This window comes from Micromonospora sp. WMMA1949 (genome assembly GCF_027460145.1).
Classification (GTDB): domain Bacteria; phylum Actinomycetota; class Actinomycetes; order Mycobacteriales; family Micromonosporaceae; genus Micromonospora.
The window spans coordinates 4,450,517-4,564,780 of sequence record NZ_JAPZBG010000001.1; the positions used below are offsets into that span (position 1 = coordinate 4,450,517).

At 73.8% G+C, this 114,264-nt stretch carries 110 protein-coding genes, 1 tRNA gene and 2 pseudogenes (2 of these 113 only partly in view); 81 read left to right on the top strand and 32 right to left on the bottom strand.

What is annotated here, in order from left to right; all coding sequences use genetic code 11:
- Positions 1-5, top strand: partial view of a leucine--tRNA ligase gene (gene leuS / locus O7607_RS21085; protein ID WP_269704889.1) — the 3' end only. Its footprint begins 2,836 nt before the window's first position; only the last 5 of its 2,841 coding nucleotides appear in the window; its start codon lies off the left edge, out of view; it ends in the stop codon at positions 3-5.
- Between the two features lie 88 nt (positions 6-93).
- Here the strand turns inward: leuS and O7607_RS21090 are convergent, their stop codons facing one another.
- Genes O7607_RS21090 through O7607_RS21100 form a run of 3 tightly spaced genes read right to left on the bottom strand, consistent with a single transcriptional unit; the run spans position 94 to position 2,769 of the window.
- Complete coding sequence (locus O7607_RS21090) at positions 94-813, bottom strand: TVP38/TMEM64 family protein (protein WP_269704890.1); 720 nt, start codon at positions 811-813, stop codon at positions 94-96.
- Positions 810-1,532: a type 1 glutamine amidotransferase gene (locus O7607_RS21095; protein WP_013287612.1), complete on the bottom strand. Its 723-nt coding sequence runs from the start codon at positions 1,530-1,532 to the stop codon at positions 810-812. The genes O7607_RS21090 and O7607_RS21095 overlap by 4 nt, the downstream gene beginning before the upstream one ends.
- Entirely contained in the window at positions 1,522-2,769 is a 1,248-nt protein-coding gene (locus O7607_RS21100; protein ID WP_128138608.1) for a MurT ligase domain-containing protein, read from the bottom strand. Before O7607_RS21100 ends, O7607_RS21095 begins: the two co-directional genes overlap by 11 nt.
- A gap of 355 nt (positions 2,770-3,124) precedes the next feature.
- Between O7607_RS21100 and mraZ the strand changes: the two genes are divergently transcribed.
- From mraZ to O7607_RS21225, 25 genes are all read left to right on the top strand, one after another.
- Positions 3,125-3,556 carry a division/cell wall cluster transcriptional repressor MraZ gene (mraZ, locus tag O7607_RS21105; protein ID WP_013287610.1) on the top strand — a complete coding sequence of 144 codons (432 nt, stop codon included), beginning with the start codon at positions 3,125-3,127 and terminating at the stop codon, positions 3,554-3,556.
- A gap of 204 nt (positions 3,557-3,760) precedes the next feature.
- Entirely contained in the window at positions 3,761-4,870 is a 1,110-nt protein-coding gene (gene rsmH, locus O7607_RS21110) for a 16S rRNA (cytosine(1402)-N(4))-methyltransferase RsmH (protein WP_269707050.1), read from the top strand.
- Positions 4,867-5,448 (top strand): hypothetical protein, encoded by a 582-nt coding sequence (locus O7607_RS21115; RefSeq protein WP_269704891.1) that lies wholly within the window; start codon positions 4,867-4,869, stop codon positions 5,446-5,448. The genes rsmH and O7607_RS21115 overlap by 4 nt, the downstream gene beginning before the upstream one ends.
- Positions 5,449-5,451: 3 nt before the next feature.
- On the top strand, positions 5,452-7,665 hold the full coding sequence (locus O7607_RS21120; RefSeq protein ID WP_269704892.1) for a peptidoglycan D,D-transpeptidase FtsI family protein: 2,214 nt from the start codon (positions 5,452-5,454) through the stop codon (positions 7,663-7,665).
- A gap of 52 nt (positions 7,666-7,717) precedes the next feature.
- Positions 7,718-9,280, top strand: coding sequence for a UDP-N-acetylmuramoyl-L-alanyl-D-glutamate--2,6-diaminopimelate ligase (locus tag O7607_RS21125; RefSeq protein WP_269704893.1), 1,563 nt, complete (start codon positions 7,718-7,720; stop codon positions 9,278-9,280).
- Entirely contained in the window at positions 9,277-10,686 is a 1,410-nt protein-coding gene (locus O7607_RS21130; protein WP_269704894.1) for a UDP-N-acetylmuramoyl-tripeptide--D-alanyl-D-alanine ligase, read from the top strand. Before O7607_RS21125 ends, O7607_RS21130 begins: the two co-directional genes overlap by 4 nt.
- Complete coding sequence (gene mraY, locus O7607_RS21135; RefSeq protein ID WP_047893347.1) at positions 10,683-11,810, top strand: phospho-N-acetylmuramoyl-pentapeptide-transferase; 1,128 nt, start codon at positions 10,683-10,685, stop codon at positions 11,808-11,810. Before O7607_RS21130 ends, mraY begins: the two co-directional genes overlap by 4 nt.
- 231 nt (positions 11,811-12,041) lie before the next feature.
- Positions 12,042-13,457, top strand: a complete 1,416-nt coding sequence (locus O7607_RS21140) for an FtsW/RodA/SpoVE family cell cycle protein (RefSeq protein WP_269707051.1) — start codon at positions 12,042-12,044, stop codon at positions 13,455-13,457.
- Positions 13,457-14,563, top strand: coding sequence for an undecaprenyldiphospho-muramoylpentapeptide beta-N-acetylglucosaminyltransferase (gene murG, locus O7607_RS21145; protein ID WP_269704895.1), 1,107 nt, complete (start codon positions 13,457-13,459; stop codon positions 14,561-14,563). The genes O7607_RS21140 and murG overlap by 1 nt, the downstream gene beginning before the upstream one ends.
- A 31-nt stretch (positions 14,564-14,594) precedes the next feature.
- Entirely contained in the window at positions 14,595-16,076 is a 1,482-nt protein-coding gene (gene murC, locus O7607_RS21150) for a UDP-N-acetylmuramate--L-alanine ligase (RefSeq protein ID WP_269704896.1), read from the top strand.
- Positions 16,073-16,891: a cell division protein FtsQ/DivIB gene (locus tag O7607_RS21155; protein ID WP_269704897.1), complete on the top strand. Its 819-nt coding sequence runs from the start codon at positions 16,073-16,075 to the stop codon at positions 16,889-16,891. The genes murC and O7607_RS21155 overlap by 4 nt, the downstream gene beginning before the upstream one ends.
- Positions 16,892-17,137: 246 nt before the next feature.
- A complete protein-coding gene (gene ftsZ / locus O7607_RS21160) occupies positions 17,138-18,253 on the top strand; it encodes a cell division protein FtsZ (protein WP_135241281.1) in 1,116 nt (371 codons plus the stop codon).
- Positions 18,254-18,262: 9 nt separating this feature from the next.
- Positions 18,263-19,009 (top strand): YggS family pyridoxal phosphate-dependent enzyme, encoded by a 747-nt coding sequence (locus tag O7607_RS21165; protein WP_269704898.1) that lies wholly within the window; start codon positions 18,263-18,265, stop codon positions 19,007-19,009.
- A gap of 193 nt (positions 19,010-19,202) precedes the next feature.
- Positions 19,203-19,904 (top strand): cell division protein SepF, encoded by a 702-nt coding sequence (locus tag O7607_RS21170; RefSeq protein WP_269704899.1) that lies wholly within the window; start codon positions 19,203-19,205, stop codon positions 19,902-19,904.
- 28 nt (positions 19,905-19,932) lie between these two features.
- A complete protein-coding gene (locus O7607_RS21175; RefSeq protein ID WP_013287596.1) occupies positions 19,933-20,238 on the top strand; it encodes a YggT family protein in 306 nt (101 codons plus the stop codon).
- Between the two features lie 41 nt (positions 20,239-20,279).
- Positions 20,280-21,083 (top strand): DivIVA domain-containing protein, encoded by an 804-nt coding sequence (locus O7607_RS21180; protein WP_269704900.1) that lies wholly within the window; start codon positions 20,280-20,282, stop codon positions 21,081-21,083.
- 72 nt (positions 21,084-21,155) lie between these two features.
- Positions 21,156-21,959, top strand: coding sequence for a hypothetical protein (locus O7607_RS21185; protein ID WP_269704901.1), 804 nt, complete (start codon positions 21,156-21,158; stop codon positions 21,957-21,959).
- A 2-nt stretch (positions 21,960-21,961) separates the two neighbouring features.
- Positions 21,962-22,270 carry a DUF167 domain-containing protein gene (locus O7607_RS21190; RefSeq protein WP_091420767.1) on the top strand — a complete coding sequence of 103 codons (309 nt, stop codon included), beginning with the start codon at positions 21,962-21,964 and terminating at the stop codon, positions 22,268-22,270.
- Positions 22,271-22,292: 22 nt separating this feature from the next.
- On the top strand, positions 22,293-23,798 hold the full coding sequence (locus tag O7607_RS21195) for a potassium/proton antiporter (protein WP_269704902.1): 1,506 nt from the start codon (positions 22,293-22,295) through the stop codon (positions 23,796-23,798).
- Positions 23,799-24,022: 224 nt separating this feature from the next.
- The gene (locus tag O7607_RS21200) at positions 24,023-24,442 is read left to right on the top strand and encodes a TraR/DksA family transcriptional regulator (protein WP_269704903.1); all 420 of its coding nucleotides are present in this window, start codon (positions 24,023-24,025) and stop codon (positions 24,440-24,442) included.
- 66 nt (positions 24,443-24,508) lie between these two features.
- Positions 24,509-25,111 (top strand): signal peptidase II, encoded by a 603-nt coding sequence (gene lspA / locus O7607_RS21205; RefSeq protein ID WP_269704904.1) that lies wholly within the window; start codon positions 24,509-24,511, stop codon positions 25,109-25,111.
- Positions 25,108-26,052, top strand: a complete 945-nt coding sequence (locus O7607_RS21210) for an RluA family pseudouridine synthase (protein WP_269704905.1) — start codon at positions 25,108-25,110, stop codon at positions 26,050-26,052. The genes lspA and O7607_RS21210 overlap by 4 nt, the downstream gene beginning before the upstream one ends.
- Position 26,053: 1 nt before the next feature.
- Complete coding sequence (locus tag O7607_RS21215) at positions 26,054-26,902, top strand: hypothetical protein (RefSeq protein WP_269704906.1); 849 nt, start codon at positions 26,054-26,056, stop codon at positions 26,900-26,902.
- 140 nt (positions 26,903-27,042) lie between these two features.
- Complete coding sequence (locus tag O7607_RS21220; RefSeq protein ID WP_269704907.1) at positions 27,043-28,581, top strand: ATPase; 1,539 nt, start codon at positions 27,043-27,045, stop codon at positions 28,579-28,581.
- 48 nt (positions 28,582-28,629) lie between these two features.
- Entirely contained in the window at positions 28,630-29,490 is an 861-nt protein-coding gene (locus tag O7607_RS21225; protein WP_269704908.1) for a DUF2567 domain-containing protein, read from the top strand.
- Here the strand turns inward: O7607_RS21225 and O7607_RS21230 are convergent.
- Positions 29,456-30,160, bottom strand: coding sequence for an LON peptidase substrate-binding domain-containing protein (locus O7607_RS21230; RefSeq protein WP_269704909.1), 705 nt, complete (start codon positions 30,158-30,160; stop codon positions 29,456-29,458). The genes O7607_RS21225 and O7607_RS21230 overlap by 35 nt on opposite strands.
- 108 nt (positions 30,161-30,268) lie before the next feature.
- Here O7607_RS21230 and hisD point away from each other — a divergent pair, with 108 nt between their 5' ends.
- From hisD to hisF, 12 genes are all read left to right on the top strand, one after another.
- A complete protein-coding gene (gene hisD, locus O7607_RS21235; RefSeq protein ID WP_269704910.1) occupies positions 30,269-31,594 on the top strand; it encodes a histidinol dehydrogenase in 1,326 nt (441 codons plus the stop codon).
- The gene (locus O7607_RS21240; protein WP_269704911.1) at positions 31,591-32,664 is read left to right on the top strand and encodes a histidinol-phosphate transaminase; all 1,074 of its coding nucleotides are present in this window, start codon (positions 31,591-31,593) and stop codon (positions 32,662-32,664) included. Before hisD ends, O7607_RS21240 begins: the two co-directional genes overlap by 4 nt.
- Complete coding sequence (hisB, locus tag O7607_RS21245; RefSeq protein WP_030500263.1) at positions 32,661-33,272, top strand: imidazoleglycerol-phosphate dehydratase HisB; 612 nt, start codon at positions 32,661-32,663, stop codon at positions 33,270-33,272. The genes O7607_RS21240 and hisB overlap by 4 nt, the downstream gene beginning before the upstream one ends.
- On the top strand, positions 33,272-33,439 hold the full coding sequence (locus tag O7607_RS21250; protein WP_013287581.1) for a hypothetical protein: 168 nt from the start codon (positions 33,272-33,274) through the stop codon (positions 33,437-33,439). Before hisB ends, O7607_RS21250 begins: the two co-directional genes overlap by 1 nt.
- Positions 33,439-34,059 carry an imidazole glycerol phosphate synthase subunit HisH gene (gene hisH / locus O7607_RS21255; RefSeq protein ID WP_269704912.1) on the top strand — a complete coding sequence of 207 codons (621 nt, stop codon included), beginning with the start codon at positions 33,439-33,441 and terminating at the stop codon, positions 34,057-34,059. Before O7607_RS21250 ends, hisH begins: the two co-directional genes overlap by 1 nt.
- 19 nt (positions 34,060-34,078) lie before the next feature.
- Positions 34,079-34,399 carry a hypothetical protein gene (locus O7607_RS21260; RefSeq protein WP_269704913.1) on the top strand — a complete coding sequence of 107 codons (321 nt, stop codon included), beginning with the start codon at positions 34,079-34,081 and terminating at the stop codon, positions 34,397-34,399.
- Between the two features lie 19 nt (positions 34,400-34,418).
- Entirely contained in the window at positions 34,419-35,147 is a 729-nt protein-coding gene (priA, locus tag O7607_RS21265) for a bifunctional 1-(5-phosphoribosyl)-5-((5-phosphoribosylamino)methylideneamino)imidazole-4-carboxamide isomerase/phosphoribosylanthranilate isomerase PriA (protein ID WP_269704914.1), read from the top strand.
- Positions 35,144-35,560 (top strand): RidA family protein, encoded by a 417-nt coding sequence (locus O7607_RS21270; protein ID WP_269704915.1) that lies wholly within the window; start codon positions 35,144-35,146, stop codon positions 35,558-35,560. Before priA ends, O7607_RS21270 begins: the two co-directional genes overlap by 4 nt.
- 82 nt (positions 35,561-35,642) lie before the next feature.
- The gene (locus tag O7607_RS21275) at positions 35,643-36,089 is read left to right on the top strand and encodes a MarR family winged helix-turn-helix transcriptional regulator (protein WP_269704916.1); all 447 of its coding nucleotides are present in this window, start codon (positions 35,643-35,645) and stop codon (positions 36,087-36,089) included.
- Between the two features lies 1 nt (position 36,090).
- A complete protein-coding gene (locus tag O7607_RS21280; RefSeq protein WP_269704917.1) occupies positions 36,091-36,516 on the top strand; it encodes an organic hydroperoxide resistance protein in 426 nt (141 codons plus the stop codon).
- Positions 36,513-37,505 carry an NADP-dependent oxidoreductase gene (locus tag O7607_RS21285; protein ID WP_269704918.1) on the top strand — a complete coding sequence of 331 codons (993 nt, stop codon included), beginning with the start codon at positions 36,513-36,515 and terminating at the stop codon, positions 37,503-37,505. Before O7607_RS21280 ends, O7607_RS21285 begins: the two co-directional genes overlap by 4 nt.
- Before the next feature lie 85 nt (positions 37,506-37,590).
- The gene (gene hisF / locus O7607_RS21290; RefSeq protein WP_194801238.1) at positions 37,591-38,358 is read left to right on the top strand and encodes an imidazole glycerol phosphate synthase subunit HisF; all 768 of its coding nucleotides are present in this window, start codon (positions 37,591-37,593) and stop codon (positions 38,356-38,358) included.
- A gap of 16 nt (positions 38,359-38,374) precedes the next feature.
- Here hisF and O7607_RS21295 read toward each other — a convergent pair whose 3' ends face one another.
- Both O7607_RS21295 and yczE read right to left on the bottom strand, forming a co-directional pair.
- Positions 38,375-38,836 carry a hypothetical protein gene (locus tag O7607_RS21295; protein WP_269704919.1) on the bottom strand — a complete coding sequence of 154 codons (462 nt, stop codon included), beginning with the start codon at positions 38,834-38,836 and terminating at the stop codon, positions 38,375-38,377.
- A gap of 116 nt (positions 38,837-38,952) precedes the next feature.
- Positions 38,953-39,588, bottom strand: coding sequence for a membrane protein YczE (yczE, locus tag O7607_RS21300; protein WP_269704920.1), 636 nt, complete (start codon positions 39,586-39,588; stop codon positions 38,953-38,955).
- Between the two features lie 59 nt (positions 39,589-39,647).
- Between yczE and yczR the strand changes: the two genes are divergently transcribed.
- Both yczR and O7607_RS21310 read left to right on the top strand, forming a co-directional pair.
- Entirely contained in the window at positions 39,648-41,099 is a 1,452-nt protein-coding gene (gene yczR / locus O7607_RS21305) for a MocR-like transcription factor YczR (RefSeq protein WP_269704921.1), read from the top strand.
- A 108-nt stretch (positions 41,100-41,207) separates the two neighbouring features.
- Positions 41,208-42,479 carry a low temperature requirement protein A gene (locus O7607_RS21310; RefSeq protein WP_442929535.1) on the top strand — a complete coding sequence of 424 codons (1,272 nt, stop codon included), beginning with the start codon at positions 41,208-41,210 and terminating at the stop codon, positions 42,477-42,479.
- Positions 42,480-42,542: 63 nt separating this feature from the next.
- Here the strand turns inward: O7607_RS21310 and O7607_RS21315 are convergent, their stop codons facing one another.
- From O7607_RS21315 to O7607_RS21325, 3 genes are all read right to left on the bottom strand, one after another.
- Positions 42,543-44,369, bottom strand: a complete 1,827-nt coding sequence (locus tag O7607_RS21315) for an AMP-dependent synthetase/ligase (RefSeq protein WP_269704923.1) — start codon at positions 44,367-44,369, stop codon at positions 42,543-42,545.
- Between the two features lie 138 nt (positions 44,370-44,507).
- Positions 44,508-45,458 (bottom strand): terpene synthase family protein, encoded by a 951-nt coding sequence (locus O7607_RS21320; RefSeq protein WP_269704924.1) that lies wholly within the window; start codon positions 45,456-45,458, stop codon positions 44,508-44,510.
- A 128-nt stretch (positions 45,459-45,586) separates the two neighbouring features.
- On the bottom strand, positions 45,587-46,216 hold the full coding sequence (locus O7607_RS21325) for a TIGR03085 family metal-binding protein (protein ID WP_269704925.1): 630 nt from the start codon (positions 46,214-46,216) through the stop codon (positions 45,587-45,589).
- A 217-nt stretch (positions 46,217-46,433) separates the two neighbouring features.
- On the opposite strand from O7607_RS21325, the gene O7607_RS21330 reads away from it, so the two are divergent.
- Both O7607_RS21330 and O7607_RS21335 read left to right on the top strand, forming a co-directional pair.
- Positions 46,434-48,284 carry an ABC transporter ATP-binding protein gene (locus O7607_RS21330; protein WP_269704926.1) on the top strand — a complete coding sequence of 617 codons (1,851 nt, stop codon included), beginning with the start codon at positions 46,434-46,436 and terminating at the stop codon, positions 48,282-48,284.
- The gene (locus O7607_RS21335) at positions 48,281-50,056 is read left to right on the top strand and encodes an ABC transporter ATP-binding protein (RefSeq protein ID WP_269704927.1); all 1,776 of its coding nucleotides are present in this window, start codon (positions 48,281-48,283) and stop codon (positions 50,054-50,056) included. The genes O7607_RS21330 and O7607_RS21335 overlap by 4 nt, the downstream gene beginning before the upstream one ends.
- 41 nt (positions 50,057-50,097) lie before the next feature.
- Here O7607_RS21335 and rpsD read toward each other — a convergent pair whose 3' ends face one another.
- Positions 50,098-50,706, bottom strand: a complete 609-nt coding sequence (rpsD, locus tag O7607_RS21340; RefSeq protein ID WP_269704928.1) for a 30S ribosomal protein S4 — start codon at positions 50,704-50,706, stop codon at positions 50,098-50,100.
- Positions 50,707-50,773: 67 nt separating this feature from the next.
- Here rpsD and O7607_RS21345 point away from each other — a divergent pair, with 67 nt between their 5' ends.
- Complete coding sequence (locus O7607_RS21345) at positions 50,774-51,505, top strand: DUF2470 domain-containing protein (RefSeq protein ID WP_269704929.1); 732 nt, start codon at positions 50,774-50,776, stop codon at positions 51,503-51,505.
- 16 nt (positions 51,506-51,521) lie between these two features.
- On the opposite strand, the gene O7607_RS21350 is transcribed toward O7607_RS21345, so the two are convergent.
- From O7607_RS21350 to O7607_RS21360, 3 genes are read right to left on the bottom strand one after another with little or no spacing between them, the layout of a single operon-like run.
- Positions 51,522-52,118, bottom strand: a complete 597-nt coding sequence (locus tag O7607_RS21350) for a TetR/AcrR family transcriptional regulator (RefSeq protein ID WP_269704930.1) — start codon at positions 52,116-52,118, stop codon at positions 51,522-51,524.
- Positions 52,115-52,870, bottom strand: a complete 756-nt coding sequence (locus O7607_RS21355) for an ABC transporter permease (RefSeq protein ID WP_269704931.1) — start codon at positions 52,868-52,870, stop codon at positions 52,115-52,117. The genes O7607_RS21350 and O7607_RS21355 overlap by 4 nt, the downstream gene beginning before the upstream one ends.
- Positions 52,867-53,589, bottom strand: a complete 723-nt coding sequence (locus O7607_RS21360) for an ABC transporter ATP-binding protein (protein ID WP_269704932.1) — start codon at positions 53,587-53,589, stop codon at positions 52,867-52,869. Before O7607_RS21360 ends, O7607_RS21355 begins: the two co-directional genes overlap by 4 nt.
- 110 nt (positions 53,590-53,699) lie before the next feature.
- Between O7607_RS21360 and O7607_RS21365 the strand changes: the two genes are divergently transcribed.
- The 5 genes and pseudogenes from O7607_RS21365 (at position 53,700) to O7607_RS21385 (ending at position 57,586) form a co-directional block, all read left to right on the top strand.
- Positions 53,700-54,089, top strand: a complete 390-nt coding sequence (locus tag O7607_RS21365) for a MerR family transcriptional regulator (RefSeq protein WP_051611426.1) — start codon at positions 53,700-53,702, stop codon at positions 54,087-54,089.
- A 151-nt stretch (positions 54,090-54,240) separates the two neighbouring features.
- Positions 54,241-54,888, top strand: a pseudogene (locus O7607_RS21370) (phosphoribosyl-AMP cyclohydrolase); the annotation flags it as partial.
- Positions 54,889-55,068: 180 nt separating this feature from the next.
- On the top strand, positions 55,069-55,482 hold the full coding sequence (gene hisI, locus O7607_RS21375; protein WP_269707052.1) for a phosphoribosyl-AMP cyclohydrolase: 414 nt from the start codon (positions 55,069-55,071) through the stop codon (positions 55,480-55,482).
- Complete coding sequence (locus O7607_RS21380; RefSeq protein ID WP_269704933.1) at positions 55,479-57,032, top strand: anthranilate synthase component I; 1,554 nt, start codon at positions 55,479-55,481, stop codon at positions 57,030-57,032. Before hisI ends, O7607_RS21380 begins: the two co-directional genes overlap by 4 nt.
- The gene (locus O7607_RS21385; protein ID WP_269704934.1) at positions 57,029-57,586 is read left to right on the top strand and encodes a Trp biosynthesis-associated membrane protein; all 558 of its coding nucleotides are present in this window, start codon (positions 57,029-57,031) and stop codon (positions 57,584-57,586) included. Before O7607_RS21380 ends, O7607_RS21385 begins: the two co-directional genes overlap by 4 nt.
- Here the strand turns inward: O7607_RS21385 and O7607_RS21390 are convergent.
- Positions 57,579-57,854 (bottom strand): hypothetical protein, encoded by a 276-nt coding sequence (locus tag O7607_RS21390; RefSeq protein ID WP_269704935.1) that lies wholly within the window; start codon positions 57,852-57,854, stop codon positions 57,579-57,581. The genes O7607_RS21385 and O7607_RS21390 overlap by 8 nt on opposite strands.
- 445 nt (positions 57,855-58,299) lie before the next feature.
- Here O7607_RS21390 and trpC point away from each other — a divergent pair, with 445 nt between their 5' ends.
- Genes trpC through trpA form a run of 3 tightly spaced genes read left to right on the top strand, consistent with a single transcriptional unit; the run spans position 58,300 to position 61,172 of the window.
- Positions 58,300-59,103, top strand: coding sequence for an indole-3-glycerol phosphate synthase TrpC (gene trpC / locus O7607_RS21395; protein WP_269707053.1), 804 nt, complete (start codon positions 58,300-58,302; stop codon positions 59,101-59,103).
- Between the two features lie 34 nt (positions 59,104-59,137).
- Entirely contained in the window at positions 59,138-60,364 is a 1,227-nt protein-coding gene (trpB, locus tag O7607_RS21400) for a tryptophan synthase subunit beta (RefSeq protein WP_269704936.1), read from the top strand.
- 4 nt (positions 60,365-60,368) lie between these two features.
- On the top strand, positions 60,369-61,172 hold the full coding sequence (gene trpA, locus O7607_RS21405; RefSeq protein ID WP_269704937.1) for a tryptophan synthase subunit alpha: 804 nt from the start codon (positions 60,369-60,371) through the stop codon (positions 61,170-61,172).
- Positions 61,173-61,384: 212 nt separating this feature from the next.
- Here the strand turns inward: trpA and O7607_RS21410 are convergent, their stop codons facing one another.
- Positions 61,385-61,921: an NUDIX hydrolase gene (locus tag O7607_RS21410; protein ID WP_269704938.1), complete on the bottom strand. Its 537-nt coding sequence runs from the start codon at positions 61,919-61,921 to the stop codon at positions 61,385-61,387.
- A 102-nt stretch (positions 61,922-62,023) separates the two neighbouring features.
- On the opposite strand from O7607_RS21410, the gene lgt reads away from it, so the two are divergent.
- A complete protein-coding gene (lgt, locus tag O7607_RS21415) occupies positions 62,024-63,229 on the top strand; it encodes a prolipoprotein diacylglyceryl transferase (protein WP_269704939.1) in 1,206 nt (401 codons plus the stop codon).
- 11 nt (positions 63,230-63,240) lie between these two features.
- Positions 63,241-64,428 carry an FAD-dependent oxidoreductase gene (locus tag O7607_RS21420; protein WP_269704940.1) on the top strand — a complete coding sequence of 396 codons (1,188 nt, stop codon included), beginning with the start codon at positions 63,241-63,243 and terminating at the stop codon, positions 64,426-64,428.
- Positions 64,429-64,491: 63 nt separating this feature from the next.
- Here the strand turns inward: O7607_RS21420 and O7607_RS21425 are convergent, their stop codons facing one another.
- On the bottom strand, positions 64,492-65,334 hold the full coding sequence (locus tag O7607_RS21425) for a GNAT family N-acetyltransferase (protein WP_269704941.1): 843 nt from the start codon (positions 65,332-65,334) through the stop codon (positions 64,492-64,494).
- Between the two features lie 146 nt (positions 65,335-65,480).
- Here O7607_RS21425 and gltB point away from each other — a divergent pair, with 146 nt between their 5' ends.
- Together gltB and O7607_RS21435 are read left to right on the top strand one after the other, a co-directional pair.
- Positions 65,481-70,136 carry a glutamate synthase large subunit gene (gene gltB / locus O7607_RS21430; protein ID WP_269704942.1) on the top strand — a complete coding sequence of 1,552 codons (4,656 nt, stop codon included), beginning with the start codon at positions 65,481-65,483 and terminating at the stop codon, positions 70,134-70,136.
- On the top strand, positions 70,129-71,634 hold the full coding sequence (locus tag O7607_RS21435) for a glutamate synthase subunit beta (RefSeq protein WP_269704943.1): 1,506 nt from the start codon (positions 70,129-70,131) through the stop codon (positions 71,632-71,634). The genes gltB and O7607_RS21435 overlap by 8 nt, the downstream gene beginning before the upstream one ends.
- A gap of 55 nt (positions 71,635-71,689) precedes the next feature.
- Here the strand turns inward: O7607_RS21435 and O7607_RS21440 are convergent, their stop codons facing one another.
- Positions 71,690-72,199, bottom strand: coding sequence for a hypothetical protein (locus O7607_RS21440; RefSeq protein WP_269704944.1), 510 nt, complete (start codon positions 72,197-72,199; stop codon positions 71,690-71,692).
- A 59-nt stretch (positions 72,200-72,258) separates the two neighbouring features.
- Positions 72,259-73,794 carry a M1 family metallopeptidase gene (locus O7607_RS21445; protein WP_269704945.1) on the bottom strand — a complete coding sequence of 512 codons (1,536 nt, stop codon included), beginning with the start codon at positions 73,792-73,794 and terminating at the stop codon, positions 72,259-72,261.
- Positions 73,795-73,989: 195 nt separating this feature from the next.
- Between O7607_RS21445 and O7607_RS21450 the strand changes: the two genes are divergently transcribed.
- On the top strand, positions 73,990-74,775 hold the full coding sequence (locus tag O7607_RS21450) for an SGNH/GDSL hydrolase family protein (RefSeq protein ID WP_269704946.1): 786 nt from the start codon (positions 73,990-73,992) through the stop codon (positions 74,773-74,775).
- A gap of 66 nt (positions 74,776-74,841) precedes the next feature.
- Here the strand turns inward: O7607_RS21450 and O7607_RS21455 are convergent, their stop codons facing one another.
- Positions 74,842-76,296 carry an MFS transporter gene (locus tag O7607_RS21455; protein WP_269704947.1) on the bottom strand — a complete coding sequence of 485 codons (1,455 nt, stop codon included), beginning with the start codon at positions 76,294-76,296 and terminating at the stop codon, positions 74,842-74,844.
- A 262-nt stretch (positions 76,297-76,558) separates the two neighbouring features.
- On the opposite strand from O7607_RS21455, the gene O7607_RS21460 reads away from it, so the two are divergent.
- From O7607_RS21460 to O7607_RS21470, 3 genes are all read left to right on the top strand, one after another.
- Positions 76,559-77,164: a TetR/AcrR family transcriptional regulator gene (locus tag O7607_RS21460; protein ID WP_269704948.1), complete on the top strand. Its 606-nt coding sequence runs from the start codon at positions 76,559-76,561 to the stop codon at positions 77,162-77,164.
- A gap of 91 nt (positions 77,165-77,255) precedes the next feature.
- Positions 77,256-77,567, top strand: coding sequence for a hypothetical protein (locus O7607_RS21465; RefSeq protein WP_269704949.1), 312 nt, complete (start codon positions 77,256-77,258; stop codon positions 77,565-77,567).
- Positions 77,564-77,965, top strand: coding sequence for a hypothetical protein (locus O7607_RS21470; RefSeq protein WP_269704950.1), 402 nt, complete (start codon positions 77,564-77,566; stop codon positions 77,963-77,965). The genes O7607_RS21465 and O7607_RS21470 overlap by 4 nt, the downstream gene beginning before the upstream one ends.
- 56 nt (positions 77,966-78,021) lie before the next feature.
- Here the strand turns inward: O7607_RS21470 and O7607_RS21475 are convergent, their stop codons facing one another.
- Positions 78,022-79,434 carry an alkaline phosphatase PhoX gene (locus tag O7607_RS21475; RefSeq protein WP_269704951.1) on the bottom strand — a complete coding sequence of 471 codons (1,413 nt, stop codon included), beginning with the start codon at positions 79,432-79,434 and terminating at the stop codon, positions 78,022-78,024.
- A gap of 184 nt (positions 79,435-79,618) precedes the next feature.
- Between O7607_RS21475 and O7607_RS21480 the strand changes: the two genes are divergently transcribed.
- The 4 genes from O7607_RS21480 to O7607_RS21495 all read left to right on the top strand — a co-directional run bounded on the left by O7607_RS21480 (position 79,619) and on the right by O7607_RS21495 (position 84,392).
- A complete protein-coding gene (locus O7607_RS21480; protein ID WP_269704952.1) occupies positions 79,619-82,147 on the top strand; it encodes an FtsK/SpoIIIE domain-containing protein in 2,529 nt (842 codons plus the stop codon).
- Positions 82,148-82,205: 58 nt separating this feature from the next.
- Entirely contained in the window at positions 82,206-82,985 is a 780-nt protein-coding gene (locus O7607_RS21485; protein ID WP_269704953.1) for a hypothetical protein, read from the top strand.
- Positions 82,986-83,157: 172 nt separating this feature from the next.
- The gene (locus tag O7607_RS21490; protein ID WP_269704954.1) at positions 83,158-83,421 is read left to right on the top strand and encodes a DUF6244 family protein; all 264 of its coding nucleotides are present in this window, start codon (positions 83,158-83,160) and stop codon (positions 83,419-83,421) included.
- Positions 83,422-83,588: 167 nt separating this feature from the next.
- Positions 83,589-84,392 (top strand): lipase family alpha/beta hydrolase, encoded by an 804-nt coding sequence (locus O7607_RS21495; RefSeq protein ID WP_269704955.1) that lies wholly within the window; start codon positions 83,589-83,591, stop codon positions 84,390-84,392.
- 68 nt (positions 84,393-84,460) lie between these two features.
- On the opposite strand, the gene O7607_RS21500 is transcribed toward O7607_RS21495, so the two are convergent.
- Together O7607_RS21500 and O7607_RS21505 are read right to left on the bottom strand one after the other, a co-directional pair.
- Positions 84,461-86,053, bottom strand: a complete 1,593-nt coding sequence (locus tag O7607_RS21500; protein WP_269704956.1) for a GMC family oxidoreductase — start codon at positions 86,051-86,053, stop codon at positions 84,461-84,463.
- A gap of 91 nt (positions 86,054-86,144) precedes the next feature.
- Complete coding sequence (locus O7607_RS21505; protein WP_269704957.1) at positions 86,145-87,011, bottom strand: aldo/keto reductase; 867 nt, start codon at positions 87,009-87,011, stop codon at positions 86,145-86,147.
- A 176-nt stretch (positions 87,012-87,187) separates the two neighbouring features.
- On the opposite strand from O7607_RS21505, the gene O7607_RS21510 reads away from it, so the two are divergent.
- The 6 genes from O7607_RS21510 (at position 87,188) to O7607_RS21535 (ending at position 94,523) form a co-directional block, all read left to right on the top strand.
- A complete protein-coding gene (locus O7607_RS21510) occupies positions 87,188-87,553 on the top strand; it encodes a YciI family protein (RefSeq protein WP_269704958.1) in 366 nt (121 codons plus the stop codon).
- Between the two features lie 279 nt (positions 87,554-87,832).
- Complete coding sequence (gene pyk, locus O7607_RS21515; protein WP_269704959.1) at positions 87,833-89,281, top strand: pyruvate kinase; 1,449 nt, start codon at positions 87,833-87,835, stop codon at positions 89,279-89,281.
- Positions 89,278-90,153 (top strand): acyl-CoA thioesterase, encoded by an 876-nt coding sequence (locus O7607_RS21520; RefSeq protein ID WP_269704960.1) that lies wholly within the window; start codon positions 89,278-89,280, stop codon positions 90,151-90,153. The genes pyk and O7607_RS21520 overlap by 4 nt, the downstream gene beginning before the upstream one ends.
- A 71-nt stretch (positions 90,154-90,224) precedes the next feature.
- A complete protein-coding gene (locus O7607_RS21525; protein WP_269704961.1) occupies positions 90,225-90,692 on the top strand; it encodes an RrF2 family transcriptional regulator in 468 nt (155 codons plus the stop codon).
- Between the two features lie 132 nt (positions 90,693-90,824).
- Positions 90,825-91,889, top strand: a complete 1,065-nt coding sequence (locus tag O7607_RS21530; RefSeq protein ID WP_269704962.1) for a sulfite exporter TauE/SafE family protein — start codon at positions 90,825-90,827, stop codon at positions 91,887-91,889.
- Between the two features lie 363 nt (positions 91,890-92,252).
- The gene (locus O7607_RS21535; protein WP_269704963.1) at positions 92,253-94,523 is read left to right on the top strand and encodes a rhamnogalacturonan lyase family protein; all 2,271 of its coding nucleotides are present in this window, start codon (positions 92,253-92,255) and stop codon (positions 94,521-94,523) included.
- A gap of 167 nt (positions 94,524-94,690) precedes the next feature.
- Here O7607_RS21535 and O7607_RS21540 read toward each other — a convergent pair whose 3' ends face one another.
- Together O7607_RS21540 and O7607_RS21545 are read right to left on the bottom strand one after the other, a co-directional pair.
- Positions 94,691-95,686, bottom strand: a complete 996-nt coding sequence (locus tag O7607_RS21540) for an LLM class flavin-dependent oxidoreductase (RefSeq protein WP_269704964.1) — start codon at positions 95,684-95,686, stop codon at positions 94,691-94,693.
- A 61-nt stretch (positions 95,687-95,747) separates the two neighbouring features.
- Positions 95,748-96,227 (bottom strand): Lrp/AsnC family transcriptional regulator, encoded by a 480-nt coding sequence (locus O7607_RS21545; protein ID WP_047894721.1) that lies wholly within the window; start codon positions 96,225-96,227, stop codon positions 95,748-95,750.
- Positions 96,228-96,310: 83 nt separating this feature from the next.
- On the opposite strand from O7607_RS21545, the gene O7607_RS21550 reads away from it, so the two are divergent.
- Positions 96,311-97,486, top strand: a complete 1,176-nt coding sequence (locus O7607_RS21550; protein WP_269704965.1) for a trans-sulfuration enzyme family protein — start codon at positions 96,311-96,313, stop codon at positions 97,484-97,486.
- A gap of 6 nt (positions 97,487-97,492) precedes the next feature.
- On the opposite strand, the gene O7607_RS21555 is transcribed toward O7607_RS21550, so the two are convergent.
- Complete coding sequence (locus O7607_RS21555; protein ID WP_269704966.1) at positions 97,493-98,227, bottom strand: transcriptional regulator; 735 nt, start codon at positions 98,225-98,227, stop codon at positions 97,493-97,495.
- Between the two features lie 47 nt (positions 98,228-98,274).
- A tRNA-Leu gene (locus O7607_RS21560) sits at positions 98,275-98,357 on the bottom strand.
- Between the two features lie 81 nt (positions 98,358-98,438).
- Between O7607_RS21560 and O7607_RS21565 the strand changes: the two genes are divergently transcribed.
- The 11 genes from O7607_RS21565 (at position 98,439) to polA (ending at position 110,946) form a co-directional block, all read left to right on the top strand.
- On the top strand, positions 98,439-99,059 hold the full coding sequence (locus O7607_RS21565) for an ANTAR domain-containing response regulator (protein ID WP_194801284.1): 621 nt from the start codon (positions 98,439-98,441) through the stop codon (positions 99,057-99,059).
- Positions 99,060-99,096: 37 nt separating this feature from the next.
- Positions 99,097-100,305: a hypothetical protein gene (locus O7607_RS21570; RefSeq protein WP_269704967.1), complete on the top strand. Its 1,209-nt coding sequence runs from the start codon at positions 99,097-99,099 to the stop codon at positions 100,303-100,305.
- A gap of 257 nt (positions 100,306-100,562) precedes the next feature.
- Positions 100,563-101,723 (top strand): branched-chain amino acid ABC transporter substrate-binding protein, encoded by a 1,161-nt coding sequence (locus O7607_RS21575; protein WP_269704968.1) that lies wholly within the window; start codon positions 100,563-100,565, stop codon positions 101,721-101,723.
- Positions 101,724-101,828: 105 nt separating this feature from the next.
- Complete coding sequence (locus tag O7607_RS21580) at positions 101,829-102,779, top strand: branched-chain amino acid ABC transporter permease (RefSeq protein ID WP_091420555.1); 951 nt, start codon at positions 101,829-101,831, stop codon at positions 102,777-102,779.
- Positions 102,776-103,915 carry a branched-chain amino acid ABC transporter permease gene (locus tag O7607_RS21585; protein WP_269704969.1) on the top strand — a complete coding sequence of 380 codons (1,140 nt, stop codon included), beginning with the start codon at positions 102,776-102,778 and terminating at the stop codon, positions 103,913-103,915. The genes O7607_RS21580 and O7607_RS21585 overlap by 4 nt, the downstream gene beginning before the upstream one ends.
- Positions 103,908-104,753 (top strand): ABC transporter ATP-binding protein, encoded by an 846-nt coding sequence (locus O7607_RS21590; protein ID WP_047893879.1) that lies wholly within the window; start codon positions 103,908-103,910, stop codon positions 104,751-104,753. The genes O7607_RS21585 and O7607_RS21590 overlap by 8 nt, the downstream gene beginning before the upstream one ends.
- Entirely contained in the window at positions 104,743-105,453 is a 711-nt protein-coding gene (locus O7607_RS21595) for an ABC transporter ATP-binding protein (protein ID WP_043329572.1), read from the top strand. Before O7607_RS21590 ends, O7607_RS21595 begins: the two co-directional genes overlap by 11 nt.
- A 32-nt stretch (positions 105,454-105,485) precedes the next feature.
- Positions 105,486-106,397, top strand: a complete 912-nt coding sequence (locus tag O7607_RS21600) for an ABC transporter substrate-binding protein (protein WP_104114974.1) — start codon at positions 105,486-105,488, stop codon at positions 106,395-106,397.
- Positions 106,398-106,399: 2 nt separating this feature from the next.
- Positions 106,400-107,374 carry an amino acid ABC transporter permease gene (locus tag O7607_RS21605; protein WP_269704970.1) on the top strand — a complete coding sequence of 325 codons (975 nt, stop codon included), beginning with the start codon at positions 106,400-106,402 and terminating at the stop codon, positions 107,372-107,374.
- On the top strand, positions 107,371-108,174 hold the full coding sequence (locus O7607_RS21610; protein WP_269704971.1) for an amino acid ABC transporter ATP-binding protein: 804 nt from the start codon (positions 107,371-107,373) through the stop codon (positions 108,172-108,174). Before O7607_RS21605 ends, O7607_RS21610 begins: the two co-directional genes overlap by 4 nt.
- 72 nt (positions 108,175-108,246) lie before the next feature.
- Positions 108,247-110,946, top strand: a complete 2,700-nt coding sequence (polA, locus tag O7607_RS21615; RefSeq protein ID WP_269704973.1) for a DNA polymerase I — start codon at positions 108,247-108,249, stop codon at positions 110,944-110,946.
- Between the two features lie 101 nt (positions 110,947-111,047).
- On the opposite strand, the gene O7607_RS21620 is transcribed toward polA, so the two are convergent.
- The 6 genes and pseudogenes from O7607_RS21620 to O7607_RS21645 form a co-directional block, all read right to left on the bottom strand.
- A complete protein-coding gene (locus O7607_RS21620; RefSeq protein WP_269704974.1) occupies positions 111,048-111,284 on the bottom strand; it encodes a MerR family transcriptional regulator in 237 nt (78 codons plus the stop codon).
- Positions 111,285-111,315: 31 nt separating this feature from the next.
- Complete coding sequence (locus tag O7607_RS21625) at positions 111,316-112,065, bottom strand: SDR family NAD(P)-dependent oxidoreductase (protein WP_269704976.1); 750 nt, start codon at positions 112,063-112,065, stop codon at positions 111,316-111,318.
- Between the two features lie 40 nt (positions 112,066-112,105).
- Complete coding sequence (locus O7607_RS21630) at positions 112,106-112,972, bottom strand: CPBP family intramembrane glutamic endopeptidase (protein WP_269704977.1); 867 nt, start codon at positions 112,970-112,972, stop codon at positions 112,106-112,108.
- A 44-nt stretch (positions 112,973-113,016) separates the two neighbouring features.
- A pseudogene (locus O7607_RS21635) lies at positions 113,017-113,361 on the bottom strand (DUF3140 domain-containing protein); the annotation flags it as partial.
- Positions 113,348-113,566 carry a DUF2945 domain-containing protein gene (locus tag O7607_RS21640; protein ID WP_030503817.1) on the bottom strand — a complete coding sequence of 73 codons (219 nt, stop codon included), beginning with the start codon at positions 113,564-113,566 and terminating at the stop codon, positions 113,348-113,350. The pseudogene O7607_RS21635 and the gene O7607_RS21640, both read right to left, overlap by 14 nt.
- 125 nt (positions 113,567-113,691) lie before the next feature.
- Positions 113,692-114,264 carry the 3' portion of a class I SAM-dependent methyltransferase gene (locus tag O7607_RS21645; RefSeq protein ID WP_269704978.1) on the bottom strand. It continues 231 nt past the right edge of the window, so only the last 573 of its 804 coding nucleotides appear in the window; the start codon falls outside the window, past its right edge; the stop codon is at positions 113,692-113,694.

The window sequence follows — 114,264 nt, forward strand, 5'->3', positions numbered from 1 at the left end:
CCTGACCGGCGGCCGTGTGCCGGAGGCGCGTCCCGTACGCGGGGCGCGCCTCAACCCGCCGGCCGGACCGTGTCGGCCGCCTTCGCCGCCGGGTCAGCCGGCCGGTCCGGCAGACCGGCGCCGTTCGGCCCGCCACCAGCGGTGGATGATCAGCACGCTGGCGATCAGGCCGAGGCTGGCCGGCGCGGCCGCGTACCAGTTGATCGAACCGGGCGTGGTCACCGCCGCGCCGATCGCCGCGTAGCCGATCGCGGTGGGGGCGGAGGCGATCACGCTGCCGGCCAGGAACGGCGCCACCCGGGCGGCGGTGGTGCCGTAGCCGTAGCTGACCAGCCCGAACCCGGCGATCGGCAGCAGCCGTACGGTGATCACGCCGAAGACGCTCTGCCGGGCGAACCAGCCGTCGAGGCGGGCCAGCCGGCCCCGTACCCGCTCGGCGACGAAGTCGCGGCCGAGCACCCGGCCCACAGTGAATCCGATGGCCGCCGCCAGCAACGCCGCGCCGAGCGCGTACGCGGCGCCCTGCACCGGGCCGAAGATCGCGCCCGCGGCCAGCGTGACGAACGTCCGCGGCACCAGCGCCACCAGCAGCAGCGCGCCGCCGACCACGGCGGCGGGCGGGCCGTAGCCGCCGAGCGAGTCGGCGAGCCGGGGCAGGTCGGCCGGGTCCGGCCGGGGCACCAGCAGCAGCGTCACGCCGAACCCGGCGAGCAGCAGGAGAAGCAGCCCGAACCGGCGCGCCGAGGGCTGCCGCAGCAACCCGGCGAGCCGGCGGGCCACCGGTCGCCGCCCCGGCCGGGCGGCGTCGGTCACGGCCTCGGTGCGGCGGCCACCGCGGTGCGGCGCTCGGAGCGGAGGCGGTCGGCCCAGGTGTCGTCGAGCGGCGGGAGCTGATGGATGCCGGTCGCCCAGCGCAGCAGCAGGTCCGCCAGGTCGGGGTTGCGCGCCAGCGCCGGCCCGTGCGAGTAGGTGCCGAGCAGCTTGCCCCGCCACGCGCCCTCGGTGGCGCCGTCGTTGCCGACGCCGGTGGTGACGCGGGCCAGCGGGGACACGCCCGGGCCGAGGTGGGTACGGCCGCCGTGGTTCTCGAACCCGGACAGGTGCGGGATGCCCAGCCGCGGGTCGACCTCGCCGGCCAGCTCGCCGACGGCCCGGGTGGGGCCGCGGTCGGAGGAGAGGTCGAGCAGCTCCAGGCCGGCGCACCGGGTGCCCTTGGCGAAGAAGGAGGTGCCGAGCAGCTGGTAGCCGGCGCAGACGCCGAACACCACCGAACCCTGGGCCACCGCCCGGTGCAGGCCGCCGTCGGCGATCAGGCGCTGGGCGCCGAGCGCCTGCGGGCCGTCCTCGCCGCCGCCGAGCAGGTAGATGTCGGCGGTGGCGGGCAGCCGCTGGTCGGAGCGGACCTCCAGCACCTCGACCGGCATGCCGCGCAGCTGGGCCCGGCGGGCCAGGATCAGCGCGTTGCCCCGGTCGCCGTAGGTGGACAGCAGGTCGGGATAGATCCAGACGATGCGCAGGCTCTCAGTTGACACGGTCCAGCTCCGCTCGGATGTCCTGGAAGGCGGTGTAGTTGGCGATGACCTCCAGCCGGCCCGGCGGGACCGCGCGGACGGCCTCGTCGAAGCTGCGGACGTGCTGGAACGGCACGCCGTTGACCTCCAGCCGCACCGCCAGGTCGTACGCCCGGTCGCCGGTGATCAGCACCTGCCGGCCGGTCAGCGGGGAGAAGTCCACGTCGAACAGCCAGGAGGTGTCCAGCCCGTCGGGGTCGCGGGCGTTGATGGACAGCAGTGTCGGCGCGACGTCGGCCATGTCGAACGCCTCCAGCCAGCTCGCCGGGTTCTTCGCCAGCAGCAGCCGGATGTTGCGCCCGTCGCGGTCCACCTGGGCGTAGCGGCCGGCCACCGAGGTGACGGTGCCGAGCCGGGACACCGCGTCCACCGGGCGTACGCCGAACTCGGCGGCGACGGCCAGGGCGGTGGCCGCGTTGCCGAGGTTGACCTTGCCGGGGAGCTGCAGCTGGATCTTGTGCCAGGCGCCGGTGGGGTCGAGCACACCGTCGTCCTCGACGGTCCAGTTCGGCTCGGGGCGGCGCAGCGGGCAGCCGGTGCACCACCACTGCTCGCCGGAGCGCTGGATGGTGGAGCCGCACTCGGGGCAGACCCAGGAGTCGTCGTGCCAGCGCTGCCCGGCGCTGAACCAGGTGACGTGCGGCGGCACATGGCCCTGGGCCGGGTCGGCCGGCGGGCACGCGGCCCACACCACCATCGGGTCGTCGGCGTTGGCGACCACCCGTACCCGCGGGTGCCGGACCAGGGCGGCGCGCCAGAGCTGCGCCATCATGGCGACCTCCTTGGCGCGGTCGAGCTGGTCGCGGGAGAGGTTGAGCAGCGCCACCACGTGCGGCTCGGTCGCCTCCAGCACCTGGGCGAGGTAGTGCTCGTCCACCTCCAGCACCGCGTACGGGGTGCTGCCGGCCTTTGCGAGCGCCGAGGTGTGGCCGGTGGGCATGTTCGCGCCGAAGGAGTTGGTGGCGACCCGGCCGAGCACGCCGACCGCGGCGGTGGTGAGCCGGGTGGTGGTGGTCTTGCCGTTGGTGCCGGACACCAGGGCGATGGCGCGCCCGGCCGAAAGGTGGGCGAGCAGGTCCGGGTCGATCTTGAGGCCGATCCAGCCGCCGATCACCGAGCCGTCGCCACGGCCCGCAGCCCGCGACAGCGCCGCGGCGGTGCGCGACACGGAGCTGGCCACCTTTGCCCGCAAGGGCATCTTCGCGTCCGTCACGCGAGCGAGGTTACCGGACCACCACCTCCGCCAGATCGCGGCCGAGGGCGAACCGTTCGGCCGGGGAGGGCCCGGCGGACGGCCGGAGCGCGCGGGGCCGGACGGTGGCGGTCGATGTCGGGTAGCGGACGCTGCGCGGCCCTCCCCACCCCCTCCACTCCGCCCCACCCGCGTTGACGTGCGGTTTTGCGCGCGGAAACGCCACGCCACGCGGGCGAATCTGGTTGCAGGTGGAGGGAAGTGGAGTAGAGTGGGGCGCGATGGTGAGGCCGGGAGGGCCACACCGGCCCGGGGGGTCAGCGGCGCCGCGAACGCCGCTCAGGGCGAGGGGGTTGGGCCGATGTTCCTCGGCACCCACACTCCGCGCCTGGACGACAAAGGCCGGTTGATCCTTCCGGCGAAGTTCCGGGACGAACTGGCGGGGGGTGTCGTGATCACCAAAGGGCAGGAGCGCTGCCTCTACGTCTTCCCGATGCCCGAGTTCCAGCGGATCGCCGACCAGTTGCGCGCGCAGCCGATGACGAGCAAGGCGGCCCGGGCCTACAGCCGGGTCTTCTTCGCCAGCGCGCACGACGAGGTGCCGGACAAGCAGGGCCGGGTCACCATTCCCGGCCACCTGCGGTCGTACGCGGCACTGGACCGGGATCTGGTCGTGATCGGAGCGAGCACCCGGGTGGAGATCTGGGACAAGGCGGCCTGGGAGGCCTACCTCGCGGAGAGCGAAGACGACTTCGCCGACATCGAGGAGGGGGTGCTGCCCGGCGGTCTGTAGGGCGTGACGGCGCCCGACGTACTGCGAGATCTCCAGCCGCTTTCGAGTTCCTGGCACCCCTTCCCCGGTGCCAGGCGCACGATCCGACACGGAGGGCCGCGGCCTCCGGCGGGCGGGAGCGGATGGGGATCTGGCGGTATGGCGAGGCGTCGTGGCGACGACAGACACGTGACGGAACGGTTGGCGAACGGGGTGGGGGTCGAGATGGGGGAGCTACGCGGCACGCACGTGCCGGTGCTGCTCGAGCGGTGTCTCGAGCTGCTGGCCCCCGCACTGGGCCGGCCCGGTCGCACCGTCCACGTCGACGCCACGCTCGGCCTGGCCGGGCACGCCGAGGCGGTGCTCACGGCGCATCCGGACACGGTGCTGATCGGCCTGGACCGGGACACCGAGGCGCTCGCCCACGCGCGGGTCCGCCTGGCCCGGTTCGCCGACCGGATCCACCTGGAGCACGCCGTCTACGACGAGCTGCCCGAGGTGCTCGACCGGCTCGGTTACCCGGCGATCGACGGGGTGCTGTTCGACCTCGGCGTCTCGTCCCTGCAACTGGACGCGCCCGACCGCGGGTTCGCCTACGCGCAGGACGCGCCGCTGGACATGCGGATGGACCAGACCCGGGGGGTGACCGCCGAGGAGGTGGTCAACACCTACTCCCACCCGGACCTGGCCCGCCTGCTGCGGGTGTACGGCGAGGAGAAGTTCGCCGGGAAGATCGCCTCGGCGATCATCCGGGAACGGGAGCGCACCCGGATCACCTCCTCGGCCCGGCTGGCCGAGCTGGTGCGGGACGCCATTCCCGCACCCGCCCGACGAACCGGTGGACACCCGGCAAAGAGAACGTTTCAGGCTTTACGGATCGAGGTAAACAGAGAACTGGCAGCGCTGGAGACGGCGCTGCCGGCTGCTCTGGACAAGCTCACAGTGGGCGGCCGCATGGTGGTCCTGTCCTACCACTCGCTGGAGGACCGGCTCACCAAGCAGGCGCTCGCCGACCGGGTCCGCAGTAAGGGCCCGATCGACCTCCCGGTCGAACTGCCCGGGTCGGGCCCGACGTTCCGGCTGTTGAGCCGGGGCGCCGAGCTGCCCGGGGAGGCGGAGGTGGCCGCGAACCCGCGTGCCGCCTCGGTGCGGCTGCGTGCCGCCGAACGCCTCGACCCGGAGGCGACCCGGCAGGGGCGTACCGACCGCGAACGGTACCGCCGCCGGGTGAAGGCGATGCACCAACCGGGGACGGGGTCACCGGGGTCCGGCGAGGACCCGCGGTCGGCCCCGGGGGACGCGAACGGGACGGACGAGGAGGGGGAGGGGACATGAACGTCGAGAAGCGCGACGGCCGGGGAGCCGTCGGGCAGCGCGCACCGCGGTCGGGGGGCCGGACCGCGGCGCAGCGCACCACGCGGGACACGACGGCGGCCGACCGCCGGGAGACCACTCGTGCCCGGGGGGCGCGCGAGTTCCCGACGCAGGGCAGCGCCGCCCTGCGGCCGGCCGAGCGCACCCGGGTCACCGGTGCGCCCACGCCGCGCCTGCGGGTCGCCCCGCCGGCGCCGATCCGAGTGCCCCGCGCCCCGTTCGTCGCGCTGATCCTGGTGCTGGTGGTCGGTGGGGTGCTGGGCATCCTGGCGGTCAACACGAAGATCAACGAGAACGCGTTCAAGCTGGAGAAGCTCCAGCAGCAGCAGGCCAAGCTGGACGTGGACGAGCAGGAGCTGAAGAAGGAGATCGCCAAGCAGGAGGCGCCCGGCAACCTGACCGCCAACGCCCGGCGGCTCGGCCTGGTCGAGTCCGAGGACCCGGCGTACATCCGGCTGCCGGACGGGCAGACCATCGGGGTGCCGCACCCCGCGCAGGGCGCTCCGTCGGTCACCAGCCAGCAGGGCAACGGAGGCTGAGTCGTGCCGCCGAGATCGGATGATCCGCGCCGGGACGCCACGGGCTCCCGGCGCGGCTCGTCGCGGGGGTCGGAGCCGCGCGAGCCGGGCCTCGGGGGGATCTCCGACGCCCGGGCGTACACCCCGCGCGGCCGGACCGTGCGCGAGGGCGGCGGCGCCGAGCAACGGCGTACCCCCCGCAGCAACCGGTCCGGCGACCCGTTCCGGCCCGCGTTGCAGGTGCTCGACGGTGGCCGGGCCGGGCGTGCCGGCACGCGGGAGCCCGCGACCGACGGCGCCCGGGCCGGCCGCCGGTCCACCGCCGCGGGCGGCCGGGCCGGCGTGGTGCGGACCGTCTCGTCCCGGCCGGTGCGGGAGCCGTTCGACGACGAGGAGGACGCGCCGCCGCCACGCCGCCGGTCCCAGCCGCGCCGCCCGGATGCGCAGCCCCGCCGGCCGGTCCGCAAGCCGCGCCGGCCGCCGCGACTCGGTGACCCGCGCCGGCGCCTGCGGCTCGGCACGGTGCTGGCGCTGGCGTTGTTCGCCAGCATCGGCGTGCGGCTGGTCTACCTCCAGACCGTGGACACCCCGGCGTACGCCGACGGTGGCCTGCCCAACCGGCTCGCCGTGGTCGAGCTGCCGGCCCCGCGCGGGGCGATCCTCGACCGCGACGGCGAGCCGCTGGCGCACAGCGTCGAGGCCCGGTACGTGTTCGCCGACCCGACCCGGGTCAAGGACCGGTTCGCCACCGCGCGCCTGCTCTCCCCGCTGCTCGGCGTGCCCGTGTCCGACCTGGCCGAGAAGATGCGCAAGCGCACCCTGCCCGGCACCGACACCCCGTTGCAGTTCGTCTACCTGGCCCGCGGTGTGGAGATCGCCACCGCCAAGCGGATCATGGCGCTCGACCTGGCCGGCATCAACGTGCACCGCGACGAGCGGCGCGAGGTGCCCGGCGGTGACCTGGCCGCCAACCTGATCGGCTTCGTCAGCCAGGACATGAACGGCCTGGAGGGGCTGGAGGCCAAGTACGACGACGTGCTGCGCGGGCAGGCCGGCAAGCGGACCTACGAGGTGGGCCTCGGTGACCTGGCCGCGCCCATCCCGGGCGGCTACAGCCGCACCACCCAGCCGCAGCCGGGCAGCTCGCTGAAGCTCACCGTCGACCGGGACCTGCAGTTCATGACGCAGCGGATCCTGGCCAAGCAGACGGCCAAGGTGAAGGGCAGCGTCGGCGCCGCGGTGATCATCGAGGTGCCGAGCGGCGAGGTGCTGGCGCAGGCCAGCCAGCCGACGTACGACGCGGCCAACCCCACGAAGGTCGCCTCGCCGTCGGACCGGGACGACGCGGCCACCACGTTCGTCGTCGACCCGGGCTCGATCCACAAGGCGATCACCTTCGGCGCCGCGCTCCAGGAGGGCGTGATCACCCCGGACACCGCGTTCCCGGTCGCCAACACGATCGACAGGGGCGGGGTCACCTTCCGCGACACCCACCCGGTCGACGGCCGCACCATGAGCATCCCCGGCATGCTCGCCTTCTCCTCGAACGTCGGCACCATCGAGATCGGCGAGAAGCTCGGCAAGGAACGGCTCTTCGACTACCAGAAGCGGTTCGGGCTGGGCCAGGTGACGGGCGAGGGCATGCCGGGCGAGGCGGCCGGACGGCTGCTGCCGCCCGACCAGTGGAGCGGCTCGGCGTACGGGTCGGTGCCGATCGGGCACAGCGTGGACGCCACGCCGCTGCAGATGGCCGCCGCGTACGCCACCATCGCCAACAACGGCACGTACGTGCAGCCGCACCTGGTCAAGGAGACCATCGGCGCGGACGGCGAGCGCAGCCCCGCCGCCGCGCCCACCACGCGCTCGGTGCTCAGCCCGGCCAACGCGGCGGCGCTGCGCCGGATGATGGAGGCGGTCACCACCGTCGACGGCCCGGACGGTCAGGCGACCGGGCTGGCCGCGGCCGTGCCCGGCTACCGGGTGGCCGGCAAGACCGGCACCGGCCTGCGCTACGACGGCGGCAAGCAGCAGCCCGGCGAGGTCGGCTCGTTCATCGGCATGGCACCGGCGGAGAACCCCCGGTACGTGGTGGCGGTGTTCGTGTGGAGCCCCGGCGGCGGGGGCGGCGCGGTCGCCGCGCCCGCGTTCCGGGAGATGATGGGCTTCACTCTCCGCCACTACCGGGTGCCGCCGTCGCTGACCAACAAGTCCCCGAAGTTCGAGGTCTTTCCGCGCTGAGCGGGGGTGGCGGGACATCATCGGTGAGTGGCGACGAACCACCGGGGCGGCTGTGCGGTCGGAACCGGACGACCGGGTAGGGTCTGACGCCGTGCCCGGCAATCCACGTCCCACAACCGTGCGTCCCGTACGGCTCGGCGACCTCGCCGCCCGCGTCGCGGCGACCCCGCCGGAGGAGGCCGCCGAACTGGCCGTCACCGGCGTGACCCACGCCAGCCAGGAGGTACGCCCCGGCGACCTGTACGCCGCCCTTCCCGGTGCCCGGCGCCACGGCGCGGAGTTCGCCGCCGCCGCGGCGGCGGCGGGCGCGGTGGCCCTGCTGACCGACCCGGCCGGCGTGGCGCTGGCCGCCGGGACCGGCCTTCCCGTGCTCGTCGTCGACGACCCGCGCGACGCGCTCGGCGAGGTGGCCGCGACCGTCTACGGCGACCCGACCGCCGGACTGACGGTGATCGGGGTGACCGGCACCGCCGGCAAGACCTCCACCAGCTACCTGGTCGAGTCGGGACTGCGCGCCGCCGGGCACGTCACCGGGCTGATCGGCACCGTGGAGACCCGCCTCGGCGACCTGGTGATCGACAGCGTCCGGACCACCCCGGAGGCCACCGACCTGCACGCCATGCTCGCGGTGGCCCGTGAACACGGGGTGGACACCGTGGTGATGGAGGTGTCCAGCCACGCCCTCGCCATGGGCCGGGTCGGCGGCGTCCGGTTCGACGTCGGCGGCTACACCAACTTCGGCTCCGACCACCTGGACTTCCACGCCGACGAGGCGGACTACTTCGCGGCCAAGGCCAAGCTGTTCGACGGCCGCTGCCGGGTCGAGGTGCTCAACCACGACGACCCCGCGTTGCGCCCGCTGCACAAGCCGGGCACCGTCACCTACTCGGCGGCCGGCGACGCCGGTGCGACCTGGTGGGCCGACGGGATCGACGGCGAGGGCTACGCGCAGCGGTTCACGCTGCACGGGCCGGACGGGCTGACGCTCCCGACCGGCGTGGCGCTGCCCGGCCGGCACAACGTGGCGAACGCGCTGCTGGCGGTCGCCCTGCTGGTCGCCGTCGGAGTGGACCCGGAGACCGCGGCGCGCGGCGTGGCCGCCTGCGGCGGTGTGCCCGGCCGGCTGGAACTGGTCAGCGGCGACGCCCCGGTACGCGGGGTGGTCGACTACGCGCACAAGGCCAACGCGATCGAGGCGGTCCTGACCGCGCTGCGCGGCCTGACCGAGGGCCGGCTGATCTGCGTGCTGGGCGCCGGCGGCGACCGGGACCGGGGCAAGCGGCCGGTGATGGGCGGCGTGGCCGCGCGCGGCGCCGACGTGGTGCTGGTGACCGACGACAACCCGCGGACCGAGGACCCGGCCGCGATCCGGGCCGAGGTGCTGGCCGGCGCGTACGCCGCCGCGACCCCGGCCCGCGTCATCGAGGTGCCCGGGCGGCGGGCGGCGATCGAGGAGGCGGTCCGGGTGGCCGAACCGGGTGACGTGGTGGCGGTGCTGGGCAAGGGCCAGGAACGCGGCCAGGAGATCGGCGGCGAGGTGCTGCCGTTCGACGACCGGGTGGAGCTGGCGACGGCGCTGCGCGCCCGCTTCGGTGACCTGGTGGGTCAGCGGTGATCCCGCTGACGCTGGCCGAGGTGGCCGCGGCCGTCGACGGCCGGCTGGCCGGCGCCGACCCGGACGCCCGGGTCACCGGCACCGTCGAGTTCGACTCCCGCAAGGTGAACCAGGGCGGGCTGTTCGTCGCCTTCCCCGGCGAGCACGTCGACGGCCACGACTACGCGGCCGGCGCGGTCTCGGCCGGCGCGGTGGCGGTGCTCGGCACCCGGGAGCTGCCGGGCGTGCCGATGGTGCTCGTCGGCGACGCGCTCGACGCGATGGGCCGGCTGGCCCGCGCCGTCGTCGACCGGCTGCCCGGGCTGACCGTGATCGGGCTGACCGGCTCGTCCGGCAAGACCACCACCAAGGACCTGATCGCCCAGCTCGCGGTCCGGCTCGGCCCGACCGTGGCGCCGCCCGGCTCGTTCAACAACGAGCTGGGGCACCCGTACACCGCGTTGCAGGCCACCCCGGAGACCCGCTACCTGGTGATGGAGAAGGGTGCCCGCGGGGTCGGGCACGTCCGCTACCTGTGCGACGTGGTGCCGCCGCGGATCTCCGTGGTGCTCAACGTCGGCGTGGCGCACCTGGGCGAGTTCGGCTCGGTGGAGACCATCGCGCTCGCCAAGGGGGAGCTGGTCGAGGCGCTGCCCGAAGACGGGCTGGCGGTGCTCAACGCCGACGACCCGCGGGTCGACGCGATGGCGTCGCGCACCCAGGCCCGGGTGGTGCGCTACGGCGAGTCGGAGCGAGCCGACGTGCGCGCCGTGGACGTGACGCTCGACGGCCGGGGACGGCCCTCGTACACCCTGGTCACCCCGGAGGGCAGCGCGCCGGTACGGCTCGGGCTGACCGGTCGGCACCAGGTCTCCAACTCGCTCGCCGCCGCGGCGGTCGGCCGGGAGCTGGGCCTGCCGCTGCCCGAGCTGGCGGCGGCGCTGAACGAGCTGGGCCTGGTCTCGACCCGGCGGATGGACGTCTTCGAACGCCCCGACGGGGTGACCGTGATCGACGACTCGTACAACGCCAACCCGGCCTCCACCGGCGTGGCGCTGCGGGCATTGGCGAGCATGCGCGGCGACGGGCGTACCGTCGCGGTGCTCGGCTTCATGGCCGAGCTGGGTGACTTCGAACGGGAGGGGCATCAGCAGGTCGGCCGGCTCGCGGCCGAACTGGGAGTGGACCGGCTGCTCGTGGTGGGTGAGCCGGCGGCGCCGATCCACGAGGGCGCGACAGCGGTAGGCAATTGGGGAGGAGAGTCGGTGCTGCTCACCGATCAGGCGGCGGCCGTCGAGGTGCTGCGGAGCGAGCTGCGTCCGGGAGACGTGGTGCTGGTGAAGGGCTCCCGGTACCGGACCTGGGAGGTGGCCGACGCGCTGCGCGCGGACACCCGGGAGGGTGCGACGGAGGGCGGCGCCGCATGAGGGCGGTCATCGTCGCCATCGGCGTCGCGTTCCTGATCTCGCTGTTCTGCACGCCGATCGCGATCAAGGTGTTCGCCCGGCTGAAGGCCGGCCAGCCGATCCGATCGAACCTCGGGCTCGCCAGCAACGAGGGCAAGAAGGGCACGCCGACGATGGGCGGCGTGGTCTTCATCCTGGCCACCGTCATCGCGTACGTCGCCGGGCACCTGGCCCTGACCACGCTGCCGGACGCGCAGATCGCCCAGGTCGAGCCGACGATCACGGCGCTGGTGCTGCTGGGGTTGATGGTGTTCTCCGGCGCGGTCGGCTTCATCGACGACTTCCTGAAGGTGCGCAAGCGGCACAGCGGCGGCCTCAACAAGCGGGGCAAGCTGGCCGGGCAGATCCTGGTCGGTGCCGTGTTCGGCGCGGTGGCCGTCTACTTCCCGTCGAGCATGACCGACGCCGGCGGCAACGCGACGAACACCGAGACGGTGGGCAGCACCACGCTGAGCTTCATCCGGGACATCCCGGCGCTGGAGATCGGCAAGGTCGGCGCGGTGATCGTCATCATCATGGTGGTCATGGCGGCCACCAACGGCGTCAACCTCACCGACGGTCTCGACGGCCTGGCCACCGGCGCCTCGGTGATGGTGCTGGCGGCGTACGCGCTGATCGCGTTCTGGCAGTACCGGCACTGGTGCGCCGACCCGAACTACACCGAGTCGTACTGCTACACGGTGCGCGACCCGCTGGAGATCGCGCTGATCGCCGGCGCGGCGGCCGGTGCCTGCGTGGGCTTCCTGTGGTGGAACACGTCTCCGGCGCGGATCTTCATGGGTGACACCGGCGCGCTCGGGCTGGGCGGCCTGATCGCCGGCATGGCGATGTCCACCCGGACCATCCTGCTGCTGCCGATCCTGGGCGGCCTGTTCGTGATCATCACGATGTCCGTGGTCATCCAGATCATCTCCTTCCGTACCACCGGCAAGCGCGTGTTCCGGATGTCGCCGCTGCAGCACCACTTCGAGCTGGCCGGCTGGAGCGAGGTCAACATCGTGGTCCGGTTCTGGATCATCGCCGGCATCGGCGTGGCCATCGCGCTGGGCCTGTTCTACAGCGAGTTCCTCGCCGCGGTGAGCTAGGTGTAAGGAAGGGCCCCTTATTAACAGACGTCTGTTAATAAGGGGCCCTTCCTTCAGATCCGACACGCCGACCGGGCGGTTGCGCCACGGGCGGGCGGGTCGAGCGGCCATGATGGGCCTGTGGGGGAGGGACGAGACATCCAGGTGACCAGCGACCCGCCGGCCCGTCGTGCGCCGGCGGCCACGCCACCGGCCGACCCGCCGGAGGCGCGCTGGGACCCGGCGGGTGGCCTGGCCGCGCTGCGTGGCCTGCTGGCCCGGCCGCTGGCCTCCTACTACCTGCTGCTGTCCAGCGCCGGCCTGCTGCTGCTGATCGGCCTCACCATGGTCTTCTCCGCGACCAGCGTGCGGGACTACGTCATGGACGGCGACGCGGCGGCGTCGCTCACCAAGCAGACCGTCTTCGCGGTGATCGGCATCGGTGCGTTCTGGGCCTGTCAGCGGCTGCCCGCACGTACGTTCCGGGCGGTCAGCCGTCTGGCGCTGGGTGTGGCGGTGGCGCTGCTGCTCCTGCTCAACCTGCTGGTGGCTCTGAACTCGCTGTTCGGGGTGACGTCGATCGGGCCGTTGAAGGCGCAGCTGCTCTGGCTCTACCTCGGCCCGATCTCCGTGCAGCCGGTCGAGGTGGCGAAGTTCGCGCTGGTGCTGTGGGGTGCGCACGTGCTGGCCCGCAAGGGCGCGGCACTCGGCTGGTGGAAGGAACTGGCCACGCCGCTGTTCCCGGTGGTCGCCCTGCTGTTCGTACTCGTCGGCTACAACGACCTGGGCAGCATGCTCTGCCTGCTCGCGCTGGTGGTCGGGATGCTCTGGGCGGCGGGCGTGCGGACCCGGGTCTTCGCCGCGCTCACCGCGATCGGCCTGGCCGGCGTCGGCCTCCTGGTGGCAGCGGCCTCGCTCGGCGCCGGCTCCGGCTCCCGGGGCGCCGACAACTACCGGCTCGGCCGCCTCACGATGTGGCTCGACCCGCCCTCCCCGCGGACCTGCTTCGAACAGGAGCTGGACTACTGCTACCAGCTCGTGCAGGCCCGCTACGCGATCGGCAACGGCGGCTGGTTCGGCGTCGGCCTGGGCCAGAGCAGCTTCAAGTACGGCTGGCTGCCCGAGGCGCACAACGACTTCATCTTCGCCATCCTCGCCGAGGAGCTGGGGGTGGTCGGCTGCACAGTGATCCTGGTGCTGTTCGCCGTGCTGGCGTACACCGGGATGCGGATCGCCCGCCGGGTCGAGGACCCGTTCCGCCGGCTCGCCGCCGCCGGCGTGACCGCCTGGCTGGTCGGCCAGGCCGTCATCAACATCGGCGGCGTGACCGGGCTGCTGCCGCTGACCGGCGTACCGCTGCCGTTCATCTCCGACGGCGGCAGCGCCCTGGTGGTGACGCTCGCCGCGATCGGCATGCTCGCCTCGTTCGCCCGCGCCGAGCCGGACGCGGCGCGCGCGCTGCATGCCCGTCCGCCCGCCCGATGGGTCCGACTAGTGTGGGCCCCGTTGCCGCCGCTTCCCGGCCGGCGTCGCAAGGCGGCGCCGCCCCCGGCCGACCGAGGGTCCGTGCCCCGGTCCCGGCAGCGGCGGCAGGACGACCAGGCCGCGCCCCGCGGCGCCCGGCCCGACCGGGCGCGCGCCGGCGCGGCGAGCGAGAGGAGACGCTGATGGGTCCGCTGCGTTCGGTGGTGCTCTGCGGAGGGGGTACGGGCGGGCACATCTACCCGCTGCTCGCCTTCGCCGACTGCCTGCGCCGACACGACCCGAGCGTCCGGATCACCTGTCTGGGCACACCCAAGGGGCTGGAGAACGAGCTGATCCCGCCGGCCGGCTACGACCTGCGGCAGATCCCGGCGTACCAGCTGCCCCGGTCGGTGAACATGAGCCTGGTGCGTACCCCGGACCGGATGTGGAAGGCGGCCCGCGCCGCGGGCAAGGTGATCGACGAGGTCCAGGCCGACGCCGTGGTCGGCTTCGGGGGGTACGTCTCGGTGCCCGGTTATCTGGCCGCGTGGCGGCGGGAACTGCCCATCGTCATCCACGAGGTGAACGTGCCGCCGGGCGTGGCGAACCGGCTCGGGATGAAGTTCACCAAGAACGTCGCGGTGGGCTTCCCGCACCAGCCGGCCCAGGCCGAGGCGCTGCGCGACGCCCGGGTGGTCGGCGTGCCGCTGCGCCGGGGCATCGCCGGGCTGGACCGGGCCGCGCTGCGCGACGCCGCCCGCGCCCACTTCGGACTCCGCCCCGACCTGCCGGTGCTGTTCGTCGCCGGTGGCTCGCAGGGCGCCCGCTCGATCAACCTGGCCGTCTCCGGCGCGGCGAAGGAACTGGCCCGCAACGGTGTGCAGGTGCTGCACGTCATCGGCGCCCGCAACGAGCCGGTCTCCGTGCCCACCGACCTGCCGGTGCCGTACGTCACGCTGCCGTACCTGTCCGAGATGGAGCTGGGTTACGCCGCGGCCGACCTGATGCTGGGCCGGGGCGGCGCGATGACCTGCGCCGAGGTGGCCGCGATCGGCCTGCCCACCGTCTACGTGCCGTACCCGCACAGCAACCAGGAGCAGAAGCGCAACGCGCTGCCGGTGGTGGAGGCGGGCGGCGGTCTGCTGGTCGACGACGCCGAGGTGACCCCGGCCTGGGTGGAGCGGACGGTGATCCCGCTGATCCGGGACCCGCAGCGGCTGTACGCGATGAGCCACGCCGCAGCCGGGTACGGCCGCCGCGACGGCGACGTGGCGTTGCTGAACTTCGTCTACGAGGCGGTCTCCCGCTGATGAGGGACACCGCGACGGGAAGGTACGTCTGATGAACACCGCGCAGTTCACGCCCGCCGGCACCATGACGGCGGAGGACCTGGGCCGGATCCACCTGATCGGGGTGGGCGGGGTCGGGATGGCCGGGCTGGCCCGGCTGTTCCTCACCCGGGGTCTGCCGGTCTCCGGCAGCGAGCTGCGGGAGTGGCCGTCGCTGGCCGGCCTGCGGGCGCTGGGCGGCACGATCCACTCCACCCACGAGGCGTCCAACCTCGACGGCGTGGACACGGTGGTCTACTCCTCGGCCATCCCGCAGGACCACCTGGAGATGGTGGAGGCGCGCCGGCGGGGCCTGCGGGTGCTGCACCGCTCCGAGGCGCTCGCCGCCGCGATGACCGGCCGTCGCACGGTGGCGGTCGCCGGCACCCACGGCAAGACATCCACCACGTCGATGGTCACCATGGTGCTCCAGCAGGCCGGCACCGACCCGTCGTTCGTGATCGGCGGCGAGATCTCCGAGGTGGGTTCCGGCGCGCACCACGGCACCGGCGAGCACTTCGTGGTCGAGGCGGACGAGAGCGACCGCTCGTTCCTCATCTACCGGCCGTTCGTGTCGATCGTCACGAACATCGAGGCGGACCACCTGAACACCTACGGCGACCTGGCCACCCTGGAGGCGGCGTTCGCCGAGTTCGCCCGGCTCACCGACCCGGCCGGTTTCGTGATCACCTGCGCCGACGACGCGGGCGGGCGCCGGCTGGCCGAGACGCTGCGCGCCGAGGGCCGCCGGGTCTGGACGTACGGCGAGTCCACCGACGCGGACCTGCGGATGAGCGAGGTCGTCTCGTCCGCGCACGGGGTGCGCTTCCAGGCCGAGGTCGAGGGCCGGCCGCTCGGCGAGATCCGGCTGCCCGTACCGGGCAAGCACATGGCCCTGAACAGCGCCGCCGCGGTGCTCACCGCGTACCTGCTGGAACTGCCGGTGGCCGCGGCGGAGGCCGCGCTCGGCGCGTTCCCGGGCGTGCGGCGGCGCTTCGAGCGCAAGGGCGTGGCCGACGGCGTGCTGGTCTACGACGAGTACGCCTACCACCCGACCTCGATGACGCTGGCGTTGCAGACGCTGCGGGAGGTCGCCGGCGACGGCCGGCTGATCGTGGTGTTCCAGCCGTACCGGCTCTACCGCACCCGCGACAACCAGGCGGAGATCGCCGCCGCGCTCGGCATCGCCGACGAGGTGGTGCTGCTGGAGGTCTTCGGCCCCGGTGAGACGCGCCGCCCGGGCGAGGGCTCGGCCGCGCTGATCCAGGAGGTGTCGCTGCCGGCCGAGCGGAAGGTGTTCGTCGAGTCGTGGGACGACGTGCCGGCCGAGGTGGCCCGGCGGGCGCGGACCGGCGACGTGGTGGTGACCATGGGCGCGCCGCCCATCTCGCTGATGGGTGACCAGCTGCTCGACGCCCTGCTCGCCCGCTCCGGCGGTGGCGCGGGGCTGGGCGCCGGCGTCGACCCGGACGGCGCGGCGACCCCGGCCGGATGAGTCCCGGCCCGGCCCGCGGCCGTACCCCCGGACCGGACGGCGGGGCGGGGCGGCGCAGCCCGGCCCGGCGCTGGCAGCTCGTGCGGGCGAACGCGGACGCCGTGCCGCCGTCGACCCGCCGGTTCATGGCCCGGGCCCGGCAGCGGCGGATGCGGGCCGCGCTGCCCTGGGCGGTCGCCGCCGCGGTGCTCGCCGTCGCGGGCCTGGTGGCGTGGACGGTGCTCGGCACCGGCCTGTTCGGCGTCCGCGAGGTACGGGTGGTCGGCGCGCGGCTGGTCACCCCGGTGCAGATCCGCGACGCGGCGGCGGTGCCGGACAACGCGCCGCTGGCCAGGGTGGACCTGGACGCGACGGCGCGCCGGGTCGGCACGCTGCCGCCGGTGGCGGACGCCACCGTGGAACGGGAGTGGCCGGGCACGCTCGTGATCCGGGTGCGGGAACGCACGCCGGTGGCGGTGGTGCCGCAGGGCGACGGCTTCGTGGTCGTCGACGGCTCGGGCGTGGTCTTCCAGCGGCTGGACCGGGCGCCGGACGGGTTGCCGCAGGTCCGGGTCGCCCGGCCCGGCCCCGACGACCCGGGTACGCGGGCCGGGCTGGCGGTGCTCGACGCGATGGGGGAGAAGCTGCGCGCGGAGCTGGTCGCGGTTGACGTGGCCGGCCTGGCCCGGATCACCCTGCTGCTGCGCGGCGAGCGTCAGGTCTTCTGGGGTGACGCCTCCCGGGGGGCGCAGAAGTCCACCGTGGCCACCGCGTTGCTGAGCCGCAAGGCGGACCGGATCGACGTCAGCGCGCCGGACGTGGTCACGTTCGAGTGACCCGCGGCTCAGCGAGCGGGCGTTGTGTCCCCTGTCGCTCGGTCGGCGACACGCCGGAACAGGTCCTTGGCTCCTGGCGCGGCGGCGCATACGTTGCCCCGAAGAGATCAGTGGTTGACATAACTCTAAGCCTCTAGTAGAGGGTGAGGGTTCAGCCGTCGGAGGCCACCGGGGAGTGTCCGACCGCTGATCCGGCCAAGCCGTGTGGGGTCGGCCCATGCCAATCTCGAAGGGAAAGGACCGGAGATGACACCTCCGCACAACTACCTGGCGGTCATCAAGGTCGTCGGCATCGGGGGCGGCGGCGTCAACGCCGTCAACCGGATGATCGAGGTTGGGCTCAAGGGCGTCGAGTTCATCGCGATCAACACCGATGCGCAGGCGCTGCTGATGAGCGACGCCGACGTCAAGCTCGACGTGGGCCGGGAGCTGACCCGGGGACTCGGCGCGGGCGCCAACCCGGACGTCGGCAAGAACGCCGCCGAGGACCACCGCGACGAGATCGAGGAGGTCCTCAAGGGCGCCGACATGGTGTTCGTGACCTGCGGCGAGGGCGGCGGCACCGGCACCGGCGGCGCGCCGGTCGTGGCGAACATCGCCCGTAAGCTCGGCGCGCTCACCATCGGCGTGGTCACCCGGCCGTTCTCGTTCGAGGGCAAGCGCCGGCAGGTCCAGGCCGAGGCGGGCATCGAGGAGCTGCGCAACCAGTGCGACACGCTCATCGTGATCCCGAACGACCGGCTGCTCGCGCTCGGCGACCGCAACATCTCCATGATGGACGCGTTCCGCACCGCGGACCAGGTGCTCCTCTCCGGTGTCCAGGGCATCACCGACCTGATCACCACGCCGGGTCTGATCAACCTGGACTTCGCCGACGTCAAGAGCGTGATGAGCGGCGCCGGCAGCGCGCTCATGGGCATCGGCAGCGCCCGGGGCGAGAACCGGGCCGTCGAGGCGGCCGAGGCGGCCATCTCCAGCCCGCTGCTCGAGCAGAGCATGGACGGTGCGCGCGGCGTGCTGCTCTCCATCGCCGGCGGGTCGGACCTCGGCCTGTTCGAGATCAACGACGCGGCGCAGCTGGTCACCGACGCGGCCCACCCGGACGCGAACATCATCTTCGGCGCGGTCATCGACGACGCGCTCGGCGACGAGGTGCGGGTCACGGTGATCGCGGCGGGCTTCGACGGGGGTACGCCGGCGTACAAGGCGGTCGAGCCTCCGCGCAAGAGCAACCAGAACCCGCCGGCCCAGCCGAACGCGCCGGTGAGCCCGCCGGCCACCATGCCGGCGCCGCAGCAGCCGTCGCGCCGGGTGCTCTTCGACGACGTCGACGTGCCCGACTTCCTCAAGAACGGGTCCTGAGCCGCGCCGATGACGGAGTCACAGACGGCGGTGCGGCCCGAGCGGCGCGCCGAACTCGCGGCCGGACTGGCCCGGGTCCGGGCCCGCATCGCCGACGCCTGTGCGGCGGCCGGGCGGCAGCGCGACGAGGTCACACTGGTCGCGGTGACCAAGACGTACCCGGCGGCGGACGTGGTCGCGCTGGCCGGGCTCGGCGTGACCGACGTCGGGGAGAACCGCGACCAGGAGGCGGCGCCGAAGGCGGAGGCGGTGTCCGCCGCCGGGGCCGCGCCGCGCTGGCACTTCATCGGCCAGTTGCAGCGCAACAAGGCCCGCTCGGTGGTCCGGTACGCCGACGTGGTCCAGTCGGTGGACAGCGTCCGGCTGGCCGCCGCGCTGGACACCGCCGCCGGTGCGGTCCGGGACCGGCCGCTGGACGTGCTGGTGCAGGTGAGCATCGACGGCGACCCGGCCCGGGGCGGGGCGCTGCCGGGTGTGGCCGATCCGCAGCGCGGGCTCGACCCGGTGGCCGCCGCGGTGGCCGGCGCCGACGGCTTGCGCCTGGCGGGCCTGATGGCGGTGGCGCCGCTGGGCTGGGAGCCGGACCGGGCGTTCGCCCGGCTGGCCGAGGTGGCGGCGCGGCTCCGGGCCGACCATCCGGACGCGACGGTGCTGTCGGCAGGCATGAGCGGAGACCTGGAGAGCGCGATCGGGTACGGCGCGACACATGTCCGTGTCGGCAGCGCGTTGCTCGGAATGCGCCCTGCGCTGCGGTAGCCTCAGCAGGACGGAAGCAAATTACATCAGTGTTGTTCAGGACGGCGTTCCCGTAGCCGGGGGCCGTGACGGGCGGACCGCGAACCGCACGTCAGGGGATTGCCGATCCGGTCCGGTGGGCATGATCGTCCACTCGTGATCAAGCGACACGGCACGGGGGCGCGTGCCGCACGGCGGACGGAAGGGCGCGGGGATGGGTGCACTGCGCAAGGCGGGGGTCTGGCTCGGTCTCGTCGAGGAGGACGACGAGCGGGCGTACGAGGACGGTGGCTACGACAAGGGTGGCTACCGGGACTCGTCGCGCTACCGGTCGAGCCGGTACGCCGAGGAGTTCGCCGACGAGGACGACGACGAGGCCGAGGAGCCGCCGACGACGCGCGGCCGGCTCAGCGACCGTGGCCGGCTGTCCGAGCGCGCCTCCAGCCGCGCCGTCGACGCCGACCGGGCCGAGGGCGAGCGCCCGGAGCGGGCCGAGCGGTCCAGCGTGCGGTCGATCACCCGGTCCTCCGCCGGTGACACCTCGGGCGCCCTGAGCTACCACACCCGGGACAACCTCGCGCTCGCGCCGCAGGCCCAGCCGCGCGAGCGGGAGCGCGTGGCGCCGGAGGACGAGCAGCGCTACCAGATCACCACGCTGCACCCGACCACGTACCGCGAGGCGCGGACCATCGGCGAGCACTTCCGTGACGGCGTACCGGTGATCATCAACCTCACCGAGATGGACGAGGCGGACGCCCGCCGGCTCGTCGACTTCGCCGCCGGGCTCGCGTTCGGTCTGCGCGGTACGATCGAGCGCGTGACCAACCGGGTGTTCCTGCTCTCACCGGCCAACGTCCAGGTCACCGCGGAGGACAAGGCCAAGATCGCTGAGGGCGGCTTCTTCAGCCTGAGCTGAGCCGCACGACCGAGGGACGTCGCCTGCCGTGTTGTCGATCCTGTTCCAGGTGCTCTACCTGCTGCTGTACATCTTCCTAATTGTCCTTTTGGCGCGATTTGTTCTTGGCGCGGTGCTGGCCTATGGTCGCCGCTGGCAACCGGGGCGCGGAGCGTCGGCGGGACTGGAAGTCGTGTGGAGCGTCACTGATCCGCCCCTGCGAGCGTTGAGGCGTGTGATCCCACCACTGCGAATTGGTACCGTGAGCATCGACCTGGCCTCCCTTGTGCTCCTGGTTATCCTGTTCGTGCTGATGGAGTTCGTGTTTAGGCGCCTGATCTTCGCGTTTGCCTGACCAGAGCGCTTTCGCGGCCGCAACTGACCCGAGGAGTTTCGATGCCGCTGACCCCGGCCGACGTCCACAACGTCGCCTTCAAAAAGCCGCCGATCGGCAAGCGGGGGTATGACGAGGAGGAGGTTGACGCCTTCCTGGACGAGGTCGAGCGTGAGCTGGCCCGTCTGATCGAGGAGAACAACGAGCTGCGCGCCCAGGTGGAGCGCGGCGGTCGGGGTGGCGCTCCCGCCGGCCCCGGCGGCGACGCCCGCCTCGCGGCGGAGCTCAACGACGTCAAGGCCCAGCTCGACCGGGTGCAGCGCGACAAGGCGGCCGCCGAGCAGGCGGCCCGCGCGATGCAGGCCGAGCTGGAGCAGGTCCGCACGCAGGGCGGCCCGGCCGGCGTGACCGCTGACGGCGAGCAGCAGGCGCTGCGGGTGCTCATGATGGCCCAGCGCACCGCCGACGACCACGTCTCCGACGCCCGTCGCGAGGCCGACCAGCTGCTCTCCGAGGCCCGTTCGAAGGCCGAGGAGGTCACCCGGGAGGCGCGCGCCAAGGCCGACGCCCTGGAGCGGGACGCCCGCCAGCGGCACCAGGAGGCCATGGGCGGCCTGGACGCCAAGCGCACCGCGCTGCAGAAGCACATCGAGGAGCTCAAGCAGTTCGAGCGCGAGTACCGCACCCGCCTCAAGGCGTACCTGGAGAGCCAGCTGCGTGACCTCGACGGTCGCGGCCAGGGTCTCGAGGTGGAGATGAACCGCACCGAGGGCACCCGTGCCACCGGCAGCAACGGTCTCGCCGCGGCCGGCCTCGCCGGTTCCTACGGCGGTGGCCGCGCGGGCTCGCTCGAGTCCGGCCGCTGATCCCGCGTCGGTGGCCGTCCCCGTGACGGCCACCGACCGCCCAGACCGACACGACGCGGCCGGGGGTGAGCCGTGGTAGCCGCCAGCATCCTGCTCATCCTCGTCGCGGTCGTGCTGCTGATCGCCGGTCTCGCCGGCGGGTCCAGCCTCCTGCTCATCGTCTCGATCGCGGCCAGCCTGCTGTCCGCCGTCGCCTTCGTCGCGTTCGCCCGCCAGGCCGCCGCGACGCGGGCCACGGCCGGCCGGGAGACCGGTCCGCGCGTACGGACCGCGCACACCGTCCCGTCCCCGGACGAACCGGTGAGCCCGGTCCCGCACCACACGTCCACGGTCGGCGCCGGCGGATCCGGGTGGCGGCAACCGCCCGGGTCTCCGGTGACCGAACCGGACGACGTCCCGCCGCCGGCCGCGTACTCGCCGCCGGCCGAACCGGCCGCCGGGCCGTACGAGGCCGAACCGGCCGCGGGGCCGTACGAGGCCGGGCCGTACACGTCGGCGTTCGACGCCGAGCCCGCCGGGCCGTACGCGGCGACGGTGGACACGGACCCGGTCGTCGCGGACGCGGCGCCCTACTCGCCGCCCGGCCCGCGTGTGCCGGAGACCGCCCGGCCCACCTCGCCCGCACCGGGCGGGCCGTTCGACGGCGACCCGCCGGCCGAACTCCTCTCCGACGGCGAGGTCGCCCGGCTGGTCCGGCTGCCCGGCGAGGTCCTGGTGGTCGACGGCCACCCCCGCTTCCACATGCCCGACTGCCCGCACCTGGTGGGCCGGGACGACGAGCCACTGCCGGTCGCCGAGGCGGTCGCGCTGGGCTTCACCCCGTGTGCGCACTGCGCCGCCGCCACCACCCTGCTCGCCGAGGCCCGGCCGCGCTGACCATGACGATCGCGGACGACACACTCACCGTCGCGGTGCGGGTGAAGCCCGGAGCGTCCCGTGCCCGGGTGGGCGGGCGGTTCGACGGGCCGTACGGTCCCGCGCTCGTCGTCGCGGTGCACGCGCCGGCGGTCGACGGCCGCGCCACCGAGGCGGCCCGGCGCGCGCTCGCCGACGCGCTCGGCGTCCGGCCGGCGACCGTGTCGCTGCGGTCCGGCGCCGCCAGCCGCGACAAGCTCTTCCTGGTCGAGCGCCCGCACGACGGGCTGCCCGAGGTGCTGCGCCGGCTGCGCGACGGCAGCACGGCGTGAGGTCCGGTCGGGCCGGCCGGCGATGACCCCGGGGCTCGACGTCGCGTTGCTCGTGGGCGCCGCCGTGCTGCTGGTCGCGGTGGGCGCGGTGCGGTTCTCCACCCGGCTCGGCGTGCCGAGCCTGCTGGTCTACCTGGCGCTGGGGGTGCTGCTCGGCGAGGCGGGGCTGGGCATCCGCTTCGACGACGTCGAGCTGACCCGGGTGCTCGGCTTCTGCGCGCTCATCGTGATCATCGCCGAGGGCGGCCTGACCGCGCGGTGGAGCACGTTGCGGCCGGTGCTGGGCCTGGCCGCGGCGCTGTCCACCGTCGGTGTGGTGGTCAGCATCGTGGTCGTCGGCGTAGTGGTGCACCTGCTGCTCGACCTGGACTGGCGGCTGGCCCTGCTCTACGGCGCGGTGCTCTCCTCCACCGACGCGGCGGCGGTGTTCGCCACGCTGCGCCGGTTGCGCCTGCCGCCCCGGCTGGTCGCCGCGCTGGAGGCGGAGTCCGGCGTGAACGACGCCCCGGTCGTCCTGCTGGTGCTGGTGCTGTCCCGCGCCGGGGCCGGGGTCGCCCACCCCTGGTGGTACGAGGTGCTGCTGGTCGGCTACGAGCTGAGCGCGGGCGCGGCGGTCGGGGTCGGCGCCGGGCTGGCCGGCCGGTACGCGCTGCGCCGGGCCGCGCTGCCGTCGGCCGGCCTGTACCCGATCGCGGTGGTCGGCTTCACCGTGCTCGCGTACGCGGCCGGCTCGGTGCTGCACGCCTCGGGTTTCCTCGCCGTGTACGTCGCGGGCGTGCTGCTCGGCAACTCCCGGCTGCCGCACCGGCAGGCCATCCTCGGTTTCGCCGACGGGCTGGCCTGGCTGGCCCAGATCGGGCTGTTCGTGCTGCTGGGCCTGCTGGTCTCGCCGAGCCGGCTGGACTCGGCGGTGCTGCCGGCCGTGATCACCGGGCTGGCCCTGCTGCTGCTCGCCCGGCCGCTGTCGGTGGCGATCTCCGCGCTGCCGTTCCGGGTGAACCTGCGCGAGCAGTTGTTCCTGTCCTGGGCCGGGCTGCGCGGCGCGGTGCCGGTGGTGCTGGCGACCATCCCGCTGTCGCTGCACGTACCGGGGGCGGACCGCCTGTTCGACGCGGTCTTCGTCCTGGTGGTGATTTTCACGTTGCTCCAGGCGGGCACGCTGGCGCGGGCGGCCCGGCGGCTGGGCGTGACCGCACCGGCCGAGGCGAGCGAGATCCTGCTGGAGACGGCCCCGCTGGAGCGGATGCGCGCCGATCTGCTCCAGTTGGAGGTGCCGCCCGGGTCGCGGCTGGCCGGGGTGCACGTGGACGAGCTGCGGCTGCCTGTCGGTGCCGCGGTGACGCTGGTGCTGCGCGACGGCGTCGGTTTCGTGCCGGGCGCGGACACCCGGCTCAAGGTCGGGGACAGCCTGCTCATCGTGGCCACCGCCGGGGTACGGGACGAGACCGAGCGGCGGCTGCGGGCGGTGAGCCGCCGGGGCCGGTTGGCGAGGTGGTTCGGGGAGTACGGCGAGGAGCCGGCCCGCTGATCTGCTACCGTTCCTTTTGCCCCGATTGATGGCAGTCCGGGGCGAATACGTGGGACTACGGTGCGGCACGTTGTCGGACGCCTGTACGTTCCGTATTCTTGCCAACCTCCGGAGTGCACGGCGGGCCGCTCGCCGTGCACCCTTCCGTACGCGGGGGACGCCGACGTGGGCGTCCCCGCCCACGCACCGCTGACCGCCGCTCCGCGCGGCTGAGGGAGCTGACGATGGCGAAGCCAGCCGACACCAGGACCGCCGGTCGCAAGCCGGTGGCGAAGGCCACCCGCAGCGCGGCGGAGACCGAGAAGATCCGGGCCGCCCTGGCGGCACGGCGGGACGAGCTCACGGCCGAGTACGATCAGACGCTGAGCGAGATCACCGAGCTGCAGCGCGAGCGGCTGACCGACTCGGCCGGGGACGACCAGGCCGACACCGGGACCAAGACGTTCGAGCGGGAGCAGGAGATCTCTCTCGCCAACAGCATCAAGGAACGAATCACGCAGGTCGAGCGCGCCCTGGAGCGCCTCGACGAGGGTGGCTACGGCTGGTGCGAGCGGTGCGGCAACCCGATCCCGGTGGAGCGGCTCGCCGCGTTCCCGTCGGCCACCCTCTGCGTGACGTGCAAGCAGCTGGAGGAGCGGCGCTGATCACCGCTCCCCGGCGGCCGTACGGCAGACGGTGACCACACCGTCGCGAACGTCGATGGGGAGCAGATGACCGCAGCACCGCCCGCCGGGGCCGGCACCACCGAGTCGGGCGCCGGCGCGCCTCGCCGTAAGGCCGTCGGCCTGCTGCTCGGCGTGTCCCTGTTCTCGCTGCTGGCGGATCTCGGCACGAAGCAGCTCGCGCTCGCCGAGCTGACCGGCCGGGAACCGGTGTCGCTGCTCGGTGGCGCGGTCTACCTCAGCCTCACCCGCAACAGCGGCGCGGCCTGGAGCATCGGCTCGGACCACACCTGGGTCTTCCCGATCATCACGTTCGTGGTGGTCGGGTGGATCGCCTGGATGGCGTTGCGGCTGCGCTCGCTGCCCTGGGCGGTGTCGCTGGGACTGGTGCTGGGCGGTGCGCTGGGCAACCTGATCGACCGGATCTTCCGCGCGCCGGGGCACTTCGTCGGCCACGTGGTCGACATGATCAGCCTCTTCGACCCGTACGGCCAGGTCTGGCCGGTGTTCAACCTGGCCGACAGCTCGCTGGTGTGCGGCGTGGTGCTCGCGGTCTTCCTGGAGCTGACCGGCCGCCAGCGCGACGGCTCCCGGCTGCGCGACGAGAAGCGCGACGACGCCGCCCCGGCCGAGCAGCGGGAGAGCGCGTGACCTCCGCGTTCGCCGCCGCCGGCGACACCCGCTCCCTGCCCGTGCCGGACGGCCTCGACGGGATGCGCCTGGACCAGGCCGTGTCCCGGCTGTTCGGGCTCTCCCGCACCGCCGCCGCCGGCCTGATCGACGCCGGCGACGCGCTCGTCGACGGCGTGGTCCGGCCCAACTCGCACAAGGTCAAGGCGGGCTCGTGGCTGGAGGTCACGCTGCCCGCGCCGCCGGCACCGCCGACTGTGGTGCCGCAGGCGGTGCCCGGCCTGACCGTGGTGTACGCCGACGACGACATCGTGGTGGTGGACAAGCCGGTCGGGGTGGCGGCCCACCCCAGCCCGGGCTGGACCGGCCCCACGGTGATCGGCGGGCTGGCCGGCATCGGCCACCGGATCTCCACGAGCGGCGCCGCCGAGCGGCAGGGCGTGGTGCACCGGCTCGACGTGGGCACCACCGGGATCATGGCGGTGGCCAAGAGCGAGCGCGCGTACACCGCGCTGAAGCGGGCGTTCAAGTACCGCGAGGTGGAGAAGCGCTACCACGCCGTGGTGCAGGGCCACCCGGACCCGCTGAGCGGCACCATCGACGCGCCGATCGACAGGCACCCGCACCACGACTACCGCTGGGCCGTGGTCTCCGGCGGCAAGCCGAGCATCACCCACTACGACACGATCGAGGCGTTCCCCGCCGCCAGCCTGCTCGACGTGCGGCTGGAGACCGGGCGTACGCACCAGATCCGGGTGCACTTCTCCAGCATGCGGCACCCCTGCGTGGGTGACCTGACCTACGGCGCGGACCCGACGCTGTCGGCCCGGCTGGGGCTGGCCCGGCAGTGGCTGCACGCCCGCTCGCTGAGCTTCGCGCACCCGGGCACGGGCGACGAGGTGACGTTCGTCAGCGAGTACCCGGACGACCTGGCCCGCGCGCTGGAGATCCTGCGCGACTGACGTGAGCGACGATCCCGCGCCGCCGCGCCGGTCCCGGTCCGCCGCGCTGACCTGGATCGCGCTGGCCTGCGCGCTCGTGGTGCTGGTGGTCGCGGTGGCCCAGCGGCGGGACCGGCCGGTGAGCGACCGCACTGTCGGCGAGGTGACCCGGGTCGGCGTGAGCGACGGCGCGAGCATCCCGGCGTACCTGCGGGCCGCCGGGGACGAGCTGGCCCGCCTCGACGCCCCCGACGGCTACGCGCTCGTCTCGTTCGACGGCTACCTGACCCCGGCGCGGGCGGCCGCCGCGCTGGACGGCACGCGGGTCTCGGCGGTGGTGGCGCGGGTACCGCTGCCCGGCCGGCAGACCGAGATCGTCCGGATCGCGGCGCTGCGCCTGCCCCAGGACGTGGTGGCCGGCATGGCCGGCGTCGCGACGCGCAAGGACGCCGAGGCCGCGGACTACCGCTCCCGCGCCGCCGCGACCACCGCCGATCCGGAGCTGCGCCGGGTGTACGACAGTGGCGCGGAGGTCGCCGCGCGCGAGGCCGAGGCGTACCGGACGGGCTGCGCCTGCGTCTACGCCGCGGTGGTGAGTGCCGCACCGGAGGCCCTGCGCGCGCTCGCCGGGCGTCCGGGTGTGCGGGTGGTGGACCCGGCGCCGGAGGTCCGCCGCCTGGACCGGACCGTGTTCACCCCGCCGCTGCCCGAGCAGCGTGACGTGGTTCGCCCACCGGCCGACGGCGAACCCGCCGAGGCAGGCGGAATGGGCGATTCGTCGGAAGCTGCACGGACGGTGAGCGGACCTTCACCCACCGCCCCGGCGCCGGGCGGCGGCTCCGGGGCACCCAACCCCGCTCCCACCTCCTGAGACATCGGGGCCCGCGGTGACCGGGCCGATCCCATGGTGCGGCAGGCCGCCGGGCGATGTGCGGCGCGGGGAGTGGTCCGAATAGGGTTTCGTTCGTAGCCTGTCAGGCGGAGATCGATGGGCTGGGGGAGGGCGAATCCTTGGACGGCAGCGAGACCGGCTGGGGTCGGCAGGGCGAGCCGGCACCGCGGTGGCGGGCGCTGCTCGACCGGGCCCGGCTCGGCGGTCGCGGCGCGGAGCACGCCGACGCCGACCGGCACGTCGAGGAGCAACCGGCGCCGCCGCCCGACCCGCTGCCCCGTCGCGCCGCGGGCACCGGGTGGACCGGGCGCGCCACCGCCGTCGGCCGCGCCCCCGACGGGTCGTACGGCGCCGAGCCCGGTTACCGCGCCGAGGCCACGTTCCGGGTCGACCCGGCCTTCCGCGCCGATCCCCGGCACGACGGCGAGCCGGCCTACCGGGCCGAACCGGCGTACCGCAGCGACCCGGAGCCGTCCTGGCGCACCGGGCAGCCCTACCCGGCCGAGCCGTCCTGGCGCGCCGAGCCGTCGATCGCGCCGGACCCGCCCTTCGCCGCCGAGCCCCGGCCGGAGCCGTCCTGGCGCGCCGAACCGGCACGGCCGGAGCCGCACGGCCGGGCCGAGGCGCCGGCCGAGTCCCGGTACTCCCTTCTCGACGGCGGCTACCGGCCCGCGCCGCCGCCTGCCGAGTCCCGGTACGCCCTGCTCGACCGGGGCCGCTACCGGCCGGACGTCCCGCCCGCGCCGGAACCGGTGGTGCCCGCGCCGCGCAGCCCGCTGGAGGGCCGCTCCGGCCGGGCGGGCCGGGCCGCGCCGGCCCAGGCGAAGTGGCGTGCCCCCGAGCCGGACGCCGAGCTGGAACGCGCCACCAGCGTGCTGCGCCGCGAGCTGGGCACCCCCCGGGTGCTCGCCTTCGCCAACCCCAAGGGCGGCGTGCACAAGACCACCGCGACGGTGCTCGCCGCCGCCACCGTGGGCAGCGTCCGCGGGCGCGGCGTGCTCGCCTGGGACGACAACGAACTGCGCGGCACGCTCGGTCTGCGAGCCGGCAGCGCCCGGCACGCCCGTACCATCCGCCACCTGATCCACGACCTGGCGCAGATCGAGATCCTCGAGGGCAACACGCTGCTGTCGCACCTCGACGACTACCTGCGGCACGCCTCCGACGGCTCGTACGACGTGCTGGCCGGCGAGGAGAGCCCGCGCTTCGCCCAGCGGCTCGACCAGTTCACCGTCAAGCGGGTGCTGGAGCTGCTGCGCCGCACCCACGAGGTGGTCTGCGTGGACACCGGCAACAACGTGGAGAGCCCGAACTGGCGCACCGTCATGCAGGCCGCCGACCAGCTCGTGGTGACCACCGTGCCGCGCGAGGACGCGGCGTTCAGCGCGGACTGGATGCTCGACCTGCTGCACGAGGAGGGCATGGGGGAGCTGGCCGACAACGCGGTCACGTTGATCTCCTGCCCGACGCCGGGGCGTACCTCGTTGCAGGAGGACCTGGAACGGCACTTCGCCACCCGTACCCGGGCGGTCGCCGTGGTGCCCTACGACCCGGCGCTGGAGACCGGCTCCTCGATCGAGTACCACCAGCTCCAGGCCGAGACCCGCAACGCCTGGCTCAAGGCGGCCGCGGTGATGGTGGAACCGTTCGCGCGCTGAGCGGTGACCACCGCCCCGCGCCGTGCCCGGGCCTGAGAGGATCAACGGGTGAGTCCGGACACCCCTGAGCCCGAGCGGGCGCGCGAGCGCACCGACGGCACCGACGCGCGTACCGGCGACGCCGTCCCGCGTACCGGAAACGCCCCGTGGCCCGGCGACGGCGCGTGGCCCGCGCGCGAGCAGCCGCCCGGCTGGCCCGGCGGCCTGCCGGTACCGGCAGGCACGCCGGTCACCGCGCCCGGCGCCGACCCGCTAGCCGGGTACCCCGGCGTGGTGGCGCAGCTGCCTGGCGCCGACGCCGGCCGGTCCGGCCGCCCGCTGCTCACCGCGCTGGCCGTGGTCGCGCTGCTCACCGCGCTCGGCGTCCCGCTGGGCCTGCTGTGGGCGTGGGCGGCGCCCGCCACCCCGGTACGGCAGACCCCGGCGGGCGCGGTCTACGCGACCACCCAGCCGGAGCAGCCGATCGCCGCGGACGGCTGGTTCAGCCTCCTGACGCTCGGCTTCGGTGTGCTCGCCGCGATCGCCCTGTGGGTGGTGCTGCGCCGCCGGCGCGGCCCGGCCGGCCTGGTCGCGGTGACGCTCGGCGGTCTCGGCGCGGCAGTGGTGGCCTGGCAGGTCGGCCGCCGGATCGGGCTGTCGACGTTCCAGCGGCTGGTGGACACCGCGCCGCCGGGCACCGCCTTCACCAAGCCCGTCGACCTGCGCGCCGGTGGCGTCGACTGGTACGGCCCGCTGCCGTTGCCGCACGGTAACCTGCTGCTCGCCGCGTTCGGCGCCGCCGTCACGTACACGCTGCTGGCGGGCTGGTCGCGGTGGCCGTCGCTGCGGCCGGAGCCGGAGCTCGACGCGACCTGGCCGCCGCCCCCGCCCGGGTTCAGTTCGGCGCCGGGGGACCAGCCAGCTCGCTGAGCGGCACCGGCACCGCGCGCACCTGCCGCAGCAACGCCGTCTCCCGGTTGAGCAGGCGCAGCTCGGCGCGCAGCCGGCCGGCCGTGTCATCGGCGGCGAGCAGCCGCTGCCGGTCGGCGACGGTCAGCGCGGCGGTCGCGGCGACCAGGTGCGACAGGACCGTCGGATCCTCCGGCAGCTGCTCGGTGATCTCCTGCTGGTCCGGCCGGATCAGGCCGAGATATTGCCGGAACACCGAGATCACCCGGGCCGCCAGCAGGTCGGAGACCTCGTCCGGGCCGTCCGGCTCGGGCAACCACTCCACCTCGGCGGTCAGGTACGGCTCGGCGGAGTCGTCGACCTCGGCGACCCGGAACCGCCGCCGCCCCACCGTGACGATGTCGAAGCCGCCGTCGGCCAGCTCGGTGACCTGCCGCAGTTCGGCGGTGCAGCCGACCTCGTGCAGGGTGACCTCGCCGCCGGCCGGCCCGGCGCGACCCGGCGGCCCGGCCGGCGCGACCTCCCAGCCGGCCTGGATCGCCACCACGCCGAACTCGCGCGGCGCGCCCTCGGGCAGCCCCACGAGGTGGCGCACCAGCGCCTTGTAGCGCTCCTCGAAGATGTGCAGCGGAAGGACCAGCCCGGGGAAGAGGACGGTCCCGAGCGGGAACACCGGCAGCCGTGCGCTCACGTGATCGAGCGTATCGCCAACGCGCCCACCCGTGCGTGTCCCGGCTCACCGTCCCGGCGTGCGGGCGGGCCCGGCCGGTGACACCGGCGGCGGCCTAGACTCGCAGGCGTGCTGAATCGGATCGACCTGCGCGGCGGTGTCCGTGACCCGCGCCGCCTGCTGCCCCGTGCCCAGCTCGACGTCTCCGTGGCGGTCGAGCGGATCCGCCCGCTCGTGGAGGCGGTCCGGGACCATGGGTACCCGGCGATCCGGGAGGCGAGCGAACGGTTCGACGGCGTCTCCCCGGAGCGGCTGCGGGTGCCGGTCGAGACGATCCGCGCCGCCGAGGGCGAGCTGGACCCGCAGGTCCGCGCCGCGCTGCTGGAGTCGATCACCCGGGCCCGCAAGGTCCACGACGACCAGCGCCGCACCGACCACACCACGACCGTGGTGCCCGGCGGCACGGTGACCGAGCGGTGGGTGCCGGTCGACCGGGTCGGCCTCTACGTCCCCGGCGGCCTGGCCATGTACCCGTCGACCGTCGTGATGAACGTGGTGCCGGCCCAGGCGGCCGGGGTGCGCTCCCTGGTGGTGGTGAGCCCGCCGCAGAAGGACAACGACGGCCTGCCCGACCGCCGGGTCCTCGCGGCCTGCGCGCTGCTCGGCGTGAACGAGGTGTACGCCGTCGGCGGCGCCCAGGCGGTCGCCATGCTCGCGTACGGCGCCACCGTCGACCCGGCCGGGGACGAGCGCTGCGAGCCGGTCGACATGATCACCGGTCCGGGCAACATCTGGGTCACCGCCGCGAAGCGGCTGCTGCGCGGCGTGGTCGGCATCGACGCCGAGGCCGGCCCGACCGAGATCGCGATCCTGGCCGACGACACCGCCGACCCGGCGCACGTCGCCGCCGACCTGATCAGCCAGGCCGAGCACGACCCGCTGGCCGCGAGCGTGCTGGTCACCCCGTCCACCGCGCTGGCCGACGCGGTCGACGCCGAGCTGGCCCGGCAGGCGCCGGCGGCCAAGCACGCCGAGCGGATCGGCACGGCGCTGCGCGGCGAGCAGAGCGGCGTGGTCCTGGTCGACGACCTGGAGGCGGGCCTGCGGGTGGTCGACGCGTACGCGGCCGAGCACCTGGAGATCCAGACCGAGAACGCCCGCGAGTGGGCGCTGCGGGTACGCAACGCCGGTGCGATCTTCGTGGGCGCCTGGTCGCCGGTGTCGCTCGGCGACTACTGCGCCGGCTCCAACCACGTGCTGCCCACCGGCGGCTGCGCCCGGCACTCCTCCGGCCTGTCCGTGCAGTCGTTCCTGCGCGGCGTCCACCTGATCGAATACACCCAGGACGCGCTGCGCGACGTGGCCCCGCACGTGGTCACCCTGGCGACCGTGGAGGACCTGCCCGCGCACGGCCAGGCGGTCAGCGTCCGGTTCCCCGACGGCGGCGCGTCGTGACCACGCTCGACGACCTGCCGATCCGCGACGACCTGCGCGGGCGCACGCCGTACGGGGCGCCGCAGCTCGACGTGCCGGTGCGGCTGAACACCAACGAGAACTCCTACCCGGTGCCCGAGCCGGTGGTGGAGGCGATCGGCAAGGCGGTCGCCGCCGAGCTGCGTGACCTCAACCGCTACCCGGACCGGGACGCGGTGGCGCTGCGCGCCGACCTCGCCGCCTACCTGGGACACGGGCTCACCGCCGACCACGTGTGGGCGGCGAACGGCTCCAACGAGATCCAGCAGCAGCTGCTCCAGGCGTTCGCCGGTCCCGGGCGTACCGCGCTCGGCTTCGCCCCGGCGTACTCGATGCACCCGCTGCTGGCGCTCGGCACCGGCACCCGGTGGGTGCCCGCCCGGCGCGGCGCGGACTTCGGTCTCACCGCCGGCGAGGCGGTGGCCCAGGTCCGCGAGCACCGGCCGGACGTGGTGTTCCTCTGCTCGCCGAACAACCCGACCGGCACCGCGCTCGACCCGGCGGTGGTCGCCGCCGTGCTGGACGAGGCGCCCGGCATGGTGATCGTCGACGAGGCGTACGCCGAGTTCGCCCGGCCCGGCACGGTGAGTGCGCTCGCCGTGCTGCCCGGCCACCCGCGGCTGGTGGTGACCCGCACCATGAGCAAGGCGTTCGGGTTCGCCGGCGGCCGGCTCGGCTACCTGGCCGCCGACCCGGCGGTGGTGGACGCGGTGCAGCTGGTAAGGCTGCCGTACCACCTGTCCGCGCTCACCCAGGCCGCCGCCCGCGCGGCGCTGGCGCACCGGGACGCCCTGCTCGGCACCGTGACCGCGATCATGGAGCAGCGGGACCGGATCGTCGCCGAGCTGCGCGCCCGGGGCCACCGGGTGGCCGACAGCGACGCCAACTTCGTGCTGTTCGCCGTCGAGGGGGACCAGGCGGTGGCCTGGCGTACCCTGCTCGATGCCGGCGTGCTGGTGCGCGACGTCGGCCTGCCCGGCTGGCTGCGCGTCACCGCCGGAACCCCGACCGAGACCGACGCCTTCCTCACCGCGATGGAGACAGTTTCATGAGCCGGATCGCCCGGATCGAGCGGGTCACAAACGAGACGAAGGTGCTCGTCGAGATCGACCTCGACGGCACCGGCAAGGCCGACATCGAGACCGGCGTCGGTTTCTACGACCACATGCTCAACCAGATCGCCCGGCACGGCGGCTTCGACCTGACCGTGCACACCGTCGGCGACCTGGAGATCGACGCGCACCACACGATGGAGGACACCGCGCTCGCGCTGGGCGCCGCGTTCGACCGGGCGCTGGGCGACAAGGCCGGCATCCGGCGGTACGGCTCGGCCACCGTCCCGATGGACGAGGTGCTGGTCCGCGCCGCCGTCGACCTGTCCGGCCGCCCGTACGTGGTGCACGACGAGCCGGCGCTGGCCCCGTACATCGGGCCGGTCTACCCGACGAGCATGACCCGGCACATCTGGGAGTCGTTCGGTCAGTCGGCCCGGATCACGCTGCACGTGGACGTGCTGCGCGCGGCCCGTCCCGGCGGCCACCCGGACGCCCACCACGTGGTCGAGGCGCAGTTCAAGGCCGTCTCCCGCGCGCTGCGCGAGGCCACCGCGCTGGACCCGCGTAACGCGGGTGTGGTGCCGTCCACGAAGGGTGCTCTCTAATGAAGGTGCTGCCCACCCTTCTGTTGATCCTGGCCGGCCTGCTGGTCGGCGGGACGTGGTCGCTGCTCAAGCAGGGCGCTCCCCGCGCCGCCGTGGTGATCACCGGCCTGCTGGCCGTGCTGGCCACCGTCGCCGGGGTGCTCTGGCTGCTGCCGGGGGAGAGCTGATGGCACGGGTGGTGGTGCTCGACTACGGCTCGGGCAACCTGCGTTCGGCCGAGCGCGCGGTGGAGCGGGCCGGCGCCGACGTGACAGTCACCGACGACCTGGACGCCGCCGCGTCGGCCGACGGCCTGGTGGTGCCGGGCGTCGGCGCGTTCGCCGCGTGCATGGCCGGGATCGAGGCGCTGGGCGCCGGGCCGGTCATCGCCGACCGGGTCGCCGCCGGGCGGCCGGTGCTGGGCATCTGCGTCGGCATGCAGATCCTCTTCGGGCACGGCGAGGAGCACGGCGTGGTCACCAAGGGGCTGGGGCTGCTGCCCGGCGGCGTGACCCGGCTGCCCGCGCGGCGGTTGCCGCACATGGGCTGGAACACCGTGCGCCCGCCGGCCGGCTCGGCGCTGTTCGCCGGGCTGCCGGACGGCACCCGGTTCTACTTCGTCCACTCCTACGGGGTGACCGACCCGGTGGCGCTGGCCGAGGCGGGCGCCACGGTGACCACGGCGCACCACGGCGCGGACTTCGTCGCGGCGGTGGAGCGGGGGCCGCTGTCGGCCGCGCAGTTCCACCCGGAGAAGTCGGCCGACGCCGGGGCCGCGCTGCTGCGCAACTGGCTCGGCACGCTGTGACCGGCCCGCGGGCGTCCGCGTGAGCAAGGAGCGGGCCCGCCGCCGCGCGGAGCGCGAGGCCGAGCAGGAGCGGGCGCGCGCCGCCCGGGCCCGCCGGGTGGCACGCCGGGAGCGGCGTCGTTCTCTGGTACGCCGGCTGACGCCGTCGCCGCGGCGCGGCCGTACCGGCCGGTTGCATCGGCACACCCGCCGTGAGCGGGCGACGATCCTGGTGCTCACCGCGGTCGCGGTGGTCGCCATCTGGAATCTGGTCGACGACCTCGCGCTGCGGCTGGTGCTGGTCGTGTTGTTGTTGCTGGTCCTGCCCGCGGTCGTGGTGATCGCGCTGGACCGTCGCTGAGGATCCGAGGAGAGAAGCGTTGAGCCTCACCCTGTTGCCCGCCGTGGACGTCGCCGACGGCCAGGCCGTCCGGCTCGTGCAGGGCGCCGCCGGTAGCGAGACCACGTACGGCGACCCGCTGGACGCGGCGCTGGCCTGGCAGTCCGACGGCGCGGAGTGGATCCACCTGGTCGACCTGGACGCCGCGTTCGGGCGGGGCTCCAACGCCGCGCTGCTCGCCGAGGTGGTCGGCAAGCTGGACGTGAAGGTGGAACTGTCCGGCGGCATCCGCGACGACGAGTCGCTGCGGGCGGCGCTGGGCACCGGGGCGGCCCGGGTCAACATCGGCACCGCCGCGCTGGAGGACCCGCAGTGGTGCGACCGGATCTGCGGCGAGTACGGCGACCGGGTGGCGATCGGGCTGGACGTGCGCGGCCGTACCCTGTCGGCGCGGGGCTGGACCCGCGACGGCGGTGACCTGTACGAGGTGCTGGCCCGGCTCGACGCCGCCGGCGCGGCGCGGTACGTGGTCACCGACATCACCAAGGACGGCACCATGCGCGGTCCCAACCTGGACCTGCTGCGTGAGGTGTGCGCCCGCACCGACGCCCCGGTGATCGCCTCCGGCGGCGTGTCCACGCTGGACGACCTGCGGGCGCTCGCCACGCTGGAGCCGATCGGTGTGGAGGGCGTGATCGCCGGCAAGGCGCTCTACGCGGGCGCGTTCACCGTCGCCGAGGCGCTGGCGACGCTGCGGGCCGGCGCGTGACGGCGGAGCCGCCCGCCGACGCCGCGGTGGTGACCCGGCTCGGCTCGGGCGGCCCGTGGGAGGCGCTGTACGGCTACTCGCGGGTGGTCCGGGCCGGTTCGCTCGCGATCACCGCCGGCTGCACCTCCACAGTGGACGGCCGGGTGGCGCACGCGGGTGACGCGGCGGCGCAGACCGCGCAGGCGATCCGGATCGGCCTGGACGCGCTGGCGGAGGTCGGCGCCGGGCCGGGGGACGTGGTGCGGACCCGGATGTACGTGACCGACCGGATCTACGCCGACGAGGTGGGGCGGGCGCACAACGCGGTGTTCGGGCCGGTGCGGCCGGTCGCCACGATGGTGGTGGTGGCCGGGCTGATCGACCCCGATCTCCTGGTCGAGGTCGAGCTGGAGGCGTACCTGCCGGAGCGCTGACCGGTGCCCGGGTGGCCGGCGCCGTCCCGCTCCGCGCCCGGATAAGTTGTGCACAACTCAATTGCACGCTACGGTTCAACACGTGACCGATGATCTGGTACTGCGCCGGCAGGTGTGCTTCGCGCTCTACGCGGCGTCGCGCGCCCTGACCGACGTCTACCGGCCCATCCTCGACGAGCACGGCCTGACCTACCCGCAGTACCTGGTGCTGCTGGTGCTCTGGGAGCGCGGCGACGACGCCCCCACGGTCTCCGAGCTCGGCGGTCAGCTCCGGCTCGACTCCGGCACGCTCTCCCCGCTGCTCAAGCGGCTGGAGGCGGCCGGTCTGGTGGTGCGTACCCGCTCGGCGGCCGATGAGCGCCGGGTCGAGGTGGGCCTCACCGGCCGGGGCCGGGATCTGCGGGAGCGGATGGGTGACGTGCCACGGCGGGTGGCCACCGCCACCGGGCTCACCGAGGCCGAACTGGTCTTCCTCCACGGCATCCTCACCCGGGTCACCGAGACGATCCACCGACAGAAGGAGCAGTGACATGCAGGTGCTCTACACCGCCTCCGCCCGCGCCACCGGCGACGGCCGCGACGGTCACGTCCGGACCTCCGACGGCACGGTCGAGCTGGACCTCGCCGTCCCGAAGGAGATGGGCGGCGCCGGGGGCGCGGCCAACCCGGAGCAGCTCTTCGCGGCCGGCTACGCGGCCTGCTTCCACTCCGCGCTGCGCGTGGTGGCCCGCCACGCCAAGGCGGACGTCTCCGGCTCCGTCGTCGAGGCCGAGGTGGGCATCGGCCCGAACGGCAGCGGCGGCTACGGCCTGGCCGTGACGCTCGTGGTGGACCTGCCCGCTGTCGAGCGCGCCGCCGCCGAGCAGCTCGTCGACGCCGCCCACCAGGTGTGCCCCTACTCCAACGCGACCCGTGGCAACGTCGAGGTGACGCGCACGGTCCGCGAGGCGCGATGAACCGGGAGATCCATCTGGCGTCCCGGCCGCAGGGCTGGCCGACCGCGGAGAACTTCCGGCTGGTCACCACCGAGGTGCCGACGCCGGGCCCGGGACAGGTAGTGGTCCGCAACCGGTTCATGTCCGTCGACCCGTACATGCGCGGACGGATGAACGACGTCAAGTCGTACGTGCCGCCGTTCGCGCTCGACGCCCCGCTCGACGGGGGCGCGATCGGTGAGGTGGTGGCCGGCGAGGCCGGGGGCGTCAAGCCCGGCGACACCGTGCTGCACGGGCTCGGCTGGCGCGAGTACGCGCTGGTGGACGCCAAGGGCGCGCGCAAGGTCGACCCCGATCTGGCGCCGGTCACCGCGTACCTGGGCGTGCTCGGCATGACCGGGCTGACCGCGTACGCCGGGCTGCTGGACGTGGCGGCGATGAAGCCGGGGGAGACGGTGTTCGTCTCCGGCGCCGCCGGCGCGGTCGGCAGCATGGTGGGCCAGATCGCGAAGCTGCGCGGCGCCGGCCGGGTGATCGGCAGCGCCGGTTCCGCCGCGAAGGTGGAACGGCTCACCGCGCTGGGCTTCGACGCCGCCTTCGACTACCACGACGGCCCGGTGCCCAAGCAGCTGCGGGCCGCCGCCCCGGACGGTGTCGACGTGTACTTCGACAACGTCGGCGGCGACCACCTGGAGGCCGCGATCGGGGCGATGAACCCGCACGGCCGGGCCGCGATCTGCGGCATGATCGCGCAGTACAACGCCACCGAGCCGCCCGCCGCGCCGCGCAACCTGGCGCTGGTGATCGGCAAGCGGCTGACGCTGCGCGGGTTCCTCGTGAGTGACCACGGTCACCTGCGGGAGCAGTTCGTGCAGGAGGTGGCGGGCTGGCTGCGCGAGGGCCGGCTGTCGTACGACGAGACGATCGTCGACGGCATCGAGCAGGCGCCCGAGGCGTTCCTCGGCCTGCTGCGCGGCGAGAACCTCGGCAAGATGCTGGTCCGTCTCTGACCGGCGCGAACCACTCCACCCCGGGCGGTGGTGACCGGCCTCACCGGCGGGACACCACCGCCCGCGCGTTCGTTAGGCTCGGGGCATGACGGTGGCGGTACGGGTCATCCCGTGTCTGGACGTGGACGCCGGGCGCGTGGTCAAGGGGGTCAACTTCCTCGACCTGCGCGACGCCGGCGACCCGGTGGAGCTGGCGGCGGCGTACGACCGGGCCGGCGCGGACGAGTTGACCTTCCTCGACGTCACCGCCTCGTCCAGCGACCGGGGCACCATGCTCGACGTGGTGCGCCGCACCGCCGAGTCGGTCTTCATCCCGCTCACCGTGGGCGGCGGCGTCCGCCGGGTCGCCGACGTCGACACGCTGCTGCGCGCCGGTGCGGACAAGGTCGGCGTGAACACCGCCGCCATCGCCCGGCCGGAGCTGATCGCCGAGATCGCCGACCGGTTCGGCCGGCAGGTGCTGGTGCTCTCGCTCGACGTGCGCCGCGCCCCGGACGGCACGACGCCCAGCGGCTTCGAGGTGACCACCCACGGCGGCCGTCGCGGCACCGGCCTGGACGCGGTCGAGTGGGCGGCGCGCGGCGCCGAGCTGGGCGCGGGCGAGATCCTGCTCAACTCGATGGACGCCGACGGCACCAAGGCCGGGTTCGACCTGCCGCTGATCCAGGCGGTCCGCGAGGTGGTCGACGTGCCGGTGATCGCCAGCGGGGGCGCGGGCGCTGTGGCCCACTTCCCGCCGGCCGTCGGCGCCGGGGCGGACGCGGTGCTCGCGGCGAGCGTCTTCCACTTCGGCGAACTCACCGTCGGCGAGGTCAAGGACGCGCTGCGCGGCGCCGGGCACCCGGTGCGCTGAGGCGGCCCGCCGGCTCTCAGGGCCGGCCGGAGTGCCCCTCGGGGGAGCGGCGCGGCATCGGGATCGACCGGACCACGTATTCCTGCACGGCGGCGGCGTGGTCGTCCTCGGCGAGCTGCCACTCGGACTCGGCGGGCGGGTGCCGCCGGGTCAGTACGCCCTGCACCGTGTCCACTGTGGTACCGAGCCCGGCGCTGGGCCGGGTGCGCCAGAGCCGCTCACCGTCCGGGGTGACCCGGAACCAGCCGTCGGCGACGCTGACCAGGCCCGCGCCGACGAGCCGCCGGACCGCCCCCTCCACCTCGTGCCGCTCCGGGATGGCCTGGTTGAGGTGGTCGGCGGTGGAGAGGACGTCGGCCAGCCGTACGCCTTCGGGGCGGCGTGTAGCGGCGGCCCGCCGGTGCCGGCCGGCGCCACTGGCGATGACAAGCGCGACGAAGATCCAGGCGTCGCTCCAACGCCATCCGTTCTCCCCCATGCAGGAATGATGCCCGGCCGCGACGGCGGAGGAAACACCTGGTTTCCCGGTTCTGCGTCGCCGCAGCTCAGCGCGTTGCGGATCGTCCCGGGCCGTGGCGGTCGGCCCGCCCGAGGTCACGTAGCGTAAGCGCCGGTCGCCGGCCGCCCGGGCAGCGCGAAGACCGGGATGAAGAACTGGGCCAGCGGGCCGATGGTCAGCGCGTAGGCCACCGTGCCGAGGCCGACGGTGCCGCCGAGCAGCCAGCCGAGCGCCAGCACGGTGATCTCGATGACGGTGCGGACCAGCCGGACCGAGAACCGGGGGTGGCGGGCGACGAACCCGGTCATCAGGCCGTCGCGCGGGCCGGGGCCGAGCCCGGCGCCGAGGTAGAGGCCGGTGGCGGCGCCGTTGGCGATGATCCCGGCGACGAGCAGCGCGACGCGCGCCGGCATGCCCTCCCCGGGCGGCAGCACCGCCAGGGTGGCGTCGACGACCAGTCCGATCACCACGACGTTGCTGACCGTGCCGAGGCCGGGACGCTGTCGTAGCGGGATCCAGAGCAGCAGCACGAGGGCGCCGACGGCGATGGTGACGGTGCCGAAGGACAGGCCGGTCTGCCGGGCGAGCCCCTGGTGGAACACGTCCCACGGGTCCAGCCCCAGCTCCGACCGGATCATCAGTGCCATGCTCACGCCGTAGAGAACCAGCCCGGCATAGAGCTGGGTGAGTCGTCGCGCGGGCCGGTGCCGGAGATTGCCAAGCGGTGCCATGCATGCCACCCTAGGGGCCAATCGCGGTCATCAAGGGTGCCAATTTCGGAGGTGTGGCCATGACCAGCCAGGTGCGCGGCGTCCAATTGGCGCGACTCCTCGGCCAGTGGCACGCCCTGCCGGGCCGCCGGCGCAGCCCCGACTACGCCGCACTCGCCGGCGCCGTCCGGGGGTTGCTCGCCGACGGGCGGCTCCCCCTGGGGGTACGCCTGCCGGCCGAGCGGGAGCTGGCCGAGGCGCTGCGGATCAGCCGGACCACCGTCACCGCCGCGTACCGGGAACTGCGGGAGAGCGGCCACCTGGCCAGCCGCCGGGGCGCGGGGAGCTGGACCATGCTGCCCGGCGGGCACAAGGTCGCCAGCACCGGCCTGTGGACGCCGCTGGACGACCGCGACATGATCGACCTCGGCGTGGCCGCGCTGTCCGCGCCGCCGCAGCTCGTCCCGGCCGCCCGGGCCGCGGCCGAGGACCTGCCCCGCTACCTCGGCGGCGCCGGCTACCACCCGACCGGCATCATCGAGCTGCGCGAGGCGGTGGCCCTCGGGTACACCGAACGCGGTCTGCCCACCAGCCCGGAGCAGATCATGGTCACCAGCGGCACCCAGCACGCGCTGGACCTGGTGCTGCGGCTGGCGCTGTCACCGGGCGGCGGGGTGCTGGTGGAGTCGCCCACCTACCCCAACGCGCTGGCCGCGCTGTCCGCCCGCCGGGCCCGGATCGCCACCCACGGCCTGTCCGACGAGGGCTGGGACGCCGAACTGCTGCTCGGCAGCCTCCGGCAGACCCGGCCGAAGCTCGCGTACGTGATCCCCGAGTTCCAGAACCCGACCGGCCACCTGATGGCGGCCGACCTGCGTGAGCGGCTGGTCGGTACGGCCCACGCGGCCGGCACCGACCTGGTGGTCGACGAGTCCTTCGTCGACCTGCCGCTGGACGACACCGCGATGCCGCCGCCGGTGGCGGTCTTCGACAGGCACTCCCGGGTGATCAGCATCGGCGGCATGAGCAAGCCCTACTGGGGCGGGCTGCGGATCGGCTGGGTCCGCGCCTCCGCACCCCAGGTGCAGCGGCTCGCAGCGGCCCGGGTCGGGGTGGACATGGCCAGCCCGGTGCTCGACCAGCTCGTCGCCGTGCACCTGCTCACCGAGGCGCCGGCCATCGTGGCCGCCCGCCGGGCCCAGCTCGTCGCCCAGCGGGACGCCCTGGTCACGGCGCTCGCCGAGCGGCTGCCCGACTGGCGGGTACGGGTGCCGGGCGGCGGCGTCACGCTCTGGGCGGAGCTGGACGGGCCGATCTCCAGCGCGCTGGCCCGGGCGGCCGAGGAGGTCGGCGTACGGCTGGCGCCCGGACCGCGGTTCGGCCTGGACGGGACGCTGGAGCGCTTCCTGCGTCTGCCCTTCACGCTGCCCGCCGAGGAACTGGTGGAGGCGGTGGGCCGACTCGCCGCGGTCCGGTACGACCTGGACCGCACCAGCCGCCCGCAGTGGCGGGAGCCCAGCGTCATCGCCTGACCGCCCGCCCGATCCGGTGGTGAACCGCCCGAATCCCGGCTGTGGGCGGGCCGCTGCCCGCAGACTGCCCGGGTGGGAGACGGGGACGCGGTCCGGTGGTCGTGGGCGGTGCGCCGTAGCGCGCCGGGCTCCCGGACCACCCGGCTGGAGCTCTTCTACGACCTGGTCTTCGTCTTCGCGTTCCTGAGCGTCACGACGCTCACCGCCTCGGTGCTCACGCCGGTCAACCTCTACCGGTTCCTGCTGGTGCTGGCGCTGCTCTGGTGGTCGTGGACCGGCTTCGCGCGGATGGGCAACGCCTTCCGCGCCGACCAGGGGATTCTGCCGCTGGTCGGCTTCGTCACCGTGGCCGCGACGTTCCTGCTCGTGCTCAGCGTGCCCAGCGCGTTCGCCAACCGCGCCGGCTGGCTCCCGGGGCCGCTCGTCTTCGCCGGGTGCTACTTCGTGATCCGGACCGCCCAGCTCACCGTCTTCGCCTGGGCCGACCGCGCCGACCCGGCCCGGCGCCGGGGACTGCGGATCCGTTTCCTGGCCCCGACCGTGGCCACGGCGCTGCTGGTCGTCGCCGGGACCCTGCCCGGGCGGCTGCCGCAGGAGCGGCTCGCGGTGTGGCTGCAACTGGCGCTCTGGACGCTGGCGCTGCTCGTCGAGTATCTCTCCGGGGCGATTCTGGGCCGGCAGTGGTGGGTGGTCGTCTCGGCCGGGCACTGGGCGGAACGGCACGCGCTGATCGTGCTCGTCGCGCTCGGCGAGTCGCTCATCGCGCTCGGGCTCGGCCCGAAGACCGGGCTGCCGCTCACCGGGCCGGTCGCGGTCGCCGCGCTGCTCGGCGTGGTGATCGTGGCGACGCTGTGGTGGGCGTACTTCGACACGCTGGCGTTCGCGCTGGAACAGGCCCTGCACCAGGCCCGGGACCGGGCCGCGCGGCTGCGGCTGGCCCGCACCGTCTACACGTTCCTGCACCTGCCGATGGTCGCCGGGATCATCCTCTTCGCCCTCGGCCTCAAGGACCTGCTGGCCGAGGCCACCTCACCGGCGACGCCCGCGTGGGGCCCGCCGCTGGGCGCCTTCTGGGCCGGGATCCTGTTCGGCGGGGTCGGGCTCTACCTGCTCAGCATCGCCGCGTGCTGGTGGCTGGCGGAACGCCGGGTACGGCCGCCGCTGCTGGTGACGGTGCTGCTGCTCGTCGCCGCCGTACCGGCCGTCGCCCTTCTCCACGAGCTGAACGCTCTCGTCGTGCTGGCGGTGCTCACCGGCGCGGGCGTGGCCTGGGAGACCCGGGGCGAGAACGGTCACCGGCGCCGCGTACGCCAGCTCGCGCTGGAGGAGCAGATCGCCGCCGAGGCCGAGCAGAGCCACTGGCGGCAGCGGCACCTGTGAACGGCGCGCGGCCGTGCCCCGGGACGGTGGGGCACGGCCGGCGCGACAGTACGGCGGTGCGGGTTACAGCTCGGCGAGCGTGCCCTCGTACATCTTGTCGATCTCGGAGGCGAAGTTCGTCTCCACGCTGCGGCGCTTGATCTTCAGCGACGGCGTGACCTCGCCGTCCTCGATGGTGAGGTCACGGGGGAGGATCGCTACCTTCTTGATCGTCTCCCAGCGGTTGAGCTTGGAGTTCAGCTCGGCCACGTACCCCTCGACCATCTCCCGCGCCTGCGGCGAGGTGACGATCGTGGTGTAGTCGCTGCCCTCCAACGGGGTGCCGGCGGCCCAGCCCTTGATCGCGTCCGGGTCCAGCGTGACGAGCATGGTGCAGTAGTTGCGCGCCTGCCCGATCACCACCGCCTGCGAGGTGTACGGGCACACCGCCTTGAACATGCCCTCGATGTGCGACGGCGCGACGTACTTGCCGCCGGACGTCTTGACCAGGTCCTTCTTGCGGTCGGTGATGCGCAGGTAGCCCTCGTCGTCGAGGGTGCCGATGTCGCCGGTGCGGAAGAAGCCGTCCTCGGTGAACGCGGCGGCGGTCTCCTCCGGCAGATTGTGGTAGCCACGCATGACCGGCTTGCCGCGCAACAGGACCTCGCCGTCGGTGTCGATCCGGCACTCCAGGTCGCCCATGGCCCGGCCCACGCTGCCGATCTTCAACCCGTCGGGCGGGTTCACGAACGCGCCCGCGCTGGTCTCGGTCAGTCCGTAGCCCTCCGAGATGGGCAGGTTGGCGGCGGCGAAGAAGGTGGCGATCTCCTTGCTCAGCGGCGCCGCGCCGGAGACCAGCACCCGCATCCGGCCGCCGAGCCGGGCCTGGAGCTTGCTGAACACGAGCTTCTCGGCCAGCGCGTACTTCATCCGCAGCCCGGCCGGAACCGCTTTGCCGGCCTGCTCCAGCGCGACCTTCTCCTTGCCGACCCCGACGCCCCAGGCGAAGATCTTGGCCTTGGCGCCGCCCGCGCCCTGCGCGGTCGTGACCGCCTTGTTGTAGACCTTCTCGAAGACCCGGGGCGCGCCGCACATGAGCGTCGGCTGCACCACGCCGAGCAGGTCGACGAGCTTGTCCACCCGGCCGTCGACGTACGTGGGCAGGCCGACGTGGGTGGCGCCGCAGAGCAGCGTCTTGCCGAACGAGTGCGACAGCGGCAGCCACAGGTACTGCAGGTCGTCGACGCGCAGCAGGCCCAGGTCGGCCTGCGCCACGCCCTCCCAGCACCAGCCGCCGTGCAGCAGCTCCACGCCCTTCGGGCGCCCGGTGGTGCCCGAGGTGTAGATCAGGGTGGCCAGGTGGTCCGGGCCGATGCCGGCGACGAGCATGTCGATCAGATCCGGCTCGGCGCTCAGCGCGGCCGCGCCGCGCTCCTCCAGCTCGGCCAGGGTGAGCTGCGGTACGGCCGCCGCCGGGTCGGGCGTGCCGTCGAAGAGGACCACGTGGGTCAGCGCGGGCAGGTCCGCTCCGGCGATCTTCGCCGCCTGGTCCGGGTTCTCCGCGAACAGCACCTTCGAGCCGGAGTCGGCGATGATGTAGACCGCGTCCTCGGGCTCGGTGGTGGGGTAGACGGTGGTGGTGGCCCCACCGGCGCACATGATGCCGAAGTCGGCGAGCACCCAGTCCAGGCGCGTGTTGGCCAGGATCGCCACGGGGTTCTCCAGGCCGACACCGAGCCCGTGCAGCCCGGCGGCGATCGCCTTGGCGCGCTGCCCGACCTGCTCCCACGTCAGCCAGACCGGGCCCGAGTCGTCGGGTGCGGGGTGGGCGAAGGCGTGCCGGTCGGGGGAGTCCGCCACGCGCTTGAGGAACATGTCGGGTACGGAACGGTACGGTACATCGAGAGCCATCGCTGTAGCCGCCTTCAGGGGTGGAGGGACGTGACGGGGGTCACGCCGGTCTGCGGTTACCGAAGGGTATTGCCTGCACCCGGCCAGCGGCTAGCCCCGATCGGCCGAGTCGCCACCGGTCCCGCCTGCTGGAACCGGTCAGGCGTACCGGCTGGCCGCGCGGGACCAGTCGTAGGTGGCCCGGATCCAGTCCCGGCGGGTGTCCAGGAAGGCCCGCATCCCCTCGTCGGCGACGGCGCTCAGCGCCGCGTCCCGCTCGGCGTACGCGGCGAGGGCCGAGTTGAACCGGCCCGCCGCCGCGTGCAGCGCCGCCGACTCGTCCTGCCCGGTCTCGCCCGCGATGGTGGTGACCAGGTTGTGCGCCTCCGGGGCGGCGCCCCGCTCCTTGCCGTACGAGAACAGGTCGTTGCACCAGCAGATCAGGTCGGTGGCGAGAGCGTCCAGCGCGGTGAGCGCCGGCGCGACGCGCTGGTCGGCGTTGGGCGCGGACGGGCGGGCCAGGTCGGTCACCGTGAAACTCGGGCGGACGCCGCCGGTGTGGCGGCGCATCTGGGTGTACTCGGCCACCCCCGGCACCCGCAGCCGCTCCCGGTTGGCGGCCTCCCAGAGCAGCGCCAGCAGGTACTCCCGCAGCTGGCTGACCAGGCGCAGCAGGTAGGCCGGCCGGCCCCGGCCGCGAGCCCGCCGGCACAGGTCGTGCAGCGCGAAGGCGATCGGCCCGCCGTCGGCGGGCGCCGGCGCCTCCGGGTCGCCGTGCCGGTCGAGCACCGCCAGCAGGGCGGCCAGCGTGGGTGCCAGCAGCGTCGGCGCCGCGCCCAGCCCGTCGTCGTCGCAGGCGTCGTCCACCACGAACAGCCAGTTGATCAGGTCGGTGAGCAGGCGCAGGCCGGACGGCGACGCCTCGGGGCAGGCGCGTGCGGCCAGGTCCGCGGCGTGCGCGCCGGCCAGGCGCCGGCGCCCGGCCTGGTCCGTCACCAGACCGAAGTCTCGTACCCAGGCGGCGCTCTCCGCGGCCGCCTGGTCGACAGCGGCGTGACGCCGGGAGGGAAAGGGCGGTTCGTGCAGTGCCGAGAGGGCGAAGTCGCGCATCGTCGTCCCCTGTCCGCCGCCCCGCGGGGTCGGGCCGGTGCGCAGGAGCGTACGGGAGGACGTAACCGTTATCGAAGTCCGGCCGTCCACTTTCCACAGTGCGAACGTGACCGGCTACGCACCCTCGGTCACAGTCCCAGCTCGGCGGTGCGCAGACGCTCGGCGCGGTCGGCCGGACCGTCCACCTGGACCCGGGCCACCCGCTGCCGTCCGGTGAGGAACAGCACCAGCTCGCCCGGCGCGCCGACCAGCCGCAGCCGCTCGCCGCCGGCGCCGGCCCGCAGTTCGCCGTACCCCGGCGCCTGCACCAGCACCTCGGCCGGGAACCGCCGCAGCGCCATCCGGGCCAGCAGGGCTACCCGCTTCCAGAGCACCGCCTGCTGCCCGGCCGGCAGGTCACGCGGCTGCCAGCCCGGCCGGGCCCGGCGGACGTCCTCGTGGTGGATGAAGAACTCCATCCCGTTCGCCAGCTCGTCGGTGAGCGGGTTGCTCACCGGGCTCCACACCGGGGGACGACGGACCCGGGCGATCAGATCGGCGTACGGCCCGGCGGCGATCCGCCTGCGGACCGACTCGCCGTAGCCGCGCAGCGGGGGCAGCAGGATCCCGCCCGCCGCGTCCGGCCGGCGCTCCCGCACCAGCAGGTGTGCCGCCAGGTCACAGGTGCTCCACCCCTCGTTCACAGTCGGTGCGTCCGGTCCCAGTTCCAGCATCAGGTCGGCGAGCGCCTCGCGCTCCGCTCGGGCGTACCGCGGCATGACCCGATCGTAGGCCCGTCCCGGCCGATCGGCGCGCCACGCCCGGCGGGATCGCGCCGCCGGACCGCTCCCGGCCGCCCCCGGGCCAGGTCCGGCGGGAACGTGACGGCGGACATATCCGGGCCGGGTCGGCGGGACCGGCGGAGAGCGGTAAGGATGGGGGAGAAAACTGCGGCTTACGGCGGGGGAGAGCGTGGCGAGCGGGACAAGTCGGGACGTGCTCGGCAGGGGGCTACGGGTGCTCGGCCGGGCCATCCGGGAGCAGCCACGGATCTTCGCGGTCGCGGTCAGCGGCAGCGTGCTGTTCGGCCTCCTGGTGATCGCCAGCGCGTACGTGGTCGGCGCGGTGGTCGGCGACGTGGTCGTGCCGGCGGTGGAGCGCGGCGAGGTGGCGAGCGGGGCACTGGCGCTCGCCGCGGCGGCGCTGTTCGGCATCAGCGTGCTGCGGGTGGTCGGCATCTTCGGTCGCCGGCTCGGCGCCGGATACATGCAGTACCGGCTCCAGGCCGCCTACCGCCGCCGGGTCACCCGCCGCTACCTGGAACTGCCGCTGGCCTGGCACCACCGCAACTCCACCGGCACGCTGCTGTCGAACGCCAACTCCGACGTGGAGGCGGCCTGGTACCCGATCGCGCCGCTGCCGTTCGCGGTCGGCACGCTGGTGATGCTGGTCGGCGCGGTGGCGTCGCTGTTCTTCACCGACTGGGCGCTGGCCCTGGTCGGCCTCGCGGTGTTCCCCGCGCTGTTCGCGCTCAACGTGGTCTACTCCCGCCGGATGGCGCCTCGGCAGGCCCGGGCGCAGCGGCTGCGCGCCGAGGTCAGCGGCATCGCGCACGAGAGCTTCGACGGCGCGCTGGTGGTCAAGACGATGGGCCGCGAGGCCCAGGAGACGGCCCGCTTCGCCGCCCGCGCCGGTGAGCTGCGCGACGCGCTGATCTCGGTCGGCCGGCTGCGCGGCGTGTTCGACCCGATGCTGGAGACGCTGCCCAGCCTCGGCACGCTCGCCGTGCTGGTGGTCGGCGCGATCCGGCTGCGGCAGGGCGCGATCAGCGTGACCGAGCTGGTCAGCGTCGCGTTCCTGTTCACCGTGCTGGCCTTCCCGGTACGCGCGATCGGCTGGGTGCTGGCCGAGCTGCCGCGCAGCGTCGCCGGGTGGGACCGCGTCCGCCGGGTGCTCGACGCCACCGGCGAGATGCCGTACGGCACGACGACGCTCGACCCGGCCACCCGGGAGCCGGCCACGCTCGCCTTCGACGACGTGCACTTCGCGTACGAGCCGGCCGAGGCGCACCTGCCCGGCGCCCAGGTGCTCGGCGAGGTGACGTTCACCGTGCCGGCCGGGAAGACGGTCGCCCTGGTCGGCCCCACCGGCGCGGGCAAGTCGACGATCGCGTCGCTCGCCGTACGCCTGGTCGACCCGGGCGCCGGGCGGGTCACCCTGGACGGCGTGGACGTGCGGGACCTGACCGCCGCCTCGCTCGCCGGCACCGTGGCGCTGGTGGCGCAGGTGCCGTTCGTCTTCGACGACACGGTCCGGGCCAACATCGCGCTCGACCGCGCCGGCATCGGCGACGACGAGGTGTGGGCGGCGCTGCGGCTGGCCGAGGCGGACGGCTTCGTGGCCGCGCTGCCGGACGGACTCGACACCATGGTCGGCGAGCGGGGCACGTCGCTGTCCGGCGGGCAGCGTCAGCGGCTGACGCTGGCCCGGGCGCTCGCCGGGCGGCCCCGGCTGCTGGTGCTCGACGACGCCACCAGCGCTGTCGACCCGCGCGTCGAGGCGGCCATCCTGGCCGGGCTGCGCGCGCCCGCCGACGGCGGCGCCCCGGCATCGATCCTGGTGGTGGCGTACCGCCGGGCCACCATCGCGCTCGCCGACGAGGTGATCTACGTGGAGCAGGGCCGGGTGGTCGCCCGCGGCACCCACACCGAGCTGCTGGCCACCGTGCCCGGCTACGCCGACCTGGTCACCGCGTACGAGCAGGCCGAGCAGGAACGCGAGCAGAAGCAGACGTACGACGAGGTCACGCCGTTGCCCTCGGGCCTGGAGATCGAGGTGGACCGGTGAGCAGTGTCGCCAATGAGGAGCGGGCCGAGACCACCTGGCAGACGCTGCGGCGCGGCCTGGCGCTCTCCCCGGAGCTGCGCACCGGCCTCGCCGGCACGATCGCGCTGGCGCTTGTCTACATGGTCGGCCGGGTCGCCGTGCCGGTGGCGGTGCAGCGCGGCATCGACCACGGCATCGTCGGCGGGCTCGACCTGAACGTCATCTCGCTCACCGTGGCCATCACCGCCGGGGTGCTGGTGGTCACCACCGCCTGCGGGTACCTGATGATGCGCCGGCTGTTCACCGTCAGCGAGACCGCGCTGGCCGGGGTGCGAACCCGGGCGTTCCGGCACGTGCACGACCTGTCCATGCTGCACCAGCAGTCCGAGCGGCGCGGCTCGCTGGTCTCCCGGGTCACCAGCGACGTCGACCAGATCACCCAGTTCCTCCAGTGGGGCGGCGTGATCCTGATCGTCAACCTGGGCCAGCTGCTGGTGACCACAGCGGTGATGCTCGCGTACTCCTGGCAGTTGACGCTCGTGGTGCTCGTCGCGTTCGCGCCCGCGGTGCTGGTGATCCGGCAGTTGCAGCGCCGCCTCGCCGGGGCCTACGGCCTGGTGCGGCAGCGCACCGGCACGCTGCTCGGCGCGATCGGCGAGAGCGTGGTGGGCGCGCCGGTGATCCGGGCGTACGGCATCGCCGGGCGCACCGCGCGGCGGCTGGACACGGCCATCGACGGGCAGCGGGTGGCCCAGCAGCGGGCGATCCGGATCAGCATCATGGGCAGCTCGGTGGGGGAGCTGGCGGCCGGGCTGGCGCTGGCCGGCGTGGTGGTGGTCGGGGTCAGCCTGGGCGTCGGCGGCACGCTGTCGATCGGCCAGCTCACCGCGTTCCTGTTCCTGGTCACGCTGTTCATCCAGCCGGTGCAGATCGCCACCGAGGTGCTCAACGAGGCGCAGAACGCGATCGCCGGCTGGCGCCGGGTGCTGGACGTGCTGGACGTCTCCCCGGACGTGGCCGACCCCGGCGAGCAGGGCCGGGAGCTGCCGCCGGGGCCGCTGGACGCCCGGTTCGCCGGGGTGACGTTCGCCTATCCGGGCGGACCGCCGGTGCTGCACGACGTGACGCTGGACATCCCGGCCAAGAGCCGGGTGGCGGTGGTGGGCGAGACCGGCAGCGGCAAGACCACGTTCGCCAAGCTGCTCACCCGGCTGATGGACCCGACCGAGGGCGCGGTGCTGCTCTCCGGGGTCGACCTGCGGCAGGTACGTTTCGACTCGCTGCGCTCCCGGGTGGTCATGGTGCCGCAGGACGGCTTCCTGTTCGACGCCACGGTCGGGGAGAACGTCCGCTTCGCCCGCCCCGACCTGACCGACGAGCGGCTGACCGCCGCCTTCGCCGAGCTGGGCCTCTCCGACTGGCTGGACGGGCTGCCGTCCGGGCTGGACACGCCGGTCGGTGAGCGGGGGGAGGCGCTCAGCGTCGGCGAGCGGCAGCTCGTGGCGCTGGCCCGGGCGTACGTCGCGGACCCGGACCTGCTGGTGCTGGACGAGGCGACGAGCGCCGTCGACCCGGCCACCGAGGTCCGCCTGCAACGGACCCTGGACGCGGTGACCCGGGGCCGGACCACGCTGGCCATCGCGCACCGGCTGTCCACCGCGCAGGCGGCGGACGAGGTGATCGTGGTGGACCGGGGCCGGATCGTGCAGCGCGGCCCGCACGAGGAACTGGTCCGCGACACCGACTCGGTCTACGCGCTGCTGTACGCCTCCTGGCTGGAGCAGACCCGCTGATCTTGGCGGGTCCGCCAGGGCTGGAGCAGACCCGCTGACCGTCAGCGGGAGTAGAACTCCACCACCAGCTGCTCGTCGCACACCACCGGCACCTCGTGCCGGGCCGGTTCGCGTACCAGCGTGGCGCGCAGCTCGGCCGGCTGCACCGACAGGTACGGCCGGGGCTGCGCGTCGGCGTGCGCGCCGGCGGCGGCGAGCTGGAACGGCGGCAGCGCGCGGCTGCGCTCGCGTACCCCGACCACCTGGCCGGGCCGCAGCCGGTACGACGGCCGGTCGACCTTGCGCCCGTCGACGGTGATGTGGCCGTGCCCGACGAGCTGGCGGGCCTGGTAGATGCTGCGCGCCAGCCCGGCCCGCAGCACCACCGCGTCGAGGCGCCGTTCCAGGAGCGCGACGAGCGTGTCGCCGGTCCTGCCGGCGGCCCGGGCGGCCTCGTCGAACAGCCGGCGCAGCTGGGCCTCGCTGACGTTGTACTGGTGGCGCAGCCGCTGCTTCTCCAGCAGCCGCACCTGGTAGTCGGAGGTGGTGCGGCGGGACCGGCCGTGCACGCCCGGCGGGTAGGGGCGCCGCTCGAAGTACCGCACGCACTTGCGGGTCAGCGGGATGCCGAGGGCGCGGGAGAGCCGTGCCTTGGGCCGGGGGTGGTTCACGTCGACGTCTCCGATCGTCTAGCCTGCTTCTTAGGTAAGCCTAACCTAGCTAAAGGAGGTCGGGATCATGCGGCCCAGCCCGGCGGAGATCGTGCGAACCCTGGTCGCGGGCCGGTTGCCCGCCCTCGTCCACCTGGCCCGGCACCCCGGCCCGCACCAGGCCCGGCACGCCGTCGACGCCGACGGGCGGGTGCTGCTGCTCGTACCCGTGGTCAGTGACCTCGCCGCGGCGCTCGTGCCGCCGGCGGGCGACGCCGACGTGGCCACGGTGCTCGACGTGCTCGACCTGCCGCCCGCGGCCGGGGCGCCCTCACTCGGCCGGGCCTGGGTGTCCGGCTGGGCGACGCGGCTGGACGGCGACGCGGCGCGCGACGCGGCTGTCGACTTCGCCGCCATCGACCCGGTCGGCGACCTGCTCGACGTGGGCAGCCGGTTCCACCTGCACCGTTTCGAGGTGGCCGAGGCCCGCTGGGAACGCGCCGGGCGGGTACGCCGGATCGACCCCGAGGCGTTCGCGGAGGCCGAACCGGACCCGCTGCACCCGGTCGAGGCCGGTCTGCTGGCCGACCTGGCCGACCACCACGCCGAACAGGTCGGCGACTACCTGCGGCGGCGGCTTCACCTCACCGGCGACCAGGTGCCGCGGGTGGTCCGGATCGACAGGTACGGCCTGCTGGTCGCGCACGGGCGGCCCGGCGCGACCCGGCGGGCCCGGCTCGCCTTCCCCCGGCCGGTCGCCGACGTGGCGGAGCTGTCCCGCCTGCTGCACCCGATGCTCTGCCCCCGGGCGGCGGCCTGAGCCGGGCGCGGACGCCTCAGGTGACGTCGCCGGTGAGGTAGCGCTGGACCGTGGGACCGATGGCTGCCACCAGCGTCGCCGGTTCGGCGGTCGCGACCGCGTCGAGGCGGAGCACGTACCGCATCATGGCCAGCCCGGCGAGCTGGGTGGCGACCAGGCCGCCGCGCAGCGCGCGCTGCTCCGGGTCGACGCCGAGATGGTCGAACACCCGGCGCAGCACCTGCGTGACCAGGAACTCGCGCAGCAGCCGGGCGGTCCACTCGTTGCTCACCGCCGAACGCAGCAGCGCCACCGCGGCCGTGCCGGTGGGGGAGTCCCAGACCTCCAGGAACATCCGGACCATCCGCTCGCCGAGCCCGTCCGCGCCGCCGGCGAGCACCGCCGGCAGCAGCCGTCCCGGGTCGGCCGGGAACGCCGTCGCGGCCCGGAACAGATCCTCCTTGCCGCCGAAGTAGTGGTGCACGAGCGCCGGGTCCACGCCGGCCGCCGCGGCGATCGCCCGGATCGACGCGGCGTCGTAGCCACGCTCGGCGAACGCCTCCCGCGCCGCGGCGAGGATGGCCTCGCGGGTGTCCGGGCTGCCGGGCCGCCGCCCGGTGCGCCGCGCGCTCACCCGCTGCGCCGGCGCAGCGTCGCGGCGGCCAGCACCAGCGCCGCCACCGCCGCCCCGGCCACGATCGCCACGTCCCGCCACATCGTTCCGGTCGGCTCGGCGTGCGCGCCGACCTCCTGCAACGCCTCGACCGCGTACGACAGCGGCAGCGCGTCGCTGACCGCCTGCAGCCAGCCGGCCATCTGGTCGCGGGGCACGAACAGGCCGCACAGCAGCAGTTGCGGGGCCACCACCACCGGCATGAACTGAACCGCCTGGAACTCGGTGCGGGCGAACGCCGAGCAGAACAGCCCGAGCGCCACCGCCAGTACCGCGTTCACCCCGGCGATCAGCACGACCAGCCACGCGCTGCCCGCAGTCTCCAGACCGAACACCCGGTACGCGACGACCGAGGCGACTGTGGACTGGAGCACCCCGGCCAGGCCGAACGCGATGCCGTACCCGAACAGCAGGTCGAGCTTGCCCAGCGGCGTGGTGAGCAGGCGCTCCAGCGTGCCCGTGGTGCGTTCGCGGAGCATGGCGATGCTGGTCACGAGGAACATGATGATGAACGGGAAGAAACCCAGCATGATCAGGGCCACCCGGTCGAACGTGCTCGGCGCGCCGGGCGGGGCGGGCTGGTCGACGTACATGAAGTAGACGAGCGTGAGCAGCACCGACGGCACCAGCACGAGCAGCGCCACGGTCCGCCGGTCGTGGCGGAGCTGACGCAGGATGCGTCCGGTGGTGGCGGCCAGGATCGGTCCGTTCATCGCGCTTCCCCCTCGGCGTCGCGGATCAGGCGCAGGAACGCCTCCTCCAGGTCGTCGGTCCCGGTGGCGGCGCGGACCGCGGCCGGGGTGTCGTCGGCGACCAGCCGGCCCTCGCGGATCAGCAGCAGCCGGTCGCAGCGGGCGGCCTCGTCCATCACGTGGCTGGAGACCAGCAGCGTGGTGCCGGCCGCGGCCATGGCGTGGAACCGGGCCCACAGGTCGGCGCGCAGCACCGGGTCCTGGCCGACTGTGGGTTCGTCGAGCACCACCAGCTCCGGCTCGCCGACCAGCGCGCACGCGAGCGAGGCGCGGCTGCGCTGGCCGCCGGAGAGCGTGCCGACGAGCTGGTCGGCCGCCTTGCCGAGGCCGACGTCGGTCACCGCGCGGTCGGCCTCGGCGCGGCCCCGGCCCTGCAGCACCGCGAAGTAGCGGGCGTTCTCCCGCACCGTCAGGTCGGCGTAGACGCTCGGCGCCTGCGTCAGATAACCCACCCGCCGGCGCAGCTCGGCCGAGCCCGCTGGGCGGCCGAGCACGTCGACGGTGCCGGCACCGACCGTCTGCACGCCGACCACCGCGCGCATCAGCGTGGTCTTGCCGCTGCCGCTGGGCCCGAGCAGTCCGGTCACGGTGCCCCGGGGCACCCCGCAGCTGATGCCGTGCAGCACCCGCCGCCCGCCCCGGTCGACCACCAGCTCGCGGACCGACACCGCGTCGTCCATGCTCGCCTCCGTCAATTCATCACCCGTTGAACTCAACGGTAGGTGAATTCCTCCGCCACGGCAACGAGGGACTTGACTTCGAGTGGGCTCGAACTGGAAGCCTGGAGGGCGTGGACATCAGCACGCGGGAGATGAGCCTCACCGTGGGTGAGGCGGCGGAACGGGTCGGCCTGACCACCTACACGCTGCGCTGGTACGAGCAGGAGGGCCTGGTGGGTCGCGTCGGGCGGGACTCGTCGGGCCGCCGGCGCTACACCGAGTCCGACGTCAACTGGCTGTTCCTGCTCACCCGGCTGCGGCGGACCGGCATGCCGGTCCGTGACATGCGCCGCTACGCGGAGCTGGCCCGGCACGGGGACAGCACGCTCGGCGCGCGACGGGCGCTGTTCGAGGCGCACCGGGCCCGGGTGCTGGCCCGGATGGCCGAACTGGAGGAGGACCTGAAGGTCCTCGAGTACAAGATCGACGCATACCGCCGGGCGGAGGAGGAGTCGGGCTGACCGCCCCGGTGGCGGACAGGGAGTCCGGCACCGGAAGATCGGGTCTCGGCAGCATGGCGTCGTGGGCCCAGCTTCGTTGTCCGACACCGGGTTCCTCGACGACTGGGCCGCCCGGCTGCGGCAGGCCGCCGACCGGCCGGTCGTCGGGATCATGCTGCGCGGCAGCCACGCCCGGCGGGCCGCCACCGAGCACAGCGACGTGGACGTGGACGTGCTGGTGGCCGCCGACGAGGGACGCGCCGCCGCGGGGCACCGGCGGTCCACGTCCCGCCGCGGCACGCCGTACGCGGCCCGCCGGGCGTACCTGACCGAGTACGGCGGTCGCCTCGTGCACGTCTCCGTGGCCGCCCGCGACGTCCGCTCCTGGGTGCGCCGCCTGAGCCAGCCCGCCGACTGGGCGTTCGGCCTCCCGGTCACCGCGCCCGCCCGGCTGCTGTGGGCGGTGCCGGAGTGGCGCCGCCGGATCGACCTGCCCGTGCTGTGCCAGCCCGCCGACGAGCCCCGCCTGGAGGAGCTGCTCGCGACGCTGGGCAAGGTCGCCGCCGCCCGGGTGGCCGACGACCCGGTCGGGGTCCGGCTCGCGGCGGCCGACCTGGCCCGGCTCTGCCCCTCGGTGCTGCGGCCGGCGAACCCGTCGGTGCGCGTGGTGTCCCGCCGCGCCGCCCTGTCCGCCGCGCTGGACCTGCCGGTCGCCCCGCCCGGCTACCGCGACGACATGCTGCTCTGCCTCGGGCTGCGCGCCGGTGACCCGGCCGCTGTCGGCGCCGCCGCCGGACGGCTGGTCACCGGCATCCTCCCGCTGGTCCGCCCGTACGCGGACGAGATCGCCGCCACCCACGGCGCGGACCTGGCCGAGGCGCTCGTCGACGGCCGGGTGGACCGCTACCTCGGTCAGTTCGGCCGGGCGCTGGCGACAGTGACGCCCGCCTCCCGGGACACGTCGGCGGTACCCGGGCCGCGTGCGGGAGAATGGTCAACCGTGCCCGCCCCTGACGCGCCGCTGACCGGCGCCCCCAGTCCCGGCCCGGCCCGGCCGTCCCGGCTCGACCCGGCCATCGCGGCGAAGCTCCGCCGCACCCCGGACGGCCTGGTCGCCGCCGTGGTCCGCGCCCACGACTCGGGCGAGGTGCTGATGGTCGCCTGGATGGACGACGAGGCGCTGCACCGCACGCTCACCACCGGCCGGGCCACCTACTGGTCGCGCAGCCGCGGCGAGTACTGGGTCAAGGGCGCCACCTCGGGCAACCACCAGTACGTGCGCTCGGTGGCGCTCGACTGCGACGGCGACGCGCTGCTGGTCAGCGTCGAGCAGGTCGGGGCGGCCTGCCACACCGGGCAGCGCACCTGCTTCTTCACCGACCTGCCGGTCAGCTCCCCGGAGGTGACCCCGTGACCGACGGCACCGTCAGCCCGGACCGGTCCACCTTCGCCGACCTGGCCGCCCGCTGGCGGGTCGTGCCGGTGACCCGGCGGCTGCTCGCCGACGCGGAGACGCCGGTCGGGGTCTACCGCAAGCTGGCCGGCGGCCCCGGCACGTTCCTGCTGGAGTCCGCCGAGCAGGGCGTCGGCTCGGCCGGCACGGCCTGGTCGCGCTACTCGTTCATCGGCGTGCGCAGCAGCGCCACGCTGACCGAGCGCGACGGCGCGGCGAGCTGGACCGGCACCCCGCCGGCCGGCGTGCCCACCGGCGGCGACCCGGTCACCGTGCTGCGCGAGACGGTCGCCGCGCTCGCCGGGCCCGGCTGGGATCCGGCCGGTGACATGCCGCCGCTGACCGGCGGCCTGGTCGGCTACCTCGCCTACGACCTGGTCCGCCGCTTCGAGCGCCTGCCCGAGCTGACCGAGGACGAGCTGGACGTGCCCGAGCTGGGCATGATGCTCGCGACCGACCTGGTGGTCCTCGACCACTACGAGGGCTCCGCGATCCTGGTCGCCAACGCCGTGCTGCCGCCGCTGGACGACCCCGGCCGGGCGGAGCGGGTCGACGCCGCGTACCACCACGCCGTGGGCCGGCTCGACGCGATGACCACCGCGCTGTCCCGGCCGATTCCGCCCATGGTCTCGACAGTGGACCGGCCCGGCGTCGGCGAGGTGGTCAGCCGCACCCCCGAGGGCGGCTACCCGAAGGCGGTGGAGACGGCCAAGGAGGCGATCCGGGCCGGCGAGTGCTTCCAGATCGTGCTCAGCCAGCGCTTCGAGCGTCCCACCGAGGCCGACCCGCTCGACGTCTACCGGGTGCTGCGCACCACGAACCCCAGCCCGTACATGTACCTGCTGCGCTTCGACGGCTTCGACATCGTCGGCTCGTCGCCGGAGGCGCACCTCAAGGTCAGCGCCGGCCCGGACGGGCGGCGGCGGGCGCTGCTGCACCCGATCGCCGGCACCCGGCCGCGCGGCGGCTCCCCGGACGGCGACGCCCGGCTCGCCGCCGAGCTGCTCGCCGACCCGAAGGAACGCGCCGAGCACGTGATGCTCGTCGACCTGGGCCGCAACGACCTGGGCCGGGTGTGCCGGCCGGGCACTGTCGAGGTGCCCGAGTTCGCCACCATCGAGCGCTACAGCCACGTCATGCACATCGTCTCCACAGTCGTCGGGGAACTGCGTGAGGACCGCACCGCGTTCGACGCGCTCGCCGCGACGTTCCCGGCCGGGACGCTCAGCGGCGCGCCGAAGGTGCGCGCCATGGAGATCATCGAGGAACTGGAGCCGGTGCGGCGCGGCGTCTACGGCGGCACCGTCGGCTACTTCGCGTTCGGCGGCGACCTCGACATGGCCATCGCGATCCGCACGGCGCTGATCCGCGACGGCCGCGCCTACGTGCAGGCCGGCGCCGGGATCGTGGCCGATTCCGACCCCGACGCCGAGGACCGGGAGACGCGCAGCAAGGCCGCCGCCGTGCTCGCCGCCATCGCGGCCGCCGAGACGCTGCGGGCGGCCCGGTGAGCGCGCCCGGTACCACCGCGCCGCCGGCCCGCGGCCGGCGCGAACTCGCGTACGCGGTGCTGCTCTGCCTGGCCGGCGCGGGCCTGGCCTGCTGGGCGGTCACCCGGACCTGGGCGGTGGAGACGACCGCCCGGGGGTCGCTGCCGTCCGGGCGGGCCGAGCGCACCGGTACGGACCTGCTGCCCTGGGTGCTGGCGCTGACCTACGTGGGACTCGCCGGCGGTGGCGCGGTGCTCGCCACCCGGGGCCGGCTGCGCCGTCTGCTGGGTCTGCTGCTGGCCGCCGTCGGCGTGGCCGTGGCGGCCGGCGGCGGGATCGGCCTGACCGAGGCGGGGGTCAGCCGGCAGTGGCCGGTGCTGGTGCTCGCCGGCGGCCTGGCCCTGGCGGCCGGTGGAGTGTTCACCGCGCTGCGCGGCGACGGCTGGCCGGCGATGGGCGCCCGGTACGAGCGGCGATCCGCCCCGGCGGACGAGCCCGGCCGTCCGGCGGTCGAGCGTGGCACCCGGGACGCGTGGGACGCGCTGGACCGGGGCGAGGACCCGACGGTCAGCTGACCGGCTGCGCCTCGCGGGCGTCGCGCCGCTGCCGGGCCGCGGCCCGCGCGGCGGTCAGCTCGGCCACCAGCCGCTCCAGCTCGCGGCGGTGGGCGGCGCGGGCCCGGTCGGCGCAGACCGCCTCCCAGGCGTTGCCCCGTGCGGTCCGCATCCGGCCGTCGCCGGCCGTCGCGCGCTCCAGCGTGTGCACCACGCCGACGGCGAGGGAGGCGACGGTACGGGAGATGGTGGTCAAGCCGATGGTCTGGGTCGGCCCGTTGGCGCTCATGGTCACCCCATACGAGATCGTTGGCGACGGTCGGCAGCCGCCGGCGTCGAGTGTGCCCGACGACGATGCTTCCGGGTGGACGTTTCGCCGCCGTGAAGCACAGGTCAACGCTGTCGTACCGGGCGCCACCTGGGCAGGGCCGGAGGTCCTTGAGCTTGGTCACAGCCCGCCACGTGGAACCGGTCCTGCGGCCCCGGAACGATCGTGGTGAGATAGGGATGGGTGACGGTCGATGCCAGCGGTGGCGCTGCGTGACATGGCGTTCACCGGAAGTCGGCCATCATGCCACAGCCCATGTCGTGAGGTGCGCCATACCCCCGGGCACTCGTCGCCAGGTGGCGCCCCCTAGCATCGGCCCATGACGCCCGGAGAGGGGAGTCCGTTGGTGACTGCTGAGCATGCGCACGCGGAGGGGGACGACGCCGGAGCGGCGCCGTCCGCAGGGGTGCTCGACGAGATCCTGGCCGGCGTGCGCGAGGACGTGGCCCGGCGCCAGGAGCAGATTCCGCTGGAGCGGATCCGGGAACTGGCCGCCGCCGCGCCGCCGCCGCTCGACGCGTACGCGGCCCTGCGCCGCCCCGGCGTCGCAGTGATCGCCGAGGTGAAGCGCTCGTCGCCGTCCAAGGGGCGGCTGGCCGAGATCGCCGACCCGGCGGACCTGGCCGGTGACTACGCGGCAGGTGGCGCGCGGGCGATCAGCGTGCTCACCGAGGGCCGCTGGTTCGGCGGGTCGCTCGACGACCTGGCCGCGGTGCGGGCCGCGGTGAACGTGCCGGTCCTGCGCAAGGACTTCGTCGTCTCCAGCTACCAGGTGCACGAGGCCCGCGCGCACGGCGCCGACCTGGTGCTGCTGATCGTCGCCGCGCTGGAGCAGAACGTGCTGGTCGGGCTGCTGGAGCGGATCGAGTCGCTGGGCATGACCGCGCTGGTCGAGGTGCACACCGAGGAGGAGGCGGACCGCGCCCTGGAGGCCGGTGCGCAGGTGATCGGCGTGAACGCCCGCGATCTGCGTACCCTGGAGGTCGACCGCTCGGTGTTCGAGCGGATCGCGCCCGGCCTGCCGAGCAGCGTCGTCAAGATCGCCGAGTCCGGGGTGCGTGGCCCGCACGACCTGATCCGGTACGCCTCCGCCGGCGCCGACGCCGTGCTGGTGGGCGAGGGCCTGGTAACCCAGAAGAGCCCGCGCGAAGCGGTCGCCGAGCTGGTCAACGCCGGTAACCACCCGGCCACGCCCCGCCCGGTGCGCTGAGCCGCCGGGCACCCGATCCGAGAGGACGCCCGCGATGAGCGCCGCACCCGCAACCGGCCCGGTCCCCGACGCCGCCGGTCACTTCGGCCGGTTCGGCGGCCGGTTCGTCCCCGAGGCGCTCGTCGCCGCGCTGGACGAGCTGGACGCGGCGTACCGGAAGGCGATGGGCGACGAGGACTTCCTCGCCGAGTTCGACGCGCTGCTGCGCGACTACGCGGGCACCCCCTCGCTGCTCTACGAGGCCCGGCGGTTCTCCGCGCAGATCGGCGCGCGGGTCCTGCTCAAGCGCGAGGACCTCAACCACACCGGCGCGCACAAGGTCCGCAACGTGCTGGGCCAGGCGCTGCTCACCAAGCGGATGGGCAAGCGGCGGGTCATCGCGGAGACCGGCGCCGGCCAGCACGGCGTCGCCACCGCCACCGCCGCCGCGCTGTTCGACCTCGAGTGCGTCGTCTACATGGGCCAGGTGGACACCGAGCGGCAGGCGCTGAACGTGGCGCGGATGCGGATGCTCGGCGCCACCGTCGTCCCGGTGACCGCCGGTTCGCGCACGCTCAAGGACGCGATGAACGAGGCGATGCGGGACTGGGTCGCCAACGTCGAGGACACGCACTACCTGATCGGCACCGCCGCCGGGCCGCACCCGTTCCCGGAGATGGTCCGGGACTTCGTGCGCGGCATCGGCGAGGAGGCCCGCCGGCAGTGCCTGGACCTGACCGGCGCGCTGCCGGACGCGGTCGCGGCCTGCGTCGGCGGCGGCTCCAACGCGCTGGGCATCTTCCACGCGTTCGTGCCGGACACCGGGGTCCGGCTCTACGGCTTCGAGGCCGGCGGCGAGGGCGTCGACACCGGCCGGCACGCCGCCAGCATCACCGGCGGCTCGTCCGGCGTGCTGCACGGCACCCGCACGTACGTCCTCCAGGACGCCGACGGGCAGACCATCGAGTCGCACTCGATCTCGGCCGGCCTGGACTACCCGGGCGTCGGGCCGGAGCACGCCTGGCTGCACGACACCGGCCGGGCCACCTACTTGCCGGTGGACGACGCCGACGCGATGGCCGCGTTCGAGCTGCTCTGCCGCACCGAGGGGATCATCCCGGCGATCGAGAGCGCGCACGCGCTCGCCGGCGCCCGCGCGATCGCCCCCCGGCTGGCCGAGGAGTTGGGCCGGGAGCCGGTGATCGTGGTCAACCTGTCCGGGCGGGGCGACAAGGACGTGCACACCGCCGGCGCGTACTTCGGCATCCTCGACAAGGAGTGACAGCGTGAGCCGCATCGGGGTCGCCTTCGACAAGGCGCGGGCGGACGGGCGGGCGGTGCTGGTCGGCTGCATGCCGGCGGGCTTCCCGACCGTCGAGGGCAGCATCGCCGCCATGACCGCCATGGTCGAGGCGGGCGTGGACGTCATCGAGGTGGAGATCCCGTACTCCGACCCGGTGATGGACGGCCCGGTGATCCAGAAGGCGAGTGACATCGCGCTCGCCGGGGGCGTGCGCGTCGCGGACACGCTGCGCGCCGTCGAGGCGGTCGCCGCGACCGGGGCGAGCGTGGTCACCATGACCTACTGGAACCCGATCGAGCAGTACGGCGTGGACGCGTTCGCCCGCGACATGGCCGCCGCCGGCGGCACCGGCCTGGTCACGCCGGACCTGATCCCCGACGAGGCCGCCGAGTGGCTGGCCGCCTCGGACGCGCACGGCCTGGACCGGACGTTCCTGGTCTCGCCGTCCTCGACCGACGCGCGGCTGCGGATGACCGCCGAGCACTGCCGCGGGTTCGTCTACGCCACCGCGATCATGGGGGTCACCGGCGCGCGGGCGCAGACCTCCGAGGCGGCCCCGGTGCTGGTCTCCCGGCTGCGCGAGGTCACCGACATCCCGGTCGGCGTCGGGCTGGGCGTGGGCACCGGCGCGCAGGCCGCCACCGTCGCCGGGTACGCCGACGCGGTGATCGTGGGCAGCGCGCTGGTCCGCTGCGTGCTGGACGCCCCGGACCAGGCCACCGGCCTGACCGCGCTGCGCAAGCTCAGCGCCGAACTGGCCGACGGAGTCCGCAACCCCGCTCGCTGACGCCCGGGTTCCGCTCCGTCGCCACCTGCTTGATCGACTCCACTTCGCCGAGCTGGCGTGGTCCAGGACGCCGGGACACCGCCACCTCGCCGAACTGGTGTCGATCAAGCGCGAGCGCGACCCGGCCGCCCGAGATCTTGGTACGAAACGGCCCTCATAGGGGCCGAAACGTACCAAGATCTTCAAGGTGACCCGCGTGAGTGGGAGGGTGGTCAGCGGCTACTGCTGTCGGCCTGCTCGGATGCGCGCTGGCCGGGCGGGGCGGGCGGCCCGTCGCCGGGTGGCGTGAGCGCGTCGGCGGTGGTCGTGTGCCGCAGCACGCCGGAGCGCCCGGCGAGTGCGTCCGCGACCGCCGCGCGCGTCGTGGGGGTCAGCACGTCGGGCAACCCCTCCGCGGACCACCACTCCACCAGGCACCCGGCCACCGGATCGCCCGCGGGCTGCACGCCGGCCGGCGCGGCGCGGAACACGTGCACCAGCACGTCCGGCCGCGAGCCGCACCGCCCGGCCGGTGGGGCGGGCGCCTGCGGATCGGTGACCCGGTAGAGGCCCACCAGGTCAGCCGGCTCCACCGCCCAGCCGGTCTCCGCGCGGACCGCCCGGACGACGGCGTCCGCCGGGCTCTCGTCGTGACGCAGCCGCCCGCCCGGCAGGCCCCAGCGCCGGGCCCCCTCGGACCGGCGGCAGAGCAGCAGCCGGCCGGATGCGTCGGTGACGACAGCGGCGACCGCCCAGGTGAGCGGGCTCATGTACAAAGAGCCTACGACCGTGCAAACCAGATGTCATCCGACCCGCGCGGCAGGCGGCCCGGGGTGCCGCGCACACAGTCCGCACCGGTACCGTGTGCACCCGTGACCCTCGCCCCGATGACCCCACTGGCGGCCATGCCCAGCCCCAGCACCGCCGTCTGGCAGCTCGGTCCGGTTCCGATCCGGGCGTACGCGCTCTGCATCATCCTCGGCATCGTGGTGGCCTGCGTGGTCACCGAGTACCGGCTGCGCCGCCGCGGTGTCGCGCCGGGCGCGGTGCTCGACATCGCCGTCTGGGCGGTGCCGGCGGGCATCATCGGCGCGCGGATCTACCACGTGATCACCTCGCCGGAGAAATACTTCGGTGCCGGCGGCGAGCCGATCAAGGCGCTCTACATCTGGGAGGGCGGCCTCGGCATCTGGGGCGCGGTGGCCGGTGGCGCGGTCGGCGCGTGGCTCGCCGCCCGGCAGCTCGGCATCCCGTTCACGGTGATCGCCGACGCGCTGGCGCCGGGCCTGCCCCTGGCGCAGGCGGTCGGCCGCCTGGGCAACTGGTTCAACAACGAGCTGTACGGCGGGCGCACCACGCTGCCCTGGGGCCTCGAGGTGCACGTGATGGACCCGGACAACCCGGGGCACGCGCTGCGCGACGACGCCGGCAACCCGGTGCTCCAGCCGGGGCTCTACCACCCGACGTTCCTCTACGAGGCGCTCTGGAACGTCGGCGTCGCCGCGCTGGTGCTCTACCTCGACCGCAAGCTGCGGCTCGGGCGCGGCCGGGCGTTCGCGCTCTACGTGATGGGTTACACGGCGGGCCGGTTCTGGATCGAGCTGATGCGCACCGACGAGGCGAACCTGATCCTCGGCGTACGCCTCAACGTCTGGACCGCCGCGCTGGTCTTCCTCGGCGCGCTGGCCTACTTCATCCGGGTCCGCGGTCCCCGCGAATACCTGGTGCCGGTGGGCGAGCCGGCCCCCGCTGCCGGCCCCGCGGGCGACGTGTCCCAGGTCGACCTCTCCGCCCGGGACGCCGACGTACGACCGGTCGCGCCCGAGGGCTACCGGGTGGTGACCGAGGACCAGTTCGAGGCGTACCGGAAGACCGGCGTGCTGCCCCCGGTGGAGCCGCCGGCCGACGACGAACCGGCACCGGCCGACTCCGCCGCCGACACCGCGACGGACGGCGACGACAGCGCGGACGCCGACCGGGCGGACGGCGACGGCACGGACCCGGAGCGGGCGGACGCCGAGCGGACGAACGCCGGCCGGGCTGACGGCGGCGGGCGCCCGGCGGACCGGGACAGCTGAGCGGGGGAGTCATGCGCAGCGCGGTGGTGGTCGGCGCCGGCCTCGGCGGAATGGCGGCGGCCGGTGTGCTGGCCCGGTCGGGCTGGCAGGTCACGCTGCTGGAACGCGCCGACCGGGTCCGCCCGGAGCCGACCGCCGTGGTGCTCTGGCCCAACGGGGTCCGCGCGCTGCGTGCCCTCGGGCTGGGCGACGGGCTGGACGCGATCGCCACCCCGCTGCCCGACGGCGGCGTCCGCCGGCCGGACGGCCACTGGCTGGTGCAGGCCCGGTCCACGCCGGCCGAACGGATGCCGGTGGTGGTGCACCGGGAGGATCTGCACGACGCGCTCATCGCGGGCCTGGGTGACCGGGTCGAACTGCGGACCGGCGTGACGGTGCGGACGGTACGCGCGGCGCCGGGCGAGCGCCCGGCGGTGGGCGACGGCCGGCACACCTACGAGGCGGACCTGGTGGTGGCCGCCGACGGCACCGACAGCGAGATCCGGCGGCACCTCGCCCCGGAGACCGCCGTGGTCAGCTCCGGCTGTGCCGCCTGGCGCGCGGTCATCCCCTGGTACCGCGCCCCGCAGCTGCCGGACGACCAGCCGGTGCACGGCGAGACGCTCGGCGCCGGGTACCGCTTCCTGGCCGCCTCGCTCGGCGAGCGGGGCACCGCGGGCGCCTCCCGCCGGGGCGGCGTCTACTGGGTCGCCACCGCCGCGGGCGCGCCCCGCCCGGAGCCGCCGGAGATCCAGCTCGCGCTGCTCAAGCGCTGGTTCGCGGGCTGGCCCGCCCCGATCGCCACGCTGCTGGAGGCGACCGACCCGGAGGACGTCGTCCAGCAGGAGATCCGTGAGCTGCGTCCGCTGCCGAAGGCGTACGGCTTCCCGGCCGGCCCGGGCGGCGTAGTGCTGCTCGGCGACGCCGCGCACGCCATGCCGCCGCACCTCGGGCAGGGCGCCTGCCTGGCGTTCGAGGACGCGGCGACGCTGGCCGGGCTGCTGCGGGAGTCGCGGCTGCCCGACGCGGTGACCGCGTACGACAGGTTGCGCCGCCCCCGGGCGGCCACGATGGTCCGGCAGACCCGGCGGATGTCGGCGGTCCTGCAGGCTCGGGGCCGGCTGGCGCTCCGGGCCCGGGACGCCGCCCTGGGCACGATCAGCCCGCGACTGCGCAACACCGCCGCCGCGGCGGCCGCCGCCTGGCAGCCGCCGTCCTGACCGTCCTGACGCGGCCCTCGGGGGCGCGCGGTCCCCGCGCGGGCGGGCGGCCCGCGCCGGTGCTCAGATGACGGCTGCGGGCTCGGCGATGCAGGCGGTGCCGATCCGGCGGAACCCGACCCGCAGGTAGACGCGGGCGATGTCCTCGCTGCCCGCGCTCAGGAAGATCAGGCCGGTGCCGGCGGCGCGCAGTTCCCGGGCCAGGGTGGCGGTCACCGCGGCGCCCAGCCCGCGCTGCCGGGCGGACGGCAGCGTGGCCACGCCGGCGATCTCCGCCACGTCGTCGACCCGCATCGCCATCCCGCTCGCGAGCGCGCCCTCCTCGGGCGTCTCGGCGAGCACCGAGATGCGCCGCCCGTCGGCGACCCGGGCCGCCTCCTCCTCCAGCGCGGCCACGTCCAGCTGGGCGAGGGCGGCGTCCCGCTCGGCCGGTCCGGCCTCGCCGCGCGCCGTGCCGCCGTTGGCGAAGCCGACCGCCGCGACGGCCCGCCGCAGCGCGATGTCCGCCGCGAAGCCGGGGTCGCCGGGGTCCAGCACCCGCACCGGTACGTCGCTGAAGGTCCCCGGCTCGGGCAGCCGCTCCGGCTCCAGCAGCATCAGCGGTGCCTCGAGCACGCTGAGCCCGGCCGAGCGGGCCACCGCCAGCAGGTCGGGCTGGTGCTCGTGCACCCACTCGAACGCCTCCGGCAGGCCCAGTTCCCGCTGCCGCGCGCGGACCGCCGTGACGTCGGCGAGCGTGGGCGCCTCGGTGGCGTCGTGCCGGGGCCGGGCGTAGAACGGCCAGCCGTCCCCGTCCCGGACGAACAGCACCAGAGCGCCGTAATCCTCGGTCCGGGCCCCGTCGCGGGGCACCGCGTCGTAGAACCGCTCCAACCGGGCGAGTACGTCAGCGCGTGCGAGATCCACCGCGCGAGACTACACGTCCCAGCATCTGGAAGTGTGATCAATCTGAACTGGTCTTGCGCCGGAAGCCCTAACGTAGACTCAATAAACCGCAGAGGGCCGACGTCGTCCCCAATCATGATCCATCCTGAGTGACGACAGGAGGCCCGGTGGCCTTTCCGTACCCTCACAGCCCGCAGCCGGCCCCACCGACCGGGCTATACGACCCCGCGTACGAGCACGACGCCTGCGGCGTGGCCTTCGTGGCCGACCTGCACGGGCGGCGCTCGCACCAGGTCGTCGCGAACGGCCTCGGGGCGCTGTGCCGGCTCGACCACCGGGGCGCCCGGGGCGCGGAGCACAACACCGGGGACGGCGCCGGCATCATGATCCAGGTGCCGGACGCGTTCCTGCGCGCCACCGTCGACTTCCCGCTGCCCCCGGCCGGCCAGTACGCCACCGGCCTGGTGTTCCTGCCGGACGACGACGCGGCCGAGGCCCGTGCCCGCCAGGTGGTCGACAAGTACGCGCTGGTCGAGGGCGCCGACGTGCTCGGCTGGCGGGAGGTGCCGACCGACCCGTCCGATCTGGGGGAGACCGCGCTCGCGGCGATGCCCCGGGTCCGGCAGCTGTTCGTCGCCGCGCACCGGCTGACCGGCTCGCCGGACGGCCCGGCCGGCTCCCCGCTGACCGGGCTCGACCTGGACCGGGTGGCGTTCTGCCTGCGCAAGCAGGTCGAGCGGGAGACCGCCGAGCGGGGCGTGCCGGCGTACTTCCCGTCGCTGTCCGGCCGCACCATGGTGTGGAAGGGCATGCTCACCCCGGACCAGCTCCCGGCGTTCTACCCGGAGCTGACCGACGAGCGGGTGGTCAGCGCCATCGCCCTGGTGCACTCGCGGTTCTCCACGAACACGTTCCCGTCCTGGCCGCTGGCGCACCCGTACCGGTTCATCGCGCACAACGGCGAGATCAACACGATCCGCGGCAACCGGAACTGGATGCAGGCCCGCGAGGCCCTGCTCCGGAGCCCGAGCATCCCCGGCAACATCCGCCGGGTCTTCCCGGTCTGCACCCCGGCCGCGTCCGACTCGGCCAACTTCGACGAGGTGCTGGAACTGCTGCACCTGGCCGGGCGGAGCCTGCCGCACGCGGTGCTCATGATGATCCCCGAGGCGTGGGAGAACGACCCGGACATGCGCGCCGACAAGCGCGCGTTCTACCGCTTCCACGCCAGCCTGATGGAGCCGTGGGACGGCCCGGCGTCGGTCGCGTTCACCGACGGCGAGATCGTCGGCGCGGTGCTGGACCGCAACGGCCTGCGCCCGGGCCGCTGGTGGCACACCGCCGACGGCCTGGTGGTGCTCGGCAGCGAGGCGGGCGTGCTCGACCTCGACCCGGCCACCGTGGTCGCCAAGGGCCGGCTCCAGCCCGGCAAGATGTTCCTGGTCGACACCGTCAACGGCCGGATCGTCTCCGACGACGAGATCAAGACCGAACTGGCCGCCGAGCAGCCGTACCAGGAGTGGCTGCACGCCGGCCTGATCGAGCTGGACGACCTGCCGCCGCGCGAGCACACCGTCTACACCCATGACTCGGTACGCCGCCGCCAGCAGACGTTCGGCTACACCGAGGAGGAGCTGAAGATCCTGCTCGGCCCGATGGCCCGCAGCGGCGCGGAGCCGATCGGCTCGATGGGCACGGACACCCCGATCGCCCCGCTGTCCACCCGGCCGCGGCTGCTCTACGACTACTTCCACCAGCTGTTCGCCCAGGTCACCAACCCGCCGCTGGACGCCATCCGGGAGGAGCTGGTGACCAGCCTGGCGTCCACCATCGGGCCGGAGGGCAACCTGCTCGACCCGGGCCCGGCGAGCTGCCGGCAGATCGTGCTGCCGTACCCGGTGATCGACAACGACGAGCTGGCCAAGATCCTGTCCATCGACGAGGACGGCGACCTGCCCGGCTTCAAGGCGGTGCGGGTCTCCGGGCTCTACCGCCTGCGCGACGGCGGCGCCGGCATCAAGGCCCGGCTGACCGAGATCTGCCGGCACGTCTCCGAGGCGATCGAGGACGGCGTCCGCATCCTGGTGCTCTCCGACCGGGACTCCAACGCCGACCTGGCCCCGATCCCGTCGCTGCTGCTCACCGCCGCGGTGCACCAGCACCTGGTCCGCGAGCAGACCCGTACCCAGGTGGCGCTGATCGTCGAGTCCGGCGACTGCCGCGAGGTGCACCACGCGGCCGTGCTGATCGGGTACGGCGCGGCGGCGGTCAACCCGTACCTGGCCTTCGAGTCGGTGGAGGACATGATCTCCACCGGCGTGCTGGCCGGCGTGGACCGGGTGAAGGCCGTCCGCAACTACGTCAAGGCGCTCGGCAAGGGCGTCCTGAAGATCATGTCCAAGATGGGCATCTCGACCGTGTCGTCGTACTGCGGCGCGCAGGTCTTCGAGGCGGTCGGCCTGGACACCCGCCTGGTCCAGCGGTACTTCCGCGGCACGCCGAGCACCATCGGCGGCATCGGCCTGAACGAGATCCACGCCGAGGTGGCGGCCCGGCACGCGCGGGCCTGGCCGGCGCCGGGCGCGCAGGCCACCGACCGGCTGGAGGTCGGCGGCGAGTACCAGTGGCGCCGCGAGGGCGAGCTGCACCTGTTCAACCCGGAGACGGTCTTCCTGCTCCAGCACGCCACCCGCAGCCGCCAGTACGACGTGTTCCGGCAGTACACCGCCAAGGTCGACGAACTGGCCGCGCAGGCGGGCTCGCTGCGCGGGCTGTTCACGCTGCGCACCGGCGTACGCCCGGCGGTGCCGCTGGACGAGGTCGAGCCGGCGAGCGAGATCGTCAAGCGCTTCGCCACCGGCGCCATGTCGTACGGGTCGATCTCGGCGGAGGCGCACGAGACGCTCGCCATCGCGATGAACCGGCTCGGCGGCAAGTCCAACACCGGCGAGGGCGGCGAGGACGTCGAGCGGCTGCACGACCCGGCGCGCCGCTCCGCGGTCAAGCAGATCGCCAGCGGCCGGTTCGGCGTGACCAGCGAATACCTCGTCAACGCCGACGACCTGCAGATCAAGATGGCGCAGGGCGCGAAGCCCGGCGAGGGCGGGCAGCTACCCGGCAACAAGGTCTGGCCGTGGATCGCCCGGACCCGGCACGCCACCCCGGGCGTCGGCCTGATCTCCCCGCCGCCGCACCACGACATCTACTCCATCGAGGACCTCGCCCAGCTCGTCCACGACCTGAAGTGCGTCAACCCGGCCGCCCGGGTGCACGTCAAACTGGTCAGCGAGGTGGGCGTGGGCACCGTCGCGGCGGGCGTGGCCAAGCTCAAGGCCGACGTCATCCTGATCTCCGGGCACGACGGCGGCACCGGAGCGTCCCCGCTCAACTCGCTCAAGCACGCCGGCACCCCGTGGGAGCTGGGCCTGGCCGAGGCACAGCAGACGCTGCTGCTCAACAAGCTGCGCGACCGGGTGACGGTGCAGGTCGACGGCCAGCTCAAGACCGGCCGGGACGTGCTGATCGCGGCGCTGCTCGGCGCCGAGGAGTTCGGCTTCGCCACCGCGCCGCTGATCGTCGAGGGCTGCGTGATGATGCGGGTGTGCCACCTGGACACCTGTCCGGTCGGCATCGCCACCCAGAACCCGGTGCTGCGCGAGCGCTTCACCGGCCGCCCCGAGTTCGTGGAGAACTTCTTCCTCTTCCTCGCCGAGGAGGTCCGCGGCTACCTGGCCGAGCTGGGCTTCCGCAGCATCGACGAGGCGATCGGCCACACCGAGCTGCTCGACGTGGCCGGTGCGATCGACCACTGGAAGGGCCACGGGCTCGACCTGAGCCGCGTGCTGCACCTGCCGGAGCTGCCCGAGGGCGCGGCCCGCCGGGGCGTACGCGCCCAGGACCACGGCCTCGACGTGGCGCTGGACAACCGGCTCATCGAGCTGGCCGGGCCGGCGCTGCGCGACGGTACCCCGGTGCGGGTCGAGGTCGAGGTCCGCAACGAGCATCGCAGCGTCGGCGCGATGCTCGGCGGCGAGGTGACCCGCCGCTTCGGCGGCGAGGGCCTGCCCGACGACACGATCGAGTTCCGGCTGCGCGGCACCGCCGGCCAGTCGTTCGGCGCGTTCCTGCCGCGCGGGGTCACGCTGCGCCTGTACGGCGACGCCAACGACTACGTCGGCAAGGGCCTGTCCGGCGGGCGGATCGTGGTCCGGCCGGACGCCGGCGCGCCGTTCGTCGGCGTGGACGCCGCGCCGGGCCGCCGCGCCGAGGACCAGATCATCGCCGGCAACACCATCCTGTACGGCGCCACCGGCGGCGAGGTGTACCTGCGCGGCCGGGTGGGGGAGCGGTTCGCGGTCCGCAACTCCGGCGCCGTCGCGGTGGTCGAGGGCCTCGGCGACCACGGCTGCGAGTACATGACCGGCGGCACGGTCGTGGTGCTCGGGCCGACCGGGCGCAACTTCGCCGCCGGCATGTCCGGCGGCACCGCGTTCGTGCACCGGCTCGACCAGCGGCTCGTCAACGCCGAGCTGGTCGACCTGGCGCCGCTGCGCGACGAGGAACGCGACCGGCTGCACGAGCTGGTCCAGCGGCACTTCGCCGAGACGGACTCGGCGGTCGCCGAGGACCTGCTCAAGCGCTGGCCGCAGGCGGTGGAGGAGTTCACCGCAGTGGTGCCCCGGGACTACCGCCGGGTCATGGAGATCATGCGGGCCGCCGAAGCCGCCGGCCGAGACGTCGACGACGCGGTGATGAGTGCCCTCTCTCCCGCACCGGTACCGCCCGCGCCGCGGGCGGTCGCCCAGGAGGTGGCTCGTGCCTGACCCGAACGGTTTCCTGCGCTACGACCGGCGGCTGCCGGCCCGCCGTCCGGTGCCGGTGCGCATCTCCGACTGGCGCGAGGTCTACCCGCCGGCCGGTGAGGAGCTGATCCGCGAGCAGGCCACCCGCTGCATGGACTGCGGCATCCCGTTCTGCCACGACGGTTGCCCGCTGGGCAACCGCATCCCGGACTGGAACGACCTGGTCCGCACCGGCAACTGGGACGCCGCGGTGGAGTCGCTGCACGCCACCAACAACTTCCCCGAGTTCACCGGCCGGCTCTGCCCGGCGCCGTGCGAGGCGGCCTGCGTGCTCGGCCTGGGCGGCCAGCAGCCGGTCACCATCAAGCAGGTCGAGGTGGAGATCGCCGACGCGGCCGTGGCCCGCGACGGCTTGCGGCCCCGGCCCGCCGCCGCCCCGACCGGCCGGTCGGTCGCCGTGGTCGGCTCCGGCCCGGCCGGGCTGGCCGCCGCCCAGCAGCTCGCCCGCGCCGGTCACACGGTCACCGTGTACGAGCGCGACGACGCGATCGGCGGCCTGCTCCGCTACGGCATCCCCGACTTCAAGCTGGAGAAGCAGCACATCGACAAGCGGCTGGCGCAGCTCACCGCCGAGGGTGTGCGCTTCCGTACCGGCGTCGAGGTCGGCGTCGACGTGACCGCCGAGCAGCTGCGCGCCGAGCACGACGCGGTGCTGCTGGCCTGCGGCGCGTTGCAGGGCCGGGACACCCCGGAGACGCCGGGCCGGCCGCTGCGCGGCGTGCACCAGGCGATGGCGCACCTGGTCGCCGCGAACCGGGTGGTGGCCGCCGCCGGGGACGGGAAGCCCGCCCTCGCGACGCTGCCCGACGGTACGCCTATCGACGCCGCCGGCAAGCACGTGGTGATCATCGGCGGTGGCGACACCGCCGCGGACTGCCTCGGTGTGGCGCATCGGCAGGGCGCGGCCGGCGTACACCAGCTCGACCTCTACCCGCAGCCGCCGTCCGAGCGCGACGCGGAGCGCGACCCGTGGCCGACCTGGCCGTGGGTGCTGCGCAACTACCCGGCGCACGAGGAGGGCGGCGCGCGGGTCTTCGCCGTCGCCGTGCAGGAGTTCGTGGACGACGGCACCGGCCAGGTCCGCGCGGTCCGGATCGCCGAGGTGACTGTGGAGAAGGTGGACGGTCGCCGGATCGTCACGCCGCTGCCCGGCTCGGAGCGGGAGATCCCGGCCGACCTGGTGCTGCTCGCCATCGGCTTCGAGGGCACCGAGGAGCAGCCGCTGCTGGCCCAGTTCGGGGTGGCCCGCAACGGCCGGGGCGCTGTCGACGCCCGCGGAGACTGGCAGGCCGCCGACGGCGTCTTCGTCGCCGGTGACATGCACCGGGGCGCTTCGCTGATCGTGTGGGCGATCGCCGAGGGACGCGCCGCCGCCGCGGCGATCCACGCGTACCTGGGCGGGGTGGGCGAGCTGCCCGCCCCGGTCGACCCGGCCCGCCAGCCGCTCGCCGCCAGATGAAAGGAAGGGCCCCCTCTTAACGCCTCAGGTAGAGGAGGGGGCCCTTCTTAACACTTCACCGGACCGCGCGCCGGCCGCGGCTCACCGTCCGGGCCAGCGCGCGCAGGACGCGTACCCGCGCCGGCCAGCGCCTCGGCGCGGGCCGGGCCAGGCCGAGGCTGACCACAGCGGTGTCGAGGCTGTCCTCCACCAGCGCGTCGTGCAGCGGACGGAAGAACAGCGGCCAGCTCACCCGCGCGGACCCGTGTGCGGTCATCACCAGCCGGTGGCGCAGCAGACACCCGTCGCCGGTCCCGGGCAGCACCTCGAACTCGTGGTGGCCGCGGAAGCCGGCCGGGGCGAGGAACCGGAAGCGGACGTACGCGCCGGGCCGGTAGTCCTGCACGGTGTAGCGGACCGGCCCGTGGCCGCCGGTGGCACCGACCCCCAACGGCTGGTCCAGGCGCATGGCCGGCCAGCGCCGCAGCGGCCAGAGGCGGTCCTCCGGCCCGGCCAGCGAGTCGATCAGCGCCCCGGCCGCCGAAGCCGGCACCGGCAGGTGTCGTTCGTGGACGTTGCGTATCACCGGTCTCCTCCCGGACGACGCGGGCCGGCCCGCAGCAGCGGACCGGCCGGACGGCACCGTCAGCGGCCGAGCAGGTCGTGCGCCGCGCGGATCTTCGCCGACGAGGCGGGCGGTGCCGGTGCGGCGGTCGTCCGCGCGGCGGCGGCCACGTCGGGCCGCCCCGGAGTGAACAGCCAGGTGGTGAACACCGCGTCGAGGTCCCGCCCGGAGATCCGCTCGGCGAGCGCCTGGAACTGCGCGACGGTGCCGTTGCTGTACTGCCGCTTGGCGGTCCAGGTCCGCAGGATGCGGAAGAACGCCGCGTCGCCGACGGCGAGCCGGATCTGGTGCAGCGCCATCGCGCCCCGGTCGTAGACCGCGTCGTCGAAGATCCGCCCGGCGCCCGGGTCGCCGGGGAGCACCTGCCAGAACTCGGAGCCGGCCGGGTAGCTGTCGTACGTGAAGTCGAACAGCTCCTGCGCGGTGCCCTCGCCCTGCTCCTCCGACCAGAGCCACTCGGCGTACGAGGCGAAGCCCTCGTTGAGCCAGATGTGCCGCCAGTCCGCCACCGCCACCGAGTCGCCGAACCACTGGTGGGCGTTCTCGTGCACCACCACGTACGGGTTGGCGCCGCGCCGCCAGAAGCCGGGGCCGTACACCGGGCGGGTCTGCGTCTCCAGCGCGAAGCCGATGCCGTCGACCGGCCCGGCCACGCCGCCCTGCGCCTCGAACGGGTACGGGCCGAACAGCCCGCTCTCCCAGTCGACGATCTCGGCGGTGCGTTCGATGCTGGCCCGCGCGGCGGGCAGGCGCTCGCCCAGCGTGGTGCTGTACGCGTTCACCACCGGCTGCCCGTTCGGCGCGACGTCGGTGACGATCTCGTACTGCCCGATGGCCAGGAACGCCTGGTACGTGGCACCGGGCTTGACGCTGCGCCAGCTCCACCGGGTGCGGTTGCCGGCCTCGGGCAGCGGGTCGCGCGGCTGCACGCCGTTGCTGATCACCTCGACGCCGGTCGGCACCGACACCGAGATGTCCCAGGTGGCCTTGTCCTTCGGGTGGTCGTTGCTCGGGTACCACCACCAGGCCGACTCTGGCTCGTTGACGGCGAGCGCCCCGTCGGCGGTACGCGTCCAGGCGGTGTAGCCCTGGACGGTGGTCTGCGACGGCACGCCCGCGTACGTCACCACGACGGTGAGCTGCTGGCCCTTCGTCAGCGGCCGGGCCGGGGTGATCACCAGCTCGTGGTCGCCGGCCCGGGTGAACCCGGCGACCCATCCGTTCACCCGCACCGACGCGACGTCGAGGACGAAGTCCAGGTCGAACCGGGACAGGTCCTTGGTGGCGGTGGCCAGGATCGTGGTGGTGCCGGTGAGCCGGTCGCCGGCCGGGTCGTAGCGCAGCCGGATGTCGTAGTGGCCGACGTCGTAGCCGCCGTTGCCGTAGTCGGGGAAGTAGCTGTCGCCCAGCCCGGGGCTGCCCGGCGTCGGGGTCGCCGCCGCGGGTTGCGGCCGGCCCCATCCGGTGGGGGCGGCCTGGGCGGGCGCACCGGTCACTGCGGTGCCGGTCGCGGTGAGGGTGAGGGCGGCGATCGCCGCCGTGAGTGCGCGTCGCACGGTGGACTCCCTCCGTCGGGTGTCGTCACCGCCAAGCTAATCGACACATGTGAACCAATCTGTCCCGTCGGACCGATCTCGACTATTCAATTTCGGCAAATGTTTCGATAGCATTACCGACCAGTAACAGCACCGATCCCTCGGCCACGCGCGCGGTCAACGGGCTCCACCACCCTGCCCCGTGGAGGCTCTGTCATGTCCCGTCGCGTCCGTACCGCGCTCGCCGCCGTCCTGGCGGCCGTCCTCGGCGCCGTGCTCCTGCCCGGCGCCGCCCGGGCGGCCACCGTCAACTACGTCGCCCTCGGTGACTCCTACTCCTCCGGAGTGGGCGCCGGCCCGTACGACCTGTCCACCTGCCTGCGCAGCCAGAAGTCGTACGCCCCGCTCTGGGCCGCCGCCCACTCGGTCACCAGCTTCAAGTTCCCGGCCTGCGGCGGCGCGGTCACCGCCGACGTGCTCAACAACCAGGTCGCCCAGCTCAGCAGCAGCACCACACTCGTCACCATCACCATCGGCGGCAACGACGCCGGCTTCGCCGACGTGATGACCAGTTGCCGATTCGGCAGCACGTCCAGTTGCGAGAGCGCGGTGAACGAGTCCAAGGCGTTCGCCACCGCGACGCTGCCGGCCCGCCTCGACGCCACGTACACCGCGATCCGCAACCGGGCCCCGAACGCCCGGCTGGTGGTGCTCGGCTACCCGCGGCTGTTCGAGACCGGCTCCTGCGGCCTGCTCGCCATGAGCAGCTACAAGCGCACCATCCTCAACCAGGCTGCCGACACGCTCAACGGCGTCATCTCCGGCCGGGCCGCCGCCGCCGGGGGCACCTTCGTCGACGCGCGGCCGTTCTTCGCCGGGCACGGCGTGTGTGCCGCCGACCCGTGGATCCGGGACGTCAGCGGCGTCATCGAGGCGTACCACCCGAACGCCAGCGGCTACCGCTACGGCTACCTGGCCGCGCTGACCGCCGCGATCGGCTGACCGGCACGGCGAAGCCCCGCCCGGCACAGGCGCCGGGCGGGGCTTCCGTCTGCGTACCCCTTGGGGTCAGCGGGCCGGGACCAGCTCCACCGCCGGCGCCAGGTCCGGCACCGCCGGCCCGATCCGCCGCCGCGGCCGGCGACGGCGGCCGGAGGGTACGGCGAGCGCGGCCAGTGCCGCGGCCACCGAGATGCCGGTGAGCAGCAGGAAGCCCGCCGTGAAACCGGCCTCCCGGGGCAGCCCGCTCGGCTGCGGATTCGCGGTGATCACGGCGCTGGCGAGCGCCGCGCCGATCGCGCCGCCGATGGTACGGATGTTGGCGTTCATGCCGGTCGCCGCGCCGGTCTGCCCGGCCGGCACGTTCGCCACGATCAGGTTGGCCATCGAGGCGAACGCCAGCCCGATGCCGAGGCCCACGAGGCCACCGGCGATCCCGACCTGCCAGCGGGTGTCGTGCGCGACGGTCAGCATGGCGGCGGCCGCCACGTTGAACACCGCGCCGGTGCTCAGCTGCGCCTTGGCGCTGAACCGGGACTGCAGTCGTCCGGCCAGCAGGCCGGCCACGAACATGCCGACGAGCATCGGCAGCATCAGCAGCCCGGCCTGGGTGACGCTGGCGCCGAAGCCGTAGCCGGCGCTGGTCGGGATCTGCGCGAACTGCGGCAGGAACGCGTAGACGGCGAACATCGAGGCACCGTAGAGCAACCCGACGAGGTTCGTGGTCCAGACCGCGGGCAGGCGCATCATCCGCAGGTCGATCAGCGGGTTCGCGGCGCGGGCCTCGGTCGCCAGCCAGGCGGCCGCGAGCACCGCGGCCAGCGCCAGCAGCCCGACCACCCGGCCGGAGCCCCAGCCCCACGCGGCGCCCTTGCTGACCGGCAGCAGCAGCGCCACCAGCCAGCCGGACAGGAGTACGGCGCTGAGCCAGTTGATCCGGCCCGGGGTGCGTACCGGCGAACGCGGGACGAACCGGTGCGCGGCGAACGCGGTCAGGCCGACCACCACCAGCGGGATCCAGAACAGCCACCGGTAGCCCAGCGTGGCCACGATCGGCCCGGCCAGCACCACGCCCAGCCCGCCGCCGACTGCCACGACCGCGGAGATCGAGGCCACCGCCGAGCTGACCCGGGGGGCCGGGAACTCGTCGCGGATGATGCCGAACGAGAGCGGGAAGACGGCGCCGCCGATGCCCTGCACCACGCGGGCGGCGATCAGTACGCCGATGCTGGGGGCGAGGGCGGCGAGCAGGCAGCCCAGCGCGAGCGCGGCGAGCGAGAAGACGAGCGTCTTCTCCTTGCCGACCATGTCGCCGACGCGGCCGATGATCGGCGTGAAGACGGACGCGGAGAGCAGGTAGGCGGTGAGCACCCAGGTCACCGTGTTGGGCGAGGTGTGCAGGTCGTGCTGGATGGTGGGCAGCACCGGCGTGATCAGCGACTGGAGCATCGCGAAGAATCCGGTGCCGGCGGCCAGCACGAGGAAGGTGAGACGGCGCGAGCCGCGCCCTGATGAGCGGATCATGTGGGAGAACTCCCCGTTGTCGGTACGAGACTGGTGGCCGCTCGCGCGGTCGTGCGGCGGTGGCGGCCGGGTTGTGCCGGTGCTCAGCGGTCGGCGGGCATGGTGGGACCTCCCGGGTCCGTGTCGTGGCGCGAGGATCGCGTGGCCGGAGGGCGGCCGGAAGTCCGGAGTAAGCTATCCGGAGGGGTGGCTCCGGTCAGTAACCGGAGGCGTGCCTCCATTAACCTAGCGGAGGGGTGCCTCCGGTTGCAAGGCGGAAGGGGTGACGCGCCTCATGGCCGACGCCGACGTGCCCGGTGAGGTCTTCTCCCGCCGCCCGAAACGGGCCGACGCCCGCCGCAACTACGACGCGCTGATCGCCGCCGCCCGCGAGGTCTTCGGCGAGCACGGCGCGGGCGCGTCGCTGGAGGAGATCGCCCGCCGGGCCGGTGTGGGCATCGGCACGCTCTACCGCAACTTCCCGCAGCGGCGGGACCTGTTCGAGGCGGTCTACGTCGAGGAGGTGCGCGCGCTCAGCGTCTCCGCCGCCGACCTGGCCGACGAGCCGCCGTGGGACGCCCTGGTCGGCTGGCTGCACCGGTTCGTCGCCTACGTGGCCACCAAGCGGGCGCTGGCCGAGGAGCTGGTGCACGACTCCGAGGTGTTCCGCAGCTGCCGCACCGAGATCTACGCGACCGGTGAGCCGCTGCTGCGCCGCGCCCAGGAGGCCGGGGCCGCCCGGCCGGACGCCGGATTCGACGACGTGATCCGGCTGATCAGCGGGCTGGCCGCGTACCAGTTCCCGGACCCGGCCCAGCGCGACCGCGTGCTGGCCATCGCGCTGGACGGCCTGCGCCCGCCGGCCGGTGCGGGATCGCCCCGGGTCTAGCCGAGGCCGAAGATGCCCGCTCGGAAGGTCCCATCGGGATGATTCCGCGTGGCGCAGGCCGCCGCTGGTGCGATCCGATAGCATCCTGAGTGTGACCGGACCGGTGAGCAAGAAGTCGTTCTCGCTGCCTGCGGATGTCGCGGAGCGTTTGGAACGCGAGCCGAACGCCAGCGCCTACGTCGTCGACGCCGTGCGGGCGCGGATGCGCGCCGAGGACCTCGATGCCGAGTTGGCCCGGCGCGGGATGACCGTTTCCGCGCAGGGGCGTGCACGTGCCCGGGCGCAGCGCGCGCAGGTGGAGCAGGAGTGGTCGCCCGGTCGCCGCCAGGCTCTGCGAGAGCGTTCGCGCCGGGCGGCACGGGAGATGGTCGGCGAGACCGACCGTCAGGCACCGGCGGCATGACCACTGAGGAACCGCCGGTCCGCCTGGTGCTGGACCGGTCGGCGTTGGTCGGCTACGTGGCCGGTTCGATGCATGTGGCCGAGCCGCTGCACGAGGTCGCGCACGACGGCGTGCGCTTCGGCGTGCCAGCGGTCGTCGTGGCCGAGGCCTTGGCGGTGATCGACGAACCGGGCGACCGCGCGGTGCTGCACCGGCTGTTGGCGCGTCCCGCCTGCGCTGTTCTGCCGACCTGGGGCGAGGACTGGCAGGAGTTGGCCTACTGGCGCAGGATCACCGGCCGGGTCGATCTCGCGGCGGCGGTGATGGCCGTTCTCGACCACGACGCAAGTGTGCTGACCAGCGAGGGTAAGGCATACGGCGACGGGGGAGACCTTCCCGTCATCGCCTTTCCCGGCTGACCGGAGGCGCCGGCCGGCGGCCCCTGAGCGAGAACCGCCGGCCGCTCGCAGTCCCGTCAGCGGTGCCCGTTGCCCGGCCGCCCCCACGGTCCGGTGATCGCGAACACGTACCCCGGCGACTGGATGTTGGCGAACAACGTCTTGCCGTCCGCGCTGAACGTCGGCCCGGTGAACTCGCTGTCGTTCAGCTCGTTGCGCGCCAGCGGGTACGCAGTGCCCTGCTCGGTGACGCCGACCAGGTGCGACACGCCCTCGCCGTCCTCGGCGAGGATCACCCCGCCGTACGGCGAGACGGTGATGTTGTCCGGCCCGTCGTAGTTGCCGTGGTCGGCCTCCGGGTCGGTGTTCACCCCGAAGATGGTCTTCAGCGTGACGGTCTGCCGGCGCGGGTCGTAGAACCACACCTGCCCGTCGTGCTCGTGCGCGCTGCCGTCGTCGAGCCGGGCGTAGCTGGCCACGAAGTACGCGCCGCCGTCGCCCCACCAGGCGCCCTCCAGCTTGCGGCTGCGGGTCACCTCGGCGTCGGTGAACTGCTTGCGGACCGACACGGTCCGGGCGTCGCGGTCGGGCACCTCGACCCACTGGACCCGGTAGCGGGTGCCCGGCGTGGTGGCCTCGGACAGGTCGGCCACGTGGTCGTCGCCGCGCAGGCAGCGCATCGCGGCGAGGCTGCCTGCGGTGCCGCCGTCGGGTCGCTGGGCGAGCGCCCGCAGCGCGCCCTTGCCGGCCCGGAAGCCGGGCGGCGGCGTCCACCGGAAGTACAGGCCGTTGGGCCCGCTCGCGTCCTCGGTCAGGTAGATCGAATGGGTGTACGGGTCGACAGCCACCGCCTCGTGGGAGTACCGCCCGAGGAACGTCAGCGGCACCGGGCCGGTGTTCGCGGAGCGGTCGTGCGGGTCGACCTCGAAGACGTACCCGTGGTCCTTCAGATACCGCCCACCGGCCCGCTGCTCGGTCTCCTCGCAGGTCAGCCACGTGCCCCACGGGGTGATGCCACCGGCGCAGTTGTTGTGCGTGCCGGCCACGCTCACGTACTCGCGCAGCCGCCGCCCGTGCCGGTCCACCTCGATCGTGGTGGTGCCGCCGCGGGCGCCCGGGTCGTAGGTGAGGCCGGCCAGCGCCGGCACCGGGTACGGCTCGTCGCCGCCGATCTCGTGGTTGTTCACCAGCACCGAGCCGTGCGGGCCGCGGAAGCAGCCGGTGCCGTCGGCGTCGCTCGGGGTGGGCTGCCCGGACTCCAGCAGCGTCGCGCCGGCCTGCGCGACGACCGTGTACGAGAAGCCCGGCGGCAGCGCCAGCAGGCCGGCCGGGTCCGGCACCAGGTCGCCGTAGCCGACGGCGGGGCGGCACGCGGGCCGGGCCGCGGCCGGTCCGGCGATCGCCTCCAGGCTGCCGGTCACCACGATGCCGAGTCCGCCGGCCGCGCCGCCGCGCAGCAGGGCCCGCCGGGAGAGAGGTGAGGAGGTCACGTCGTCGCCTTCCTGTGCGCACGATTGCCTGGGGGAAGGCAAGCGGGCCCGGGGGAACGGCAAGCGGCCGGGCCGCTCGCAGCCGGGTGAACAGCTGACGAATCCCGCGTGCCGAGCGCCTCGTGCCGGTGCGGCGCGGGTCCGTTAGGGTTCCCCTCGATCGCAAAACGTCGGAGGGCGGACGGTGGGCAGACTCGCTTCGGCGTACCGGCAGGCGGTCGATCGGCATCGACGGGCGGTGCGCCACTGGGAGGCGGCCCGGCGGCTGCTCGGCGCCGCCGGCCCGGCGCCGGTCGGCAGCCCGGAGCTGGTCGCGCGGCTGGCCCGCCTCGGCGGTGAGCTGGCCGCCGCGGTGCCCGGCACCGCCCGCGTCGCGACTCACCCCGTTCCGGTACGCCTCGGCGCGGCGACCACAGTGGACGGCGCGTTCCCGGTGCTCGTGCCGGTGGGGGCGGGCGCGCACCTGGCGATCGACGCGGACGCCCGCGACCCGCGCGTCGGCGAGCTGCTGCGGGCGGTGGTGGTACGGCTGCTGACCGCCGCGCCGGCCGGCGCGATCCGGGTCGCCGGCATCGACCAGGCGGCCTTCGGCGCGGCGTTCCTTCCGCTGCGCCCGCTGCACGACGCCGGTGTGCTCGCCGCGACGGCGACCACCGAGGCGGAGACGACGGCGCTGCTCGAGCTGGCCGAGCGCCACGCGCGTACCGCCCAGCGATCCGCGCCGGAGGACCGCGAGCTGCTGGTGGTGGTCGCCGCGTCCGCGCCCCCGCCCCGGGAGCTGGCCCGGCTCGCCGCGCTCACCCACGCCGGCCCGGCCGCCGCGGTCTGCGTGCTGCTGGCCGGCCACCCGCCCGCCGGGCCGCCCGCCGGGCCGTCCGCCGCGCCGCCGCTGGGCGCCACCACCCAGCTGCGCCTCACCGAGCGGTACACCCTCGTCGGGGACCCGCCCGGCCGTCCGTTCAGCGCCGACGGCAGCGGGCTGGCCGCACCGGTGGTGCTCGACGGCGACCCCTCGCACGCCACGGTGACCGCGCTGGCCCGCCGGTACGCCGAGACCGCCGGTCAGGACGGCGTCACGTTCGCCGACCTGCTACCCGCGCAGCGGTGGGCCGGGTCCGCCGCTTCCGGGCTGCGTACCGTGCTCGGCCGGGCCGGACGCCGGCCGCTGAGCGTGGCGTTCGACGACGCCACCCCGCACTGGCTGGTCGGCGGGCGGACCGGCGCCGGCAAGACGGTCCTGCTGCTCGACGTGCTCTACGGGCTGGCGGCCCGCTACTCCCCGGCCGAGCTGAGGCTGATGCTGCTCGACTTCAAGGAGGGCGTCAGCTTCACCGAGTTCGTGCCCACCGACCGCGACCCCACCTGGCTGCCGCACGCCGACGCGGTCGGCATCGAGTCCGACCGCGAGTACGGCGTGGCGGTGCTGCGCGAGCTGCGCGCCGAGCTGGGCCGCCGCGCCGACCTGCTGAAGCGGCACGGGGTCAGCCGGCTGGCGGACCTGCCGCCGAACGCCCGGCCGCCCCGGATCGTCACCGTCGTCGACGAGTTCCACGTGCTGTTCGCCGGCAACGACGCGCTGGCCCGGCAGGCCGTCGACCTGATCGAGGAGCTGGCCCGCAAGGGTCGCTCGTACGGCCTGCACCTGGTGCTGGCGAGCCAGAGCACCACCGGCATCGAGGCGCTCTACGGCCGGGCCGAGGCCATCTTCGGGCAGTTCCCGCTGCGGATCGCGCTACCCGGCGGCGACGCCGTGCTGGACCCGCGCAACGACGCCGCGCGCGGGCTCACCGTCGGCACCGCCGTGGTGAACACCGGCGCGGGCGCGCCCGGCTCGGACGTGGAGGTGCGGTTCCCCGATGCGCACGCCGCCTCGGCCGACCTCGCCGCGCTGCGCCACGAGCTGCACGCGGCCCGCCCGGCCGGGTCACGCCCGCCTGCCGTCTTCCGGGGACACGAGACGCCCCGGCTCACCGACGACAGCGCCTGGACCGCGCTGACACCCGGCGCCGACACGCCGTACGCACTCGTCGGCCGCGTGGTCGACGTGGCCGGCAGTCCGGCCGGGTTCGCGCTCGACGCCAGTCCGGGCCGGCACCTCGCCGTGGTCGGCACCGCCGCGGCCGGCGCGGACGTGCTCCGGTCGGCCGCCCTGTCGCTGGCCCGCCAGCACGCACCCGGCACCGCCCGGTTCCTGTTCGCCCCGCTGGCGCCGGGCACCACGGAGGCCGCCGACGACCTGGCCATGACGCTGGCCGCAGCCGGGCATCCGGTCCGGCGCCTCGACGCCGACGCGCTGCGCGCCCAGCTCGCCGAGGCCGCCGCCGGCGACAGCCCGGCGTCCGGGCGCACCTACCTGGTGGTGTTCGGCATGGACGCCGCCGCCACGACGCTGGCCGCCTCCGACCCGGCGACGTTCCGCTCCGGGTACGACGACCTGCGCGCCGTGCTGCGCCAGGGGCCCGCGCGCGGCACGCACGTGCTCGGCTGGTGGCGCGGGCTGCGCCGCCTCGCCGACGACCTCGGCGGCAGCGGGCACCGCGACGACGTGACCGGCCTGGTCGCGCTCAACGTTCCCGCCGCCGACCTGGGCCTGCACCTCGGCGTGCACGACCTCGCGTACGCGCCGCGCGACGGCCGCGCCCTCCTGGTCGACCGGCACGAGCACCGCACCGCGCTGATCGTGCCGTTCGCCGCCGGGGGAGATATCACGTGAGCGCGAGGAGTGAGCCGGGTTTGCGAGCCCCGCAGTCGCGAACGGAAGACGGCCCAGCATGAGCGGATTCGACGAGTACGCGGCGCTGCTGCGGGAGCTGTCGACCCGGCAGCGCGGCGGTGAGCGGGAGATCGCCGCCGAGGCGGAGCGCCGCCGCGGCCTCCAGTCCGCCGTCGACACGCTCGGGCAGCGCCTCGCCGCCCAGGGGCAGCACCTGGACCGGCTCGGGCAGGCGATCGGCGTGCCGATGACGTCGGTCCCGGCGGAGGCGCCGGCACCGGCGATGGCGGCCGGCGGGGGAGCGCCGGGTTCCGCGCCCGGACCGGGGGACGGGGTGACCGGCGGCGCAGCCGACGCGCCGGGGCGGCCGGATGTCGGGGCGTACCCCTCGGGGGGTGTGCCGGCCCCGCGGGCGGGTGACCCGGCGGCGGAGCTGGCGGCGGCGGGGCGGCTCGCCGAGGAGGCCGACGGGTACGGGCAGCAGGCCGACGCGCTGGCCCGCACGCCGGTGCTGCTGCCCACCTGGTCGGCGCCGGCGCGGGCGGTGGTGGTGTACGCGGGCTGCGCGCTCGCGGGCTCGCTGCTGATGCTGATCGCGATTGTGGGTTCGTCGCTGCCGGTGACCGGGCTGGACCTGGTGGCGGCGCTGTCCTGCGCGGGGGTGCCGCTGCTGTCCTTCGTGGCCGGTCAGGTGGTGCTGGCCCGCTGGGGCCGCCCGGTGGTGGAGGGCGACGCCCCGCCGGCCGGCCGGTACGTGCCGCTCGGTTTCGTGATCTGTGCGCTGGTCTCCCCGTCCTTCTTCTGCCTCTACCTCCTCCTGTTCCGCCTCCTGCGCTGACGCCCTGCCCGCCCGCCCCGCCCTCACCCCACGCCGCTTCGTCGATCATGGAGTTGTGGCCCCGAGGGCGCGGCATATGTGGCTTGTGGGCGGGCGGAAAGTACAAGATCGCGAGGACGGCGGGGCGGGGTGGGGCGGTAGGCTCGCGGGGTCGGTGAGCTGGGGAGGGCGTGTGAGCGCGGCGGAGATCATCGCGAGGCTGGCGGCGGCGGCTCAGAAGCTCGACGAGGCCAAGGCGCGCACCGCGGCGGCGGCGCAGGACGCGGCCGAGGCGCGGGCGCTGGTGGCGGGCGCGCTGGAGGGGGCCACGGCAGGGCCGCTGATCGGGGTCATCGACTCGTACCGGCAGGCGCTGGCGCAGGCCGCGCAGGGCGGGGAGCCGGCCCGGCAGCACGTACGGGAGACCATCGCGAAGGTCCAGGCGCTGGGCAACTGAGCCCGGTCCGGCATGCCGGTTTGCGCGCAGGGCGCGACAAGGGTTACCGCCGCGTAACTTTTCATTGACGTGTGTGAAATCGGACACGCATCATCGTGTCCACGATCGATCGGATCCCACCCGTCCCCCCGGGCCCGCCCGGGTGCCTCCCCCCGGAGGTGCAGCCCATGCTGCTCCGAACGATCCTGGCCGCCACCACCGTCGCCGCCACCGTCCTGCTCGTCCCGGCCGCCGCCCAGGCCGCCGCCGAACCCGCCGCGCCGCCGGCCACGGCCACCGTCGCCACCGCCGCGCAACGGGCCGCCGCCGCGGCCGCCGACCCGGTGATCGTGGTCGGTGGCCTGAGTGGAATCTCCATCGCGTACGAGCCGATCGCCGCCCGGCTGCGCGCCGACGGCTACCGCGTCTCGATCTTCCAGTTGCCGAACCTCGGTCTCGGCGACATCCGCGAGTCCGCCCGCGCGTTGTCGTCCTACGTGGACGGGGTGCGCGCCACCACCGGAGCGGCCCGGGTCGACCTGGTCGGCCACTCGGAGGGCGGCCTGGTCAGCCGCTGGTACGTCAAGTACCTCGGCGGCGCGGCGACCGTCGACCAGTACGTCAGCCTGGGCAGCCCGCAGTACGGCACCTACGTCGCGAACCTGGTCGCCGTCCTCGGGCTCGGCAGCTGCGCCGGGGTGATCGCCTGCCAGCAGATGACCATCGGGTCGAGCTTCCTCGCCGACCTCAACGCCGGGGACGACACCCCCGGCCCGGTGCGCTGGGCCACCGTACGCACCTGGCAGGACGAACTGGTCCGGCCGGTGGACAACGCCGTGCTCGCCGACGGCGCCACGAACATCCTGGTGCAGGCGTGGTGCCCGCTGCGGGTCGTCGGCCACCTCGGGCTGGTGCTGGACGGCACCACGTACACGGCGGTGCGTCAGGTGCTCTCCGGCGCCGCGATCCAGCCGAACTGCTTCGCGGTCTGAGCCACCCGCCCGGGCCCGCCGCCGCGCGGGCCGGGCACGTCCGGCCGGGCCGTCGCGCGTGCCGTCGGTCAGTCCGCGTCCCGCCCCGTGATCACGTCGGCGGCCCGCCAGGCCAGCCCGGTCACCGGGGCGCTGGTCCAGCCCGCCACCATCACCGGCAGCACCGACGCGTCGACCACCCGCAGCCCGTCCACGCCGCGTACCCGCAACAGTGGATCGACCACGTGCTCGTCGCCGGTGCCCATCGCGCAGGTGCCGATGGCGTGGTAGCCGCAGTAGCCGCGCGCCACCGCCGCCTCGACGATCTCCGCGTCGGTAGTGGTCGCCGTACCGGGCACCGTCTCGCCCTGGATGCGCTTCGCGATCGGGCCGGTGCCGAAGAACTCCCGCATCCGGCGGAACAGGTCCACCGCCACCCGCCGGTCGTGCGCGGTGGTCAGATAGTTCGCCACGACGGCCGGCGGCGTACGCGGGTCCGCGTCGGTGATCGCCAGACTGCCCTCGCTGTCCGGCCGGCTGACGGTGCCCAGGCACATCAGGCCCGGCTCCCGTTCCAGTTCGAGGGCCTTGCCGGGCCGCGGTGGCGCGGCGGAGAACGGCGCCATCAGCAGGTGCGCGTCCGGGCGGTCCAGGTCCGGCCGGGACTTGATGTGCGCCGCGACGTCCAGCACCGGCAGGGCGAGCGGGCCGCCCCGGGTGAGCAGCCAGCGCAGCGCCGCCCGGGCCTGCCCGAGCGGGCTGCCGATGGTCATGTTGTGGCCGCCGGGTTCGGTGAGGCGGTACTGCAGGACTATCGACCGGTGCTCGCGCAGCCCGGCGCCGACCCGGGGCCGGTCGAGCAGCACCGGCACCCCGGCGGCCCGCAGCGTGTCCGCCGGCCCGATGCCGGAGACCTGCAACAGGTGCGGGGTGGCCAGGGCGCCCGCGGCGAGGATCACCTCACCCGCTGCCCGGTACGTGGTCTCCCGGCCGCCGTGCGCCACCCGTACCCCGGTGGCCCGGCCGCCCTCGACGAGCACCCGCAGGACGACGGCGCCGACCTCGACGGTCAGGTTGGGCCGGCGCCGGACCGGGTGCAGGAACGCGTCCGCGGCGCTGACCCGGCGTCCGGCGTGGATGGTGGCGGTGGGGTAGCCGATCCGCTCGTCGTCGTGGGCGTCCAGGTCGTCGGCGCGGCGCCAGCCCAGCTCGGCGCCGGTGGCCACCATCTCCTCGGCGAGCGGGTCGGTGCCGGTGGCGATGGACAGCCGCACCGGGCCGCCGGTGCCCCGGTGCGGTGCGGGGCCGAGCGGGTGGTCCTCCAGCCGCGGGAACACCCGGCCCATGACCGACCAGCCCCAGCCGAGCGGCTCCAGGGCGTCCCAGTCGTGCGCCGCGCCGCGGCTCCAGATCATGCCGTTGACCGAGGTGGAGCCGCCGATCATCCGTCCGCGCTGCCAGATCTCCTGGCGGCCCGGCCCGGTGGTGGCCGGGTAGTGCCAGGCGGTGCGCTCGTCGTCCATCAGCCGGGAGAACGCCTTCGGCACCCGCACGTACGGGCTGCGGTCCCAGCCGCCCGCCTCCAGCAGCAGCACCCGGGTGCCCGGATCCTCGGTGAGCCGGTTCGCCAGCACGCAGCCCGCCGCGCCGGCTCCCACGATGACGTAGTCGAACTCCTCCACAGGGGACCCCCACTCGTGAGAATCCCTCTGACCGTAGTTGCCCGGTCACCGTCTGCGAAAGGGGCCGGTCGGGGGAGGTGCGGTGGCCGGGTCAGGCGGCCCCGGCCAGCGCCTCGAACTCGGCGTCGGTCAGCTCCACCTCGGCCGCCGCCACGTTCTCCTCCAGGTGCGCCACCGACGACGTGCCCGGGATCGGCAGCATCACCGCCGACCGGCGCAGCAGCCAGGCCAGCGCGAGCTGCGCCGGGGCGGCGCCGTGCCCGGTCGCGATCGCGTCGAGTGGTCCGCCGGGGCGGGCCAGGTTGCCGGTGGCGATCGGGAACCACGGGATGAACGCCAGGTCGTGGCGCTCGCAGTGCTCCAGCACGTCCTCCGCGCTGCGGTCGGCCAGGTTGTAGAGGTTCTGCACGGACACGATCGGCGCGATCGCCCGGGCCGCCTCGATCTCCTCGACGCCGACCTGGGACAGCCCGATGTGCCGGATCTTGCCCTCCTGGCGCAGCAGCGCCAGCTCGCCGAGCTGGTCGGCCAGCGGCACCTTCGCGTCGATGCGGTGCAGCTGGTAGAGGGGGATGCAGTCCAGGCCCAGGTGGCGCAGGCTCAGCTCGCACTGCTGGCGCAGGTACTCCGGGCGCCCCACCGGCCGCCAGTCGTCCGGGCCGGCGCGGGTCAGCCCGGCCTTCGTCGCGATGACCAGATCGTCGGCGTACGGGTGCAGCGCCTCGCGGATCAGCAGCTCACTGACGAACGGCCCGTACGAGTCGGCGGTGTCGATGAACGTGACGCCCAGCTCGTACGCGCGGCGCAGCACCCGTACCGCCTCGGCCGGATGCTTCGGGTCACCCCACACGCCCGGCCCGGTGAGCTGCATCGCCCCGTAGCCGAGGCGGTCGACCGGCAGGTCGCCACCGATCCGGTAGCTGCCCGACGCCTTGGCGGGCTGGGTGCTGGCGGCCATTCGCGGTCCTCCCGGGCTCGTACGCGGTCGCGGGCCGTCGCACGCCCGGACGCGGGAGCTTTCCCCGAATCGGACCGGCGAAGCCTCCCGACGACCAGCCGGGCAGTTGCGGCGAGCAGCCTCGGCACACCGGCCCGCCGTGGGAGGCTGGGCGGAACGGTGCTCAGGAGGTGCGCATGGCCGCGACGCCACAGCTCGACTTCGCGCTGGACACGTACGAGTGCATCGTGCTCTACCCGGGGCCCTCGGGGCGGGCCCTGCCGGACGAGACGGTGCAGCGGCTGCAGGCCGAGCACCTCCAGCACATGCGGGCGCTGCAACGGCGCGGCATCGTGCTCGTGGACGGATCCGTCGACGGCCCGGCGCGGGAACCCGACCCGCCGATCGGTTTCGGTCTGGCCCGCACCGGCTCGGTGGACGACGTCCGCAGCGTCATGGAGGCCGACCCGGCGGTGCAGGCCGGGCTGTACCGGGTCGAGGTGCTCACCTTCCTCTGCCCGGCCGGCTCGCTGGAGTTCCCGCTGGTCAAGACGGAGAGCTGAGGCGCGGCTCGCGCCCCTCCGGCGGCACCACCCGCTGTCGCGTACCCGCCCACCGCCCACCGTCGACCGGCAGTGGGCGGCGGCGCTACCGTGCCCCCGGCCGGCCTCTGGCGGGGAGCGGTACGATTTCTCACCGCGCGGTCGCCGATGCCCGCCACACGACGTCGCGGTGCGGTACGCCTACCGCCCGCCCACGCGGTTGACGCGCGTCGTTGGACAACTGTTCCGCAGCTCGCAAGGGGTCGGCCGGGAGGCCGATCCGGAAGAGAGACTAGCCTGATGGGCGTGACACGCCGCGCGAAGATCGTCTGCACTCTCGGCCCCGCCACCGCGTCCCCGGAGCGTATCCGCGGGCTCGTCGAAGCCGGCATGAACGTGGCGAGGCTCAACTTCAGCCACGGCAGTCACGCCGACCACGAGTCGGTCTACCGGCTGGTCCGGGAAGCGGCCGAGGCGGCCGGCAAGCCGGTCGCCGTGCTCGCCGACCTCCAGGGCCCCAAGATCCGTCTCGGCCGGTTCGCCGACGGCCCGCACGAGTGGCGTACCGGCGACTCCGTCGTGATCACCGGTGACGACGTCGTCGGCACCAAGGAGCGGGTCTCCTGCACCTACCGCAAGCTGCCCCAGGAGGTGAAGCCGGGCGACCGGCTGCTGATCGACGACGGCCGCGTCGCGGTCGAGGTCAGCGACGTCACCGGTAACGACATCCGGTGCCTGGTCACCGAGGGTGGCCCGGTCTCCAACAACAAGGGCGTCTCGCTGCCGAACGTCGCGGTGAGCGTCCCGGCCCTGTCCGACAAGGATGCCGAGGACCTGCGCTTCGCCCTCGGCCTCGGCGTCGACCTGGTCGCGCTGTCGTTCGTCCGGTCGCCGGAGGACATCAAGCTCGTCCACTCGATCATGGACGAGGAGGGTGTGCGCCGCCCGGTCCTGGCCAAGGTCGAGAAGCCGGAGGCGGTCGACCACCTGGAGGCGATCGTGCTCTCCTTCGACGGCGTCATGGTCGCCCGCGGCGACCTCGGCGTCGAACTGCCGCTGGACCAGGTGCCGCTGGTGCAGAAGCGCGCCGTGCAGCTGTGCCGGGAGAACGCCAAGCCGGTCATCGTGGCCACCCAGATGCTCGACTCGATGATCGAGAACTCCCGTCCGACCCGCGCCGAGGCGTCCGACGTGGCCAACGCGGTGCTCGACGGCGCCGACGCGGTGATGCTCTCCGGCGAGACCAGCGTCGGCAAGTACCCGGTCCTCACCGTCAGCACCATGGCGAAGATCATCACCACCACCGAGGCCGGCTCGATCGCCGTCCCCCGGCTGCAGCACGACCCGCGTACGCACGGCGGCGCGCTCACCGTCGCCGCCTCGTCGATCGCCCGGGCCATCGGCGCCAAGGCCATGGTCGCGTTCTCGCAGACCGGTGACACCGTCAAGCGCCTGGCCCGGCTGCACTGCGACCTGCCGCTGCTGGCGTTCACGCCGGTGCCGGAGGTGCGCAACCAGCTCGCGCTGTCCTGGGGCGTGGAGACGTTCCTGATGCCGTTCGTCCAGCACACCGACGACATGTTCCGCCAGGTCGACCAGGCGCTGCTCGGCCTCAACCGGGCCAACCCGGGCGACTACGTGGTGATCGTGGCGGGCAGCCCGCCCGGCACCCCCGGCTCCACCAACACGCTGCGCGTGCACCAGCTGGGCTCGCTGGTCGACGCTGCCTCGGCACGAGCCCTCCAATGAGTGTGGCGACCGGGCAGGCGGCGGTCGACCAGCTGCTGGAGGTGCTCGACCTCGCCCGTACCGGGGAGATGACCTTCCGGGGGATGAGCCCGCCGGTGGGCCCGCAGCGGGTCTACGGCGGCCAGGTCGCCGGTCAGGCCCTGGTCGCGGCCGGCCGCACCGTCGACGCGGAGCGGGCCGTGCACTCCCTGCACGGCTACTTCGTGCGCCCCGGCGACCCGGCCGAGCCGATCGAGTACCAGGTGGAGAACGTCCGCGACGGCCGCTCCTTCTCGGTACGCCGCTCGGTGGCGCTGCAGCACGACAAGCCGATCTTCTTCATGTCGGCGTCGTTTCAGCGCCAGGAGGAGGGGCTGGACCACCACGCCCCGCTCCCGCCGGACGTACCCCGCCCGGACGACGTGCCGACCATGACCGACCGGCTCTCCCGCTACCCGGAGCGCCTCGGCATCTGGGGGATGATCCCGCGCCCGATCGACGTGCGGTACGTCGGCGAGCCCGGCTGGGTGCGTCCCGGTGACCGCCCGGCCGAACCGCACCAGCGGGTGTGGATGCGCCTTGACGGCAAGCTGCCGGACGATCCGCTGCTGCACGCGTGCGCCCTCACGTACGCCTCCGACCTGACGCTGCTGGACTCGGTGCTGTCGGTGCACGGCGAGGTGTGGGGGCCGGGCGGCGTGGTCGGCGCGAGCCTCGACCACGCCCTGTGGTTCCACAGGTCGTTCCGTGCCGACGAGTGGTTCCTGTACGACTGCTGGAGCCCGTCGGCATCGGGTGCCCGTGGCCTGGCCACCGGCCGGATGTTCACCACCGACGGACGGCACATCGCCAGCGCCGTCCAGGAGGGGCTGCTGCGGCGCGTCGGCGGCTGACCGTCCGGCCGGTGATCGTCCGGACGCGGGCCCGGCGGCCGGTCCGCATCGCAGCGGACTAACCTGGCCGTATGCGCCTTTCCGCCCGGGTCGACTATGCCCTCCGCGCGGCCGCCGAGCTGGCCTCCGTCGCGGACGGGACTGCCGAGCGGAGCCGCCCGGTGACCGCCGAGCAGATCGCCCGCGCGCAGGACATCCCGCCGAAGTTCCTGGAGAGCATCCTGCTGCAACTGCGCCGGGGCGGCATCGTGCACGCCCAGCGTGGCCCGGAGGGCGGCTACTGGCTGGCCCGGCCGGCCGGGGAGATCTCCCTGGCCGAGGTGATCCGCGTCATCGACGGCCCGCTGGCGCACGTACGCGGGCAGCGTCCGGAGCAGCTCGGCTACCAGGGTGCGGCCCGCGCGCTGCAGGACGTCTGGATCGCGCTGCGGGCCAGCGAGCGGGAGATCCTCGAGCTGGTCACCATCGCCGACGTGGCGGCCGGCGCGCTGCCCGGCCGGGTCAACGAGCTGGCCGCCGACCCGCGCGCCTGGAGCTGACGACCGCCTCCGCACGTCCGGGCACACCGTCCGGCGACTCCTACCAACCGGATGGGGGACTTGACCCGGGGTGCCCTCGTGCCGCATTGTCGACCAAGTTGATAGGAGATACCGAAAAGTCAGGGGGCGCTCGTGCGCAAGCTGCTGGTCCTCGCCCTCGTCGGGCTCGCCGCGCAACTCGTCGACGGCGCGCTCGGCATGGCGTACGGGCTGACCTCCTCGACGCTTCTCCTGTTCGCCGGTGTCGCACCGGCCGCCGCGTCCGCCTCGGTGCACCTGGCCGAGATCGGCACCACGCTCGCCGCCGGCGTCTCGCACTGGCGATTCGGCAACGTCGACTGGAAGGTGGTCGGCCGGATCGCGCTGCCCGGCGCCATCGGCGCGTTCGCCGGAGCGACTTTCCTCAGCTCGATCTCCACCGAGGCGGCGGCCCCGTGGATGGCCGCCATCCTGTTCACGCTCGGCGCGTACCTGCTGGTGCGGTTCTCCCGGCCGCTGCGCGCGAACCGGGCCGCCGGCCGGCTGCGCAGCCGTTTCCTCGCGCCGCTCGGCCTGGTCGCCGGCTTCGTCGACGCCACCGGCGGCGGTGGCTGGGGCCCGGTCGCCACCCCGGCGCTGCTGGTGTCCGGCCGGATGGAACCCCGCAAGGTCATCGGCTCGGTGGACACCTCCGAGTTCGTGGTGGCCGGCGCGGCCAGCATCGGCTTCCTCATCGGCCTGGGCTCCGAGGGCTTCCTGCTGCCGACGGTGGCCGCGCTCCTGGTCGGCGGCCTGATCGCCGCGCCGATCGCCGCCTGGCTGGTCCGCATCGTTCCCGCCCAGCTGCTCGGCGCCGTGATCGGCGGCGTGATCGTGCTGACGAACGCCCGCACGCTGCTGAGCGCCGGCGGCGTGGGCGGGTCGGTGCCGGTCGTGGTGTACGTGCTGCTCGGCGCCGCCTGGCTGGTCGCCGTCGGGCTGGCGGTGCGCGCGCTGCGCCGTACCCGCCGGGCCCGCGCCACTGTCGACGCGGCCCTGGCCGCCGCGCCGCCGGCCGAGGCGGGGAAGCCTGCCCAGCCGGGGGAGTCCGTCGAGCCGGCGGAGGCCGCGCAGCCGGGGCAGGTCCCGCAGCCGGGGCAGGTCCCGCAGCCGGTGGCCACCGCCGAGACCACCGAGGCCGCGGAGTCGCGGAAGCTCGCCGCCGCTGTCGAGGGCTGAGCCGCCCGCGGCCTGAACCGCGCGCCTCGCCTGGCCGTGCCGTCGCCCGGGAGGGCTCTGTCTCGGCCGGTCGCTCGCCGGGAGAGAACATGTCCCCTGACCGGTATGCCTCTCGGTCATATTTATGACTCTGAGGTATATCGGCTGTCGGTTCATTCCTTCGCGCCGTCGCCCGACCGCGCCGCCGCTCCACCGTTCCGCCGCGCTTGTGGGCGTGTCCGGCGGTGACCTAGGCTGACGAAGCGCGGAGCCGAATCACCGACGTCGATGCGTCGACGTCGCCCGTCGCGTCAGGGCACGTATCCGCCGGTCCGGGCAGGCCGGCGACCGTCGCGTGCCTGACCTCCGCGAAAGGCGTTCCCCGTGCACCCCACCACCCCTCGCCGCCGGATCGCGCTGCTCGCCGCGGCCTCGGCGGTCACCCTGTCGGCCGGCGCGCTCACCACGATGACTGCTGCCGCGGCGGCCGTCGCCTGCCGGGTCGACTACCGGATCACCAACCAGTGGAGCGGCGGCTTCGGCGCCGACGTGACAGTCACCAACCTCGGCGACCCGGTCAACGGCTGGACTGTCGGCTGGAGCTTCGCCGCCGGCCAGCAGGTCGTCCAGGCGTGGAACGCGACGGTCAGCCAGTCCGGGGCGCAGGTGAGCGCCCGCGACGCCGGCTACAACGCGGCCATCGGCACCGGCGGCACCGCGAACTTCGGCTTCAACGGCTCCTGGAACAACGCGTCGAACCCGGTCCCGGCCGCGTTCACGCTCAACGGCACCGCCTGCACCGGCGCGCCGTCGACCAGCGCGCCACCGTCGACGCCGCCACCGAGCACCACACCTCCGCCCACCACACCGCCACCGACCACACCCCCGCCCACCGACCCGCCGGCCGGGGCGAAGCAGATGGAGAAGCTCGACCGAGGGCTGGTCAGCGTCCGCTCCGGCAGCGGGAACCTCGTCTCCTGGCGGCTGCTCGGCACCGAGACCTCGGGCGTGGCGTTCAACCTCTACCGGGGCGGCACCAAGGTCAACGGCAGCCCGATCACCGGCGCCACCACGTACCTGGACAGCGGCGCGGCGGCCGGCTCGGCGTACACCGTGCGGGCCGTGGTGAACGGCGCCGAGCAGGCGGCGTCCGCGCCGGCGCTCCAGTTCGCCAACGGTTACCTGGACGTGCCGATCCAGCCCCCACCCGGCGGCACCACCCCGGCGGGGGAGGGCTACAGCTACTCGGCGAACGACGCGAGCGTCGGTGACCTCGACGGCGACGGCCGGTACGAGTTCGTGCTCAAGTGGGATCCGTCGAACGCCAAGGACAACTCGCAGTCCGGCTACACCGGCAACGTCTACGTCGACGCGTACACGCTCGCCGGCACCCGGCTGTGGCGCGTCGACCTGGGCCGCAACATCCGCGCCGGCGCCCACTACACCCAGTTCCAGGTGTACGACTACGACGGCGACGGAGACGCCGAAGTGGCCATGAAGACCGCCGACGGCACCCGCTCCGGCACCGGCCAGGTGATCGGCAACGGCTCGGCCGACCACCGCAACTCCAGCGGCTACGTGCTCGCCGGCCCGGAGTACCTGACCATGTTCGACGGCCGCACCGGCGCAGCACTTTCCACAGTCGACTACGACCCGCCGCGCGGCACCGTCTCGTCCTGGGGCGACTCGTACGGCAACCGGGTCGACCGGTTCCTCGCCGGCACCGCGTACCTGGACGGGCAGCGCCCCTCGCTGATCATGGCGCGCGGCTACTACACCCGCGCCGTCGTCGCGGCCTGGGACTTCCGCGACGGCACGCTGCGCAAGCGCTGGACGTTCGACTCGAACGCCTCCGGCAACGGCGCCGCCGCCGGCCAGGGCAACCACCAGCTCTCCGTGGCCGACGTCGACAACGACGGCCGCCAGGAGATCGTGTACGGCGCCGCCACCATCGACGACAACGGCCGGCTGCTGTACTCCACCGGCAACGGCCACGGCGACGCCCTGCACGTCGGCGACCTCGACACGTCCCGCGCCGGCCTGGAGATCTTCAAGGTCGACGAGGACGGCAGCAAGCCCAGCTCCTGGATGGCCGACGCGCGTACCGGGCAGATCATCTGGCAGACCGCGCCGAACGGCGACAACGGCCGCGGCGTCTCCGGTGACGTCTGGGCCGGCAGCCCGGGCGCGGAGTCCTGGTCGTCGGCGGTCGACGGGCTGCTCAACACCCGGGGGCAGAACATCGGGCGCAAGCCGTCGTCGGCGAACTTCCTGATCTGGTGGGACGGCGACCCGGTCCGGGAACTGCTCGACGCCACGAAGATCGACAAGTACGGCACCGGCGGCGAGACCCGGCTGCTCACCGGCAGCGGCGTCGCCTCGAACAACGGCACCAAGTCCACCCCGGCACTCTCGGCCGACCTGCTCGGTGACTGGCGCGAGGAGGTGGTCTGGCGTACCTCCGACAGCACCGCGCTACGGATCTACAGCACGCCGGTCACCACCGGCCTGCGCCTGCCGACGCTGATGCACGACCCGCAGTACCGGGTGGCGGTGGCCTGGCAGAACACCGCCTACAACCAGCCGCCGCACCCGGGCTTCCACCTGGGCGACGGCATGAGCACCCCGCCCGCCCCGAACATCTACCTGCGCTGAAACGGCAGGCACCGGGTCGCCGGTCGCGGAATCCGCTCCGCCGGCGACCCGGTGCACCACACCGCAGCATTCCCGACCCGTCCCGACCGGGAATGCCGTACCACCACCGAGGACAAAGTTAGGCGTCCCACGCGACGGTGCGGTGACGTGGCTATGAAGAGCGTGTTTCAGCCCTCCCGGCGCAGCCCGCCCGCCACCTTCTCGGCGATCAGCTCGAACGAGCGGACCCGGTCGGCCACGTCGTAGACCATCGTGGTGAGCATCAGCTCGTCCGCGCCGGTGCGCTCCAGCAACTCACCGAGCTGCCGGGCCACCGTCTCCGGCGAGCCGGTCGCCTGCCCGTCACGGCGCTGGGCGACGAACTCCCGCTCGAACTCCGAGTACGGGTACGCCGCCGCCTCCTCCGGCGTGACCAGCGGCTCCGGCCGCCCCGAGCGCAGCTTCAGGAACGACAGCCCGGCCGGCCCGGCCAGCCACTCGGCCCGCTCGTCGGTCTCCGCGCAGACCGCGTTGACGGCCACCATCGCGTACGGCCGGTCCAGCCACTGCGACGGCCGGAAGTTCTGCCGGTAGAGCTGCAACGCCGGGATCGTGTTCTGCGAGCTGAAGTGGTGCGCGAACGAGAACGGCAGCCCGAGCAGGCCGGCCAGCTGCGCGCTGAACCCGCTGGACCCGAGCAGCCACACCTGCGGCGACTGGCCGCGGCCCGGCGTCGCGGTGATCGGGCCCGGCTCGGCGCCGGAGAAGTAGTTCATCAGGTCGGCCAGCTCACGCGGGAAGTGCTCGGCGGACAGGCCCTCCATGGTGCGGCGCAGCGCCAGCGCGGTCACCTGGTCGGTGCCCGGCGCCCGGCCGATGCCCAGGTCGATCCGGCCCGGGTGCAGCGCCTCCAGGGTGCCGAACTGCTCGGCCACCACCAGCGGTGCGTGGTTGGGCAGCATCACGCCGCCGGAGCCGAGCCGGATCGTGCTGGTGTTCGCCGCCAGGTGCGCGAGCAGCACCGCCGGCGCCGAACTCGCGATCGCCGGCATGTTGTGGTGCTCGGCCACCCAGAACCGGCGGTAGCCCAGCTCCTCGGTGCGGCGGGCCAGCTCCGTGGTGTGTCGCAGCGCCTCACCGGCACTGCCGGTCGCCGCCACCGGGGCAAGATCAAGAACAGACATGGGTACGTCGATCACAGCGTGGTGCAACAGGCGACGTGCCGGAATTGTTCCGCCGGGTGCGCTACCCCATACCCCGGGCCTGCTCGAAGATCAGGCTGGTCTGGGTGTGCTGCACCGCCGGATCGACAGCCAGATGGTCGAGGACGAAGTCCCGCAGCGCGTCCCCGGAAGCGGCCCGCACGTGCAGCACGTAGTCCTCCGCGCCCGCCACGTGGAACACCGACACCACCCCTGGTAGCCGCACCGACCGGGCCCGGAACGCGTCCACGGCGGCCCGCTCGTGCGCCGTCAACCGCACCGACACCAGCGCCTGCAACGGCAGACCCACCGCCGCCGGGTCGACCTCGGCGTGGAACCCGCGGATCGCCCCGCACTCGCGCAGCGCCCGGGTACGCGTCAGGCACGTCGACGGCGCCACCCCCACCCGCTCGGCCAGCGCGTTGTTCGGCAGCCGGCCGTCGGCCGCCAACTCGGTGAGGATCGCGCGATCGGTGTCGTCCAGGCCGGCGAACGGCCGTACATCATTCGGTGCGGCAGGCATGTGACCATCCTTCACCGAATCGCCACCGGGCGAAAGCGCGACTCCCAGAATCTTGTTCGCTCCTATTGCCCTCTGCCATCGTCATGTTCGACGCTTCCGGCATGACTTCCGTGGACACCGCAGCCGTACACGCCGGGCGCGCCGACCTCGCCGGGCTCGGCGTCCACGTCCCGCCCATCGACCTGTCCACCACCAACCCGCTGCCCTCGGTGGCCGGCGGCGGTGACGACTACGAGACGCTCGCCACCGGCGGCACCCTCCCGGCCGGCGGCAGCGCCGTCTACCAGCGCCTCTGGAACCCCACAGTGGCCCGGTTCGAGACCGCGCTCGCCCAGCTCGAAGGCACCGCCGAGGCGGTCGCGTTCGCCAGCGGCATGGCCGCCCTCACCGCCGCCCTGCTCGCCGCCACCCGCGACGGCAAACGCCACGTCGTCGCCGTCCGCCCCCTCTACGGCGGCACCGACCACGTCCTCGCCACCGGCCTGCTCGGCACCGAGGTCACCTGGGCCACCCCCGCCGACGTGGCCGCCGCGATCCGCCCCGACACCGCGCTGGTGCTGGTCGAGACGCCCGCCAACCCCAGCCTCGACCTGGTCGACATCGCCGCGCTCGCCGGCGCCGCCGGTGACGTCCCGCTGCTCGTCGACAACACCGTCGCCACCCCGGTGCTCCAGCAGCCCGCCCGCCACGGCGCCGCGCTCGTGCTGCACAGCGCCACCAAGAGCATCGGCGGCCACGGCGACGTCCTCGCCGGAGTGATCGCCTGCGCTCCCGAGTGGGCCGCCCGGCTGCGCCAGGTCCGCGCCGTCACCGGCGCCGTCCTGCACCCGCTCGGCGCGTACCTGCTGCACCGCGGCATCCAGACCCTCCCGCTGCGGGTCCGCGCCCAGCAGGCCGGTGCGGAGAAGCTCGCCGCCTGGCTCGCCGGCCACCCCGCTGTCGAGCGCGTCCACCACCCGTCCCTGCACGACCCGGCCGGGCTGGTCGGCCGCCAGATGTCCGGCACCGGCAGCCTGCTCGCCTTCGAGGTACGCGGCGGCGCGCCCGCCGCGGCCGAGGTCGCCGGCGCCTGCGAACTGATCACGCACGCGGTGTCGCTGGGCGGCGTCGACACGCTGATCCAGCACCCGGCCTCGCTCACCCACCGGCCGGTCGAGGGCGACGCCAAGCCCAGTGGCGGGCTGCTGCGCGTCTCGGTCGGCCTGGAGGACCCGGAGGACCTGCGGGCGGACCTCGCGCGGGCGCTGGCGTCGATCTGAGGCTGCTCAGGACTTCGGGCCGACGTGTTGGTCCAGCACGGCGACCGCCTCCCGGCGGGCGACTGACAGGGACCACGGCAGATTCATCCGCCACGCGATGCCGAGCAGGTCGAGGGACCACTGGCACAGCGCCATGATGTCGGTGGAGCGGTTGGAGAACATGTAGCGGGGATAGACGTACTCCTTTCCGCGCACGACGACCCGGTTGGCGAAGCGGCAGCCGTCGGAGTGGAACAGGCCGCGCAGGAAGTCGCCCGGGTGGGCCTCGACGATGCTCCGCTGCCAGGCGGTCAGGACGATCGGGCGCTCGTGTTTCTTGCCCGGTCCGTGCTGGGGGAACAGGCACGGCCAGTGGAGTGCTGTGCTCTGTATGGCGACACAGCCGCGCTTCTGGATGCGCTGCACCTTGTTGGCCAACACCGCCCGCATCGCTGCGTCGCACTTCTCGATCAGGCTCGGCCAGGCGTCGGCACAGTAGATGCGGAGCACCGGCGTCCGGTCCGTGGTGACCAGGTGTCCGTCACCAAGATAGAGCCCGAGCAGGTAGGCGTAGGAGGCATGGTCGGGTGGGGCGTCCGGATTGGGGCGGCACCGGAAGCAGCGGACGGCGCTTCCGAAGATCGCCGGCTCTGGTCGGTCGACGCACCAGTGCCAGACCGTGGTGTAGGGCAGGGAGAGGCTGCGGGCTACCGAACGGATGTTGTGACCCTGGGCGCGAAGGGCGCGGGCTCGTGCCCGCATTTCGGGAGGATGCACAGCAGCATCCTCGAACAGATGTATGACAAGAGTGCCGGGAGCGGGATTCGAACCCGCAAGCCCTTTCGGGCAGAAGTGTTTGAGACTTCCGTGTATGCCGTTCCACCATCCCGGCGGGGTGCGGTAACTGTACCCGACTAGGCTCATGCGGGAGCATGTGTGGTGACCGTGCCGGGATCGATGGTGGGAGTGGCTCGTGGGCGAGATGCAGGCGGACGCCGAGCGCAAGCGCGTTCTGATCGCCGAGGACGAGGCGCTCATCCGGCTGGACCTGGCCGAGATGCTCGTCGAAGAGGGCTACGAGGTGGTCGGCGAGGCCGGTGACGGCGAGACCGCCGTCAAGCTCGCCGAGGAGCTCAAGCCGGATCTGGTCATCCTCGACATCAAGATGCCGATCATGGACGGGCTGGCCGCCGCCGAGCGGATCGCCGGCGCGCGCATCGCCCCGGTGATCATCCTGACCGCGTTCAGCCAGCGTGACCTGGTGGAGCGGGCGCGGGCGGCCGGCGCGATGGCGTACCTGGTCAAGCCGTTCCAGAAGAGCGACCTGGTGCCGGCGGTGGAGATCGCGCTGTCCCGCTACTCGGAGATCGCCGCGCTGGAGTCGGAGGTCGCCGGACTAACCGACCGGCTGGAGATCCGCAAGACCGTCGAGCGCGCCAAGGGTGCGCTGATGACGACGTACGGCATGACCGAGCCGCAGGCGTTCAAGTGGATCCAGCGCACCGCGATGGACCACCGGATGACCATGAAGGAGGTCGCCGAGCGGATCCTCGCGGAGACCGCCGGCGGCGAGGTGGAGCAGCCCACGCCCTGACCTGCCCGCGAGGTGTCCGATCGATAGGATCGGATCCATGCGCGTCCGGCCGGTCCTCGTCGCCGCTGCCGCCGCGCTGCTCCTGGCGGCCTGCCACGCGACCCCGCGGCCGCTGCCGCAGCCCGCTTCCGTACGCCCGCAGTGGCAGCCCGTGGAGCTGGCCCTTCCCGCCGGCGCCTCGGGGCGTCCGGTGCCGCGCGACGCGGTTCGGTGCGCCGGTCGGTGGTACGTGGTGGGCGGGCTGGTCGATCCGGCGGGGGAGACCCGTCCGGCGGCGTGGTCCTCATCGGACGGCGTGACCTGGTCGCCGATTCCGGTGCGCGCGCAGACGTTCTACGGCCGTCAGCACGTGCTCTACGCGGTCGCCTGCCGCGACGACGGGATGGCCGCGCTGGGCGCGAAGACCGGTGGCGTGCACGGCAATCCGCGTACCGGGACGTGGGTGTGGGGTCCGGGCGGGCCGTTGCGGGAGGTGCCGGCGGCGTTCGAGCTGTTCGGCGGCCCGCGCGCGGTGAGCGCGTCGCGGCTGGCGGCGGGGCCGGGCGGCTGGCTGGTCGCCGGTGCGCGCGCGGACGGCGCGGCGGTGTGGACGTCGCCGGACGCCGAGGGGTTCGTCCTGCGTGAGGGGGTCGCGGAGTTGGCCGGCGACGGCCGGGGCCGGACGGCGGCGTACGACGTGGCGGCGGTGGGGTCGGGCTGGCTGGTGGTGGGGGCGTTGCTGCCGCCCGGCGGGACGGCCCGGACGCCTCTCGCGTGGGCCTCGGCCGACGGCCGGGTGTGGCGGCGGGTGGCCCTGCCGGTGCCGGACGGGGCGGCCGGGGCGGCGGAGCGGGTGGTGCCGGCCGACGGCGGGCCGGTGGTCCTCGGTCCGGTGGGCGACCGGTTCGGGGTGTGGCGCGGGTGCGACGACTGCGGCTCGCGGTCCGCCGGTTCGGCAGGTGCGGCGCAGGGGTGGCGGCGCGTCGGCGGGTTCGGCACGTCGGGGCCCGGGGTGTCGTCGGTGGACGCGCTCGCGGCGTCGGGGCGGCGGCTCGTCGCGGTGACCGGGGACGGCGCTCAGCGACGGCTCTGGATGTCGCGTGACGGCGGCGTGTCGTGGCTTCCCGTGATCACTCCGGTGCCGGTGCCGGACGGTGGCGACGCGGCGCTGCCGGTGGCCGTCGGCGACGGCGGGCTGCTCGTGGTCGTCGACGACGGGAAAACGTCCCGCGCCTGGTGGGGGGCGTTGTCGACCATCGATCGGTAGCGGGTGAGGAGGTTCCAGCTCGTTACCGAGGAATAGTCGGCGAAAGCCTTGCCGGGCCTACGGTTCTTACGGCGATCGGCTTGAATCCGCCACCGCGTGTAACGGTTCGGTCAACCCCGCTTTCCAGGTCTTACGCCACCGCTCGCGGTGGGATAACGTCCCGGCCCAGACCGGCGACGACGGTCTTGGTTCGTCCACCCCGCAAGGGCCAATCAGCGGCGGGTGGTTCGGATCATGGACGGAGGAGGGTTCGGGCCTTGAGGCAGAAGCTCGCACGCGTGATCGGCGGGGTCGCCATGCTGGCGCTCGTCGCCGGTGGCACCGCTTGTTCCAGCGGCAGCGACGATGAGGGTTCCGGGGGCAGCGCCTGCGGGAGCAAGATCGCTTTCTTCGGCGCGCTGACCGGTAGCTCGGCCGCGCTGGGCATCAACGAGAAGAACGGCGTCAAGCTGGCCGTCGACAAGTACAACAAGGAGAACCCGGACTGCAAGGTCGAGCTCGCCGAGCTCGACTCGCAGGGCAGCCCGGACCAGGCGCCGGGTCTGGCCCAGAAGGCGATCGACGACACCAAGATCCTGGGCGTCGTGGGTCCGGCCTACTCGGGCGAGTCCGAGGCCGCCGGCCCGCTGTTCAACGAGGCCGGCCTGGTCACCATCACCCCCTCCGCGACCCGTCCCAGCCTCGCCGAGCAGGGCTGGAAGACGTTCTTCCGCGCGGTCGGCAACGACCTGAGCCAGGGCCCCGCCGCCGGTAACTACATCAAGAACGTGATGAAGGCCGACCGGGTCTACGTCATCGACGACCAGTCCGCGTACGGCGCCGGCCTGGCCGACGAGGTCAAGAAGGTTCTCGGCTCCTCGGTCGTGGGCAGCGACAAGGTCCAGGGCGAGGGCAAGCAGACCGAGTTCTCCGGCGTGGTCACCAAGGTCAAGGCCGCCAACGTCAAGGCGGTCTTCTACGGCGGCTACTACCAGGAGGCCGGCCTGATCCGCAAGCAGCTCACCGCTGCCGGGGTCACCGCCCCGCTGGTCGCCGGTGACGGCGTGAACGACGGCGCGTACATCACCTCCGCCGGTGCCGCCGCCGCCGAGGGCACCATCCTCACCTGCCCCTGCGCTCCGTCCACCGAGGCGCGCGGCACCTTCGCCGCCGACTTCAAGGCGCTCAACGGCACCGACCCGGGCACCTACAGCGACACCGCCTTCGACGCGGCGAACATCCTGCTGGCGGGCATCAAGGCCGGCAAGAGCACCCGCGCCGACCTGCTGGAGTTCGTGAAGGGCTACAGCGGCGAGGGCGTTGCCGCCAGCTACAAGTTCGTCGAGGGCGGCGAGCTCGACCCGGCGCAGGTCAAGGTCTGGGCGTTCAAGGTGCAGGGCGGCAAGGTCGTCCCGGACCAGGAGATCCCCAAGTCCTGATCGTTCGATCGCTGGACTGGCGATTGAGTAGTGATCGCGGGTGCGGCCGGGAGCTGGCTCCCGGCCGCACCCTCTTTTTCTCTTGAGCGACGGAGCGTCCCTCCCTTGGACTTCGACGGATTGTTCTCCAACTTCGGGGAACTCACCACGACCGGCTTGACGCAGGGCGCCATCTACGCCCTGGTCGCGCTCGGCTACACGCTTGTGTACGGCGTGCTCAGGCTCATCAACTTCGCCCACTCCGAGGTCTTCATCGCCGGCGCGTTCGCCGCGATCTGGACCTGGAACGGCTTCGGACTCGACCAGAACTCGCAGGTCAGCGGCATCGGCTCGATCCTGTTCTACCTACTGGTGGCGATGATCGTGGCGGCCATCGCCTCGGCGGGCACCGCGACGGTGATCGAACGGGTGGCGTACCGGCCGCTGCGCAAGCGCAACGCGCCGCCGCTGGCGTTCCTCATCACCGCCATCGGCGCCTCGATCGCCATCTCCGAGGCGTTCGGCGTCTACACCCGGCGCCGGCCGGAGGGCGCGCCGATCCTGGTCAGCTCGGAGCCGCTGTTCCACATCGCCGGGGTGCCGATCGACGCGGTGCAGCTGCTCACGATCGGTTCCGCGCTGGTGATGATGTTCGCGCTGGACCAGTTCATCAACCGCAGCCGTACCGGCCGCGGCATCCGGGCGGTGGCCCAGGACGCCAACACGGCGGCCCTGATGGGCGTCAACAAGGACCGCATCATCCTGATGGTCTTCATCGCCGGTGGCACCATGGCCGGCGTCGCGGGCCTGCTCTACGACGTGCGGATCCAGACGCTCACCTACAGCGTCGGCTTCCTGCTGGGCCTCAAGGCGTTCACCGCCGCGGTGCTCGGCGGTATCGGCAACCTGCGCGGCGCGCTCGTCGGCGGGTTGCTGCTCGGCGTCGTGGAGAACTACGCCGCGGGCCTGTTCGGCAGTCAGTGGAAGGACTTCGCCGCGTTCGCGGTGCTCGTCGTCCTGCTGATGTTCCGGCCGACCGGTCTGCTCGGCGAATCACTGGGGAGGGCACGCGCATGACGACCACCATCGACCCGCCGGAGCGGCGGGAGACGGCGGCGGACAAGCTGCGGCAGGGCCGGCACGCGATCTCGGAGCGCTGGCACCACGCGCCGCGCTGGGTGCGCTGGGTGCTGCTGATCGCGGTCATCGCGTTCTTCTACGCGCTGCCGAACAAGGAGTTCTACCAGTACCTCGGGCCGATCCCGACCCCGGGCGCGAACTTCACCCAGGTGATGTTCACGGTCTCGATCTACGTGCTGCTGGCGGTCGGGCTCAACATCGTGGTCGGCTTCGCCGGCCTGCTCGACCTCGGCTACTTCGGCTTCTTCGCCGTCGGCGCGTACACGGTCGCGGTGCTGACCTCACCGAGCAGCGACCTCAAGACGCTGTGGCCGTGGCTGGCGGTGGTGCCGATCGCGATCGGCCTGACCATGGTCTCCGGCGTCATGCTGGGCACGCCGACGCTGCGTCTGCGCGGCGACTACCTGGCGCTGGTGACGCTCGGCTTCGCCGAGATGATCCGGATCGCGGCGGTCAGCTCCGAGTTCCTCAAGGGACAGCGCGGCTTCAACCAGATCCCGCACCCGCCCGGCCAGTACGCCGACGGCCGGCCGTGGTTCGGCGTGCTCGACGCCCGCCCGTACTACTGGCTGGTGCTCACGCTGATCATCCTGGTGGTGATCGGGGTGCGGAACCTGACCCACAGCCGGGTCGGCCGGGCCTGGATCTCGATCCGCGAGGACGAGGACGCGGCCCAGCTGATGGGCGTGCCGACGTTCAAGTTCAAGCTGTGGGCGTTCGCCTCCGGCGCGGCCATCGCCGGCCTGGCCGGCGCGCTGTTCGCCGGTAAGCAGAACTTCGTCAACTCGCAGAACTTCGAGCTGCTCAACTCGATCATCATCCTGGCCGCCGTCATCTTCGGCGGCTCGGGCAACATCATCGGCGCGATCGTCGGCGGCGGCCTGGTGGCGTACATGATCGAGCGGTTCCGTGGCATCGAGCTGTTCGGCATCGAACTGTACGAGTACCGGTTCCTCTTCTTCGGTCTGGTGCTCGTGGTGATGATGATCTTCCGCCCGCAGGGCTTGATCCCGAACCGGCGACGAGCGGCGGAGTTCAAGGACCGCCGCAAGGAGGTGATCGTCGGTGAGTGACACCGAGCAGACCCCGGCTGTTCCGGCCCAGGCGGCGGCCCCGGCCGTCGAGACGGTCGACAAGCGGGAGCCGTTGCTGGAGGTCGACCACGTCACGCTGCGCTTCGGCGGCGTGGTGGCCCTCAACGACGTGGACTTCACCCTCTACAAGGGTGAGATCCTCGGCCTGATCGGCCCGAACGGCGCCGGCAAGACCACCTGCTTCAACGCGATGACCGGCATCTACCAGCCCACCGAGGGGCAGATCCGGTTCCTGGGCCAGAAGATCAGTGGCAAGAAGCGCCACCAGATCACCCGGATGGGCATGGCCCGGACGTTCCAGAACATCCGTCTCTTCCCGGAGATGACCGCGCTGGAGAACGTCCAGGTCGGCGCGGACGCGCACCACAAGACCAGCGTGATCTCCGCCCTGCTGCGCCTGCCGCGGCACTGGAAGGAGGAGCGCGAGGGCCGGGAGAAGGCCGAGCGCCTGCTGGAGTTCGTCGGCATCAGCAACCGGATGCACGAGTTCGCCCGCAACCTGTCCTACGGCGAGCAGCGGCGGCTGGAGATCGCCCGCGCGCTCGCCACCGACCCGAAGCTGCTCTGCCTGGACGAGCCGGCCGCCGGCTTCAACCCGGCGGAGAAGGAGGAGCTGCTCCAGCTCATCCGGCAGATCCGGGACCAGGGCGTGACGGTGCTGCTGATCGAGCACGACATGCGCCTGGTGATGGGCGTGACCGACCGGATCGTGGTCCTGGAGTTCGGAAAGAAGATCGCCGAAGGGCTGCCCGCCGAGGTGCGGGACAACCCGAAGGTGGTCGCGGCGTACCTGGGGGTGCCGGACGATGCTGCTTGAGATCGAGGACGTGAGCCTGCTCTACGGGCGGATCCAGGCGCTGCACGGCATCAGCCTGACCGTGGACGAGGGGGAGATCGTCGCGCTGATCGGCGCGAACGGCGCCGGCAAGTCCACCACCATGCGGGCGATCTCCGGCATCCGGCCGGTCGCCTCCGGCACGATCAAGTTCGCCGGTGAGGACATCACCAAGCTCCGGGCCGACCTGCGGGTGCGGCGCGGGCTGTGCCAGGCGCCCGAGGGCCGGGGCATCTTCCCCGGCATGACGGTGCTGGAGAACCTCGACATGGGCGCGTACACCCGGCGCGACAAGGCCGGCATCGCGCAGGACCTGGCCCGGGTGCTGGACCTGTTCCCGCGGCTGGCCGAGCGGCGCAAGCAGGCCGGCGGCACGCTCTCCGGCGGCGAGCAGCAGATGCTCGCGGTCGGCCGGGCGCTGATGAGCCGGCCGAAGCTGCTGCTGCTCGACGAGCCGTCGATGGGTCTCGCGCCGATGCTGATCCAGCAGATCTTCACGATCATCACGGAGATCAACCAGCAGGGCACCACCATCCTGCTGGTGGAGCAGAACGCCCAGCAGGCGCTGGCGCGCGCCCACCGGGCGTACGTGCTGGAGACCGGCCGGATCGTCAAGAGCGGCACCGGCGCGGACCTGCTGCACGACCCCTCGGTCAAAGAGGCCTACCTCGGCGTGGCCTGACCGACCGACCCCTCGCAATAAGGAGTACAGCCATGTTCCACCCCAACCCCGGACGGCGGGCGGCGCTCGGCGTCGCCGGTGCGGCCGTCCTGCTGCTCTCCCTCGCCGCGTGCGGCGAGAAGGAGAACTCGGCCGAGCCGGGCGACGGCCCGTCGGTGTCCGCCACGGCCGACTCCAACCTCGCCGCGAAGGTGCCGGACGCCATCAAGGCCGACGGCGTGATCAAGGTCGGCACCGACTCGACGTACGCCCCGGCCGAGTTCCTCGACCAGGACGGCAAGACCGTGGTCGGCTTCGACGTGGAGCTGTTCAACGCGGTGGCGCAGAAGCTCGGCCTCAAGGCCGAGTACGAGTCGGCGCCGTTCGACGCGATCCTGCCCGGTGTGGGTTCGGGCAAGTACGAGGTCGGCGTCTCGTCGTTCACCATCAACGCCGACCGTCTGAAGACGGTCAACATGGTGAGCTACTACTCGGCGGGCACCCAGTGGGCGACCAAGAAGGGCAACCCGGCCGGGGTGGACCCGGAGAACGCCTGCGGCAAGAAGATCGCCGTGCAGGTCGGTACGGTCCAGCTCGACGACATCACCGCCCGGTCGAAGAAGTGCACCGACGCCGGCAAGCCGGCCATCAAGATCGACCAGTACCAGGCGCAGAGCGACGCGACCGCCGCCGTGGGCAGCGGCAAGAACGACGCCATGCTGGCCGACTCCCCGGTCGGCGCGTATGCGGTGAAGCAGAGCAACGGCCAGCTCGAGGTGCTCGGCGACATCTACGAGTCGGCGCCGTACGGCTACGCGGTGAACAAGGAGCAGCAGGCGTTCGCCGAGGTGCTCAAGGAGGCCGTGCAGGCGGTCATCGCCGACGGCAGCTACAAGGCCGCGCTGAGCAAGTGGGGTGTCGAGGGCGGCGCGATCACCAACGCTGAACTGAACCCGTCGGTCTGACCATGTCGGTCGACACATCCGGACGGGCACGGCCTGAACCGATCAAGGCCGTGCCCGTGCGGCACCCCGGGCGCTGGGCCGGTGTGGCGGTCATCGCCGTGCTGGTCGCGATGTTCGTGCACATGCTGGTCACGAACTCCGCGTTCCAGTGGTCGTTCATGGTGGACGAGATGTTCCGCCCGCCGATCATCGAAGGACTGCGCGGCACCATCCTGCTGCTGATCACGTCGATGGTGATCGGCATCGGCCTGGGCATCGTCATCGCGATCATGCGGCTGTCGCCCAACCCGGTGCTGCGCGGCGTGGCCTGGGTCTACACCTGGTTCTTCCGTGCGGTCCCGCGGCTGGTGCTGGCGATCCTCTTCGGCAACCTCGGCATCCTCTGGTCGCGCCTGGAGTTCGGTCTGCCGTTCGACAGGCAGATCGGCGCCCTGTTCGGGTTGCACGACTTCGAGGCCCGCCTGTTCGGGTTCAGCGCGGTGGACATCCTGACCGGCTTCGTCGCCGGCATGCTGGCGCTGGGTCTGTCCGAGGCCGCGTACATGGCCGAGATCGTCCGGGCCGGCATCCAGTCGGTGGACGAGGGGCAGACCGAGGCGGCTCAGGCGCTGGGCATGAGCCGGGCGCAGATCCTGCGGCGGATCGTGCTGCCGCAGGCGATGCGGGTGATCATCCCGCCGACCGGCAACGAGACCATCGCGATGCTCAAGGACACCTCGCTGGTGGCCTTCGTGCCGGTGTCGATGGAGCTGTTCTTCCAGCTCAAGGCCGTCGGTTCCCGGACCTTCCAGCCCTTCCCGATGTACGTCGCCGCGACGCTGTGGTACCTGCTTCTGACCAGCGTCCTGCTGGTGGGGCAGTACTACCTGGAGCGGCACTACTCCAAGGGTGTCGGACGCAGCGGGCGGGCTCGGCAGCGGCTCCGGGGTCTGGCCGCCGAGAGCGGCGGCACCACGAGTGGGACGGCGGAATCATGACCGAGGCGACGGTTTCCCCGCAGGCGCCGGGCGCCGAGTCCGGGCTGATGGTGCGGGCCGAGCAGGTGCACAAGTCGTTCGGGCCGCTGGAGGTGCTCAAGGGCATCGACCTGGAGGTCCGCTCCGGCGAGGTGTGCTGCCTGCTCGGGCCTTCCGGCTCCGGCAAGTCGACGTTCCTGCGCTGCATCAACCACCTGGAGAAGATCGACGCCGGCCGCATCCGGGTCGACGGTGACCTGATCGGCTACCGGGAGCGCGGCGGCAAGCTCTACGAGATGCGGGACAGGGAGGTGGCCGCGCAGCGCCGTGCCATCGGCATGGTGTTCCAGCGGTTCAACCTGTTCCCGCACATGACGGTGCTGCAGAACGTCATGGAGGCCCCGGTGCTGCTGCGCCAGGCCAAGAAGGCGCAGGCCCGCGAGCACGCCGCGCAGCTGCTGGACCGGGTGGGCCTGGGTGACAAGCTCGGCGCGTACCCCGGTCAGCTCTCCGGCGGCCAGCAGCAGCGGGTGGCTATCGCCCGGGCGCTGGCCATGCGGCCGAAGCTGATGCTGTTCGACGAGCCGACCAGCGCGCTCGACCCGGAGCTGGTGGGCGAGGTGCTGGACACGATGAAGGACCTGGCCCGCGACGGCATGACGATGATCGTGGTGACCCACGAGATCGGTTTCGCCCGCGAGGTGGGCGACCACCTCGTGTTCATGGACGGCGGCGTGGTGGTCGAGCAGGGCGACCCGCGCGAGGTGATCTCGGCGCCGCAGCACGAGCGGACCAAGGCGTTCCTGGCCAAGGTTCTCTGACCTCGGCCTCCGGTGCGGCGCGCGCCGCACCGGAGGCCGGAGTTGTCGGGCGTACGGACTAGAGTCGCAGCCGTGACAGCTACGACGCCGCGCCTGCTCCTCGTCGACGGACATTCCCTGGCATACCGGGCGTTCTTCGCCCTGCCTGTGGAGAACTTCTCCACCACCACGGGGCAGCCGACCAACGCCGTCTACGGCTTCACCTCGATGCTGATCAACGTGCTGCGCGACGAGCAGCCGACGCACATCGTCGTGGCGTTCGACGTCTCCCGCCGATCCTTCCGCACCGAGAAGTACTCCGAGTACAAGGCCGGCCGCAGCGAGACCCCGACCGACTTCAAGGGTCAGGTCAGCCTGGTCAAGGAGGTCCTCGCCGCGCTGCGCGTGCCGGTGGTCGAGAAGGAGGGCTACGAGGCCGACGACGTCATCGCCACGCTCGCCTGCCAGGCCCGCGACCAGGGCATGGACGTGCTGATCACCACCGGCGACCGGGACGCGTTCCAGCTCGTCGGCGAGCGCGTGACGGTGCTCTACCCGCGCAAGGGCGTCTCCGACCTGGCCCGGATGGACCCGGCCGCGGTCGAGGCGAAGTACGGCGTCACCCCTGATCGCTACCGCGACCTGGCCGCGCTGGTCGGCGAGACCAGCGACAACCTGCCCGGCGTGCCGGGCGTCGGCCCGAAGACCGCGGCCAAGTGGATCAACCTGTACGGCGGCGTCGAGGGCGTGGTGGCCCGCGCCGACGAGATCAAGGGCAAGGCCGGCGACAGCCTGCGCGAGCGGCTCGCCGACGTGATCCGCAACTACGAGATCAACTGCCTGGTCTCCGACCTGGAGCTGCCGGTACGCCCCGAGGACGCCCGCTGGCAGGGCTGGGACCGCGAAGCCGTGCACCAGGTCTTCGACACGCTCCAGTTCCGCATCCTCCGCGACCGGCTCTACCAATACCTGGAAGCGGTCGAGCCGGAGGCCGAGGCGGGCTTCGACCTGGCCGGCGAGGTGCTCACCGAGCCGGGCGCGCTCACGGGCTGGCTCGACACGCACGCCCCGGCGGGCGCACCGGTCGGCCTGGCGGTCACGCTCGACACCGGCCCCAACCGCCGGCACACCGCCACCGTGACCGCGATGGCGCTGGCCACCGCCGACGGGGCGGGCGCCTGGTTCGACCCGAGCCGGCTGGAGGCCGGCGACGAGGCCGCGCTGGCCGGGTGGCTGGCCGACGCGGAGCGCCCGAAGGTGCTGCACGACAGCAAGCCGGCGGTGCTGGCGTTCGCCGCGCACGGCTGGGAGCTGCACGGCATCGCCCGCGACACGCAGATCGCCGCCTACCTGGCCCGCCCCGACCAGCGCTCCTACGACCTGACCGACCTGGCCCTGCGCTACCTGCACCGCGAGCTGCGCGTCGACGCGCCGGAGACCGGTCAGCTCACGCTCGACGGGCTCGGCGACGAGGGGGTGGCCGAGCAGAACCTCATGCTCCAGGCCCGCGCCACGCTCGACCTGGCCGACGCGATCGACGCCGAGCTGTCCCGCGACGGCGAGCAGTCGGCCCGGCTGATGGCCGGCGTGGAGCTGCCGCTGATGCGGGTGCTCGCCACCATGGAGCGCACCGGCATCGCCGCCGACACCGACTACCTCTCCGAGCTGGAGGCGCACTTCGCCGCCGAGGTGAAGGCCGCCGCCCAGAGCGCGTACGAGGTGGTCGGCCGCGAGTTCAACCTCGGGTCGCCGAAGCAGCTGCAGGAGATCCTCTTCACCGAGCTGGGCCTGCCCAAGACCAAGCGGATCAAGACCGGCTACACCACCGACGCCGACGCGTTGCAGTGGCTCTACGCCCAGACCGAGCACCCGCTGCTGCACCACCTGCTGCGCCACCGCGACGTGGCGAAGCTCAAGTCGACTGTCGACGGTCTGCTCAAGTCGGTCTCCGACGACGGCCGGATCCACACCACGTTCAACCAGACGGTGGCGGCGACCGGGCGGCTGTCCTCCACCGAGCCGAACCTGCAGAACATCCCGATCCGCACCGAGGAGGGGCGGCGGATCCGGCGCGCGTTCGTCGTCGGCGAGGGCTACGAGTGCCTGCTCACCGCCGACTACAGCCAGATCGAGATGCGGATCATGGCGCACCTGTCCTCGGACGACGCGCTGATCGAGGCGTTCAACTCCGGGCATGACTTCCACGCCGCCACCGCGTCGTCGGTCTTCACCGTCGAGGTCGGTGACGTCACCGCCGACCAGCGCCGCAAGATCAAGGCGATGAACTACGGCCTGGCGTACGGGCTCAGCGCGTTCGGCCTGTCGCAGCAGCTCGGCATCAGCGCCGAGGAGGCGCGCGGGCTGATGGAGAACTACTTCGCCGGGTTCGGCGGGGTGCGCGACTACCTCCAGGAGGTGGTGGCCCGCGCCCGCCAGGACGGCTACACCTCCACCATTCTGGGCCGCCGCCGCTACCTGCCCGACCTGGTCAGCGACAACCGGCAGCGCCGGGAGATGGCCGAGCGGATGGCACTCAACGCCCCGATCCAGGGTTCGGCGGCCGACATCATCAAGGTCGCGATGCTGCACGTCGACAGCGCGCTGCGCGACGCCGGGCTGCGCTCCCGGATGCTGCTGCAGGTGCACGACGAGCTGGTCTTCGAGGTCGCGCCGGGCGAGCGCGAGGCGCTGGAGGCGCTGGTACGCAAGCAGATGGGCGAGGCGTACCCGCTGTCGGTGCCGCTGGAGGTCTCGGTGGGCGAGGGCCGCGACTGGAACAGCGCCGACCACTGACACCCCACCGCCGTCCCACCCGCGCCACCACCCGCCCGCCCCGGCGATGATCAAGGAGTTTGTGTCCCCGAACGGGCTCTGGCGTGACACAAACTCCTTGATTACCGCACAGGAGGCGACGGCGGCGCGGACGCCACGTCCCCGTCCAGGCACGGCAGGAAGACCCGCACGTCGTCCAGCGTCAGCCCGGCGTCGAGCAGGTGACGGATGTTGCGGACCTGGGTGACGACCCTGTCGTCGTACTCGCGGTAGCCGTTCGCCGCCCGGGCCGAGGCGATCAGCCCGTGTTCCTCGTAGTGCCGCAGGGCACGCGGTGTGCAGCCCGTCGCCTTTGCCACCGCGCCGATCCGCACCGTCGCCACCGTCCTCTCACGCGACCACCGCGCCCCCGTCCACCGGCAGCACCACACCGGTGACGAAGCCCGCCTCCGGCTCGCACAGCCGCCGGATCGCCCAGGCTACGTCCTCCGGGCGGCCGAGCCGGCCCGCCGGGGTGTGCGCGAGCTGCCAGTCCCGCACCGCCGCGCGCCGCTCGGGGGACAGGCCACTGTGCACCCCGATGGGAGTGTCGATCGCGCCCGGCGCCACCGCCACCACCCGGACGCCGCGCGGCGCGAGTTCCACCGCCCAGCTGCGGGTCAGGGAGTCCAGCGCGGCCTTGCCGGCCGCGTACACCGAACTGCCCGGCCAGGCGCGCAGGCCGACCGACGTGGTGACGTTGACCAGCACACCGCCCGTCGCGGCGAGCGCCTCGACGGCGGCGTGCGCCAGCCGGACGGGCGCGAGGAGGTTCGTCTCCAGTTGCCGCCGGGCGGCGTCCTCGTCCAGATCCGCGAGCGGCCCGCCGCCGGCCACCCCGGCGTTGTTGACCAGGACGTCCAGGCGGCCGTACCGGTCGAGCGCGGCGCTGACGATCCGGCCGGGCGCGTCGGGCGCGGTGACGTCGGCGGTCAGTGGCGTGATGTCCGGCCGGCCGGCGGCGGTCTCCGTCAGCGGCGCGGCGCGCCGGCCGACGGCGACGACGGCGTACCCGGCGGTGGCGAGGGCGTGTGCGGTGGCCCGGCCGATGCCGGTGCCCGCACCGGTGACCACGGCGACGCGTGGTGTGGGGCGTTCCATGCCGGCATCGTCCGACCCTGCCGCCTGCGGCAGGGTCAAGTCAGAGGCCGAGCAGGACGGGCATCGCGTTCACCGCGCCGTGCACCACGAGCAGCGGCCACATTCGGCGGTACCGGGACCACAGGTAGCCGAGGAACAGCCCGATCACACCGTGGTTGACCAGCACCGCGGCCAGGTCGATGCCGGGCCGGCCGCTGCCCTGGATGGCCACGTGCCATACCGCCCACACCAGCGACGCGAGCACGATCGCCGGCCACCGGCCGAGCAGCGACTCCCACCGGGTCTGCAGCCAGCGCCGGTAGAAGACCTCCTCCAGCAGCGCGTTCACCGAGAAGGCCACCAGCAGCGTGACGATCAGCTCGACCGGCGTGACGGTCCGCCCCCAGTCGCTCGCCGGCACGGCCAGCGGCGTCGCGTAGCTGAGCACCAGCCACACCGCCACCGGCAGCGCCGGACCCCACCGGTGGGCGGCGTCCGCCGGGGCCGGCCCCGGACGCCACCGTGGCGGCCGGCGGCGCGCGGCCAGGAACACCACGAGGGGTACGCCGAGCAGCAGCGCGAGCTTCAACACCGTGTACGCGGGTTCGCCGCCCAGCAGCGGCATCACGGCGGCGAACGCGATCCCGGCCAGCAGCAGCGGCACCGCCTCGCGGTACGGCGCGACCGGGTCCGACCACCTCGGGTCGGGCGCGGGCGGGATCAGGCGGATCAGCGCGATCGCGGCCAGCGCCGGGATCCAGCGGCTCCACATCGGCACGGTGCCGTCGTGGTCGGCGCTGTACCTGACGCCGGTGTTGCCGGTCATCACCAGGACGAGCGCCGCGACGGCGACGAGCCCGAGGCCCGCCAGGAGGACAATCCGTCCGGCGCGGGGATGACGGCCGGCGGTCGAGACGTCTGTCGTCATCGCCGGCACGGTACCAACGCGCGGCGAACGGCTCGGGCGGCTCAGCCCTTGAGCGGGTCGTGCCCCCAGTTCATCAGCGACCACCGCCACCGGGTGTCCCGGACGTCGCCGGACGGGCGCTGCGCCAGGTGGCGGTGGACGTACCCGATCACCTTGCGCATGTGCTTGTAGTCGGCGGCGGTCAGGTCGGCGCGCTTGCGGCGCAGCAGGTCGACGATGCGCCGGCCGGAGTCGTGCCCGACCGACTCGCCGCCCTGGGTGCCCTTCTTGTGCCAGCCGACGTGCTTGGACTCCTCGGTCTCCAGCCAGCGGGTCAGCTCACCGGGCTTCATGTTCACCGCGTCGGTGAACTCCCGGTACGTCTGCTGCGGGTCCTCAGCGCGACTCATGGCGCAGCACCTCCGGGCGGTGGGCGACGTCGCGGCCCGAGTCGTCGTTGGTGATCCGGTACTGCGGCTGCTCCGGCGAGGCGTTCACGGTGTGCCCGCGGACGTGGGTGCGCTCGGTCAGCTTCTCCTTGACGACCCCGTACGCCCGGCCGCTGTGGCTGGCCCAGGAGACGTGGTCGCCGGCGCGGAACTCCTTCTCGGCCATGCCGGCCGGTTACCCGCGGCCGGTACCGAGTAACGGAGAGGGTGGTGTCGCGATCGGCTCGGCGCTCACCGGGGCAGCATGGGGGCGCTACCGCCGGCCCGATCGCACCGCGCGTCCGTCCGGCGTCAGCGGGCCGGCTTCTCGGCGACGAAGATCGCGGTGCCGGGGAACAGCCGCCCGCGCAGCGGGCTCCACTGGCCCCAGATCCCCTCGTGCCCGGCCGGCCACTCCGGCTCCACCAGGTCCAGCAGGCGGAACCCGGCGCCGACCAGCTCCCGGATCCGGTCGCCCAGCGTGCGGTGCTGCTCGACGTACGTGGCCACGCCGTGCTCGTCCTGCTCGACGTAGGGGGAGCGGTCGAAGTACGAGTGCACGGCGGTCAGCCCGCCCTCGCCCGGGTCGTCCAGGAAGATCCAGCGCATCGGGTGGGTGACCGAGAAGACCCACCGGCCGCCGGGGCGCAGCACCCGGGCCACCTCGCGCATCGCGGCCGCCGAGTCGTCCACGAACGGGATCGCGCCGAACGCGGTGCAGACGGTGTCGAACGCGGCGTCGGCGAACGGCAGGGCGAGCGCGTCGGCCTGCACCAGCGGCACGCGTACCCCGGTGCGGTCGGCGGCCTCGGCGGCGTGCCGCAACATGCCGGCGGACAGGTCGAGCGCGACCGGCCGGGCGCCCTGGCCGGCGAGCCAGCGGGC

Bases quoted from the DNA above. Each gene is read 5' to 3' on its own strand.
- O7607_RS21100 (WP_128138608.1), bottom strand. From the start codon at position 2,769: ATGCCCTTGCGGGCAAAGGTGGCCAGCTCCGTGTCGCGCACCGCCGCG.
- mraZ (WP_013287610.1), top strand. From the start codon at position 3,125: ATGTTCCTCGGCACCCACACTCCGCGCCTGGACGACAAAGGCCGGTTG.
- rsmH (WP_269707050.1), top strand. From the start codon at position 3,761: ATGGGGGAGCTACGCGGCACGCACGTGCCGGTGCTGCTCGAGCGGTGT.
- O7607_RS21115 (WP_269704891.1), top strand. From the start codon at position 4,867: ATGAACGTCGAGAAGCGCGACGGCCGGGGAGCCGTCGGGCAGCGCGCA.
- mraY (WP_047893347.1), top strand. From the start codon at position 10,683: ATGAGGGCGGTCATCGTCGCCATCGGCGTCGCGTTCCTGATCTCGCTG.
- murG (WP_269704895.1), top strand. From the start codon at position 13,457: ATGGGTCCGCTGCGTTCGGTGGTGCTCTGCGGAGGGGGTACGGGCGGG.
- murC (WP_269704896.1), top strand. From the start codon at position 14,595: ATGAACACCGCGCAGTTCACGCCCGCCGGCACCATGACGGCGGAGGAC.
- O7607_RS21155 (WP_269704897.1), top strand. From the start codon at position 16,073: ATGAGTCCCGGCCCGGCCCGCGGCCGTACCCCCGGACCGGACGGCGGG.
- ftsZ (WP_135241281.1), top strand. From the start codon at position 17,138: ATGACACCTCCGCACAACTACCTGGCGGTCATCAAGGTCGTCGGCATC.
- O7607_RS21165 (WP_269704898.1), top strand. From the start codon at position 18,263: ATGACGGAGTCACAGACGGCGGTGCGGCCCGAGCGGCGCGCCGAACTC.
- O7607_RS21170 (WP_269704899.1), top strand. From the start codon at position 19,203: ATGGGTGCACTGCGCAAGGCGGGGGTCTGGCTCGGTCTCGTCGAGGAG.
- O7607_RS21180 (WP_269704900.1), top strand. From the start codon at position 20,280: ATGCCGCTGACCCCGGCCGACGTCCACAACGTCGCCTTCAAAAAGCCG.
- O7607_RS21190 (WP_091420767.1), top strand. From the start codon at position 21,962: ATGACGATCGCGGACGACACACTCACCGTCGCGGTGCGGGTGAAGCCC.
- O7607_RS21195 (WP_269704902.1), top strand. From the start codon at position 22,293: ATGACCCCGGGGCTCGACGTCGCGTTGCTCGTGGGCGCCGCCGTGCTG.
- O7607_RS21200 (WP_269704903.1), top strand. From the start codon at position 24,023: ATGGCGAAGCCAGCCGACACCAGGACCGCCGGTCGCAAGCCGGTGGCG.
- lspA (WP_269704904.1), top strand. From the start codon at position 24,509: ATGACCGCAGCACCGCCCGCCGGGGCCGGCACCACCGAGTCGGGCGCC.
- hisB (WP_030500263.1), top strand. From the start codon at position 32,661: ATGAGCCGGATCGCCCGGATCGAGCGGGTCACAAACGAGACGAAGGTG.
- O7607_RS21250 (WP_013287581.1), top strand. From the start codon at position 33,272: ATGAAGGTGCTGCCCACCCTTCTGTTGATCCTGGCCGGCCTGCTGGTC.
- hisH (WP_269704912.1), top strand. From the start codon at position 33,439: ATGGCACGGGTGGTGGTGCTCGACTACGGCTCGGGCAACCTGCGTTCG.
- O7607_RS21280 (WP_269704917.1), top strand. From the start codon at position 36,091: ATGCAGGTGCTCTACACCGCCTCCGCCCGCGCCACCGGCGACGGCCGC.
- O7607_RS21285 (WP_269704918.1), top strand. From the start codon at position 36,513: ATGAACCGGGAGATCCATCTGGCGTCCCGGCCGCAGGGCTGGCCGACC.
- hisF (WP_194801238.1), top strand. From the start codon at position 37,591: ATGACGGTGGCGGTACGGGTCATCCCGTGTCTGGACGTGGACGCCGGG.
- O7607_RS21295 (WP_269704919.1), bottom strand. From the start codon at position 38,836: ATGGGGGAGAACGGATGGCGTTGGAGCGACGCCTGGATCTTCGTCGCG.
- yczE (WP_269704920.1), bottom strand. From the start codon at position 39,588: ATGGCACCGCTTGGCAATCTCCGGCACCGGCCCGCGCGACGACTCACC.
- yczR (WP_269704921.1), top strand. From the start codon at position 39,648: ATGACCAGCCAGGTGCGCGGCGTCCAATTGGCGCGACTCCTCGGCCAG.
- O7607_RS21315 (WP_269704923.1), bottom strand. From the start codon at position 44,369: ATGGCTCTCGATGTACCGTACCGTTCCGTACCCGACATGTTCCTCAAG.
- O7607_RS21320 (WP_269704924.1), bottom strand. From the start codon at position 45,458: ATGCGCGACTTCGCCCTCTCGGCACTGCACGAACCGCCCTTTCCCTCC.
- O7607_RS21325 (WP_269704925.1), bottom strand. From the start codon at position 46,216: ATGCCGCGGTACGCCCGAGCGGAGCGCGAGGCGCTCGCCGACCTGATG.
- O7607_RS21345 (WP_269704929.1), top strand. From the start codon at position 50,774: ATGCGGCCCAGCCCGGCGGAGATCGTGCGAACCCTGGTCGCGGGCCGG.
- O7607_RS21355 (WP_269704931.1), bottom strand. From the start codon at position 52,870: ATGAACGGACCGATCCTGGCCGCCACCACCGGACGCATCCTGCGTCAG.
- O7607_RS21360 (WP_269704932.1), bottom strand. From the start codon at position 53,589: ATGGACGACGCGGTGTCGGTCCGCGAGCTGGTGGTCGACCGGGGCGGG.
- O7607_RS21390 (WP_269704935.1), bottom strand. From the start codon at position 57,854: ATGAGCGCCAACGGGCCGACCCAGACCATCGGCTTGACCACCATCTCC.
- trpB (WP_269704936.1), top strand. From the start codon at position 59,138: ATGAGCGCCGCACCCGCAACCGGCCCGGTCCCCGACGCCGCCGGTCAC.
- O7607_RS21410 (WP_269704938.1), bottom strand. From the start codon at position 61,921: ATGAGCCCGCTCACCTGGGCGGTCGCCGCTGTCGTCACCGACGCATCC.
- O7607_RS21420 (WP_269704940.1), top strand. From the start codon at position 63,241: ATGCGCAGCGCGGTGGTGGTCGGCGCCGGCCTCGGCGGAATGGCGGCG.
- O7607_RS21450 (WP_269704946.1), top strand. From the start codon at position 73,990: ATGTCCCGTCGCGTCCGTACCGCGCTCGCCGCCGTCCTGGCGGCCGTC.
- O7607_RS21455 (WP_269704947.1), bottom strand. From the start codon at position 76,296: ATGATCCGCTCATCAGGGCGCGGCTCGCGCCGTCTCACCTTCCTCGTG.
- O7607_RS21470 (WP_269704950.1), top strand. From the start codon at position 77,564: ATGACCACTGAGGAACCGCCGGTCCGCCTGGTGCTGGACCGGTCGGCG.
- O7607_RS21485 (WP_269704953.1), top strand. From the start codon at position 82,206: ATGAGCGGATTCGACGAGTACGCGGCGCTGCTGCGGGAGCTGTCGACC.
- O7607_RS21495 (WP_269704955.1), top strand. From the start codon at position 83,589: ATGCTGCTCCGAACGATCCTGGCCGCCACCACCGTCGCCGCCACCGTC.
- O7607_RS21505 (WP_269704957.1), bottom strand. From the start codon at position 87,011: ATGGCCGCCAGCACCCAGCCCGCCAAGGCGTCGGGCAGCTACCGGATC.
- O7607_RS21510 (WP_269704958.1), top strand. From the start codon at position 87,188: ATGGCCGCGACGCCACAGCTCGACTTCGCGCTGGACACGTACGAGTGC.
- pyk (WP_269704959.1), top strand. From the start codon at position 87,833: ATGGGCGTGACACGCCGCGCGAAGATCGTCTGCACTCTCGGCCCCGCC.
- O7607_RS21520 (WP_269704960.1), top strand. From the start codon at position 89,278: ATGAGTGTGGCGACCGGGCAGGCGGCGGTCGACCAGCTGCTGGAGGTG.
- O7607_RS21525 (WP_269704961.1), top strand. From the start codon at position 90,225: ATGCGCCTTTCCGCCCGGGTCGACTATGCCCTCCGCGCGGCCGCCGAG.
- O7607_RS21540 (WP_269704964.1), bottom strand. From the start codon at position 95,686: ATGTCTGTTCTTGATCTTGCCCCGGTGGCGGCGACCGGCAGTGCCGGT.
- O7607_RS21545 (WP_047894721.1), bottom strand. From the start codon at position 96,227: ATGCCTGCCGCACCGAATGATGTACGGCCGTTCGCCGGCCTGGACGAC.
- O7607_RS21550 (WP_269704965.1), top strand. From the start codon at position 96,311: ATGTTCGACGCTTCCGGCATGACTTCCGTGGACACCGCAGCCGTACAC.
- O7607_RS21555 (WP_269704966.1), bottom strand. From the start codon at position 98,227: ATGCGGGCACGAGCCCGCGCCCTTCGCGCCCAGGGTCACAACATCCGT.
- O7607_RS21570 (WP_269704967.1), top strand. From the start codon at position 99,097: ATGCGCGTCCGGCCGGTCCTCGTCGCCGCTGCCGCCGCGCTGCTCCTG.
- O7607_RS21585 (WP_269704969.1), top strand. From the start codon at position 102,776: ATGACGACCACCATCGACCCGCCGGAGCGGCGGGAGACGGCGGCGGAC.
- O7607_RS21595 (WP_043329572.1), top strand. From the start codon at position 104,743: ATGCTGCTTGAGATCGAGGACGTGAGCCTGCTCTACGGGCGGATCCAG.
- O7607_RS21600 (WP_104114974.1), top strand. From the start codon at position 105,486: ATGTTCCACCCCAACCCCGGACGGCGGGCGGCGCTCGGCGTCGCCGGT.
- O7607_RS21605 (WP_269704970.1), top strand. From the start codon at position 106,400: ATGTCGGTCGACACATCCGGACGGGCACGGCCTGAACCGATCAAGGCC.
- O7607_RS21610 (WP_269704971.1), top strand. From the start codon at position 107,371: ATGACCGAGGCGACGGTTTCCCCGCAGGCGCCGGGCGCCGAGTCCGGG.
- O7607_RS21625 (WP_269704976.1), bottom strand. From the start codon at position 112,065: ATGGAACGCCCCACACCACGCGTCGCCGTGGTCACCGGTGCGGGCACC.
- O7607_RS21630 (WP_269704977.1), bottom strand. From the start codon at position 112,972: ATGACGACAGACGTCTCGACCGCCGGCCGTCATCCCCGCGCCGGACGG.
- O7607_RS21640 (WP_030503817.1), bottom strand. From the start codon at position 113,566: ATGGCCGAGAAGGAGTTCCGCGCCGGCGACCACGTCTCCTGGGCCAGC.